The sequence below is a fragment of the Mesoterricola sediminis genome (assembly GCF_030295425.1).
Lineage (GTDB): Bacteria > Acidobacteriota > Holophagae > Holophagales > Holophagaceae > Mesoterricola > Mesoterricola sediminis.
In genome coordinates this window covers 970,467-1,084,444 of sequence record NZ_AP027081.1, presented here as the reverse complement: position 1 = coordinate 1,084,444, position 113,978 = coordinate 970,467, and the positions used below count along the sequence as shown (strand labels likewise).

The following is a 113,978-nucleotide window of genomic DNA, read 5'->3' as shown; positions in this document are numbered from 1 at the left end:
AGCGGCTTCATCTTCGTGCGCCAGGACGTGCGGGGCCGCATGATGAGCGGAGGCGCCTTCGTGGAGGCCCGGCCCCTCGCGGACGGCCCCGGCGTCGACGAGGCCACCGACGCCTACGACACCGTGGACTGGCTCATCCGCCACGTGCCCCGGAACAACGGCCGGGTGGGACTCTGGGGCATCTCGTACCCCGCCTTCTACGCCGCCTGCGCCCTGGCCGCGCCCCATCCCGCGGTGAAGGCGGTCTCCCCCCAGGCCCCCATGGTCGACCTCTGGGAGGGGGACGACGATCACCACAACGGGGCCCTCTTCCTGGCCCAGGCCTTCTGGTTCCACACCGGGTTCGGCCGGCCCCGCCCCGGGCCCACCACGCTGTTCGAGGGCGGGCCCGACCTGCGCCCCGCCCACGGCGACGGCTACCGGTTCTTCCTGGAGCTGGGGCCCCTGGCCCGCGCGGACGCGGCCTTCCTGGGCGGCGAGGTCCCCTCCTGGCGGGACCTCCTGGACCACCCCGACAAGGACGCCTACTGGACCTCCCGGGACCTCCGGCCCCGCATCCACGCCCCCGCCCCGGCCGTGCTGACGGTGGGGGGCTGGTTCGACGCGGAGGACCTCTTCGGGCCCCTGCACCTGGACCCCCGCCTCGGCGCCGGCGCGCGGACCCTCGTCATGGGCCCCTGGTCCCACGGGGGCTGGCACCGGACACCGGGGCGCCGCTTCGGGAAGCTGGATTTCGGGTCCGACACGGCCCGCACCTTCCAGGCCCGCGTCGAAGCCCCGTTCTTCCTCCACCACCTCAAGGGCGAGGCGGACCCCGGGCTCCCCCGGGCCTGGGTCTTCGAGACCGGGCGCAATGCCTGGCGCGCCTTCGAGGCCTGGCCGCCCCCCGCCGCCCGGGAGCGCCGCCTCTACCTGCGGGAGGCCGGCGGCCTCGCCTTCGACCCGCCCGGCACGCCGGGGGCCGACACCTTCACCAGCGACCCCGCCCGGCCCGTCCCCCACACCGCCGCGACGGAGCTGGACGTGGACCCGGCCTACATGGCCGCGGACCAGCGCTTCGCCGCGTGGCGGCCGGACGTGCTCACCTACGCCACCCCGCCCCTGGAGGCCGATCTCACCGTGGCCGGGCCCGTCCGGGTCCACCTGGCCGTCTCCACCACGGGCACGGACGGGGACTGGGTGATCAAGCTCATCGACGGCTACCCCGACGACTACGCCGCCCCGGCCCCGGGCGGGGACCCCTGGGAGCCCGAGCCCAACGAGCTCGGGGGTTGCCTCCAGCTCGTGCGCGGCGACGTCCTCCGCGGCCGCTACCGCCGCGGCGCCTCGACTCCCGAGCCCTTCGTCCCGGGCCGGCCCGAGACCTTCGAATTCAGCCTCAACGACGTCTGCCACACCTTCCGGCGCGGCCACCGCCTCGTCGTGCAGGTGCAGGGCTCCTGGTTCCCCCTCGTGGACCGCAACCCCCAGACCTTCGTCCCCATTCCCACGGCCCCGCCGGAAGCCTTCCGCCCCGCGGACATGACCGTGCACCGCTGCCCCGGCCTCGCCACCTGGCTCAGCCTGCCCGTCCTGGACCTCCCGCCCCGCTAGGGTGTGTTCGTAATCTAGGATAGTAATGGCTAATACCCATCCGTGCCGGAGCATGGAGGAGCTGGAATAGTGAGTCTGTGCTGCAGTGCCTGATGGCGCCGCGCATTCGCAGCATCCTATTGGAACGCGGAGGCGCGGAGGATCTCGCTGAGGCTCGCGGAGAAAGGATCAAGCCCACAAGCCCCCTCCACTCGATATCCAGGGGCAGGTTCCAGGAGCGCTTTCCTCCGCGACCCTCTGCGAGATCCTCCGCGCCTCCGCGTTTCATAGGATCAATGAGGATCCGGAACGCTTGTCACCCTCCGCTCATAGCCTCAGCCAGATCACGATGCAGGCCAAAGCCACCTGGGCTGAGAAACTTCGCGCCGTTTTGTCGAACCTGGTGGCCAGCGCCCTGAACTGTTTGAGCTTGGCGAACCCATGCTCGATGGCATGGCGGGCCTTGTATAGGTGTGAGTCCCAGGCCGCCGGATTCTTGCGCCGGGGATGAGGTGGGATGACGGCTGTCGCACCCATGGCCTCGATCGCCTTCCTTACCGGGTTCCCATCGTAGGCCCGATCTCCGAACACGTACTCTGCCTGCCAACCGCACAGCAATCCTTCAGCAGACCGGCTTTCATGGGCTTGCCCCGGAGTGACCAGGAAATCCAAAGGATTACCGTGGGCATCGCAGATCAAATGGATCTTGGTCGAGCATCCACCCCGAGATCGTCCGAGCGCCTGGTTCCAGAGCCCCCCCTTTTGCCTGCTGAAGGTTGATGAGCGCGAAGGATGGTGCCATCCGGCATGACCCACTCCAGGTCGGCTTCCTTGCGCAGGAACTCCAGGATCCTTTGCCACACGCCGCGCTTGGTCCAGGCCTCAAATCGCGTGTACACGCTTGTCCAAGGTCCAAATTCCTCCGGCAGGTCCCTCCACGGCGCCCCAGTCCTGTGCCTCCACAGGATCGCCTCCACCATGGGACGGTTGGGGTGACGGGATCGCCCCATCCCTCCACGCTCTGGCGGAAGGAGCGGTTCAAGCTTTGCCCACATGGCATCGGTCAGGAAACGTCTCGGCATCGTTACCCCAGGAAAATTCGTGGTGTACGAGCCTTTACGTATGAGTACAAGTTAACTATTTATCTAATCTATAGATTCCGAACACAGCCTAGACATCCTGCGTTGGCCGCTTCAGTTCCGGCGCCACGCGAGGGCGAGGTAGGCGGCGCGGCCGGGGACGTCCACGCCGGGGATCTCCTGGACGCGCCGGTCCAGCAGGTTCTCGGCCCGCAGCTGGACCTCGAGGGGGCCGAGGCGGCGGGTGAGGCGGAGGGCCAGGAGGCTGGGCTGCGGGCCACCCTGGCCGGGGCGCTTGTGGACCCAGGCCAGGGCCAGGCGCGTCGCGGATCCCAGATCGGCGTCCGCTGTGAGGCTGGCCTGGAGGCGGACCCAGTCGGGGGCGTAGCGGGAGGCGTACGAGGCCGGCGGCAGGCTCTCGTCCAGGAGGGTCATCCCGGCCGTGCAGCGCAGCCAGGGCCAGGGGCGCGCGGCGGCGCTGGCGGAGAGGCCCCGCACCGTGACCGTGCCGATGTTGTCGGCCCGCCAGGGTTCCGCGGCGGTGGCGCGGACCCAGTCGATCTGCGCCCGGTCCCGCCGGTGGAAGAGGGTGAGGCCCAGGGTCGTGCCGCCGGGGCCGTACCAGTCCGCGCCGGCCTCCACCGACTCGGCGCGCTCGGGGCGCAGGTCCTGGTTCCCCACCTGGGCGGGGGAGGCGTAGTACAGCTCCGTGAAGGAGGGGGCCCGGAAGGCCTTGCCCCAGGCGGCCCGCAGCTTGAGGTCCCGGGTGGCGTTCCAGGCGAGGCCCGCGGTGGGCGTGAGGACCCCGCCCCAGGCGGAGCTGTGGTCCCCCCGGAGCCCCGCCTGGAAGGTGAGGCCCGCGCCCAGGTCCTGGAGCCACTCCAGCCCCGCGGCCCCGCGGTCCACCTGGTGGTGGCCGAGGCGGGCGCTGGCCAGGGTGTCCCGGCCCGCCTCCAGGGCGGCGGTGAAGGTGGCCCCCCCGCCCCGGTGCAGCACCGAGACCGCCTTCACCTGCCAGGTGTCGTCCCGGTGCAGGTTCTGGTAGAGGGCGGGCCGGTCCCGGTAGAGGACGAAGTTGTCGTCGTGGCGGCGCCAGGCCGCGTCCACCCGGGTCGCGTGCTCCGCGAAGCCCCCCTGGTCCAGCACGGCCGAGAGCAGGAGGGCGTGGCTGGCCGTGGATTCCCAGGAGGGGTAGGCCCCGTAGAAGCCCTGCGCCCCGAAGCGGCTGTCCTGGTAGGCGTAGAGGGCCCGGGCCCGGCCCTGGGGGAGCTCCCGCTCCGCCTCGAGGCCGGCCTGGACGAGGCTGCCGTCCCGGTCCGGGGCGAACCCGTCCGAATGGCCGTACCCGGCCCAGGCCCGGCCCCGCCAGGGTCCCTGGCGGCCCTCCACCAGGGCCGAGGCGGCGTGGCTGCCGAAGCTGCCCCCCTCCACCCGGGCCGAGGCGCGTCCATCCGGCCTGCGGGTGATGATGTTCACGACCCCGCCCACCGCGTCGGCCCCGAAGAACGTGCACTGGCTGCCCGTCATGACCTCGATGCGCTCCACCAGCTCCAGGGGGACCGGGATCTCCAGGTTGAAGTGGGCCGTCTGGGGGTCGTTCCAGCGGACGCCGTCCACGCAGACGAGGACGCCGGCGAAGGAGGTGCCCCGCATGCGCAGATCCCCGAACAGGCCTCCGGGCACCCGGGACTGCAGGTCCACCGTGGCCGCCAGGGCCAGGGCGTCCGCCAGGGTCCGGACCGGCATGGCCCGGATCGTCTCCGCGTCCAGGACCAGGACCTCCCGGTTGATCTCCGCCAGGGTGCCGGGGGCCAGGGTGGCCGAGACCACGACCGTGGTGGCCGGGACGTCGTCAACGCCGACGGCCCCCAAAGCCAGGGAGGCGACCAGAGGGAGGATGAACGGGCAAGCGCGCATGGACCACCGGAACGGGGGGCCGCCGGCGGCCCGGACCGTCCATTCTGCCCGCCCCGCCGCGGGGCCGGGTCACGGCCGTGTGATCAGATGCGCAGGTGCGCCAGGTGCTGGGCGCTGGTGATGGGGTCGTTGGGCTCGTCGTGGATGACCTGGCCGTCCAGGAGCTTGATGATGCGGTGGGCGTGCCGGGCGATGTCCTCCTCGTGGGTGACGAGGATGATGGTGTTCCCCTTCTGGTAGAGCTCCTCGAAGAGGGCCATGATCTCCACGCTCGTGCGGGTGTCGAGGGCGCCGGTGGGCTCGTCGGCGAGGAGGATGGAGGGGTTGTTCACCAGGGCCCGGGCGATGGCCACGCGCTGGCGCTGGCCGCCGGAGAGCTGGTTGGGCATGTGGTCGGCGCGGAGGCCCAGGCCCACCGCCTCGAGGGCCTTCATGGCCAGCTCCTTGCGGTTGGTGGCCTTCATGCCGGCGTAGATGAGGGGCAGCTCCACGTTCTGGGCCGCCGTGGTGCGGGCCAGGAGGTTGAAGGTCTGGAAGACGAAGCCGATCTCCTCGTTGCGGATCTTGGCCAGCTCGTCGTCCGACATGGACGAGGCCATCTTTCCATTAAGTTCGTAATGACCCGAGGTGGGGGTGTCGAGACAGCCGATGACGTTCATCATCGTGGACTTGCCGGAGCCGGAGGGGCCCATGATCGCCACGTACTCGCCCCGGTGGATGTCCACGGAGACCCCGTCCAGGGCCCGGACTTCCATGTCCCCCATCTGGTAATACTTCTTGATGTCCTGCAAACGGATGAGGGGGGAATCTGCCATGGGATCCTCGGAGGGCTCGAGCCTCGTGTCATGATGCCGAAACGGGAAGGCCTTGACCATCATGTTTCGCGCCGCGGCCTTCCCAGGTTTAGACCCGCCGGCGCAAAGACTGTTTAACCATCATATCCGCCGGGGTTCAGTACTGGCCCAGGCTTCCCGTCGAACGGCCCCGGGCCACCGCCCGGCTGAAGATCCAGCAGGCCAGGGGCAGGCCCAGGACGGCCCAGGCGGCCAGGATCAGGAGGGAGCCGGCGATGCCGGCCAGGCCCCGCCCCTGGAGGAGGACGCCCCGGAGGGCGTCGAGGGCGTGGGTCATGGGCACCCAGGCGCAGACGCCCCGGATCCAGGCGGGCAGGACATGGGCGGGGAAGTAGACCCCGCCCAGCAGCGAGGAGGCCAGGACGGCCACCAGGGTGAGGGGGTTCCCCTTCTTGAAGAGCACGCAGTAGCTGGCCGAAAGGATGCCGATGACGGAGAAGGCCGCCGCCGTCGCGGCCAGCACCAGCAGGAGGAGGGGCACCTGGCTCCAGGGGAAGCTCAGGCCGCCCAGGAGGACGCCCAGGACCAGGTAGAGGAGGGCGTGGACGGTGTTGAGCCCGAAGGCGTAGAGGGCCGAGCCCGCGAGGTAGGCCGGGAGCGGGACGGGGCATGCCAGGACGGCCTCGAAGGTCCCCATGAGCTGGGATTCGCGGATCTGGCCGGCGTAGGTGCTCAGGGCCAGGTGCAGGTACTGCTGGATGGCGATGCCCGTGAGGACGTAGGGGAAGAAGCCGCCCTTGAACGCGGCCAGTCCCGCGGGCTCCAGGCCCCCGAAGAGCCGGGAGATGAAGAGGAAGACCAGGAAGATGTGGAGGTTCCCGACGAAGGTCAGGACGAAGGGGAGGCGGTAGCTCGCCTCGTGGCGGAGGTCGCGCAGGACCAGGGCGCGCAGGATGCGGATCACGGCGCCTCCGCCACGGGGGCCTCGCCGGTCGCGTGCATGAAGACCGCCTCCGCCCCCGACGCGCCCGGGAGGCCCAGTTCCGCGCAGAGGGCCCGGGGCTCGCCCTGGACGCGCAGGACGCCCCGGTGGAGCACCGCCACCTCGTCGGCCACGGCGTCGGCCTCGCCCAGGTTGTGGGTGGCGAGGAGGATGGTCCGCCCCCGGCTCCGGGCCTCGTGGCGGAGCAGGTCCCCCACGCGCCGGGCCAGGTCGGGGCTGAGGCTGCGGGTGGGCTCGTCCAGGAGGAGCACCGGCGGTTCGTGGAGGAGGGCCCGCACGAGGGACAGGGACTGCTTCATGCCCGAACTCAGGTCGGAGAACCGCGCCCGCCCCGCGGGGTCCAGGCCCATGGCCTCGAGGAGCGCGGGGGCGCGGCGGCGCTGGACGGCGGGGTCCACGCCCCGGAGGTCCGCGAAGAACGCCAGGTTCTGGGCCACGGTGAGACGACCGTGGAAGCTGCGCTCCTCGGCGGGGGCGTACCCGATGGCCCGGCGGCAGGCCATGGAGGCGGACGCGACGTCCAGGCCCAGGATCTCGGCCCGCCCCTCGGAAGGGAGGAGGAGGGTGGCCAGGATCTTCATGAGGGTGGTCTTCCCGGCCCCATTGCTGCCCACCAGGGCCACCAGGCTCCCCCGGCGCACGCCCAGGTCCACCCGGCGCAAGGCCTCCGCGGCCCCGAAGCGCCGGCCGAGGCCCTCGCAGCGGATGCCCCAGTCGCCGCTCACCGGCGCCTCCAGGCCAGGGCCCGGCCCAGGCCCGCCCGCAGCCCCCGGGCGGCGAGGACCCGCAGGCCCCGCAGGCGGCAGGCCGCGCCGGCCCAGCCCCGGTCCAGCCGCCGGACGCCGCTCCCCGTCTCCAGGGCCGTCACCCGGCCCAGGAGTGCCTCGGAGGGCACGAGGCCGAAGCCGATCATGTTGTCGCCGGTCTGGCGGAACCAGCGGCCTCCGCGGGCCCCGGTCCAGCCCGCGAACCGGTGCACGATCAGGTTGCCGTCCTCCTCGAAGGCCACCAGATCCCCCAGGGCCAGCCGGCCCGGGTCGGCGCGCTCCACCCGCACGCGGTCCCCCGCGCGCAGGAAGGGCTCCATGCTCACCCCCCGCACGTCCACGGTGCAGGGGCGGCCGGCGTCCAGCAGGCTCCGGAGGGCCCGGAGCGCCTCGTCGCGCCTCATTGGGGCAGCTTCGGGCGCAGGGCGGGATCCCCGATGAGGGTGAAGGTCCGCACCAGGTCCAGGCTGGCCCCGTCCTGGTAGGCCTGGATGCGCGCCAGGGTGCAGGCCTCGCCCAGGGTGGGGCGGTCCGCGCGGAACAGGAGGGGCAGGAGCCGGCCCTGGAGGAGGGCCTGCTCCCAGGTGTAGCTCAGCCCGCTGGACGCGAAGGCGCCCACGGAGCCCCCGGCGGGGGAGGCCACCAGGGTCTCGGCCAGGCTGTACGAGCCGGGCATGGCGAACCAGCCGTTGAGGCAGTTCAGCATCACCGAGAAGGGCAGCTGGCCCGCGTTCGTGAGGAGGGGCACCTTGGCGTTGTTGAGGACCATCTCCCCGGCCCAGTCCGCGACGTCACCGTGCCCGGAATAGTAGGTGAGGCAGAGGCCCTGGTTGAAGGCCGCGACCAGGTCGGCGCTGGCCAGGCCGTAGTCGGCGTAGGTGTCGAGGTCGATGCGCTGCTTCGTCACGGTCCCGGGGATCAGGTTCATCGCCTGGCCCGCCATCGCCTCGAAGGCCAGGTCCAGGTTGTCCGCGACCAGGAGGGCCCGGGCGGGGGGCGCGGCGCCCTGCTCGTAGGCGAGGAGCTTGGCCACGATCTGGGCGGCCTGGGCCGCGGAGGCTGCGGGCAGGCGCCCGATGCGCATCACGGGGAGTTCGGAGGCGCCGTCCAGGGCGGCGTACCAGTTGTCGTCCGGGGTCAGGCCCAGCTGGGCGGTGACTGACAGGTGGCAGGGCACCTGGCTGGCCTTGCCGGTGCCCATGCGGTCCCGGTAGTCGTAGGTGGCGTCCCCCAGCAGGAGCACGTAGGCCGGCGCGGGCTGGACCCAGCCGGTGCGGGCGAAGGCCAGGAAGGCCTTGATGGCCTCGGGGGTGGGGAGGCCCGCCCCGAACTCGTCGTAGATGTCCTCCACGGCCACGGTGACGGCCCGGAGGCCCTGGGCCTGGCGGAAGGCCCGCAGCGGCTCCGCGGCGGCCAGGAAGGCCCGGGGCGTCACCAGGATCCAGTCCGCGCCGTTGGTGGCGGCCCGCAGGGCCCCCAGGGTTCGCCCCTCCACCTTGGCCGGCGCCAGGGCCGAGGTGGCCGCCACGGCGAGGCAGGCGCGGGCGGTGGCGGCGGAGGCGTCCTGGAAGGTGAGGGTCCAGGTGGCGCCGTCCTGCACCTTGGTGAAGCCCGTCAGGGCGACGGGGGCCGCGGGGTCGGTCACGTCCAGCAGGCGCAGGTCCGCGGAGGGGAATCCGGTGATGCGGACGGGTCCGGAGGCGCCCGCCGGCAGGGTGAAGGCGAGGCGCCCGCCCACGGCCGCCAGGGGCCGGCCGTACCGCACCTCGAAGGCGTCCAGGAGCACCTGGTCCACGGAGGCGCCGGTATCCCCGGGCAGGACCAGGCTCAGGGTGTTGGTCCCCGCCGCCAGGACCCCGGCGGGCACGGCCAGCTCCTGGGCGGAGACGGCGGTGCCCGTCCAGGTCAGGTCCCCGACCCGGGTCCCGTTGAGGGTCACCTGCACGTGGTGATCGGGGGAGAGGCCCGTGGCGCTCTTGCCGGCGATGCGCACCGTGAGCCGGGAGGGGATGGACGACTCGTCCAGGCCCGGCAGGGTGAAGGGGATGTCCTTGGCGGCCGGGGCCGTAAGCTTGGCCCAGAACCAGGGATCGGCGTCCGGGATGCCCGGCGTCAGGCCCCACAGGGTGTGGTTCTCCTCCACGTGGAGGACGTCCTCCAGGACGGTGGCGGCCGCGCCCGTTCCCGGGGCGGCGCCGCGGGTGGCCTGGGCGGCGCCCGCGGCCTGGGAGAGCCAGAAGACGTTGGTGCCGGTGTAGGCCGTGTCCATGACCGGCGCGTGGAATTCCAGGGCGTCGCCGGCCGCGAACGTGGCCCCATCCCCGTGGCTGGTGGCCAGGGGCAGGGTCCGGCCCTGGGCGGTCAGGCGCAGCCCCGCGACCCGCAGGCTTCCTTCGGCCAGGCCAGCGGCGGCCAGGGTGGCGTAGGGCAGCCGCACGAGGCCCCCCGCGGTCACCTCCAGGCGCGTGGTGCGGAGGGTGCCCGGCGTCTCCTGCTGCCCGCCGCCTCCGCCGCCGCCTCCGCAGGCCAGGGTCAGGGCCAGCGGCGCCAGCGCGCACGCGGTTCGGGCGATCCAGGACCGGGAATGGATCATGCGCCTTCCTCCAGGAGTCCCCGCGCCAGGGCGAGGCGCCGTTCGAGGGGTCCTGGGGTCAAACGATAGCAGGCTGTGCCTGCCAGGAGTTCGATCAGATGGCCGAGGAGGGCTCCCGGGCGGGCGCCGCCGGGGCGGTGCTTCAGCTCCCGCAGCACGAAGAAGGCCGCCTCGGCGGCCGTCAGGGGCTCCAGCACTGCCTCCCGGGCGAAGTCCGGCTCCGCCGCCGCCTGGGCGTAGGCGTGCCAGACGGCCCCCGCGTGGCGTTCCAGGACCGCCGTCACGGCGGCCGTGAGGCCTTCCTGCCGTCCGTAGGTCACCTGCCACTCCGGGCCCCGGGTGGGCGCCAGCCGCACCCCCGGCAGGGCCCGCAGCTCCGCCAGCAGGGCCTCCCCCTGCCCCGCCTTGGGGGCCAGGCGCAGCCGGTTGGGCGCCGCGTCCAGGCCCTGGGCCTCGAGGCAGAGCAGCCAGCGCAAGGGCCGGGGCCGGGTCTCCACGGGAAAGGCGGACCCGTCCAGGGGATGGAGGAGCTTGCCGCGGCGCCGGTTGCTGGAGGCCTGGCCCGGCTTCGCGCGCACCCAGAGGCTGCGGGGGAAGGGATGGACCAGGCCCGTCGCCCGGTGCACGGGGCAGAAGTCGTCCGACAGGTAGGCGCAGCCGCTGTCCAGGAGGGCCAGGGTCAGGGTGGTCTTCCCGGCCCCGGAGGGGCCCGACACGGCCATGGCGCCGCCCGGGGCGCCCACCACGCCCGCGTGGAGGACGGTGAAGGCGGTGTTCCGGTCCATGAGCAGCTGGGCCAGGTCCAGGGCCGCCTGGCCCGCGGGGGTGGGGTGGGCCGACAGGTCGGTGCGGGTCCCGTCCACGTCCAGGAAGGCCCCGGGGCCGTCCTCGAAGCGCACGCGCAGCGCGGGCTCCGGGACGGCCTCCACGGCGAACCGGGCGTAGTCCTCCCGGAAGGCCTCCAGGAAGGCGGCGTCGGCGCTCTCCAGGCGGAGCCCCACATCCAGGACCTGGTAGTGCGCCACCCCCATCAGGCCTCCGGTCCCGGCACCGCGAGGATGGAGGAGAAGGCCCGGGCGTAGGCCCGCTGGCGGTACTCGCAGATGGATTCCCGGGCCCACACGGTGCCCGATTCGTTCTCCGCGATGGCCATGCAACCGGACTGGCAGAAGTGCCGCCACAGGCAGCGGGAGCAGGCCTCGATCTCGTGCATCCGGCGCTGCTTGATGCCGTGCACCCGGGCGTGGGCCTCCCCGTGGATGATGGCGGCGAGGGACTCGGTGCGGGCGTTGCCGAGGCGCATGCTCTCCCGGTTCAGGGCGGCGCAGGGATAGGCCTCCCCCGAAGCCTCCACGCAGAGGTTGCGGCCCACGGAGCAGACCAGGCCGCCCGCGGCGCTGCCGCCGGCCTGGTTCAGGGTGAACCCGCTGAGGCCGCAGCTCACCTCCAGCCCCCGGGGAAGGCGCTCGGTGCCGTTGAGGAACTGGTCGAAGATGCGCTCGTACGTGGCGGTGTCCATGCCGTCGCCCGTGGTGTCCCACGTGGTCTTGGCCGTCCCCTCCGGCCGCAGGGGCAGGAAGCGGAGCTTGGAGACGCCCATGCCCGCGGCCAGGTGCACCATCTCCATGAGGTGATCCTTGTTGATGGCCTGGATGGTGGCGGCCAGGACGATCTTGTCCGCCAGGCCCGCCTCCTGGAGGCGGCGGATGCCCCGCAGGGCCCCGTCGAAGGCGTGGGGGCCCCGCACGGCGTCGTGGATCTCGCAGGTGGGCCCGTCCAGGCTCACCTGGATGAGGGGATCCCGCAGGCGGGCCAAGCGCGCCGCCCAACGCGCGTCCATCAGGATGCCGTTGGTGCAGAGCTGGATGCGCAGGTGGGGATCGGCCCGTTCCAGCGCCTGCTCCAGACCCGGGTAGAGGAGGGGCTCGCCGCCGCTGAAGGTGATGGAGGTGCCCCCCCCGGCCACCAGCTCGTCGATGAGCTCCAGCACCCGGGCCACGGGCATCTCCTCCCGGTCCGGGTAGCCCCCGTAGCAGTGGGCGCAGGCCAGGTTGCAGCGCTCGGTGAGGATGAGGAAGAGGGAGCCGAAGCGGGGCTTGTCCTCCATGTCCTCGCTGTTCCCCAGGAAGCCGTGGCGGACCAGGTCGGCCTCCACGGCGGCCACGTCCCGGCGGGCCGCTTCCGGCGCGAGGCCGTAGGCGGCGGCCAGGTCCTGGGCCGCGGCCTCCGCGCTGCCGCCCGGCTCGGTCATGCGGGTGATGATCCGGCGCGCGGTCCGGTTCACCCGGACCCACTTGGGCGCGCGGGGGTGGAGGAGGATCGCGTCCCCGTCCGCCCCTTCGGGCACATAGGCGAGGAAGGCGCCCGCCGGCGTGCCCTGGACGGGCTTGTACGTGGCTTCCACCGTCGTTTGATCCATGCAAGCATCCTATCGGAAAAGGCCGGGCAACCGGGCCCGGGAGCCCCGGGAAAGGGGGCGGACGACACCCCCTCCCTGGTAAAAAAGAGATGTTGAGGTCCGCAAAAAAGACAGGGCACCCGCGAGGGTGCCCTGAGGGGCGAGGGGGAGCCTCCGATCACCCGGCGGCATCGGCGGGACAGGGCAGGAGGCTGCAAGTCAGGGCCGGGCCCACCTGCTCGATGATCTCCTGGCTGGTGTAGACGGTGACGGTCGGCGGCACGTAGGCCGGAAGGACCGCATCGTTGGAAAGTCCATTTTTCTCAACGTTTGAGTTTTTCATGAATGGTTCCTACACGTGGACTCGAGGGTTGGGGAGGGGGGACCGGGCCTACAGGCCCTTGAAGCAGAGCGCGGCGTCGGTGTCGTCCACCTGGCCGTCACCATTCAAGTCGTACGAGGGATCGTAGGCGGCCTCACCCCGCTTGTGGCCCCAGGCCTTGGCCAGCCCGGCGATGTCGTCCAGGCCGAAGGCCTTGACGGTCACCGTGGTCACGGCGGAATCGGCGCCGGCGGTGAGGGTGTAACTCCGGGTGGCGGTGGGGGCGACCCACTGGCTGGCGCCCGTCACGGCCGTGCCGTCCAGGAGGGCGCTGGCGCCGTTCACGGTCCAGGCCAGCAGGGAGCCGCCGCCGAGGAAGATGCTGGCGGGGGTGGCCTGGAAGGCGGCGATGGCCGAGTTCGCGGCCAGCGCGGAGACCGGGCCGTGGAAGGTGCTCTGGCCCTTGGCGTCCACGTCCTCCAGCTTGTAGAAGTAGGTGGTGCCGGCGGCGACCTGGGCGTCGGTCCAGGCGTACGAGGCGCCGCTCACATTCGTGCCGGTGGCGGGGATGAGGGCGGCGTTGACCCGGGTGTAGGGACCGGCGAGGGTGGTGGCCCGGTGGACATTGAAGCCCGTGGTCGCCACCTCGGAGCCGGTGGTCCAGCTGACGGTGACCTTGCCGTTGGCAGCCTTGGCCGTGAGGCTCGTCAGGGACACGACCGTGGCGTTGGGGGTCACGGTGGTGATGCCGCCCACCATGGTGTCCGCGGGGGTGAGGATGACCGTCGGCGAGGCGCCGCCCACCGGCATGACCTGAAGGCCGAAGGCATCGTAATAGTAGAAGTTGCCGTTCCACGCGCGGAGGCCGTTGCCCTGGGAGTACCCCTGCCCGCCGTTGCCGACCACCGTCCCGATGCCCCCGCTGATCAGGTTGATGCCGCTGTTGGGATCCCCGAAGTTGGCGAAGATCATGGCGTAGAGGTTCCCGCCGGTGTAGGAGAGGTCCCAGATGGAATCCGCCGGGAACCCGGTCGCGAGCTGGGTCGTGGTGCCGGCCCCCGGGACGCCCCCGGTGTAGGTGAAGGTGGTGCTGTAGATCTGGCCCGTGTGCGTGCCCCAGTAGATGACCTTGGGGGAGGCGCTGGAATCGATGCGGCAGGCGCCGGGGAGCATGCCGGCCGGATCGATGCCCGTGCCGATGGTGGAGGTGTCCAGCAGCGTGGTCGTCGCCTTGGACGTGAGGTTCACGGCCGTGAGCTTCTTGCCGCCGTAGTCGGCCACGAAGAGGAAGATGTCGGTCCCGTCCGTGTCGATGCTGAGGCCCCGGAGCTGGGTGCTGAAGCTCACCCCGGACAGGACGTAGGGATTGGTGCCCGTGGTGTCCACGGGGGTGCTGAGGGGAGCCGTGCCGATGCGCGGGCTGCCGCCGGCGTTGTCCACCCAGTAAACGTTCACGCCGTCGGTGACGATGGCCGCGGGGTTCCCCAGGACCGCGGGCTTGATCCAGGGATCATCCACGGGCCCGGCGGGCAGGACGGCCCGGCTGATGGTGCCGTTCAGGTAGTTGGTCCAGTAGATGTAGTCGGTGGCCAGGGCCGGCCGCGCCGCCAGGAGCGCCGCGAGGGCGGCCGCGGCCCGGAGGATCCGTTTGGAGGACTGGAAGCAAGTGAGCGTCATGTCGTGTCTCCTCATCCGGTCCGGTCTACTGGGCGGTCAGGGTGCCGACGGCCACGGGCACCGTCACGGTGGCGCCGGAGGCGTCGAGGATCTTGGCGGAGGACGCGTTCAGGGCGACGGCGCCCTTGGCGCCGGCCTTCAGGTCCAGGGCGACGGAGAAGAGGGGCTTCGCGGCCAGGGTGGCGGCCGTCGTGCCCTTCTGGTAGATGGCCACCTGCAGGGATTCCGCGTCCACTTTGCTCTTCATGAGCTTCACGCCGGAGCCCAGGTCGAGGGCCCCGCCCTCGGCGACCGTGGTGGACCAGGTCACCTTGCTGGCGTCCGCGGTGAGGGCGAAGGTGCCGCCCTGGAGCTGCGCGCCGGCGGGGCCGACGAGGTTGAGCACCACGTGGGTGGCCGTGCTGGAGGGATCGGCCACGAGCTGGTACCCGCTGCTCGCCGGATTGGTGTAGCCCAGGCGCGGAGTCTCCCCGCTCCCGGAGGCCCCGGAACAGCCCAGGATGCCCAGGGCCGCCGCACCCACGGCGGCGAGGCCGAGGGGTCGAAGAGTGTGGAATCGCCGTTTCATGCGGGACCTCCAGAGGCGGGGGGAAATGAACGTTTTCTCAAGGTAAGAGGTCTTGATTCTAGCAATCATCGGACGCCCCGCAAGACCGTATTTACCGGATAGGGCCTAAGAAAATTCCGTTCCATTCTGGACGGCCAGGCCGACCTGGGCCCCCTAAGTGATCCAATCATTCGAGCTGGAAGACAGCCTTCCCGCCCCCGGCGCGACGCCGTCGCAGGGCGCGCCGTCCCCCCGACCGGGACCCTCCCCCACCGGCGACGGAGGCAGTCCTTCGATATGAAATTCTCGATTTCAATTTTGAAATCCAAACGTGTCAGCCAAGGCGCGGAACGTGCCGTCCAGCCAACAATTTGACTGTTTTATATAAATGAACGAAGGTCATCAGCGAGACCCAATAGAAAGTAAGTTGATTCTTCTATTTACTTGGGCATTTCAGACCTGAAATCTGTGGGAAATTCATATTATTTTCTCCCGTCTCCTCCGAACGAGCGTGCTATGGTTGGTCCACCTTTTCGCGCCGGAGCCCCGTCCCCACAATGGAACGATCAGAAAAATACGACACCTTCCTCCAGGGTTTCGGCTCCGCCCTCCCCCTGCTGCGCGCCATGGCCAAGCTGGCCATGGATGGGGTCCTGGCCGGGACGGCCTGGGCCATCGCCAGCGGGCTGTGGTTCCAGAACGAGCTGCGCCCGACGAACCTGGCGGTGTGGGTGGTGCTCTGCTGCCTGGTCAACACCCTGTTCCGCATCGGCAGCCCCCTCTACCGCCTCACCACCATCCCGGACGTGACCCAGGTCGGCTACGCGATCATGACCCTCATGGGGCTGTCCTTCGTCCTGAAGTACATCCCCACCCTGAACGCCCTGCTGGGCCAGGACCACAGCGTCGCCTTCGGGGCCTCCCTGCTCACGGGCATGTTCTGGGTCACCCTCCGCATCGGCCGCCGGGTCCTCTTCGAATCCCGCGCCCGCCGCCTCATCAAGGACACGACCGCGGGCCGTCCCCTCCACCGCACCTTGCTGGTGGGCGCCGGCCGGGCCGGAGTCCTGGTGGCCCAGGAGTTGATGAACCACAAGGAGCTCGGCTACCGCGTGCTGGGCTTCCTGGACGACGATCCGGAGAAGCTGGGTTCCCGCATCAACGGCATCCGCGTCCTGGGCGGCACCCCCGACATTCCCCGGGTCACGGCCGAGTTCGGCATCACCCACGCCGTCCTGGCCCTGCCGGCGGCCCCGGGCCGGAAGATCCGCGAGCTGATCGACGAGTTCCAGCGCCAATGGGTCGTGGTCAAGACCGTGCCCGGCATCTTCAACCTGCTGGGGGAGCGGACCTGGAAGCCGGATATCCAGGAGATCTCCATCGAGGACCTGCTCCGCCGTGAGCCCGTCCAGCTGGATCACACGGCCCTGCGGGAGGCGCTGGCCGGAAAGAAGGTCCTCATCACGGGCGCCGGCGGCTCCATCGGAGGAGAGCTGGCCCGTCAGGTCGCGGCCCTCAAGTGCGGCCACCTCATGCTGCTGGGCCGGGGGGAAAACAGCCTCTGGCACATCCAGCGGGACATGCAGGCGCATTTCCCGGAGCAGCCCTTCTCCCTCGAGCTGATGGACATCCGGAACCGGGACGGCCTCCGGGACATCTTCGAGCGGAACCGGCCGGACATCGTCATCCACGCGGCCGCCCACAAGCACGTGCCCTTCCTGGAGACCCACCCGGTGGAGGGCGTGGAGAACAACATCTTCGGCACCCTCAACGTGATGGAGGCGGCCCGCGACTTCGGCGCCCGGAAGGTGGTGAACATCTCCACCGACAAGGCCGTCAACCCCACCAACGTGCTGGGCGCCACCAAGCGCATCGCCGAGTGCATCGTCCTCCACGTGGCCTCCGGCGCCCAGTCCGGCGCCGGTTTCATGAGCGTCCGCTTCGGCAACGTGCTGGGCTCCCGCGGCAGCGTGGTCCCCATCTTCCGGGAACAGATCGAGCACGGCGGGCCCCTCACCGTCACCCACGAGGCCATGACCCGGTTCTTCATGACCATCCCCGAGGCCAGCCAGCTGGTGCTCCAGGCGGCCCTCTTCGGGGAGTCCGGCAAGGTGTATGTCCTGAACATGGGCGAACCGGTGCGCATCATGGACCTGGCCACGGACATGGCCCGTCTGTCGGGCCTCACTCCCGGCCGGGACATCCAGATTGATGTGGTGGGCCTCCGCCCCGGTGAGAAGATTCACGAAGAGTTGTTCATGGATGAAGAGCGTTCCCAGACCCATGTCCATCCCAAGCTGATGGAGGCCAAGCCCCACCCCATCGGGGACAGCAAGCTGCTGGAAGGGCTAAGCCACTTCCGCCAGGCCATCAAGCTGCCCCACGAAGCCCGCCAGCCGCGCATCGTGGAACTCCTGAAGGAGCTGGTGCCCACCTACAAGCCCTCCCTCACCGGCGTGGGGCGCTACGGCGGCCATGTGCGCGACCGCCGGACGACCCCGCTCGAGGTGCCGCCGGACATCGACCGCCGCGCCCGCCACCGCATCGAACCCGTTCCCAAACCCTGAGTGACCTTCCCGGAGCCGCCATGTCCCCTGCCCTGACCCCCCTGGCCTTCGCCGCCGCCGCCGGTCTCCTGCTGTCCACCGCCTGCCAGGCACCGGGCATGAAGTTCAACGCCCGCCCCGGCGACAAGCCCACCCGCCAGGAAGAAGGGGGCCTGAACGTCACCCTCCGCCGGCTCGACCCCGAGGCGGTCCGGACCCAGGTCCGGCCCACCCCCGCCGCGACCCTGTCCGACCTGCTCGTGGACGCGCCGCCCGCCTACCGCATCGGCCCCCAGGACGTCCTCCTGGCCACCGTCTGGGATCACCCCGAGATCACCCTGGCCCTCGGCCAGTACCGCACCGACAACGCCACCGGCAGCCTCGTGGACGAGGAGGGCAGGATCTTCTTCCCCTACGTCGGCCAGCTCTCCGTGAAGGGCCTCACCACCGGCCAGGCCCGGGCCAAGCTCACCGCCGAGCTGGCCAAGGTCCTCCAGAATCCCCAGGTGGACCTCAAGGTCCTGGCCTTCCGCTCCCAGAAGGTCTTCGTGGGCGGCGAGGTCAAGACGCCGGCCTCGTACAACGTCACCGACGTGCCCTTCACCCTGGCCGAGGCCATCAACCGGGCCGGTGGCTTCACCCCCACCGCCGACGACAGCCGCCTCACCCTGACCCGCGGGCCCCGGTCCTGGACCCTCAATTTCCACGCCCTCATGACCCAGGGCGGCCTCGGCTCCCGCGTCCTCCTTCAGGACGGCGACACCCTCATGGTCGCCAGCAACGTGGAGAGCCCCATCTACATGATGGGCGAGGTGCAGAAGCCCGGCACCCTGCCCCTCGTGCACGGCGCGCGCAGCCTGGCCCAGGCCATCTCGGACGCCGGCGGCATCGTCGGGGCCTCCGCGGACGCCCGGTCCATCTACGTGATCCGCAAGGGCGCCACCGACCGGGACGTGGACGTGTGGCACCTGGACGCCCGCAATCCCACGGCCATGATGCTGGCCGACGCCTTCGCCCTGAACCCGAGGGACATCGTCTACGTCGACGCCGGCACCTCCGTGCGCTTCAACCGCGTCATGAACCTGATCCTGCCCACGGTCCAGGCGGTCACCAACGTGGCCACCTCCGCGGCCACGGTCCACTACTTCAGCAAGTGATGCTCCCCGGCCGCCCTTCGAGCATCCTCGTGCTCTGCGAGGGCAATCATTGCCGGAGCCCCCTCGCCGAGGGCCTGCTGCGCCAGGCCCTGCCCGGCGTGCAGGTGGCCTCGGCGGGGCTGGCCTGCACGGAGGGCTGGGGACCCCACCCCCTGGTGGTGCAGTTCATGGGCAACCATGACATCGACCTGACCCGCTTCCGCAGCCGGGCCTTCCAGCCGGCCATGGCCGAGGCCGCCGACCTCATCCTCGTCATGGACCGGGACCAGCAGGCCTGGTGCGCCTCCCTCGCCCCCTCCGCCCGGGACCGCATCCACCTCCTGGGCCACTGGCTGGAGCCGGCGCGGCAGGAGATCGAAGATCCCTACCGCAAGCCCCATGACGTTTTTATCATGGTCTATCGAACCATTGTCGATGCTGTGGCCGCTTGGCGGACCCACCTGCTTCGCCTTCCGGAAGCCCCATGAGCCCTACGTCCAGTCCGTCCACCCCCCCACCCCGGCGTCCCGTCCGCACCGCGGAACCTGAAGCCCTGCCCCTGGGCGACTGGCTCGCCGACCTCTGGTCCGGGCGCTGGCTCATCCTCGGCTGCACCGCCGTGTTCACCCTGGGCGGAGGCTTCCTCATCTGGCGGGCCACACCCATCTTCCAGGCCGAGAGCATCCTGCAGCTCAAGGAAAAGCCCGGGCCGGGCCAGGACACCTCCGCCGTCTCGAAGCTGGACGCCACGGGCCAGGAGCTCACCGAGCCGGGCACCGAAGTGGAGATCCTCAAGACGGACCTGATCCTGGGCCGGACCGTCCAGGCCCTGGACCTGGACCTGCGGGCCGAGCCCAAGCTCCTGCCCCTCATCGGGGCCCCCCTCATCCGGGGCCGCGCCGACGCCCCGATCCTGGACCTGGAAACCCTCAAGGTGCCCGAGCGCCTCAATGGCAAGGTGTTCCGGGTCACGGCCCTGCCGGGCGGCGCCTTCCAGTGGTCCTCCCCCTCCGGCGCCCCCCTCGCCATCGGGCGCCCCGGCGAGGAGATCCAGGGCCTCGTGGACGGCGACGTGGTCCGGCTCAAGGTCAAGGCCATGACGGCCCGCCCCGGCCAGGTCTTCCGGGTCTTCCGCAAGCCGCTGCCGGCGGCCATCGCCGACCTCCGCAGGGGCTTCGACGCCTCCGAGCGCGGGAAGGGCACCAACGTGCTCGCCCTCACCTTCCGCGGCCCCCATCCGGTCAAGACCGCGAACATCCTCAACGCCATCGTCAACCAGTACATCCAGTACAAGCTCGACAAGAGGACCGGGGACGCCACCAAGACCCGGGCGCTGCTGGAGGCCAAGATGGCGCCCCTCAAGGCCAGCCTCGACGCCGCCGAGGCCCGCCTCAACGCCTACCGGACCAAGTACGGCTCCGTGGACCTGTCCAAGGAGGCCGAGACCCTCCTCCTCCAGGGGGCCAACCTCAACAGCCAGATCACGGCCCTGGAGCAGAAGAAGCAGGAGACGCTGCGCACCTACAAGGAGAACGCGGACGTCGTCGTGACGATGAACAAGCAGATCGAGAAGCTGAAGGCCGAGGCCGCGGGGTTCCAGGCGCGGATGCGCAGCCTCCCCTCGACCCAGCAGGAAGTGGTCCGCCTCAGCCGGGACGTCCAGGTCAACACGGAGCTCTACACCGCGCTGATGAACAGCGTCCAGCAGCTCCAGGTGACCGGCGCCGCGGACGTGGGGGCCATCGCCATCGTCGTGCCCGCGGCCGTGAACCCCGAGCCCATCGGCGCCCGGGGCTCGGTCCTGCTCGCCTTCTACGCCAGCCTCGGCTTCATGGCCGGGATCGCCCTGACCGTCCTCCGCCACCTCCTGCACCCCGGCATCAAGGACCACCGGCTCGTCGAGTCCAAGCTCGGCATCCCGGTCCTGGTGACGGTGCCCCACAGCCGGGACCAGGAGGGCCACGCCAGGTCCCTGGAGCAGCGGCGGAAGGGCGTGCACCTCCTCGCCTACCAGAACGCCGACGACCTCGCGGTGGAGAGCCTCCGCAGCCTGCGGACCTCGCTCCTCTTCATGCTGCGGGACAAGCATCCCCGCACCCTCATGGTCACGGGACCCAGCCCGGGAGTCGGCAAGTCCTTCCTGAGCACGAACCTCGCCCTGATCCTCACCCAGACCGGCACCCGGGTGCTCCTGGTGGACGCCGATCTCCGGCGCGGCATCCTCCACGCCTACTTCGGCCTGCCCACGCGGCAGGGGGGCCTCTCCGACGTGCTGACGGGGCGCGCCCCCTGGCGCGAGCTCGTGAAGGAGACCGCCGTCGCGGGCCTCGACGTCCTGCCCACCGGCCTCATCCCCGGGGATTCCGCCAAGCTGCTCCTCACCGAGACGTTCAGGACCTTCGTGGAGGAGGCGGGCGCGGCCTACGACTACGTCATCTTCGACGTTCCGCCCCTCCTGCCGGTCACCGACGCCATCCTCATCGGCGCCTTCATGGAGACCACCCTCCTGGTGGCGAAGTTCGGCAAGACCTCCCTGGACGAGCTCGCCGTCTGCCAGCAGCGCCTGGAGGCCCACGAGATCAAGGTCGCCGGGTGCATCTTCAACGACATCGAGCCGCTGGGCCTGGGCTACGGCCACCAGGACTACACCTACGCCTACCACTACAAGTACAAGTGAGGACCCGAGGCATGCGGACGCGCTCCCGAAGGGCCCCCGGAGGCCGGCCATGACGCCCCGCCGCCCCGGCTTCATGCGCAGCCTGGCCTCCCTGGCCGGGGGCGCTGCGGCGGGCCAGATCGTGGCCGTGCTGGCCTCCCCCGTCGTGACGCGCCTGTACACGCCCGCCGAGATCGGGGCCTTCAGCGTGTTCTCCACCCTGGCCATGCTGCTCAACAGCACCAACTCGCTGCGCTACGAGATGGCGATCCCCATGGCCGAGGACGAGGACCGGGCCCGGCACCTGGTCTGGCTCTGCTTCCTGCTCGTGGGGGGCTTCAGCGTCCTCCTGGCGGGCGCGTCCTGGGCCTGGGGCCCGGCCTTCTGCGGTCTCGTCAAGGTGCCGGACCTCGTGCCCCACCTGTGGATGCTCCCCCTCACCGTGGCCGCCGCGGGCGCCTACGAAGCCCTCAATTTCCAGGCCATCCGCCGCCAGGGCTTCGGGGCCCTCGCCCAGGCCCGGGTCGCCCAGGGGCTGGGCATGTCCGGCGTCCAGGTGGGCGCAGGCTTCCTGGGGGCCGGCACGGTGGGCCTGGTGGCCGGGGACCTGGCGGGGCGGGTCCTCTCCGTCCTGCGCCTCCTCCGGCGGGACCTGTTCCAGGGGCCCTTCCCCTGGCAGGGCGTCCGGAAGGCCGCCAAGGACTTCGACCGCTACCCCAAGTACATGGCCGGGGCCTCCATCCTGAACCTGGCGGCCATCCAGGTGCCCTTCCTCCTGATCCCCCTCTACTTCGGGGCGGACATGGCCGGGCACTACTTCCTGGCCTACCGGACCCTGTTCCTGCCCGCCAGCTTCGTGGGCACGGCCATCAGCCAGGTGTTCCTGGGCGAGGCGGCGGAGCGGGCCCGGGAGGGGGAGGACCTGGGGCGGCTCACCTCCCGCATCTTCCTGCTCCTCGCCGCCGTCTACCTGCCCGTCTACATCATCTGCACCGCCGGCGCCGGCGTCCTCTTCCCCGCCGTCTTCGGTCCCCGCTGGAGCGAGGCCGGCCGCTTCGCCCAGATCCTGGCCCCCATGACCCTCCTGTGGAGCCTCGCCCGGCCCATCTGCGGGATGCTCCTCGTGCGGGACCGGCTCAAGGAGAGCCTGGCCTTCACGGTCTTCGAGCTGGCGGCGACGGTGGGGGCCATCTGGGCCGGCCACCTGTCGGGATCGGTGGAGCGCACCGCCCTCTACGTCTCGGGGGCCGGCCTCGCGGTGTCCATCACCTCCATCGGGCGGTTCCTCCACGCGGCCGGGGTGCAGTGGGGCCCCGTCCTCCGGGTCTTCGGCACCCTCACGGCCTTCAGCGTGCCCCTCGGCCTGCTGGTGGCGGTGGCCGCGCGCACGGGCTCCTCCCTGGTCACCCTGGGGGCCGCGCTGGCCGGCTTCGCCGCCGTGGGCCTCGCCACGTTCCGCTTCCTTCGCCGGGAGGGCCTGCTGTGATCCGCCTCCTCATCCTCGGCCAGCCCTACTGGTCCAACCGCTTCGCGGCCCTCGCGGCCCGCATCCCCGGAGGCGCCGAGGCCCGCTTCCTGGCGCCCCGGGAGGTCTTCACCCGGGAAGGGCGGGCCTGGGTCCGCCAGGCCGACGTCTTCCTCCGCATGGGCTACCGCCCCGGCGCCCCCACCTGGCGGGGCCGGGCCTTCGACGCCCTCTGGGCCCTGCTCCGGCGGCTCAACCCCCGGGCCCGGGCCGCCCACTACTGGATCGGCACGGATGTGCTGAACACCCTCGAGGATTTCCGGGCCGGCACCCTCCGGAAGGGCCCCCTGGCCCGGTCCCGGGCGGACCTCCACTGGGCCGACGCCCCCTGGCTGGTGGACGAGCTGCGGGAGGTGGGCCTCGAAAGCCGCTACATCGCCCTCCCCGTGCCCCTGGAGGACGTGTCCGTCCCGGAGCGGCTGCCCGAACCCTTCACGGTCCTGACCTACATCCCGGACGGCCGGGCCGAGTTCTACGACGGCCCCTCCCTCCTGCAGGCGGCCCGGGCCCTCCCCGACGTCCGCTTCGAGGTCATCGGCGGCACGGGCACCTGGGTGGAGCAGCCGCCGCCCAACCTGAGCTTCCACGGCTGGCAGGTGGATGTGCGCCCCTTCCTGGAGCGGGCCACCGTGGTGGTCCGCCTCGTGCGCCACGACGGCATGGGCGGCACGGTGCGCGAGGCCCTCCAGGCTGGCCGGATCGTGCTCTACTCCCACCCCATGCCCTGCGTGACCCGGGTGCCCTTCCAGGACCCCGCCGCCCTCACGGCGGAACTGGCCTCCCTGCGGGACCGGTTCCGGCGCGGGGAGCTCGCCCCGAACGCGGAGGGCCACGCCTACGTCCTGGCCACCTTCGACCTGGCGACGTGCCTCGACGCCTACCGGCGCGACCTCGATCACCTCCTGGGCCGGACCCAGGCCGCCGCGGGGACCCGCCCATGAAGCCCAGGATCCGGCGCCTCGCCTACCTCTGCATGCAGGCCACCCGCGAGGGGCAGGCCTCCTACGCCCACGTGAACGAGATCATCGCCGGCCTCCGCCGGCGCGGCGTGACCGTGGACCTCTTCGAGCCGCCGCGCCGGGAGGGCTCCCAGGGCCTCGCGGGCCGTGCCTGGGGCTTCCTGACGGTCCAGCTGCGCCTCGTGGCGCGCCTGGCGGACTACGACGCCGTCTACCTCCGCGGCCACTTCGTGGCCGCCCTGGCGATCTGGGCGGCCAAGGTGCTGCGGATCCCCCTGGTCATCGAGGTGAACGGACCCCACGAGGACGTCTACACCATGTATCCCTGGACCCGGCGGTTCGGGGGCTTCCTGCGCGCCCTGACCCGGCACCAGCACCGCATCGCCGACGCCATCGTCACGGTGACCCCGCAGATGGCCCAGTGGGTGAAGGACGACTGCGGCGCGGAGAACGTCCACGTGGTCCCCAACGGCGCCAACCTGGACCACTTCCGGCCCGGCCTCCGCGACGCCCGGGCCCCCGGGGGCCCCTACGCGGTGTTCTTCGGGGCCTTCTCGCCATGGCAGGGCATCGCCACCATGCTGGCCGCGGTGCGCCATCCGGACTGGCCCGCGGGGATGAAGCTCGTGCTGGCCGGGGACGGCACGGAGCGTCCCGCCGTCGAGGCCGCGGCCCGCGAGGACGGGCGCGTCGTCTACGCCGGCGTCCTCCCCTACCGGGAACTGGGCGGCCTCGTGGCCCCCGCGACGGTGGGCCTCTGCGTCAAGGACGACGGCGGCACCCACGCCGCGACCGGATGGAGCCCCCTCAAGCTCTACGAGATGATGGCCACCGGCATTCCGGTCGTCGTGACGGACCTGCCGGGGCAGTTCGAGGTGGTGGAGGCGGCCCGGGCCGGGCTCGTCCTCCCCCCCGGGGATCCGGGGGCCCTCGCCCGCGCCGTGGCGCACCTGGCCGCGCACCCCGACGAGGCCCGGGCCATGGGCGCCCGGGGCCATGAGCTGGTCGCCAGGGAGCACAGCTGGGACCGGCGCGGCCAGGACACCCTGGAGGTGCTCGAGGGCGTGGCCCGGGGGGCGTCCCGGGCATGATCCGCGTCCACCTCGTCCTCCTCAGCGCCGTGTGCGCCGCCGTCTACCAGGAGCGGCTGGTGCTGAAGCTCGCCACCGGCGGGCGCGGCATGGTGCTGATCATGGACCTGCTGATGCCGCTGTTCGCGTTCTTCGCCGTGGCCCTGCCCTTCCGCGGGGAACTGGTCCGGATGGCCCGCAACACGCGGTTCTGGGCCTTCTTCCCCTTCCTGCTCCTGGCCTTCCTCCTGCCGCTCCTGGGCGTGGCCTTCATGCACTTCCCGGCCCGCTCCGCCTACACCTCGTACACCGCCCTCCTGCCCATGGCCTACCTGGCCTTCGGCTACATCGGGGCGGGCATGGACGCGCGGGTCGCCACCTGGGCCCGGCGCTACCTGCTGCTGGCCGTCGTCTCCCAGATGGGCCTGGCCCTGATCCAGAGCCTGGGGGAGCTGGGCTCCCTGCCCAGCTTCCTCGGCTGGATCCGGGAGTGGGATCTGGCCTTCAAGGACACCTACCAGCCCGACAACCTGATCATGGGCCGGTCCACGGGCTTCTACCTGAATCCCAACTCCCTGGGCATCTGGGCCCTGCTGGCCTTCTGGACCTGCTTCCACGCCCTGGAGGGCCGCGCCCGCACCGTGGGCACCGTGGCCGCCGCCCTGACGGTGCTCCTCTGCCAGTCCCGCGGCTCCCTCGCCGCGCTCCTCGCCAGTGGCTTCCTCTACGCCGTGATCTGGATGAAGGACCACGCCACCCGCAGGGAACGCCTGAAGGCCACCCTGCTGGCCGTGATGCTGGCGGCCCCCCTGGCCGTGGCCTTCCTCCCCGGGGTCGGCGACGCCTTCCTGGGCCGGGCCCAGGACCTGCCCTACGTGGGGCCCGCGGTGGCGCGCTACACCTCCGGCGCCCGCATCCTGAGCCAGGGCGCCAAGGCCGACGAGAACTTCCAGGAGCGCACCGAATACTGGCGCATCGCCTTCGACTACCTGGCCAACCACCCCTTCGGGTCCCTCGGTTCCCCCGAGATGGTCATCAAGCGCCCCTCCGACAATCAGTACGTGGCCATCCTGGAGCAGGGCAGCTTCTACTACGAAGCCGCCCTCCTCGCCGTGTTCCTGGCCGCCATCACCCAGCTCCGCAGCCGGAGCCGGGCCTCCCGGGCCCTGGCCACGGCGGCCCTGGCCTACGCCATCAACGGCATCAGCGCCGTCCCCTTCCAGTACTCCGCCTCCCACCCCTTCTGGATCCTGGTGGGGGTGTACCTGGCGGAACGGGAGGCGCGGGAGCCCGCCGAGGAGGACCTGCCGTGACCCGCCTCCTGATCGTCACCACCATCGAATGCACCCTGCGGGGCTTCCTGCTCCCCTACGCCCGCCACTTCCGCTCTTTGGGCTGGCAGGTGGACGGCCTCGCCAAGGGGGCGACCCAGGACGAAGCCTGCCGGGCGGCCTTCGACCACTGCTTCGAAGCCGACTGGTCCCGCAACCCCCTGCGCCCCCAGGGCCTCTTCCGCATGCCCGCGGCCATCCGCCGGGTGGTCGAGGCCGGGGGCTACGACCTCGTCCACGTGCACACCCCGGTGGCGGCCTTCCTCACCCGCTTCGCCCTCCGGGGCCGCTTCCGGCCCGCGGGCACCCGGGTGGTCTACACGGCCCACGGCTTCCACTTCCACGACCGGCAGGGCGCCCTGGCCAATGCGGCCTTCGCCGGCCTGGAGCGTTTGGCGGGGCCCTGGACCGATCGCCTCGTGGTCATCAACCGCACGGACGAGGCCGAGGCCCTCCGCCGGGGCATCGTGGACGCGGACCGCCTCCGCTACATGCCCGGCATCGGCCTGGACCTGCGCCAGTACGACCCCGGCGCCGTGTCCCCCGAGGCCATCGCCGCCTTCCGGGCCTCGCTGGGCCTGGGACCCCAGGACATCCTCTTCTGCATGGTGGCCGGCTTCCAGCCCGGCAAGCGCCACCGGGACCTGCTCCAGGCCCTGGCCGACCTGCCCGATCCACGCATCCACCTGGCCCTCGCCGGCCAGGGTCCCCTCCAGGAGACCTGCCGCGCCTGGTGCCAGGCCCGGGGCCTGGCGGGCCGGGTGCACTTCCTGGGCGAGCGCAAGGACATCCCCGTGGTCGTCCGCGCCTCCCGGGCCCTCGTGCTGCCCTCGGAGCGGGAGGGCCTCTCCCGCTGCGTCATGGAGGCCTTCGCCCTGGGCGTGCCCGTCATCGGCGCCGACGCCCGCGGGGTCCGCGACCTCCTGGACGCCTGCGGCGGGCTGAAGGTGCCCGTGGGCGATCCCCCCGCCCTCCGCACGGCCCTGGAGCGCCTCGCCGCCGATCCCGACGGCGCGCGGGCCCTGGGCGAGGCCGCCCGCGCCCGGGCGACCCAGTTCGATGTCCCGAACCTGGTGGCCCTCCACGAGGCCCTCTACCGGGACCTGGGCGTGCCGGTGCCCTGAGCCCGGATCCAGCCGTCGAGGACTCGGCGCGTGCAGGTCAGGCGCGCACCTGCCCGACCAAGGGCTGGCCCTGCGGAAACGGGGATGGACGCATATGGGAAGGATGAACGGGGAGGGCCCTGATCCAGCCTTCAGCGTCGGCCGGCGGCGCGGCGCCGCCGGGCGATCCAGGCCGCCCCGGCGACCCCCCCCAGGAGGGCCGCCCCCAGGGCCACCAGGCCGGAGGGTCGGTTGCTGAGGCGGGGATGGCCCGCCCGGCCCTCGAAGCGGTTCCCGGCCAGGCTGAGGAGCAGGGCCAGGGCGCGGGGGCTCGCCTGCACACCCCAGGCCTGGGGCTCCCCCCCGAAGTCATTGCCCTCCAGCCGCGCGCGGCCGCAGGCTTCCAGGCGCACGGCGGGGTGGGCCCGGGGCTCGCCGGCCGAATTCCCCTGGAACCGGCAGCGGATCACCTCGGCCCCCGGGCACAGGCGGGCCCAGAGCCCCTCCCGCCGGGCCCCCTCCACCCGGCAGCCCTCCACGCGGAGCGCCCGGATCCGGTAGGCGGAGATGCCCGAATCCCCGGCCCCCTGGACCACGTTGTCCCGGAGGAGCACCGGCGCCGGGCTCTCATCCACGGAGATGCCGCAGCGGCCCGAATCCAGCACCCGGTTGCCCTCGATGCGCACAGGGCCGGAGGGGCGGGCGATGTGGATGCCATTGCGGTAGGCGGCCAGGCTGGAGCGGAGGCCCGTGCCGACGATGGTGTTGTCCCGCAGGAGCCCGCGGGCGTTGAGGCCCAGGGTCAGGCCCCAGCAGTAGCCCCAGTCCCGGTTGCCGCAGCCCACCACGCGGTTGCGCTCGAAGCGCGCCTCCACGGGCGGCAGGCCCGGCTCGGACTCCACGTGGAGACCGCCGGTCCCGCAGTCCTCCACCTGGTTGTCCAGGTACACCGCCTCCAGCGGTCCCCCGGCGCGGTGTTCCGGGTCCACATCGCTGGTGCAGCCCATGCGCCCGTTCCCGCGGCTTTGGTTCCCCGCGAAGACGAGCCGGCGCACGGGAATGCCGATGAAGCCGTCCCGGGCGTTGGCCAGGAAGACGCAGCGCTCGACCCGGGCCTCGTCCACGTCCTTGGCGTAGACCCCGTCCACGGGCTGGCCGTGGCTGTCGTCCGGCAGGCTCCCGGTGGGGGGGACGCCACAGGCGGCCACGCGCACGTCCCGCAGGCGCAGGGCCCGGATCCCCACCGCCTCGAGGCCCGCGGCGGGAAGGCCGCCGCCGTCCAGGTCCAGCCCCTCGAAGGCGGCTTCCACCCCGGCCCCCGCCACCTCGAAGAAGGGGCGGGCCCCGGCCCGGGCGACGTGGGTCCGGTCGATGCCCGCGCCCCGCACCGTCAGGCTCCGGGTGACCCGGATGCCCTGGAAGCGGAGGCTGCCCGCCTCCAGGACCAGGGTCCCGCCGGGAGGGAGGGCGTCCACCCGCCGCTGGATCTCCGCGGAGGCGTCCGGGGCCTGGGCGCTCAGCCAAACAGCCGGCACCAGGGCCAACCACGCTAGAAACGGCAGGATACGCAATGGCGCTCCCAGGAAAGGACCGGAGATCCCGGACGCGGATGCTGGAATGTTCATAATCATAGCCACGAAACGCACCCGTCGCGGCTAGACTTGCACATCACCTGGGGGGCCCCATGTCAGGAACCATGTTCGGGGGGGGCCACCTGCGCAGGCGCCTGAGCCAGGGGGGGCGGGCGCTCCTCCTGGCCGGCCTGGCCTTCCTCGCCGCCTGCGGGTCCGGCGACGCCGGCGGCACGGCGCCCAGCGGCCTGGCCTATCCATCGGGCACCCTGCAGGCCACGGTGGGCACGGCCATCACCCCCGTCGTCCCCACCGTCCAGGGCACCGTGGACGCCTTCGCCGTCTCCCCCAGCCTCCCCGCGGGGCTGAGTCTGGCCTCCGCCACCGGGACCCTGTCGGGCACCCCCACCGCCGCCTCCCCCCTGGCCGCGTACACCGTCACGGCCCGCAACAGCCACGGGGCGACCTCCACCCAGGTGCAGATCCAGGTGGCCGCCGCCAACGCGCCCCCCAGCGCCCTCACCTACCCGACGGCCCTCATCAGCGCCACGGCCGGCCTGCCCATCGCCCCGGATGTCCCCACGGTGTCGGGCACGGTCACGCGCTTCACCCTTACGCCCGACCCGCCGGCGGGTCTGGCCCTGGACCCGACGACCGGCGTGCTGTCGGGCACCCCCACCGCCCCCTCGGCCCTGGCCGCCTACACCGCCACCGCCCTGAACGCGTACGGATCCACCACGGCCACCCTGCGCATCCAGGTGGCCGCGGCCGGCACCGCCCCCTCGGGCCTGGCCTACGCGGCGGGGCCCGTGGCCGCGACGGTGGGCGTCGCCCTCAGCCCCCTCGCGCCCACGGTGACGGGCTCGGTGACGGCCTACGCGGTCCAGCCGGCGCTGCCGGCGGGCCTCACCCTCGATGCGGCCACCGGCGTCCTCGCCGGCACCCCCACCGCCGCCTCGGCCCTGGCCGCCTACACCGTGACGGCCTCCAACCCCTACGGAGCCACCCAGGCGACCCTGCAGATCCAGGTGTCGGCGGCCCCCGCGCCCTCCCAGCGGCTGCTGCTCATCCAGGGCGTCCCGCCCACCTCGGACGTGGTCCTGGCCAAGCGGGCCAACCTGGAGGCCGCCCCCTTCGATGGCCTCGTCTTCGCCCTCAAGGCGGGCCGGGTGGTCTTCCGCACTACGGCCTACACCGCGTCGTCCCTGGCCGCCGACACCGTGAACGTGCCCCAGATCAACTCGGCGAAGCTGACCACCAACTACCTGCTGATGCGGGGCGGCCTGGACGCGGGCTTCGATCCCTTCAGCGATGCCCACTGGACCACGGCCCTGGCCAACGTGACGGCCTTCGCCCAGCAGGCGAAGGCCGGCGGCCTGGCGGGGGTCGCCTTCGACCCGGAGGCCTACCCCAACCAGGGCCAGACCAGCTTCTTCGACTACCGCGCCTACGACGCCTCCGCCCACACCTTCCAGGCCTGCCAGGCCAACGCGCGGCGCCGGGGCCAGCAGTTCATGACGGCCATCCAGACCGCCTATCCCGGCTGCGATCTCTTCTGCTTCGGCTCCCTGAGCCTGCTGCGCAACGGGACCCTCCAGTTCTGGGCCAGCAGCGCCTTCCCGACCCACCCCTACGGGCTCATGCCCGACTTCCTGAACGGGATCCTGGACGTGGCCGCCGGCGGCATGACCGTCACGGACGGGTTCGAGGCGACGTACAACTTCTATCGGAGCACCTGGTACGCCAACCTCCGAAACCTCGTCCTGACCACGGGCCCCTCCCTCCTGGACGCCGCGGTGCGCGACCGCTACGCGGCCCAGGTCCGGCTGGGCATGGCCATCTACCTGGACGCGACCTTCGACCAGAACAACAGCGCCGCGGATCTGGCCCACTGGCTGGCCGCGTCCGACCGGCCAAGGTTCCTGGACTACCAGGCCTTCTGGTGCCTCACCGACACCTCCCGGGTCGTCTGGGTCTATGCCGAATCCACGGACTGGGTGAACCGGTCGGGCATTCCGGACGGGGCGGAAGCCGCCCTCCTGGACGCCCGCGCCAAGGTCGCCAACGGGCAGCCCCTCGGCATGAACCTGGATCCGGTCCTCCAGGCCGCCGCGGCCGCGGGCGGGTTGGAGTGGTGATCAGGCGGGCTGCTTCGCGGCCCTGAGCTTGCGGATGAAGCCGAGGATCGCCACATCCATCGTGGGCTGCAGGACGAAGAGCCAGAACCCGGCGTACAGGAAGCTCAGGGAGATCTTGAGCCACACGGGCCACGGCTGGAAGGCGGCCCGGGCGAACCACACCGGCGCGACCGCCAGGGGCAGGGAGGCGGAGAAGGTCGAATAGAAGACCGTCTTGAAGGTGCGGCGGCTGACGCCCAGCAGGTGCTCGCAGCCGGCGTTCCGCTCGTTGCGCCCCACCTGGAAGTAGGTGAGGTAGGCGCTGATCACGCCGCCCGCCTTCTCCGGCGCGCCCGTGAGGATCTTCAGGCTGGAGGGGCTCAGCTCCTGCGCGAACTTGAGGGCCGTGCCGCCGTCGTCGTTGCGGACCACCGTCCCCATCGCCTGGACGCGCTGGGCGGCCAGCGTGCGCAGGCTCACGTTCCACTGGCTTCCGACGGGCAGGGAGGGCGTCGCGCTGAGCAGCACGCCGCCGAGGCTGACGTTGAGGACCACGGCGTAGATGCCGAGGCGTCCCTTGCCCTTGATGCGGATCTCTCCGTGGGCGGGGAGGCGTTCATGGCGGCGCTTGTCGACGGGGGAGCTCACGGGAACCTCCGGGGGCTTTGAACTGTCCATTCCGAATCCGGCCGGACAGGGCCTGGCACATCCTAGGTCATTTCGGCATAAAAAGCTAAAACCATGAGAGGACTTCGAGATTCAAAGAAAAAAGCGGGCGGAAACCACAATAATCCCTTAATGTTAATGGCGCCTGTTTTTCTGGCCGATATATAGAGGTTCGCAGCCGGGTACCCGCTCCGGAGGGCATATGCGCGCTGGAAGCATTCAAATCAGACTGCTTGGAATTCTTGCGATCGGCGCGGCCTGCTCCATCATCGCCTGCAGCGGCGGGGGAGGAACCGGAGGAACGGCGACCATCGCCACCACCCCGACGCCCGTCAGCACGCTTACCCTCACCTTCCCGCAGACCTCCGTGACCATCACGGAAGGCGAGCCCATGAGCCCCATCCTGGTGCCCACCATCACGGGCACCTACACCTCGGTCTCCATCACGCCCGCCCTCCCGGCCGGTCTCACCCTGGACCCCACCACCGGGGTCATTTCCGGTACCCCCGCCGTCACCACGGACGCCATCGAGTACACGGTGACGGTCACCAGCAGCACCACGTCCGCCTCCGCCAAGGTGCGGATCCGGGTCTCCTCCGCCGCGCCGTCGGCCCTCACCTACCCCACGGGCGTGGTGTCCGGCACCGTGGGCCAGGCCCTGCCCCCGATCACGCCGACGGTGGTCGGCACGGTGACCTCGTATACCAGCAAGCCGGCCCTACCAGCGGGCATCCAGCTGAACAGCACGACCGGCACCCTGTCCGGTACCCCCAGCGCGGCCTCGGCCACGGCCAACTATTCCATCATCGCCTCCAACTCATCCGGCCAAGCGACGGCCACCCTCGCCATCACCGTCGCCGCCGCCCTCGCCGCGCCCTCGGGGCTGGCCTACGCGCAGCCCGTCGTGGCCGGCACGGTCGGGGTGCCCCTCACGCCCGACGTGCCCGCCGTCACGGGCTCGGTCGCTTCCTGGTCCATCAGTCCCGCCCTGCCGGCCGGGCTTACCTTCGACCCCGCCAGCGGCCTGATTTCGGGCACGCCGGCGGCCACCTCCCCCAGCACGGTCTACACCATCACCGCCGCCAACGCCTCGGGGAGCACCACCGCCCAGGTGACCCTCTCCGTGGCCGCCGCCCTCGCCGCCCCCTCCGCCCTCACCTACCCCACCGGCACGGTGGCGGCCACCGTGGGCCAGGCCATCCCGCCCCTCACGCCCACCGTCGTGGGCACCGTGACCGCCTACACCACGTCGCCCGGCCTGCCGGCGGGCCTCAGCCTGGATAGTCGAACGGGCACCCTGTCCGGCACACCCACCGCCGCGGCGGCCACTGCCGCCTACTCGGTCATTGCCTCCAACTCAGCCGGCCAGGCCACCGCCACCCTGTCCATCACCGTCGCCCCCGCCCTGGCCCCGCCCTCGGGCCTGACGTACGCCCAGCCGACCCTGGCCGCCACGGTGGGCACGCCCGTCAACCCCGACGTGCCCACGGTGACCGGCACCGTGGCCTCGTACGCCGTGGCCCCGTCGCTGCCGGCGGGCTTGGCCCTCGACCCGGTCACCGGCATCCTCACCGGCACGCCCACGACGGCCACGCCCGCGGCCGTCTACACGGTCACGGCCGCCAATGCCGCCGGGTCGACCACCGCCCCGGTCACGGTTTCCGTCGCCACGGCCCTCAGCGCCCCCACCGCCCTGGCCTACACGCCGGCGACCCTCACGGCCACCGTCGGCACGCCCTTCGCGTCGGCGGCGCCCGCGGTGACGGGGACCGTCGCGTCCTACACCATCTCCCCCGCCCTCCCCGCGGGCCTCGCCCTCAACGCGGCCAACGGCGTGATCTCCGGAACGCCGACGGCGGCCTCCGCCGCGGCGACCTACACCGTCACCGCCACCAATGCCGCCGGGTCGACCTCGACGACCCTGACCTTCGCGGTGCAGATCCCCGCGCCTTCGGGCCTCGCCTATGCACCCTCCACGCTGACGGCCACCGTCGGCACGGCCTTCACCTCGTCCGCGCCCACCGTGACGGGCACCGTCACGTCCTACGCCATCTCCCCCGCCCTGCCCGCCGGCCTCGCCCTCAGCGCGTCCACGGGCGTCATCTCGGGCACCCCCACCGCCGCCGCCGCCACCGCCTCGTACACCGTCACCGCCTCCAACGCCACGGGCTCGGCCCGGGCCACCCTGTCGCTCACGGTCCAGGTGGCCGCCCCCTCCGGCCTCGCCTATGCGCCTTCCACGCTGACGGCCACCGTCGGCACGGCCTTCGCGTCGGCCGCGCCCACCGTGACGGGCACCGTCACGTCCTACGCCATCTCCCCCGCCCTTCCCGCGGGCCTCGCCCTCAGCACGTCCACGGGCGTCATCTCGGGCACCCCCACCGCCGCCGCCGCCACCGCCTCGTACACCGTCACGGCCACCAACGCCACGGGCTCGGCCCGGGCCACCCTGTCGCTCACGGTCCAGGTGGCCGCTCCCTCCGGCCTCAGCTACGCGCAGCCGGTCCTGGCCGCCACGGTAGGCAAGGCCATCACCCAGGACAACCCGACGGTCACGGGCACGGTCTCCAGCTGGAGCGTGTCCCCGGCCCTCCCCGGAGGCCTGGTCCTCAACGCCTCGACCGGCGTGATCACCGGCACGCCGACGACGGTCACGGCCTCGGCCGCCTACACCGTCACCGCCGCCAACGCGGCCGGCTCCACCACCACGACCCTCACCATCTCGGTGGCCAGCGCCCTCCAGGCCCCCACCTCCCTCGTCTATCCGAAGACCAGCATCGTCGCCGTCGTGGGCCAGACCCTCGCCGCCCAGACCCCCACCGTGACGGGCACGGTGGACTACTACACCGCCTCCCCCGCCCTGCCCTCGGGCCTGGGCTTCAGCGCCTCCACCGGCACCATCTCCGGCATCCCGGCCACGGCCACGGCCGCCACCGCCTACACCGTCACGGCCACCAACACCGCCGGGTCCACCACCGCGAACCTCACGATCACGGTCAATCCGGCCGCTCCCACCTCCCTGAGCTATCCCCAGACCACGATCGCCGCCACCCAGAACAGCCCGATCACCGCCGACGTCCCCACCGTCACCGGCACGGTGACCGCCTGGTCCATCTCGCCGGCCCTGCCCGCCGGCCTTTCCTTCAGCACGACCACCGGCGCCATCTCCGGCACGCCCAGCGCGGCCTCCGCCGCCGCGACCTACACCGTGACCGCCGCCAACATCACGGGCTCCACCAACGCGACCGTGACGATCTCGGTGGCCGCCGTCCTCGTCGCGCCCACGAACCTGGTCTACGCCCAGCCCACCCTGACCGCCACGGTGGGCACGGCCTTCGCCTCGGCGGCGCCGACCGTCACCGGGACCGTCACCTCCTATTCGGTGACGCCGACCCTGCCCGCGGGCCTCTCCATCAGCGCCACCACGGGCGTCATCAGCGGAACGGCCCTCGCCACCGCCTCGGCGGCCTCGTACACCGTCACCGCCACCAACAGCGCCGGCTACACGAGCACGACGATCACCGTCTCCGCCGTGACCGGCTCCTCCAGCAGCGGCGGGATCGCCGGCTTCATGGGCCTCTTCCAGCACTTCCCCTCCACCTCGATGTACGCCTCGTCCAGGACCCCGGCCGCCATGACCGCCAATCCCTGGATGCGCGGCGCCCGCTACTGGGTGGGGGTGGAGAACCTCACCATGGAGACCTCCTACTCCCTGGCCACCTGGAACAGCGACGCGGCCAATGTCTCCGGCTACACCAGCCCCCTGGACGAGGTGATGGTCCGCATGACCTCCAATCCCTCCTCCACCTGGAACATCCAGAACGCCAACTCCACCACCTACATGGACAACGTGGTCGCGGGCGTGGTGAACGTGGCCAAGGCCGCCGGCTCCCAGAGCTTCATGCTGGACTGCGAGAACTACCAGACCACCGTGATGATGTACAACTACAACCAGACCTCCGGCGGCAGTCCCATCCTCAACAGCCCCACGGTCTCCCGCGCCACCATGTGCGCCAACATGCGGGCCTTCGGCAAGGCCTTCGGGACGAGCCTCTGGAGCCGCGTGCCCAACGCCCGGCTCTACCTCTTCTTCGGCAGCACCGCCGTCATCGACTGGACCAACGGCGGAACCGGGATCCCGTCGTCCATGCCCGATTCGGCCTTCGCCACCGACCCCTGGTACAACATGCTGCCCTACTTCTGCCTCGGCCTCCTCGACGCCTGCCCCTCCACGGGCCGCATCGTGGACTACGTGGAGCTGAGCTACTACAACTTCAGCGGCCTGGCTTCCATCAAGCGCAACATGACGGCCAGCAAGAACTGGGTCTCGATCTTCTTCCCCACCGAGACCGACGCCATCGCCAAGAGCGCGACCTGCTGGGTGCCGGTGCCCCTCATCTTCGCGAACCCCTATTTCGACGCCAGCTACGGCACCATCTACCCCGGCGCCTACTTCGTGAAGTCCACCACCGACCAGCAGAACTACTTCACCCGCAACCTGGTCTACTGCCTGCAACAGACGCCCGCGGGCTTCATGCCGGGCCTCTACGTGGAGAACTACGATCCGTGGGGCCTCACCGGCACCGTGAGCAACATGCCCGCCAGCTGGCAGACCTGCCTCACCAACGCCATCAACGTCTACAAGGGCACGACGACGCTGGACAACCTGTTCAACACGACGACCCTCTACAACACCCTGAAGAGCAACCTCTCCGTGAATTCCGCCTGGGTGGCGGAGTGCCAGTAATCCCTGGCAGGCGGGCCGGCCTCATGGGACCATGCCTCCCATGAAAGCCCTGCTCCGCCTGCCCGCGTTCATGCTGTACTACGCGTTCGCCCGGCACCTGCCCGGCTCGGCCCGGGCCTATGCCTTCGGCGCGGGCGCCCTTCGCCGCTTCCTGGCCCGATTCCTCCTGGACGGGGTGGGCGCCGGGGCCAACATCGAACACGGGGCCGACTTCGGCAGCGGGCGCGGCATCCGCGTGGGCAAGCGATCCGGCATCGGCGTCAACTGCCGGGTGGGCGGGCCCCTGGACATCGGCGATGACGTGATGATGGCCCCCGGGGTGGTGATCCTCACCCAGAACCACCGCTTCGACGACCTGACCGTGCCCATGCTGGACCAGGGCTACGTGGGCGGCGGGGCCGTGGTCATCGAGGACGATGTGTGGATCGGCACCAACGCCATCATCCTGCCCGGGCGCCGCCTGGGCCGCGGGTCCATCATCGCCGCCGGCGCCGTGGTGACCAAGGACGTCCCCCCCTACGCCATCGTGGGCGGCAACCCGGCCCGGCTCCTCCGTTCCCGGAAGCCGCAGTAGATCCGTTCAGCGCGAGGCCTGCCCGAAGACCTCGGCCATGGCGGCCTCGGTCTCGCCCAGGTTCGTCTCCGTCAGGTTGGGGTGGATCTGGAACATGAGGCTCGTCTCCCCCAGCTCCCGGGCCACGGGCAGGGTGGGGAAGGGCCCGTAGGGGCTGTCCGTGAAGGCCTTCTCCAGGTAGATCTCGCTGCAGGAGCCGCTGAAGCTGGGCACGCCCCGCTCGGTCAGTTCCGCCAGGATCCGGTCCCGGGTCCAGCCGGGCTTCAGGCCTTCGGGCCGGACGAACACGTAGGCCTTGTAGGCCGCGTGCCCGATCTCCGCCGGGGCGGGGGTGGTGCGCAGGCAGGCGAAGCGGCTCCAGAGGGCGTTGAAGCGCGCCAGGTTGGCCCGGCGGAGGCGGGTCCACTCCGGCAGCTTGGCGAGCTGGACGCGGCCGATGGCGGCCTGGAGCTCGGTCATGCGCCAGTTCGTGCCGAAGCTTTCGTGGAGCCACCGGAACCCGGGGGCGTGGGTCCGGTTGTACACGGCGTCCCAGCTCTTGCCGTGGTCCTTGAAGCTCCAGGCCCGCTCCCAGAGGGCGCGGTCGGAGGTGGTGACCATGCCGCCCTCCCCGCCGGTGGTGATGATCTTGTCCTGGCAGAAGGAGAAGGCGGCCATGTGGCCGAGGGATCCCACCGGACGGCCCTTGTACGTGGCGCCGTTGGCCTGGGCGCAGTCCTCGATGACCTTGAGCCCATGGCGCTCGGCCAGCTCCAGGATGGGATCCATGTCGCAGGGCCAGCCGGCCAAATGAACAGGAATGACGGCCCGGGTGCGGGGGGTGATCACGCGGGCGATCGTCTCCGCCGTGATGTTCTGACTGACGGGATCCACGTCCGCCAGGACGGGCACGCAGCCGCGCATGACGATGCAGCTGGCGCTCGCGATGAAGGTGCGGGGCGTGGTGATGATCTCCGAGCCGGGCGGGATGTCCAGGGCGTAGAGGGCCAGTTCCAGGGCCGAGGTGCCGTTGCAGACGGCCACCGCGTGGGGGACGCCGGCGGCCGCCGCGTACTCCCGCTCGAAGGCGCGCGTCTCGTCCCCGGTCCAGTAGTTCACCTTGCCGGAGGCCAGGGCCCGGGTCACGGCGTCCACCTCATCGGGCGCGTAGAAGGGCCAGGGCGCGTAGGGGGAGATCCGGGTGACGGGGGAGGCGGGTTGTCCGTTCATGGTTCCTTCGCTGGGGGTGGTTCCGCTGGGGGTACCTTAGCGAAAGCCGACCGGCTTTCCCATCGATTTTTTCAACACTTTAGCGTGTATTTACAAGCCACCCCGCATCCCAGCTCGCCAGAATGGCCTGGAGACCGGCCGCACCCCGGCCGACCGCGTCCGCCTCCACCGTGGCCGGGCCGCAGGGCACCTGGCCCGGATGGACCACCCGGACGGTGCGCCAGCCCCGGGCGCGGGGGGCCTCGAAATCCTTGGCGGGGTTGTTGGCGACGTAGACCAGGGCCTCCGGCGGCAGCCCCAGGCGCCGCTCCGCCTCCTCGAAGGCCCGGGGATGGGGCTTCCAGTAGGCCCGGCCCCAGGTATCGGTGAACCGCACCGGGTCGAACCAGCGGGGGAGGTCCAGGGCCGCCGCCTTGCGGACCTGGGCGTCGAGCCAGCCGTCGCTGATGAGGGCCAGGCGGAGGCCCCGGGCGGCGGCCGCGTCCAGGAGGCGCGCCATGCCCGGGTAGAGCCGGAGGCCGGGGACGTGGGTCCGGTAGACCTCCACGAGGCGGGCCGGCCCGCAGGTCACCTCCGGGTGGCCGGCCAGGAGGTCGTCGAAGAGGCGGCCACGATCGCCCCGCAAGTGGGCGGTCCAGAGCCGGAGGAACACCGCCTCCGGGTCCAGCCCCGCCTCCGCCCGGAGGAACCGGGCGACGGCCTGGAACCCGCTGCGCACGTACGCGGCCTCCGGGTAGAGCGTGTCGTCCAGGTCGAAGACGAGGGCCTTCACAGGGGCCACGGGAGCCGGTCCAGGAAGATCTCCGTGTAGTGGCGGGTCATGTAGAGGCCGCGCCGGTACGCCCCCAGGCTCGGCGCCACGGGGCGCCCTTCAGCCAGGTCCAGGATCCAGGCGGGGTAGTCGCCTCCGGCGGCCCGGGCCAGGGGGAAGCCGCCTCCGAAGCGCGGGTTGATCTCGGTGAGCACGGGCCCCCGGGCCGTGAGGAAGGCCTGCAGGGTCAGGGGCCCCCGGGCGCCCAGCCGGGAGCACACCCCGAGGATCCCCCCCAGCCACGCGTCCAGGTCCGGGAGGTCCAGGGTGACCCCCTGGATGGATTCGCCGCCCAGGGTCCGGATGCGCTCCCGGGGGACGTAGTGGAGGGGCCGCCCGTCGAAATCGAGGAAGGCGTCGATGGTCACTTCCCGGCCGTCCAGGAGTTCCTGGAGGATGGGATCGGGCACCTGGGGCAGGAGGCGCGGGAGGTCCGCCGCGGGCGCCGCATAGGCGTGCAGACTGGCGCTGCCCCGGCGGGGCTTCACGAAGACCTGGTCCAGATCCGGGGGCGCGGGCATCCCGGGCAGCCAGGAGCGCGGCACCGCCACCCCCGCGCCCGCGAAGACTTCGGCGGTCCGCCACTTGTCCATGCAGATCTCGATGAAGGCCGGCTGGGAGATCACGGGCAGGATCCCCGCGGACCGGAAGACCTGGGCCTCATGGGCGAGCACCGGCAGTTCGGTGTCGATGGTGGGGACCACCACCCGCACGCCCTCGGCCCGGCAAAGCGCCAGGAGGGTGGCCAGGTAGTCGGGGTGGGTCACCTTGGGCACCTGGAAGGCGCCGTCCGCCAGGGCGCAGGTGGGCGCCAGGGCATCCACGTCCGCGACGAGGACCCGCCCTCCGCGCGGATGGGCAGCCGCCTTGAAGGCCTCCACGAGGGAGGATCGCCGGCCAGCGCTGGTGATCAGGATGTTCAACCCGCCTCCTGGACACGGCAGGCAAGGGTTGTCCGGCCGGTATCTTCTCCACATATGACATAAAAGGGCCTCGGGTGCTTCGAGAAAGATCAACCGAGCGATCCGGGACCCGATCCACCTTCCGCCGGGGAGTTCGACTGGCGGCTCATGACCCCGACCTGGAAATAATGGATGCAACCCCGTGCCATCCCTGCCATGGTGGTTTTGCCGATCACACAAGCGACCAGTGGAGGATCCAGGGTGTTCCGAACGTTGGTGTCGAGGTTCGCCCGCCAACCTTGGCTTCGCAAATTCGCCATGAGCACGCCCTTCCTCCGGGATCTCGCCTGGCGGTTCGTGGCCGGGGAGAACCTGGAGGCGGGGCTCGCGGCCGTGCGGACCCTGAACGCCCAGGGGATCGCTGGCACCCTCAACGTCATCGGCACCCACGTGCGTGACCGGGCGGAGGCGGAGGCCGCCGCCGGCCGCGTCATCGCCTGCGTCCAGGCCATCCGCGCCGAAGGCCTGGACGCCCACCTCTCCCTCAAGCTCACCCAGATCGGCCTGGACGTGGACCTGGACCTGGCCCGGCAGCAGCTCGCCCGGATCCTCGACGCGGCCCGGGAGGCCCAGGTCTTCGTGCGGGTGGACATGGAGGAGTCGGCCTACGTGGACGCGACCCTGGACCTGGTGGAGGCGGCCCTGGCGTCCCACCCGGGCGGCGTCGGCGTCGTGCTCCAGTCCTACCTCAAGCGCAATCCCGCCGACCTCGAGCGGATGCTCGGCGCCGGGGCGGGCATCCGCCTCGTGAAGGGCGGCTACTGGGAGTCCCCGGAGGTGGCCCTGCGGAGCCGCCCCGAGGTGGACCGGGCCTTCCTCGCCGACCTGGAGACGATCCTGGTCCGGGGCGGGGCCCTGGCGCTGGCGAGCCACGACCCGGCCGCGATCGAACGGGCCATCGAGGTCGCGGCCCGGGCGGGACGCGATCCCCGCAGCTTCGAATTCCAGCTCCTCTACGGCGTCAAGCCTGAGCTGGCGCGGTCCCTGGTCGCCCGGGGCTTCCGGGTGCGGGCCTACGTGCCCTTCGGCACCCACTGGTACGAATACGTCCTGGGCTGCATCCGCCAGGACCCCGCCGCGGCCCTGGGCCCCAAGGGAGGGCTCCGGTGACCTGGCGCGTGTTGACCACCCGGGACGAGGCCGCCTGGCGCGAGGCCCTGCCCGCCTCCGTCAGCGTGCTGGGCTCGCTGGAGTACGTGCGGCTCCAGGAGCGGTACTTCGGGCAGGTGGGGCGGCTCTTCGTGATGCCCTGCCCCGGCGGCCACGTGGCCTACCCCTGCTTCCTCCGGTCCGTGGAACCCCAGGCGGGCGCCGCCACGCCCCCCCTCTGGGACACGACCACGCCGGAGTACACGGGCCCCATCCTCGTGGGCACGACGACGGGACCCGAGCCCGGGGCCTTCCAGGCCGCCTTCGACGCCTGGTGCGACCAGGAAGGGATCGTGGCGGAGTTCGCCCACCTGAACCCCTGGCAGGCCCAGGAGGACCTCCTCCCCGCCGAGGGCCTCCGGGTGAACCGCGAACTGGTCTACATCGATCTCACCCTGGGCGAGGCCGCCCTCTGGAGCCAGTCCCTCTCCTCGGACACCCGGCGCCAGACGCGCCAGGCCATGGAGGCGGGGGTGGAGGTCCGGCAGGCCGAGACCGACGCGGACGTGCTGGCCTTCCACGCCCTCCACCACGAAACCATGGTGCGGCGGGCGGCCCTGGACCGGTACTACCTCCCCCCGGACTACTTCCTGGAGATCCACCGGACCCTGGGGCCCCACGCCTTCACCCTCCTGGCCGAGCACGAGGGCCGCGTGGTCGCCGGGGGCCTCTACTTCCAGGACGACGCCAACGTCTACTGGCACCTGTCGGCCGCGGACCTGGACCAGGCCCGGGTGCGCCCCGTGAACGCCTACCACTTCGAGGCCATGAAGCGGTGCGCCCGGGAGGGCCGGCGCCGGCTCCTCTGCGGCGGCGGCTACCAGCCCGGCGACGGCATCTTCCGCTTCAAGGCCGGGTTCTCCCCCCTGCGGGTGATCTTCAGCGTCTTCCAGCGCATCCACGACCCGGCCCGGTACCAGGCGTGCGTGGACGCCTGGGCGGAAGCCCACCCGGGCCAGCGCCCGGCGGACGGCTACTTCCCCGCCTACCGGTCCCTGCCGGCCCCCGCGCCCTGATCGTCCCCGCGGCCCAGGTCCATCATCTCCTCGTAGGTCTCGGCCACGATGACCCCCCGGCTCGAGAGCACCCGCGGCAGGGTGAGGGCCAGGATCTTGAGGTCCAGGAGGAAGCTCTGGTGGTCCACGTACCACACGTCCAGCTCGACCCGGCGGCTGAGCTTGATGACGTTGCGCCCGTTGATCTGGGCCCACCCCGTGATGCCCGGGAGCGCGTGGTGCCGCCGGGCCTGTTCGGGGGTGTAGAGAGGCAGGTACTGCATGAGGAGGGGCCGGGGTCCCACGAGGCTCATGTCCCCTTTGAGCACATTCAGCAGCTCGGGCAGCTCATCCAGGCTGCTGGATCGCAGAATGCTGCCGAAACGCCCCAGGCGCTGGGCGTCGGGCAGGAGCTCTCCATCGGATCCCCGCTCATCGCTCATGGAACGGAACTTGATCATCATAAAGGGCTTACCGCCGTACCCGGGCCGTTGCTGCCGGAAGAGCACGGGCGACCCCATTTTGAGGCGGACGAGGATCGCCGTGAGCACCCAGAACGGGGTCGTGAGGAGGAGCAGGAGGCCGGCGGCCGCCACGTCGAAAAGGCGCTTACCCACGACCCTGTAGAAGTTACGCGGGAGCGTGGCCGGGCTGGCTGAGGTTGTCTCCATGGAGATCCGCCTGAAAAGCCCCCAGCAACAGGGGCATGATTGGAAAATACCTCATATTAGACCCAATGAATCGGAAACCAACCCTCTATAATAATCCTCACCTTCCCTCGCCCTCCGCCCGACGTCTGACAGGACTGCCCTTGCGGATTCTCACCCCCCAGCGCGCCACCTTCCTCGCCGCCGACGATGTCCAGTGGCCGCGGGTGCTGGCCCAGTTGCCCCATGACTTCTTCCACACGCCCGCCTACCTGCGGGCCTGCGCGGAAACGGGCGAGGGCGACCCCCTGCTCTTCCTGGCCGAGGCCGGGGACGCGGGCTTCCTGGTCCCCCTGCTCCGCCAGCCCCTGGACGCCTTCGGCGAGCCCGGCCACTTCGACGCGGCCTCGCCCTACGGCTACCCGGGCCCCCTCGCCTGGGGCGATCCGGGCCCGGCGGCGGTCCAGGCGATGGACGAAGCCCTCCAGGCCGCCTTCCGAAGCGCCCGCATCGTCAACCTCTTCGCCCGGGCGAACCCCTTCCTCCCGACACCCGCCTGGGCCCGCGCCCTCCTGGGGGAGACCCGCGTGCACGGACCCGCGGTGTGGCTGGACCTCCAGGACGGGGAGGCTGGCCAGCGGGGCATGCAGCGGCGGCTGCGCACCACCATCCGGCACCTGGAGAAGCTGGGCTGCTCCGTGGTCTACGACGCCTGGGAGACCCTGCCCGCCGTCGTCGAGGCCTACCACGCCACCATGCGGCGGCGGGAGGCGCCGCCGGCCTACTTCTTCCCGGAGACCTGGTTCCAGCGTCTGCGCCAGGCCCCCGGCGGCGGCTTCCACCTGGCCACCAGCCTGGCCCCGGACGGGACGATCACGGGCGGCGCCTTCTTCACGGCGGTGGGCGGCCTGGTCCACTACTTCCTCACCGGCACCCGCGAGGAGGCCGCCGCCCTCTCGCCGGGCAAGCTCCTCATCGACGCCCTGCGCGCCTGGGGGGCGGCCCAGGGCCACCGGCTGCTCAACCTGGGCGGGGGGCTCGGCGCCCGCCAGGATTCCCTCTTCGCCTTCAAGCGCCTCTTCTCCCCGCTCACCGCGGAGTTCACCACCTTCCGGCGCGTGCTCATCCCCGAGGTCCACCACGCGCTCACCGGCTGCCCGCCGGAGGACGAGGCCGACTTCTTCCCCGCGTACCGCCGGGCCTGAGGCCGTTGCCAAAGCCAGGAGAGGGACGGAAGATGGACCACCAGCCCGGGAGCCCCATGACCTCAAGATCCGAGAAGCCCGTCGGCCGGGACCTGATGATCTACGATGCCGCCGAGGACGCGGTGCGCATCCTCAACCCCACGGCCCGGGTCGTGTACGAACTCCACCGGGAGGGCGCCGCCCCCGAGGCCATCGAGGCCGCCCTCCGGACGCGGTTCCGCATTCCGGACGGCCAGGATGTGGCCGCGGACGTGCGGCGGACCCTCGCCGATCTGGCGGCCCAGGGACTCGCCTGAGGCGGAAGGGTCAGCCCACCGCCCGGCGCACCAGGGTCCGCGCCAGGCGCCAGGCCTTCGCCCAGGGCCAGGCCAGCAGCAGGAGCGGGCGAGGCCGGCTGCGGCCGAAGGCCACCTCCAGCTTCCAGGGCGCGGGCAGGAACACCTCGCCCAGGTAGCGGACCCGGTTCCGCAGGCCCCGGACGCGCCGGATGGCGCCCAGGCCCGTCAGCCCCGGCAGGCCGGCCGGGACCACGGTCTGGACGGACAGGGCCGCGGCGAGGCGCGGGAAGGCCCCCCGGGCATCGTCCGGTCCCGGGCCGTCCCAGGCGGCGCCCAGGAGGCCGAAGACCTCCCGGCACCCGGCCTCCAGGCCCAGGCGCCGGGCCAGGGCGGCCAGGGCGGCCCGGTCCAGGGCCGGCCCCTCCCGGTGGAGGAGGGCCCCCAGGTCCGTGAACCAGTACAGGTGGACGGCGCCCTCCTCCAGGTGATGGGCCAGGTGGCTGGCCAGGTGGAGGACCAGGTGCTCCCGGCCAAGCCCCCGCTGGGGCACCCCGTCCAGGTCCCGGGTGCGGGCGCCGGCCCACAGGTCGGCCTGAAGCCACCCGTCGTCCCGGATCCCCTCCGCCAGGAGGTGGCGGTGGATCTCCACCCGGCACACGGACGGGAAGAACCAGGGCAGGCCGTGCCCGATCACCTCCTGGACGGAGGCGGGGACCTCCGCGGGGTCGCGGCGGCGGCCATCCGGGGAACGGAAGGCGCCCATGCCGGCGAGGATCGCCTCCAGGCCGGGGGCGTCCGCGGGCCGGACCAGGAGGTCCAGGTCGCCCATGGGCCGCAGGCCCAGGTCCCCGTAGAGGTCCGGCGCGAGCACCGAGCCCTTGAGGCAGAGGACCGGCACCCCCGCCGCCTCCGCCTTCGCCAGGATCTCCCGGAGGAGGGCGAAGCTCCGCAGGTTGCGCAGGGAGGTCTTCCGGTAGGCCGCTTCCAGCCGCGTCAGCACCTCCGCCGGCGCGGCCTCCGGCTGCGCGGCGAGGTGGTGGTGGAGGAGGGGCAGCGCCCCGAGGCGCTCCCCCCAGGCCAGGAGGTTCGCCCAGGGCAGGGCCGTCCGGGCCAGGGCGGCGAGACGGGTCGCGTCGCCCGGGGCGAGGTCCAGACGACCGGCCAGGAGCAGCAGCTCCCAGGCCTCCGGCGTCAGCGGCGGCAGGTGCTCGGGGGGCGCGGCCGGGACCATGGGGGCGGCCCCGTCACAGTTCCAGGCTGAACTCCATGAAGTCGAACCAGTGGCCGTGGCCCACCAGGGCGTCGATCTCCGCCTGGACGAGGGTCACGTGGCCGTCCTCGATGTCCAGGAACCGGTCGAAGAGGGGCCGGTGCCGGGGTTCCAGGCCGGCCACCATGCGCTGGTAGAAGGCGCTGGTGGTGCGCTCCAGCTCCAGGGCTTCCTTGAGGAATTCCAGTTCGGGGAACCCGCTCCCCGGCGGGGTCGCGGGCCGGGGCGCGGCCGCGGCCTTCTGGGCGGCCTCCGCCAGCTGGGACGGGGGCGGCAGCAGGGTGGGCACCTCCGCCGCGGTGACGGCGCCCGTGGTCTGCCATTCGGCCAGCCGCGATTCCAGGTGCTCCAGGTGGCCCTGCTCCTCCCGGGCGAGGATGGCGAAGATGCGCTTGCCGTGGGGATCCTCGGTCTGGCGCGAGGCGTTCGCGTAGTGGTCCCGGATGTTCCGCTCGTGCTCGATGGCCTGGGTGAGGGCTTGGCTGAGGTCCATGGGGGGTCTCCAGCCCCTAAGCTACACCCGCTTCAGGTGGAGAAGGAATTCCTTGTTCCCCTCGCCGCCGAGGATGGGGCTCTCGTCCCAGGCGACGGGCCGCAGCGGCGTCGCCTCGAAGAAGGCCTGGATCTCCGCCCGCACCCGGTCGTGGACGGCGGGGTCCCGCACGATGCCGCCCCCGCCCACATCGTCCCGCCCAGCCTCGAACTGGGGCTTCACGAGGAGGATGGCGTCGGCGCCGGGCGCCAGGCTCGGCAGGATCGGCGGTATGGCCAGGCGCAGGGAGATGAAGCTCAGGTCCGCCACCAGGAGGGAGCAGGGCTCCGGGATGGAGGCCGGATCCCAGAGGCGCAGGTTCACCTGCTCCATGGAGACCACCCGCGGATCGCTGCGCAGCTTCCAGTGGAGCTGGTTGGTGCCCACGTCCACCGCATAGACCCGCAGGGCCCCGCGCTGCAGGAGGCAGTCCGTGAACCCGCCCGTGGAGGCGCCCGCGTCGAAGGCCACCCGGCCGGCGGGATCCACCCGGAAGACCTCCAGCCCATGGGCCAGCTTGAGGCCCCCCCGGCTCACATAGGGCAGCGCCTCGCCCCGGAGGCGCAGGGGGGCCGCCTCGGCCACGAGGGTGCCCGCCTTGGTCACGGGGCGGTCGTCCACCAGCACGTCCCCGGCCATGATGCGGGCCGCGGCCCGGGCGCGGGTCTCCACGAGCCCCCGCTGGACCAGCAGGACATCCAGGCGCACCTTAGCCATGGGCGAGGGCCTTCTTCTGGCGGCGGATCTCCCGCCGGTAGGCCCCCACGTTGCGGTTGTGCTCCGAGAGGCTGGGGGCGAAGGCGTGCCCCCCCTTGCCGGTGGCCACGAAGAACAGGTCCTTGCCCAGGGAGGGCACCTTGGCCGCCTCGATGGCCGCCGGGCTGGGCACGGCGATGGGGGTGGGGGGCAGGCCCGCGCGGGTGTACGTGTTGAAGCGGCTCGTCCGGTGCAGGTCCTCGGCGGTGGGCGCGGTGTAGCGAAGGTCGCCGCTGAGCCACCGGGCGTACAGCGTGGTCGGGTCGCACTGGAGGCGCATGCCGATGCGCAGGCGCTGGGCGTACACCCCGGCCACCTTCGGCAGCTCGGTTGGCACCCGGGTCTCCTTTTCCGCCAGGCTGGCGAGAATGAGCGTTTCGTAAGGCGGCAGGGCCCCCCCGTCCAGGGAGGGCAGCACCTTGTCCCGGAAGGCCTCCACGAGGGTCAGCAGGATCTCCTCCGGCTCCATGGCGTGGTGGAGCTTGTAGGTGGCCGGCGCCACGAGCCCCTCCAGGCTCTCGGCGTCGGGGAACCCGGCGGTCTTGGCCAGCCGGGGGCTCTTCCAGAGGGTCCAGAACACGTCCTCGGGCATGAAGCTCTTCAGGCGGGCCTGGAGCATCCAGGCGTGGGCGCCCACGGGGACGACCAGGTTCGTGTAGTGGATATCGGCCCGTTTCAACTTGTTGGCCACATCGGACAGGCTCGCCCCCGGCTCGAGGGTGTACTCGCCCCGGATGAGCTGCAGCTTGCGCGCCCGGGCCCAGAGCTTGAAGAGGGCGGCGTTGCGGATCAGGCCCTCCCGCTCCATCTGGTCCGCCAGGGCGTCCACCGTGGCCCCCCGCTTCACCAGCAGGGTGGCCTGGGCGGTGAGGGGCCCCCGCCCCTTCCACATCCAGAGCCCCGACAGGGGGATCAGGGCGAGGAGCAGGGTGGCGGCGGCGAGCCGGAGCGAGGTGCGGGACTTGGCCATGATTCCAGACTAATGGGACGCGGGGATTCCTGGAACCCGAAGGGTCGCGGGCGCAGGTGCTAATGAGGTGCTAATGAATTACGCCCCCCTCCGCACCATCGGTCCTTTCTCCGCCACCATGCTGATCGCCGGCTCCATGATCGGCAGCGGCATCTTCATCGTGCCGGCTGAGATCCTGCGGATCGGCGGATCCGGCGGCTTCCTCCTCCTGGCCTGGACCCTCACCGCGGCCCTCACCCTCCTGGGCGCCCATGCCTTCTCCGAGCTGGCGGGCCTCTTCCCCCGGGGCGGCGGGCAGTTCGTCTACCTGCGGGAGGCCTGGGGCCGTCCCGTGGCCTTCCTGTACGGCTGGACCATGTTCCTCATCATCGAGTGCGGGAGCCTGGCGGCCGTGGCCATGGCCTTCGGCAAGTTCCTGGGGGCCGTGGTGCCGGCCGTGAACGAGCACCGGTTCCTCGTGGGCCCCTTCGAGACCGGCCCGCTCCACCTGGGGCCCCTCACCATCGGTCCCTACGTCCTCGGCCTGACCCCGGCCCGCCTCGCCGCCATCCTCCTCCTGGGGGGCCTGGCCCTGCTCAACGCCCGGGGCACCCGGCTCGGGGTGGGGATCCAGAACGCCTTCACCGTGGCCAAGCTGGGGAGCCTGGCCGCCCTGGTCCTCTGCGGCCTGCTGGCCCCCGCCGTGCCGCCGGCCGTGGCCGCGGCCCCCGTCCAGGCGGCCCCCCTCCCCTTCTTCGCCGCCCTCCTGGTGGCCCAATGCGGCAGCCTCTTCGCCTGCGACGCCTGGAACAGCATCACCTTCATCGCCGGCGAGGTGCGGGAGCCCCGGCGCACCATCCCCCTCGCCCTCCTGGCGGGGCCCCTGATCGTCATGTCCCTGTACCTGCTGGCCAACGCCATCTACCTCCGGGTGCTGGGCCCCGTGGCCATCGCCGGCGCGCCCGGGGACCGGGTGGGCACCGCCGCCCTGGAGGCCATCCTGGGCCCCCACGGGGACCTCCTCATGGCCCTCGCCATCCTCGTGAGCACCGCCGGCTGCGCCAATGGCCTCAGCCTATCCGGCAGCCGCCTCTACCAGGCCATGGCCGAGGAGGGCCTGTTCTTCCCCGCAGCCGCCCGGCTGAACCGGGCCGGGGTGCCGGGGTGGGCCTTGGCCCTCCAGGCCGCCTGGGCCGCCCTCCTCACCCTCACGGGCAGCTTCACCCAGCTCGTGGAATTCTGCATGGCCGCCGCCCTGCTCTTCCACATGCTCACCGTGGCCGGCGTCTTCCGCCTCCGCCTGCGCCGGCCCGATCTTCACAGGCCCGTACGGATCTTCGCCTACCCCCTGCCCCCCCTCCTGTACCTGGCGGGCGGCGCCGCCGTCCTGGGCGCCCTGCTCCTGTGGCGCCCCTCGTACACCTGGCCCGGCATGGCCCTCGTGCTCCTGGGCCTCCCCGTCTACGTCGCCTTCCTCCGCCGCCCGGCCTCCGCCGCGCCGCTGGACGAAGGGAGCCGGCCTAGTCGCCGTTCAGCTCCCGGTGCGTGACCACGAGCTTGGGGATGTCCCGGCGCAACCGCTGGGCGAGCATCTCCACCAGGGCCACGCTGCGGTGCTGGCCGCCGGTGCAGCCGATGCTGATGGTGTGGTAGGCGCGGCCCTCCTGCTGGATGTAGGGCCAGGCCCACTGGACCCAGTTCTCCGCCAGGGCCAGGAAGGTCCCGAAGAGGTCCGACTTGAGCAGGAAGTCCTTCACGGCGCTGTCCTTCCCCGTCAGGGCCTTGAGTTCGGCCACGTAGTGGGGGTTGGGCAGGAAGCGGGCGTCCAGGATCATGTCGGATTCCTGGGGCACGCCGTGCTTGAAGCCGAAGCTGATGAGGCGCAGGGTCGTGCCCTCCACGGGCAGGTCCGGCAGCAGGTCGGCGATGCGCTTGCGCATCTGGCTGAGCGTCAGGTTGCTGGTGTCGATGATCGCCGTGGCCATGCCCCGCACGGGCGACAGCATCTCCCGTTCCCGGTGGATGGCCTCCAGGAGGCTGCCCTCCCGGGCCAGGAAGTGGGGGCGGCGGGATTCGGAGTAGCGGCGGAGCAGGGTCTCGTCGTCGGCCTCCACGAACACCACATAGACGGGAATGCTGCCGTCCAGGAGGCGCTCCACCAGGGGCGGCAACTCGTCCGCGAACTCCGGGTGCCGGTTGTCCATGCCCACGGCCAGCCGGGGCCGGCTCGGGTTGAGCTTGGCCTCCAGTTCCAGCAGCGGCTCAAGCAGACGAGCAGGAACGTTGTCCAGGGCCGTGCAGCCCGCGTCCTCCAGGGCGCTGAGCACCGAGCGTCTGCCCGCACCCGACATGCCAGTGACGATGACCAGTTCCATGGCCCTAGCAGAACATGAAGTCCCGGGATTTGTCAGGGGAAAACCCGCCGTACGCGGACAGCCGGGGCCCGTGGGCCCCGGCTGTCCAGGCGCGGTCGGCTATTCCTCGTCCAGGCCGCCGGCGGAGAAGCGCATGACGCGCTTGACCACGTCCCCGGGCAGGCCCATGTCCAGCAGGCCGCCCAGCTCGTCGGGGCCCAGTTCCTGGACCTCGGAGGGCTCGCGGAAGTAGCTGTCGTCGTCGGGGATGTAGGCGGGCTGAGGCTCGACGCGGTAGAGGTAGCTGATGATCTCGTCCTCGTACCCGAAGCGCATCTGCTCGAAGTACTCGTAGCTCTCGCGCTTGTACTCGACCAGGGGGTCCTTCTGGCCGTAGCCGCGGAAGCCGATGGCCTCCTTCAGGTGGTCCATGACCAGGAGGTGGCGCTTCCAGGCGGAATCGATGATCTGGAGGATGGCGACCCGCTCGTGCCAGCGGAGGACGTCCTCGCTGCCCAGGCGCCGTTCCTTCTCCTCGTAGGCCTCGGTGACGAGGGCGGAGAGCTTCTCCACCGCCTCCTCCTGGGAGAGGACGGCGATGGCGTCCAGGTCCACGCCCTGGAGGGCGTAGAGCTGCTCGAACCGCTCCTTGAAGCCGGCCACGTCCCGCTCGCCCTTGGCGGGGAGGTAGTCGTTGACGAGGCCCTCGACGATCTCGGTGGCCACGCGGAGCACGTATTCCTTCGTGTTGCCCTTGAGGATCTCGCAGCGCAGGCCGTAGAAGAAGATGCGCTGCTTGTTCATGACGTCGTCGTATTCGAGCAGGTGCTTGCGGATCTCGAAGTGGTGCGTCTCCACCCGCTTCTGGCTGCGCTCGATGGCGCGGGTCACCATGCCGGCCTCGATGGGCTCGTCGTCGTTCATGCCCAGGGTCGACATCATGTTCTTGATGCGGTCGCCCCCGAAGATGCGCATCAGGTCGTCTTCCAGGCTCAGGAAGAAGCGGCTGGAGCCGGGGTCGCCCTGGCGGCCGGCGCGGCCGCGGAGCTGGTTGTCGATGCGGCGGCTCTCGTGCCGCTCGGTGCCCAGGATGTGGAGGCCGCCGGCGGCGATGACCTCGGCCTTCTCGGCCTCGGTCTGCCGCGCCATCTCCTCGACGATGGCGAGGAACTCGGGCGTCTCGCGGCCATCCTCCTGGTAGAGTTCGACCCCGCGCTTCCGGGCCTCGATCTTGGCCAGGCCCTCGGGGTTGCCGCCCAGCAGGATGTCGGTGCCGCGGCCGGCCATGTTGGTGGCGATGGTCACGGCGCCCTTGCGTCCGGCCTGGGCGATGATGTCGGCCTCCTTGGCGTGGTGCTTGGCGTTCAGCACGACGTGGCGGATCTTGGCGACTTTGAGGGCCTCGCTGAGGTCCTCGCTGCTCTCGATGCTGGCCGTGCCCACGAGGATGGGCTGGCCCTTGGCGTTCAGCTCCTTGATCTCCTCGACGATGGCCTTCTTCTTGCCGTTCTTGGTCGAGTAGACGGTGTCGGCGAAGTCCGTGCGGACCATCGGCATGTTGGTGGGGACGATCACCACCTCGAGCTTGTAGATCTGCAGCAGCTCGCGGGCCTCGGTCTCGGCCGTGCCGGTCATGCCGGCCAGCTTCTCGTACATCCGGAAGAAGTTCTGGAAGGTCACCGTGGCCAGGGTCTGGTTCTCGGCGTTGACCTCCACGCCCTCCTTGGCCTCGATGGCCTGGTGGAGGCCGTTGGACCAGCGGCGGCCCGGCATCATGCGGCCGGTGAACTCGTCGACGATGACGACCTCGAGGCCCTTGCCGTCCTCCTTCTCCTTGATCATGTAGTCCACGTCCCGCTTGTACAGGTTGTGGGCCAGCAGGGCCTGGTTCAGGCCGTGGAGGGTCTCGATGGCGCTGGGGTCATAGAGGTTGGCGACGCCCAGGAGGGACTCGGCGTGCCGGATGCCCTCGTCGGTGAGGGTGACCTGCCGGTCCTTCTCGTCGACCTTGAAGTCGACCTCGGGCTTGAGCTTGGGGACGATGCCGTCGATCCGGAAGTACTTGGAGGTGTCCTCCTCGGAGCTGCCGGCGATGATCAGGGGGGTCCGGGCCTCGTCGATGAGGATGGAGTCCACCTCGTCCACGATGGCGAAGACGAAGCCGCGCTGGGTGAAGTCCTCCAGCGCCCACTTCATGTTGTCGCGCAGGTAGTCGAAGCCGATCTCGTTGTTGGTCGCGTAGGTGATGTCGCTGGCGTAGGCGGCGCGCCGCTCCTCGTCGGAGAGGCCGTGCTGGACGACGCCCACGGAGAGCCCCAGCCAGTTGTAGAGGCGGCCCATCCACTCGGCGTCTCGGCGGGCGAGGTAGTCGTTGACGGTCACCAGGTGGGCGCCCCGCCCGGCGAGGCCGTTCAAGTAGAGGGGGAGGGTGGCCGTGAGGGTCTTGCCCTCACCGGTGCGCATCTCCGCCACCTTGCCGGAATGGAGGACCATGCCGCCGATGAGCTGGACATCAAAGTGCCGCATGCGCAGCACCCGCCGGGAGGCCTCCCGCACCACGGCGAAGGCCTCGGGCAGGATGTCGTCCAGGGTGGCACCGCCCGCCAGCTTCTCCTTGAAGTAGGGGGTCTTGGCCTTCAGCTCGTCGTCGGAGAGCGCCCGGATCCCCGCCTCGAGGGCGTTGACCTCCTGGACCTTGGCCCAGAGGCGCTTCAGCTCGCGATCGTTCTTGGAGCCGATGAATTTTTTAAGGAGATTGTCAAGCATGCTGGATCCAGTTCCGTCAAACCATCCATTCTACTGGCATCGGTGGGAATTTCCCAGCCGGGGCTGTGAATTCATGGGGTGGGCCGCCCGCGGCGGGTCCCTTGTGGGACCGGGCCGGCCCGGGCACACTGGAGGATTGACCATGGAGTGCCAATGAGCATCGAGAGGACCTTCGCGATCATCAAGCCCAACGCCGTCCAGAACGGCAACATCGGCGAGATCATCACGGCCATTGAGAAGGACGGTTTCACCATCCGCGGCCTGCGCCTCACCCGCCTCACCCCCGCCATCTGCCAGGGCTTCTACGCCGAACACGTGGGCAAGGGTTTCTACCCCGAACTTGAGAATTTCATGACCGAGTCCCCCGTCGTCCTCCTGTGCCTGGAGCGCGAGAACGCCATCGCCCGCTGGCGGGAGGTCATGGGCGCCACCGATCCGGCCAAGGCCGCCGAGGGCACCCTCCGGAAGAAGTTCGGCGAGAGCATGGGCCGGAACGCCACCCACGGCTCCGATTCCCCCGCCTCCGCCGCCCGCGAAGTCGCCTACTTCTTCAACGCCTTCGACCTGGCCTGAGCCGGTCCCGCACCCCCGCGCCCGGATCCGCCGCCCCGCGGCGGGTCCGGGCGCGGGGGCGTTCGGGCGGAGGAAACGGGGATGCATGCGGCCACAACGATAAACATTTTATTCGTCCTGGCAAGCGGATGACGCCCGGGCCTCAGCTCGGATCCCCCATCTCGGGGTAGAGCGCCCGGCTGCACTCCGGGCAGATGCCGTGGGTGAAGTCCACGTCCGAGTGGGCCTCGATGTAGGTCTCGATCTGGTTCCAGTAGCCCTTGTCGTCGCGGATCTTCTTGCAGCGGGCGCAGATGGGGAGCATGCCGGAGAGGGTCCGCACCTGGGCCAGGGAGGCCTCCAGGCTGCGCCGCAGGTCCCGCTCCCGCTCAAGGGCGCGCTTCAACTGCACGTGGGTGGCCACCCGGGCCAGGAGCTCCCCGCCCCGGAAGGGCTTGGTCACGTAGTCCACGGCCCCCAGCCGGAACCCCTCCTGGAGGTCCTCCAGCTCGGCCTTGGCCGTGAGGAAGATGACCGGGATGTCGCGGAAGGCCTCGTCGGCCTTCAGGCGGCGGCACACCTCCAGGCCGTCCATGCCCGCCATCATGATGTCCAGGAGGATCAGGTCCGGCGGCTCGGCCTGGACCATGGCCAGCGCCTGGGCCCCATCCATGGCCATGGAGACCCGGTAGCCGGCCTTGTCCAGCAGGAGGGCCAGGACCTGCAGGTTCTTCGGCAGGTCGTCCACGATGAGGAGGTGGGCGGGGAGGTCGGGCATGGGACGCTCGGGGTTGAACCAGTCTAGCAGCCTCATGAGCGCCCGACGGCGCCTTCAGCGGAGGGCGGCGCGCAGGTCCTCCACCACGTCGGCGAACCGGCGGAAGGTGGTCGGCAGGTTCTCCATGTCGTAGGCCCGGGCCTGGTCCTGGACCCGGCCGGCCCAGGTCTGGAGGGCGGGCGATCCATGGCGGTCGCCGATGGCGGCGATGCGGACGGCGAAGGCGGCCATCCTATCGATGAAGAAAACATCCTTGAGCCGGGTCCATTCCGGCAGCTCGGCCTCGAGTTCGGCCAGGAGTTCGGGGGTGGAGGCGCCGGGGGAGGCTTCGGCCGGTTGCTCGTCAACCCTGGCCTCGGGCGGCGCCTCCAGGGGCAGGAACCGGGCCATCTCGGCCGCCAGGCGGGTCCGGCTCACCGGCTTGCGCAGGAAGCCGTCCACGCCGCTCGCCCAGATGGGCGCTTCATCGGTCACCGTGGTCGAGGCCGTGAGGAGGATGACCGGGATGGCCTGGAGGGCGGGGTCCGCCTTCAGGAGGCGGGTGGCCTCGAGGCCGTCCATGCCGGGCATGCGGAGGTCCATGAGGATCAGGTCCGGTCGCCCGGACGCCGCGGTCCGGAGGGCCTCCCCGCCGTCCGAGGCCTCCAGGAAGGTGAAGGGGCCCGGCTCGAAGAAGGCCTTGAGCAGGTCCCGGTTGGAGGGGACGTCATCCACCAGGAGGAGGGTGGCCGGCCGGAACGCGCCCCGGAAGGGACCCGTCGGCTCGCCGGCCACGGAGGCCTCGTCCGCGATGGGGAGGCCGAAGAGGCGCAGCGTGAAGGTGCTGCCCAGCGCCTCCGTGCTGGCCACCGTCAGGTTGCCGCCCATGAGCGCCGCCAGCCGGCGGCAGATGGCCAGGCCCAGGCCCGTGCCCCCGTAGCGCACCATGTCCTGGCCCCGGGCCTGGTGGAAGGGCTCGAAGATGGCCTCCAGCTGGTCCGCGGGGATGCCGATGCCCGTGTCCTCCACGTCGATCCGCAGGTCGAGGCAGTCGCCTTGCCGGGCCAGTTCCCGCAGGGAGACCCGGATGACGCCCTCCTCGGTGAACTTGACGGCGTTGCCCACGAGGTTGAAGAGGATCTGGCGCAGGTGCACGGGACTCAGCACCAGGTACGAGGGCAGGTCGGCGCCGGCCTCCACCTCCAGGCGGAGCCGCTTCTCCCGGCAGCGCAGCGTGAAGGCCCGGGCCACGTCCTCCAGGAGGGCCCGCACGTCCGTGGGCCGGTGCTCGGGCTCGACCCGCCCGGCCTCGATCTTGGAGAGGTCGAGGATGTCCCCGATGACGCCCAGGAGGGCCTTGCCCCCGGAGGCGATGGCCGCGAGGTGCTCCCGGTGCCGCGGTTCGGCCACCTCGTCCTGGAGGATCTCGGAATAGCCCAGGATGGCGTTGAGGGGGGTGCGGATCTCGTGGCTCATGTTGGCCAGGAACTCGCTCTTGGCCAGGGCCGCGGCCTCGGCGGCGGTCTTGGCCTGCTCCAGCTGGGCGGTTCGCCGACGGAGCTGGTCGGTCCTTTCGGCCACCTTGCGCATGAGGATCCGTTTGGCCTGGCGGCTGCGCCACAGGCTCAGGCGGATGAGGCCGCGGATCCCCGCCGCCACCAGGCCCGCGTAGGCCAGGTAGGCCCACCAGGACCGGTACCACGGGGGCAGGATCCGGAAGACCGCCTCCGCGGGCTCCGAGACCTGGCCCAGGGCCGTCACGGTCCGCACCTGGAAGCGGTACTTGCCCTCCCAGAGGTTCGTGTAGTCCCGCAGGGTCTCGGCGGTCGGGGCGGACCAGTCCCGGGCGTTGCCCACGAGGCGGACCTGGTACCGGAGGGAACCGTCCGGCGGCGCGGCCGGAGCCGCGAACTCGAAGCGGAGGTTGCGGTGGGCGTAGGGGATCCGGAAGGCCCCCTGCCAGAGCCCCGACCCGCCGAAGAGGAGGCCGCCGCCCTGGACGCTCACCTTCCGCACGAGGGGCGGCGCGGCCTCGGCCGGCTGCCGCTCGGCCTTGGGGTCGTAGCGGAACAGTCCGTCCGCCCCGCCCATCCACACGGTGCCATCCGGCTCCGCCAGCGCCCCCGCCAGGGTCGCGTCCCCGATGCGCCGCCAGGCGCCGGCCTCCAGCCGGAACCGGCCGTCCGGGCCTGGCACCGCGGCACCCGTGAGACGTTCGCCCGTGAGGTCGTTGTACAGGTGCATCCACAACCGACCATCCGGACCGCCCACCACCACCTCCGGATACCAGTCCCCGGGCGGCAGGGTCCCGGCGAACCGGGGGTCCGGCTCGAAGCGGCGGCTGAAGGCGTTGAACCGGTAGAACCCCTTGTGGGTCGCGAAGACCACGCCCGAGGGCAGGAGGTGGGGAAAATCGTGGGCCGGGCTCGGCAGGCCCTCGGCCTTGCCGAAGGCCTCCACCCGCAGCGGTTCCCGGCCCTCGCCGGGGATCACGTGGAAGGCCCCGGAGGCGTTGGTCCCGGCCCAGAGGGTGCCATCCTCCAGCCCCACCAGCGCGCGGACCTCGCCGGTCACGCCTGGGACCTGCCCCTCCCGGCGCCAGGTCCCGCCGCGCTCCCGGTACATCCACAGGCCCGCATGGGTGCCCGCGAACCAGAGCCCCGGCGTCCGGCGGCTGGCCACCAGGTCGAAGGTGTCGCGCTCGGCGCCGCCCTCGTACACCCGCCGAGCGCGCTCCAGTCCCACCTCGTACACGCCGTGGGCATTGCACGCGAGCAGGCGACCCCGGTCCTCCACCAGGCGCCACACGCGCCCCGTGGGGCCCTCCACCGGCCGGAAGCGCCACATGCCCCCGAAGGAGAGCTCCGGGAAGGCCTTGGCCTTGGGGTCGATGACGGCCCCCGGCGGGTCCTGGGGCACCTGGGTGCGGACCAGGCGGAAGAGCCCCTGGCTCGTGCCCGCGTAGAGGCTGCCCTTCCAGCGCTTCAGGCAGGACAGGGAGCCCAGGAGGCCCTGGTCCTCGCCGAAGGCCGTGAGCGGCCCCGGCCACTCCACCCGGGCCATGCCCCGGTTGGTGGCCGCCCAGAGGCGGGCCTGCCGGTCGGCGTACAGGCGGTTGAGGCTCTCGTCGGGGAGGCCGTTCCGGCGGTCCAGGTGGAGGAGGATGCGCCCCTGGCGGTCGAGGACGACGCAGCCGCCGTAGAGGCCGCCGATGGCCAGCGTGCCGTCCGGCAACAGGATGCCGGTGGAGATCACCATGCGCTTCAGGAGGGGATCCGCCTCCGTGGGGAAGGGTTCGAACCCGTGGCCGTCGAAGAGCAGGAGGCCGGACTTGCTGGTGCCGACCAGGATGCCCTGCCCCGCGCCCCAGGGGACCATGAAGTTGGCCTGCTCCTTGGGATCCGGCCAGCCCGGAAGCTGTTCCAGGCGGTCCTCGAGGATCTCCGCGGGCCCCCGGCCGATCTGGGAGATGTAGAGGCGCCCGCGCACCTTGAAGCCGAGCGTGAAGTTGGTCTCGCCGCGGATGACCCGGATGGTCTTCCCGTCGTACCGGAACAGGTGCCGGCGCGCCGCGAAGCAGGCCCCGCCCTCGAAGGGCAGCACGGTCCACGCGTCGCCGAAATCCCGGTCCCGGGGATCGAGCAGCTGCTCCAGGCCCACGAAGCGGGTCTGCCCCGTCCCGTCGGGCTCCAGGTACCCGAACTCGTTCTTGGCCCCGACCCACACCCGCCCGTGGCGGTCCGCCGCCACGTGCCGGGCCACGGTCCTCAGCCGGGTGGGGATCAGCCGCCACGTGGCGCCGTCATGCTCGAGGATGCCCAGGGTGTTGCCCGCGAACAGGAGCCCCCGCGGATCCTCGGCGAAGGCCCAGGCCTGGGCCGAACCGCCGTACTCCCGGGGCCGGTAGATCCTAGAGAAGGGCGCGCCCAGCTCCTGGGCGCCGAGGGCCGCGCAGGCCAGGAGGACGAGGACGGCCGCGCGCCTCACGGGGCCGCCGTGAACCAGGGATGGGACGTGTAGGCCTTCAGGGCGGCCTTCCCGGCCACCTTCAGCACGATGGTGAGGGGCACGGCGAAGACCAGGCCCGGGAACCCGAAGACGAAGCCGAAGCAGAGGATGCCCAGCAGGACCTCCAGCGGATGCAGCCCGCTGGCGCGCCCCACCCAGACCGGGGTGAGGTAGAGGGCCTCCACCTTCTGCACCAGCGTGAAGACCACGGCCACGGCCAGGAGCCGGCTCCCCCCCGCCCCGTCCGCGGCCGCGACCACCAGGGCCGCCGGCAGGGCGGTGATGTAGGGCGAGTAGGGGACCACGTTGGAGCACCCGGCCACGAGCCCCAGGAGCCAGGCGTAGGGGACCCCCGCCGCCGCGAATCCCACCGCCTGGAGGACGGACATGACCGCGGAGACCCCGAGCTGGCCCCGGATGTAGCCCCCGAGCCGGCCGTTGACGTCCTCCGCGAAGCGGCGCGCCGCGGCCAGGTGCCGGCGCGGCACCAGATCGTCCAGGGCCTGGTGGAGCCGGGGCCCCTCCAGCAGGAGGTAGTAGACGATGAGCGGGACCAGGATGAGGGTGATGGCGTCCAGCAGGACCCCCACCAGGCCCGCCCCGGCCGTGCCGGCCCCCTTGAGGACGGCCATGGGGTCGATGCCCTCCAGGGCGCTCCGGTACTTCGCCGCCACGGCCGGGTGGGCCTGGAGCCAGGGCAGGAACCGCCCCTCCGCCCGGGCCCGCAGATCGGGGAGCGCGTGGACGAGGCGCTCCACCTGGCCGTAGAGCACCGGCAGCACCGCCCAGAGCACCAGGATGAAGACGGCCAGGGAGACCAGGATCACCAGGACCGAGGCCAGGGACCGGCTCATGCGGCGCGAGAGGCGCGAGACGAGGGGTTCCAGCAGGTAGGTGAGCACCAGGGCCACGAAGAAGGGCGCCAGGGCCTCCCGGAGGAACCACAGCGCGGCCAGCGCCCCCGCCCCCGCCAGGGCGAACCCCAGGGGGATCCGGGCGCGGCCGTCCCGGCCGCTCAAGCCGGCTCCGAGCTTGCGTGCGTGGCCCGGAAGAAGTAGTGGATGCCCGAGGCGACCACCATGGCCGCGATCAGGTAGAAGACCCAGGGCACCAGGAACCGGTACCAGGGCCGGGGCCCCAGGTGGTTGAACAGGAGCGCCACGGAGATGGCCACCAGTTCCACGAACGTGGTGGCCTTGCCCAGGAGGCTGGGCATGAACTTGCTCGGGTCCAGGCGCTCGTAGGCCACCAGGGCCACCAGGGAGATGATGACGTCCCGGGAGATGGCCAGGATGGAGACCCAGGCGGGGATCCTCACCGCGTAGGTCTCCCGGGGGAAGGCCAGCATCACGAAGGCGGTGGTCATCAGCAGCTTGTCCGCGGCCGGGTCCAGGACCGCCCCGACCGTGGAGCGCTGGTTGAAGCGCCGCGCGATCCACCCGTCCAGGAGGTCCGTCATCCCCGCCGCGGCGAAGAGGAGGCAGGCCTCCGCGGTGCGGCCGTACCAGACCGCGATCGCGAAGAAGGGTACCGCGCAGATGCGCAGCAGCGTCAGGATGTTGGGGAAGGTCATCACCATGGGCGCACGGGGGCTTGGTGGCATTGTAGCAAGGGCTTGGCGCAGGCTTGTGATAAGTGTCTCAGTATTCATGCTTGTTTCAGCAAGCGCATGCTCTATCCTGGAAGGACGGAGTTGAGATCATGTCTCATGTTCACGCGCGACCCTTGAGCGACCTCCAACCGGGGGAGGAGGCGATCGTCGCCCAGGTGCTCGCCACGGGCCGGATCCGCCACCGCCTGCTGGAGATGGGCTTCATCCGGGGCGCCCGGCTGAAGGTGGAGAAGCTCGCGCCCATGGGCGATCCCATGGAGCTCGTGATCAAGGGCTACCACCTCTCCCTGCGCCGCGAAGAGGGCCAGTGCATCCTCGTGGAAGGGGGCGGGCAGTGACGGTCCTGGCGCTCGCCGGCAATCCCAATTGCGGCAAGACGACGATTTTCAATGCGCTGACCGGGTCCCGGCACCACGTGGGGAACTGGCCCGGCGTCACGGTCGAGCGCCGGAGCGGCACCTACGAGGACGAGGGGACCACCGTGGAGGTGGTGGACCTGCCCGGCACGTACTCCCTGGCCGCCCGGTCAGAGGATGAGCGCATCGCCAGCCAGTTCCTCTCCGACCCCTCCATCGACGTCATCGTCAATGTCCTCGACGCCTCCAACCTGGAGCGCAACCTCTACCTGACGACCCAGCTCCTGGAACTGGGCCGGCCCGTGGTCTTCGTCCTCAACATGATGGACGACGCCGAAGCCGCCGGCATGAAGATCGATGTGGCGACCTTCGAGCGCCTCCTGGGCGGTCCCGTGGTTCCCACCGTGGGCAACCGGGAGGAGGGCATCCAGGCCCTGCGGGAGGCCGTGCGGAAGGCGGCCGCGCCGGGCGGCCCCCCGTTGGCCACCGTCAACTATGGCCACGACCTGGAGGACGAGATCCGGAAGCTCGCCCGGGAGATCGAGCGGGACGAGGCCCTGGCCCAGGCCCATCCCTCCCGCCGCCTGGCGCTCATGATCCTGGAATCGGTGCCCCATGCCGAGGAGGCCGTCGAGAAGAGCCACGCCCGCAAGGCCATCCAGGCCCAGGCCGCGGCCAGCGCCGCCTTCCTGGAAGCCCACCTGGGCGCCGACACCGGGACCCTGGTCGCCGAGGGCCGCTACGGGTTCGCCCATGGCCTCGTGGAAGAGGTGGTCCATCACACGGGCCAGCGGCAGCGGGACATCACCGGCCGCCTGGACGCCTTCCTCACCCACCGCTGGCTGGGCATCCCCATCTTCATCGCCATCATGATCGCCGTGTACACGGTCACCTTCGTGGTGGGCAAGATCCCCCAGGACTGGATCGCCGCCGGTTTCGCCTGGCTCCATGACGCGGCCGCCGCCAAGCTCCCCGCCGGGGAGCTCTCCAGCCTCCTGGTGGACGGCATCATCCCCGGCGTGGGGGCCGTCATCGTGTTCGTGCCCGTGATCATGCTCCTCATGGGCTGCATCGCCTTCCTGGAGGACACGGGCTACATGGCGCGGGCCGCCTTCATCATGGACCGCCTGATGCATCTCATGGGCCTCCACGGCAAGAGCTTCATCCCCCTGGTGATGGGCACCGGCTGCAACGTCCCCGCGGTCCAGGCCACCCGCACCATCGAGTCCCGCGAGGACCGCTTCATCACCATCCTCGTGGCGCCCCTGGTGAGCTGCTCGGCCCGGCTCCAGATCTACATCGTCATCGCCGGCACCTTCTTCAAGCCCGTCGCGGCCGCCTTCGTCATCCTGGGCATGCACTTCCTGGGCTTCTTCCTGGCCATGGGCATGGGCAAGCTCCTGCGCCTGACCCTCTTCAAGGGGGAGAACGCCCCCTTCGTCATGGAGCTGCCGCCCTACCGCCTCCCGGTGCTGAAGAGCACGCTCATCCACATGTGGGAGAAGGGCAGCGTCTTCCTGAACCGGGCCGGGACGGTCATCCTCGCGGGCGCCACCCTCGTGTGGTTCCTCTCCCACTACCCGGGCATCGCCAACGCCGAATGGCGCGCGGACCTGCGCCACCAGCAGGCCGTCATCACCTCCTCCGCCATGCCCCAGGCCGAGAAGGAGGCCGCCCTCGCCCAGCTGGAGCTGGCCCACGAGAGCCGCGTCGTCAACACCAGCCTCGCCGCGCGGTTCGGCAAGGTCATGCAGCCCACCCTGGCCCCCATCCTGGACCCCTACCGGACGCGGCCCGAGGCCTGGAAGGACACCGTCGCCCTCACCGCCGGCTTCGTGGCCAAGGAGATCGTCGTCAGCACGATGGCGGTCATCCACCAGGCCAGGACCGACGACGGCGAGGCGAAGGGCCCCGGCGCCCTGCAGGAGGCCCTCCGCACCCGGTCCGGCCTCACCCCCCTCACCGCCCTGGCCTTCATGGTCTTCACCCTCATCTACACCCCCTGCCTGGGCACGGTGGGGATGATCTACAAGGAGACCCGCAGCTTCCGGTGGGCGGGCTTCACCATCGTCTACGGCTCCGTCCTGGCCTGGGTCACGGCCTGGCTCACCGTGGTCGCCGGACACTTCCTCGGCTTCGTGTGAGGCGCCCATGACCGTCCAGCTCGCCCTCGTCCTCGCCACCGCCACCCTGGCCGCCGCCTACCTCGTGCGCAGCCTCCTGCGCGCCTCCTGCGCCTCCGGCTGCGGCTCCTGCGGGTCCAGGGAATGCCCCGCCCGCAAGCTCCAGCGGATCGCGGACAAGCGATAGGGCCCGCTACCGGGAGGGGTCGGAGATCTCGCCGGTTTCCACGAGGTTGATGATCAGGCGCTGGATCTCGTCCGAACCGAGGATGCCGCGGCGCTGCAGGTTCCGGATCAGGCCCAGGACCAGCGCCCGGGTGCCGTAGTTCTCGATGGGCGGCACCACCTGGGACGCCGCGGACCGGGCGGGGATGATCATGCCCTGGCTGTCGGTGGGCCTGGGCTCGGGGGGCGCCTCGGTGAAGAACTGGAAGGGGTTGGCCGGCTCCTCCTTGTAGGCGTTGCCGTCGAAGAAGGGATCCCGCTTGACCCAGGGGGAGGATGCCGTGATCGCCACCGGTTCGGGCAGGGCGTCGAAGTTGACCGGCAGCCCATCCTCGAGGGGGTCCTTGCCCACCTCGACGGTCACCCCGATGAGGCCGGATTCCAGCTTCCGGTACTGGTCGGCGATGGCGAGGCGGAGGGAGCTGTGGGAGGCCACCATGGGCTCGATGTTGAGGCCCGAGGCGAACCGCGCGCTGTCCACCGCGTTGAGGTCGGAGGGGTCCGCCATGGCCAGGACCAGGGACTTGGGCTCCTTGAAGGCCACCGGCAGGATGGTCATCTGTTCCGCCAGGCGCCGGGGGATCCGCTCCAGGACCGCCCCCGCGATCTCCAGGTTCTTCACGTCCAGGCGGGGAACCCCGGTCTGTACCGCGAGGAAGTCCATCAAGGATGCTTCGGTGATCATGCCCATGGCCACCAGGTTGCTCCCCATGCGGCCGCCGGCGGACTTCTGGTAGCGCAGCGCCTCCTGGAGCTGCGCGACGGTGATCAGCCCCGCCTCGACCAGCATTTCTCCCAATTTCTTAGGATGGGGCATAAAGAAAACGCCTTTCAGGGTAAGATCCGAGCAAAATCTCAGGGTGAAGTATAGTCCCGCTCAAGAGAAAGTTTACGTGCATGGAGAAAGAATCCGAATTGTTGATGAGGGCCGCGTTGCACGACCTGGCCAATGTGCTCGCCGGCGTACAGGGAGTTGCAGACCTCACCCCTGAGGGCGCCCCCCTGTCGCCGAGGAACCGGGCGCGCCTCGAGGCGGTGCTCGCCGAAGGCCAGGCCCTCCTGGGCCGCGCCCGCCATCTGGCCATGGGCACGCTGCCCGAGGGCGCCGCCGAACCCGGCGAGGACTGGCGGGCCCGCCTCGCGGGCGAGCTCCGGCCCATGGCCCTGCTCTACCGTGCGCCGGTGGAGGTGGAGGCCCTGCCCGGGCCCGGCCCCGACACCTGGCCCGGGGACCTGCTGCGCTCCTTCGCCCGGAGTGCCGCGCGCCAGCTCCTCCCCTACGCGCGGGAGGGCCTGCGCATCCAGACCCGCGCCGCCGAGGGCGCCTGGGAACTCCGCTTCACCCCGGCCCCGACCCTGCCGGAGGCCCTGCAGCCCGCCGGGGAGGTCCGGGCGGGCCAGCCCCTGGATATCAACGCCCGGTGGACCCAGCGGGTCGCCGGCGCCCTGGGCCTCACCCTGGTCCAGGACGGGGAAGGCCTCACCTGCCGGATTCCCCGGCCGTGACCCGCCGCCCCGCGCCGGCGCGGCTCCGTCCCCGGCTGGACCGCCTCCACGACCAGTACCAGGATCCCGGCGCCCTGGCCATGGACCCCCTGGCCGTCGCCCTCGCGTACCCCGGTGGCGCGGACCGGGAAGTGACCGCCTTCGTGGCGGCCCATCTGGCCTATGGCCGGGTGGCCCCCATGCTCCAGGCCATCCGCGCCGCCCTCGCGCCCCTGGGCCCGGCGCCGGCCGCCCAGCTCCGCGCCGTCCCGCCCGCCGAAACCGCGGCCCGGCTGGGCCGGGAACTGGGGGCCTGGACCTGGCGCTTCCACACCGGCGAGGACATGGCCCACTGGATCGCCGCCTGGGCGACCCTGGACCGGGAGAGCGGCGGGCGGGGACTGGAGCCCCACCTGGCGCCCGGCCCGGGCGAAGAAGCAGACGACCGACTTTCCGCCCTGGTGCAGCGCCTCCGGCGGGAACTGCCCCCCACCCGGGGCCTGCGCTTCAACCTGCCCGATCCCCGGGAGGGGGCCGCCTGCAAGCGCTGGCGCATGTTCCTCCGGTGGATGGTTCGGACCGGCTGGCCGGACCTGGGCCTGTGGACGGCCTACCCCCCGGGGGCCCTGGTGATCCCCCTGGACACCCATGTGGCCCGCATTTCCCGCTTCATCGGCCTGGGCACCCGGCGCACCCCGGACGGGGCCCTGGCGCAGGAGATCACCCGGACCCTCCGGGCCCTCTGCCCCGAGGACCCCCTCCGCTACGACTTCGCCCTGGCCCACCTGGGCATCCTGGGGGACTGCCCCGGGGTCCGGAGCCTCCCCGGGTGCGCCCGGTGCCCGCTCGTGGACCTCTGCCGGGCCAAGCGGTGATCTGGAGCATAAGTGGTCCTACCAGTGGGCCCGGCGCAGACCGAAACCGACTACACTGGACCAATCGTGAAAAATTGCAGGAGTCCACTGTGCTGATCCTCGTCCTCAACGCCGGTTCATCCTCCCTCAAGTTCAACCTTGTGGACATGAGCGAGGAGAAGACCCTCGCCGATGGCATCGCCGAGCGCATCGGTCTGTCCGAAGGCTTCATCCGGTGGACCATCCAGGGCGAGAAGGGCCGCCTCGAACTGGACATGGCCAACCACAAGGTGGCCCTCAGCGCCATCATGGACCAGCTGCGCGACACCGTCCTGCCTCCGGGCGCCGAGGTGGACGCGGTCGGTCACCGCGTGGCCCACGGCGGTCCCAACTTCGGCGATTCCGAAGTGATCACCCCCGCCGTCCTCAAGGAGATCGAGGACCTGGCCTTCTACGCCCCGCTGCACAATCCCCCGGCGGCTTCCGGCATCCGCACCGCCCAGGAGATCTTCCCCGGCGTGCCCCAGGTCGCCGTGTTCGACACGGCCTTCCACCACAGCATGCCGGACTACGCCTACACCTACGGCCTGCCCTACGAGCTGTGCCAGAAGCTGGGCCTGCGCCGCTACGGCTTCCACGGCACCAGCCACAAGTACGTGGCCGAGAAGACCGCCGAGCTCCTGGGCCGGCCCTTCGACGCCTGCAAGATCATCGTGTGCCACCTGGGCAACGGCAGCAGCATCACCGCCGTCCACAACGGCCGCAGCGTGGACACCTCCATGGGCCTGACCCCCCTCGAGGGCGTCGTCATGGGCACCCGCAGCGGCAACCTGGATCCGGGCGTCCTCACCACCGTCATGGAGCAGGAGCAGCTGGATGCCGCCGGCCTGTCGGCCCTCCTCAACAAGAAGTCCGGCCTGCTGGGCATCTCCGGCGTCTCCTCCGACTGCCGCGAGGTGGAGGAGGCCATGGGCAAGAACCGGCGCGCCCGGCTCGCCCACGAGGTCCTCTGCTACGGCGTCCTGAAGTATGTGGGCGCCTACGCCGCCGCCATGAACGGCGTGGACGCCATCGTCTTCACCGCCGGCATCGGCGAGAACTCCGCCGACCTGCGCGCCTGGGTCTGCGACCGGCTCACCTACCTGGGCGTCAAGCTGGACGCCGAGGCCAACAAGGTGCGCAGCAAGAGCGGCCGCTTCATCAGCACCCCCGATTCCCGCCTCCCCGTCGCGGTCATCCCGACCAACGAGGAGCTCATGATCGCCCGGGAAGCCCAGCGCCTCACCGCCAACGCCTGATCCCCGTCAGCCTTCGCCAGGACGGACGCCATCAACCGCCGGTGGCGTCCGTCCTTTATCCGTCGTCGCGGACGGCGCAGGACGCCTGCGCCCGCCGGGCCCGCAGGGTCCGGGTGGCCAGGAGCACGGCCATGGCGGGCAGGCCGATCACCAGCAGCTCGGTGCCCAAGGAAAAGAACAACCAGTCGGTCAGTCGCCCTGAAAGGGGGATCGGCGACACGAAGATGGGCTGCCAGGCCGATACGAAGTGGACGCTGGAAAAGGGCTCCAGGAAGGCGACCCCCCGCCCGCCGAAGGTGAAGGCGTCCAGGAGGCCGTGGGAGAAGGTGGCCACGGCCAGGCAGGCCCAGGCCCGGGGATGGCGCCACCGGACCCGGTTCCCCAGGGCCATGGCGAGGACGGTGAGCGCGCCGGCGGCCAGGAACGAATGGAAGAGGCCCCGGTGGGCCAGGCCGTAGCGGTCCTGGGGGTCCAGGAAGCCCGTGAACCAGTCCAGGTCCGGCGCCACGGCGCAGACGAGGGCCAGGGCGCGGGTCCGGCGGTCCGTCTCCCGCCCGGCGAAGGCCGAGCCCACCGCGAGGCCCGCGAGGGCATGTCCAAACACAGAGGGCAGAGCGGCTCCTTTCCCGGTCCTCCAGGGTACGCGAGGTGGGGGGATCAGTGGACCGCGAACACCACCTTGTCGTTGCGGAAGCGAGCGGGCGTCAGCAGGTCCACGGCGACCTCCCGCCGGTCGGGGGCGTAGGTCAACCGGTAGTGGACCCCCTCCACGCAGGAGCCGGGCACCACGTCCACGTCCTCGATGCGCCGCAGCCCCAGGTCCTCGGCCCGGAGGACGAGGCGCTGGGTCCGCCGGAGATCCAGGCGCTGGGTGAAAGCGGCGTCCGACCAGGCGATGCCCGCCCGGCCCCGGCCCAGGACGGGCAGCACGATGATCCCCGCCTGCTCCAGGTCGGTCCGGAGGCCCACCCGGTAATGGAGGGCGTTCAGGTCCCCGGCGTGGGCGGCCGCCTCAGCCTGGAGGTCGGCCTGTTCCTCCAACAGCTGCTCCCGCTGGAGGCGCAATTCGGAGACCTCCAGGTCCAGGGCCCGCTTCTGGGCCAGCAGGGCGGTGGCGGCCTGGTCGAGCCGGCCCCGCCGGGCCCGGGCGCTGTCCCGGGTGGCCCGGAGGGCCTCCAGGTCGTCGGAGGCGTTCAGGTCCCGGGGCGAGAGGGGCGACCCGCCCTGGGCCACCCAGGTGGCGTACTGGCCCCCGGCCAGGACGTGGTACACCTCGAAGCCCGGTGCCAGGCGGCCCAGGAGGGGCACCCCGGCCAGCAGGCGCCGGGCCTCGCCATCCGGGAGGCCGCGTCCCTTCAGGAAGCGCAGCGCCAGGCCGTGGTGGCTGTCGTGGGGGCCGGCGATGTCGGGCACGGGCAGGTCCCGCTTCAACTGCTCCAGGCGCGCGCCCAGGGTCCGGATCAGGCGGTCCTGGTCCAGGGCCTCCTGGAGCAGGGCCCGGCGGGACACATCCCGCTCCGCGTTGATGCGGGCTTGCAGGAAGCGGATCTGCTCAGGCGTGAAGGGGATGGCGTAGGGGCCGCCGGGCCCCGGCCGGTCCCGGCCCAGGCGTGGCAGCCGGAGGAGCTGCGCCCGCCAGGCCTCCCGCAGTTGCTGGGCGGCCTCGTCCGCCTCGGCGGCGCGCACGGTCATCTCCCCGATCCGGGGATCCTCCCGGCGGCAGGCGGACCCCATCAGCAGCCCGGCCAGGGCTGCCGCCAGGAGGCCCCGCCCCCGGTTCACACCCCTGCCGCTCACGCCCGGATCTCCACCGCTTCCCGCCTCCCGCCCCGGTCACCAGCTTAGCCGGTCCCGGTGGCCGGGGGCCGGCGTTCACCGGCCGGGGCCGGGCGTTCGCCGATCGCGGCGCGGGCTCCGCCGAATGCCGGCCCTCCATCCACCTAAACGGGCGGATCATGGACCCGTAGCCTCACCGACCTCTCAAGGACAATCGAGGACTGGATATTCGACAGACGGGGGAATCCATGAAAAAGATCTGGTGGATCGCAGGCGTCGTGGGGTTCGTCGCGGTGGGCGGACTGCTCATCGCCGCCAAGAGCACCCAGAAGCCCAAGGGCGGACAGGAACTCCCGTTCCGGCTCGGCAAGGTCCAGGCCGAGGACCTCCAGGTCAGCGTCCGCGAGGTGGGCGTCGTCGATCCCTTCGTGAAGGTCGACATCAAGTCCACCGTCTCCGGCCGGGTCCTCTCCTACAAGGTCCGCGAGGGGGACATGGTCTCCCAGGGCGAGGTGCTCGCCGAGGTCGAGCCCGACGTGAACCAGGCCCAGACCCTCTCCGACGTCCAGGGCAGCGTCTCCCAGGCGCGGGTCTCCTTCCAGAACGCCGACAAGGACTTCCGCCAGCAGGAGGCCCTCTACAAGGAAGGCCTCGTCTCCGACCAGGCCTTCCGCGCCGCCAAGGTCTCCCGCGACCTGGCCTCCGAGACGCTGAAGGCGGCCCAGACCCGCTACCAGATCGTCGAGGACCGCGGCATCCCCATCGCCGGCAACGCCTCCACCCAGCGGGCCAAGGTCATCAGCCCCATGTCGGGCATGATCATCAAGAAGGGCGTGGAGCTGGGCGACACCATCATGTCCGGCGTCAACAGCTTCAACTCCGGCACGGTGGTCTACACCGTGGCCGACCTCAAGAGCCTCATCATCAAGGTCAACGTCAACGAGGTGGACGTGGCCAAGGTCGCGGTGGGCCAGCCGGTCCGCATCACCCTGGACGCCTTCCCGCAGAAGACCTTCACGGGCAAGGTCCGCTTCGTCTCCCCCGCCGCCGAGCTGGTGGACAAGATCAAGGTGTTCAAGGTCGAGGTCAAGCTCGACGAGCTGAACGAGGCCTACCGCACCGGCATGAGCGCCAATGTCGAGATCCTCGGCGACAAGCGGGAGAAGGCGGTCAGCGTGCCGCTGGAGGCCCTGCAGCGCCGCGACGGCCAGACCGTGGTCTACCGCCTGAAGAAGGACGTCCCCCCCGAGAAGGTGGCCGCCGCCAAGGAAGGCCTCTCGGGCCGGTCCAAGTTCGTGTGGCTCTCCGACCACTGGAAGGACTACTTCGAGGTCGTCCCCGTCAAGGCCGGCATCGCCACCCTCGAGCGCGTGGAGATCGTCTCGGGCCTCGGCAAGGATGACCAGGTCAGCCTCGAGGATCCCACCCGCAAGAAGGTCGAGAAGGACGAAGACAACTTCTGACGCAGCCGGAGCAGGATCATGATCCCCGTCATCCAGACCACGAAGATCACCAAGGTCTTCGGCAGCAACGGCACGGCCGTCCACGCCCTGAACGGCATCGACCTCACCGTCGAGCCCGGCGAGTTCATCGCCCTCATCGGCCCCAGCGGCTCGGGCAAGTCCACCCTCATGGCCATCCTGGGCTGTCTCGACCGCCCCACGGCGGGCGAGTACGCCCTGGACGGCAAGCCCGTCCACGGCCTCTCCGGCTCGGACCTGGCCCGGATCCGGAACACCAAGATCGGCTTCGTGTTCCAGGCCTACAACCTCCTGCCCAAGGCCTCCGTCGTCCGCAACGTGGAGCTCCCCATGCTCTACGCCGGCGTCGGCCGGCGGGAGCGCCGCCAGCGCGCCCTCGAGCTCCTGGAGCGGGTGGGGCTGGCCGACAAGGCCACGAAGCTCCCCGGTGAGCTCAGCGGCGGCCAGAAGCAGCGCGTCTCCATCGCCCGGGCCCTGGCCAACCGCCCCACCATGCTCCTGGCCGACGAGCCCACCGGGGCCCTCGACTCCCACACCGGGGCCGAGATCCTGGACCTCTTCAAGGACCTCAACCGGCAGGGCAACACCGTCCTGCTCGTCACCCACGACCTGGGCATCGCCGCCATGGCCCAGCGCCGCGTCGAGATCAGGGACGGCCTCATCGCCAACGGAGGCGCCGAATGATCGTTTCCGGCGCATTCCGGGAGCGGCTGCTGGAGGCCTGGGCGGAGATCCGGGAGAACCTCGGCAGGTCCGTCCTCCAGGCGCTGGGCGTGATCCTGGGCGTGGCCTCGGTGCTGGGCGGGTTCTCCATCTCCGACAGCATGCGCGCCCAGAGCAGCCGCCTCTACGTCAAGCTCGGCGGCCTCGACAAGCTCAACATCCAGCCCAACGCCATCGTGAAGGACGGCCAGCCCACGGCCCTCCAGGCCGCGAACCTGGGCCTCCGCCACGCGGACGCGGAGGAGGGCGCCGACCTCGGCGCCAAGTCCGTGGCCGGCGTCGCGGTCCGCCGCATGGCCCGCGCCCGCACCCAGACCCCCACCGCCGACCAGGACCGCCAGATCACCGGCATCGGCGCGGATTTCATCCCCCTGGAGGGCTACGCCATCGCCCAGGGCCGGGCCTTCAGCGCCACCGAGCTGGAGCAGGGCGACCCAGTCGCCATCCTCGGCGCGGAGGCCGTCGAGACCTTCTTCCCGGACGGCGACGCCGTCGGGCGGGTGATCACCGTGGGCGGCAAGCCCCTCACGGTCGTGGGCACCTTCCAGGAGCGGGTCTTCCGGTTCCGGGAGGACCAGCACAACATCTTCCAGTGGCGGAACCGCATCATCGCCACCCCCGCCTCCTTCGTCCAGAAGCGGCTCCAGGGCGACCGCTACCAGCGCACGGACCGCGTCACCTTCCGCCTGCCCGAGATGGGCGCGATCCGGGCCTTCAGCCGGGACCTCACGAGCCTCCTCAAGGCCAACCACCGCCTGCAGGACGACTTCCGCCTCGACGACGTCTCGGCCCGCCTCCGGAAGCAGGAGAGCCAGGAGTCCGTCTACAACATCGTCTTCCTCCTCTCCGGCGTGCTCGCGCTGATCGGGGGCGGCATCGTCAACGTCAACATCCAGATGGCCTCCCTCAAGGAGCGCGTGCGCGAGGTCGGCGTGAAGATGGCCATCGGCGCCAGCGGCCTGGAGGTCTTCAAGACCTTCATGACCGAGGCCCTGCTCCTCACCGCCCTGGGCGCCGCCGCGGGCCTCACCGTCGGCATCGCCTTCTCCTGGACCATCACCTACAACCTCGGCGTGCCCCTCGCCATGAGCCCCTCCAGCTTCCTCTGGGCCATCATGCTGGCCGGCGTCTTCGGCTTCGCCTTCGCCCTCTACCCCGCCTGGAAGGCCAGCCGCCTTTCCCCCATGGAGGCCCTGCGCTATGAGTGAGCCCGTCCTCAGCCTCCTCGGCGAGGAGAACCGCGTCACGGCCGTTCCCGCCGTCCCCCGGACCGGCCTGCGCCACAGCCTCGCCCTGGCCCTCGAGGTGGTCTCCAGCGGCTTGACCGAGCTCTGGGCCCACAAGATGCGCAGCATCCTCACGCTGACCCTGCTGATGCTGGGCGTCTTCGCCCTCGTGGTGATGACCTCCGTGCTCGACGGCATCATGGACAAGATCTCGACCGGCTTCGCCGGCATGAGCTGGGACGGCACCGTGGTCATCCGGCAGAAGTCCCCGGAGACCTCCGAGGAGCAGAAGCGCTTCGCCATGAGCCCCGGCCTCCGCATGGAGGACGTGCCTCGCCTCACGGCCCCCTACCCTTCCGTGCTGGCCTTCATGCCCCGCGCCTCCAAGCAGGTCAGCGTCCGCGTCGCGGGCGGGACCGAGCGCATCTTCGTCACCGGCAACGTCCCGGACTGGATCCCCGTCATGAACCGGCGCATCGCCTCCGGCCGCGGCCTCACCGAGGACGACCAGAGGCGGCGCTCCACCGTGGCCGTCCTGGGCGCGAGCCTCGCCTCCAAGGTCCTGGGCGGAGCCGACCCGGTCGGGAAGGACATCCTCGTCGACGGCATCCCCTTCCGGGTGGTGGGCGTCCTCGCGCCGCTCATGATCTTCAACGAGGACACCTGGATGGACGCCAACGGCATGCTGGTGCCCCTCGAGGCCTACATGGACCGCCTCGACGCCACCCACAAGCTGAGCCAGCTCTCCGTGAAGCTGAAATCCAAGTCCGACCTCAAGGACGTGTCGGCCCTCCTCGTCGGGCGCGCCAAGCAGGCCCACCACGGCATCCGGGATGTGGAGATCGTGGACCTGGAGGCCGAGGCCGCCCGGAGCTGGCAGAACTTCATGAACCAGATGCACGGCTGGACCGTGGTGCTCCTCAGCCTGGCCGGCACCGTGCTCCTGGTGGGGGGGGTGGGCGTCCTCTCAGTCATGCTTATTTCATTCTCCGATCGCAGGTACGAGATCGGCCTCCGGAAGGCCCTCGGCGCCACCGACAAGGAGATCTTCGTCCAGTTCCTCCTGGAGGCCGCGGTGCTGGCCGCCCTGGGCGCCCTGGCCGGGACCCTGGCGGGAGCCGGGCTCTGCAAGGCCCTGGGCGCCAACTTCCCCTACGGCCTCGTGGTCAACCCCTATGGACTGATCATGGCCTGGGTGGTGGCCCTCGCCCTCTCCCTCGTCTTCGGCCTCTATCCCGCCTTCCGCGCCATGCGCCTGAGTCCCATGGAGGCCATGCGGTGATCCGCAGGTCCCCCTGCATTTCCGAGCAATTCAGCTTGGCCCCGGCCCACCTGCGGCGCTAAACTTGATGATTGGGCCAAGGTGAGGCCCTGAAGGAGTCTCGTCTACACATGAGCAATCAGCGCGGCCTTGGAAGCCTGGCGGACCTCGCCAAGATCCTGGAAGAAGCCACCAACCCCGAATCCACCCACCGCGAGGACCGGCGCGAGACCAAGCCCAAGGCGTCCGCCCTCCGCAAGGGCGGCCAGCCCAAGAAGGTCCGGGTCCTGGATCCGAAGCGCAAGGTGTGGTACGAGAAGCGCCTCAAGGAGCAGGCGGAGGTCATCCGCGAGAAGGCCGGCGAGCCCAAGGCTCCCGATCGTCCGCACACCCCCGAGCTGACCAAGGCCGCCGCCACCCGCGTGGGCGGCAACCTCCTGGAGACCCTGGCCAACGCCGCCAAGGACGCCAAGGCCCAGAAGGAAGGCAAGCAGCGCACGGAAGCGTGGCGCCGGAAGCCGGGCGACCCGATCTTCTAGCAGCCATTCGGACGACCCCTATCCAGGGTTGAAGGCGAAGCTGCCGTTCGCGCCTCCTCAGCGCCTCGGTGATGGCTTGCTCAAGGGCCTGTCGGCGCAAGGATGACCTGCGCCGAAGCCCCTGTCGAGAAGCCCATCGCCGAGGCGCTGGGGAGGCTGAGTGTACCGAAGCAGGACGGGCCCCTCCAGGAGGGGGCATCAGGCGGCGCGCCCCCGCGAAGCCCTGACCTGGACCCGGGGATGAGGGGGCCGGACAAGGTGTCACCGGTGCTCCTGGCGGCCTGACCATGGCGCAGGCCCCGGGTCTGGAGCCCCGCGCGGAAGCCGGGGGTCAGGGAAGCCCCGGACCTCCGGCGAGCCGGGGGAGGAGATCCCGGAGGCGGGGGGCCGTCAGGTCGCCCTCGGCGGCGATCCACTGGCGGTCGGGGCCCACGGCGGCGAAGACCCAGTCCACCTCCGGGTTCAGGGCCCGGGCGTCCCGGAGGGCCGACGCGTCGTCGCAGGTGTCCCCCACGAAGATCACCCGGCTGGCCCGGAAGGCATCGGCCAGTTGGAGCAGCCCCTCGGGCCGGGGCTTGCGCAGGTGGGGGGCCGCGTCGGAGACGGCCGGGAGGCGGAAGCCCAGGACCTGGTAGGCCAGGAGGAGCTCCTCCGGCGGGCGCCCGGTGAAGATGGCCACGTCCCCGGGGAAGGTCTCCAGCTCCGCCCGGGTGATGATGGGGCGCTCCAGGCGCCGGGTGCGCACGTAGTGTTTCTGGATCGCCGTCTGGCACAGGGGTTCCAGGGCCTGGATCCGGGCCTCCAGGTGGGGGAAGCCCCCCCGCCCCGCCGCGTCCCGGAGCCCGCCCAGCTCGTTCCGCTCCGCCAGGGCCAGGGCCGCGGCCGCCAGCCGGAAGTCGTTGTTGAACCCGCCGACGCGCTTGAAGGCCGTGTAGTGCTCGTCATCCCACGGGAGGGCCGGGGCCAGCTCGTTGAGGGCGAGGGCGACGGCCTCGTGGAAGGAGCGCCCCGGGTCGATGAGCACCCCGTCGATGTCCAGGACCAGGAGGTCGCGGGCCGGGGAGCCTGGCCGACGGAACCCCGAAGGCAGCGCCCCGCCGCCGGCGCCCCGGGCTGCCAGCCGAGCGAGGTGTTCGGGGGCGCCCAGGGCATAGGCCCCTTCGCCCGATTCCCTCAGGAGGAGGACGGGCCCCTGGCGGTCCACGGCCAGCCGCTGGGTCCGGACCAGGCCGGGGGCGTCGTCCCGCAGGAGCACCACCAGGGGGGGGTGGGTCCGGGTGGCGGCGAAGGCCAGGAAGGCATCGAGGCTCTTCAGATCCAGGGGCCCCAGGCGCCGGTCCAGGTCCAGCCAGACCTGCTCCCCCGGCGCCGGCGCGGCGAGGGCGTCCATGAGGGTGTCCAGGACGCTTCCGGTTTCCAGGCGCAGCACCTCGCAGGCGATGCCCGCCCCCTGGATCCGCGCGGCCCACTGGCCCTGGAGGGACCCCGCCACGTGGATGCGGGGGGTGGCGCCCGGGTCCAGCAGGGCTTCCAGGAATCCCGACAGGTCGCGCCCGGCGAGGACGCCCCCTTCGGGCGCCCCCAGCCGGGCCGCCCACGATGGCACAGGTGCTCCGTCCGTCATCTCCATCCTTCAAGCCTAGTGCAGCGTCCGCAAAGTTGCCTGAATAATCCGAGGGGAGCGGCCGCTGCACTTCCATCGGGGGCATCGCCCCCTATGGCGTCGGGAAGGCGGTGCCTTCCCGACTGTCGCCCCCTGGGGGCCCCATGCCGGGCCCCCAGACCCCCGGCACGTGCCGCTCCCATCGCGTACGGATGATCCAAGGGACTTGGCGGACGCGGCACGAGCCCAGGGCACGGGCCCCGGGGCCTGAAATCAGGCCGGGACGGGCTCGGCGGCGCCGAGGAAGAGGTGGCGCGGGCGAGCAGGCGTCGCCGCGTCAGCCCAGGTCCAGGCGGTGGGGTCCGCCAGGATGGCGCGGGCCAGTTCGACGTGGAGGGCGTGGCCGGCGCAGTGGGCCTCGACGAACCCCTCCAGGTGCGCGCCCAGGAGGGCCAGGTCGCCCACCAGGTCCATCATCTTGTGGCGGACGGCTTCGTCCTCGAACCGGAGGGCGTCGTTCAGGGGGCCGTCGGCGCCGAAGACCACGGCGTTCTCGAGGCTGCCGCCCAGGGCCAGCCCGCGGCTGCGCATGAAGGCGATGTCGCTCTCGAGGCAGAAGGTCCGGGCCCGGCCCAGCTCGGCCAGGTACTTGTCGGGGGTCAGGGTGAGCTCCCGGCTCTGGCGGCCGATGTAAGGGTTGTCGTAGACGATGGTGTAGGCCAGGCGGAGGCCGTCCCAGGGGGAGACGCGCATCCACTTGTCGCCCCGGCGGACCTCGATGGGCTTGAGGATCCGGAGGGCGCGGGGCCAGATGGCCATGGCGCGGAGGCCGGCCTCCTGGATCAGGCGCACCCAGGGCTCGGCGCTGCCGTCCAGGATGGGGAGTTCCTCGCCGTCCACCTCGATGACCAGGTGATCCACCCCCAGCCCGACGAGGGCGGAGAGGAGGTGCTCGATGGTCTGGAGCCGGACGCCGTCCTTGGTCAGGGAGGTGGCCAGGCTGCAGTCGCCCACGTGCTCGGCCAGGGCCGGGATCTCCACGCCCGTGGGGGTGTGGCGGAAGACGAGGCCGGTCGCGTGATCGGCAGGCAGGAGGGTGACGGTGCAGGGCTGGTTGCCATGCAGGCCCCGCCCCGTGAGGGTCACGGCGCGGCGAAGGGTCTGGGCGTGGCGGTTGCGGTGCATACGGTCCTCGCTCTTCCATGAGCAAAAACCAGGCCAACCAACAAGACCTTGATTCTACTAAGGATTAGGCCTTCCCACCCGCCCGGGAGGTGTGGGCCGATCCACCACAGGCTGTGGCGGCGGGGTGCCACCGCGCCCAGTCCTCCGGGGTCGTCAATTTGAGGTTGGTGGAGGGCGAAGGGACGAGCAACACCCGCAGGCCCTGGGCCTCCAGCAGGCTCACGTCGTCGGTGCCCTGGAAGCCCGTCTCCCGGGCCCAGGCGAAGGCGCGCCGCCAGGTATCCAGACGAGCGACCTGGGGGGTCTGGGCCCGGAAGATCCCCTCCCGGGGCTCGGTGGCGAGGATGCGGCCCGCCGGATCCACCCGCTTGAGGGTATCCGTGGAGGCCTCCCCCAGCACGGCGCCATCCCAGGTGGCCAGGGCGGCGATGGCCTCCCCCACCGGGCCCGCGGGCGGGAAGGGGCGGACCCCGTCGTGAATGAGGACGGCGGCCTCCGGGGCCTCCGGCAGCAGGGCGAGGGCCTGGGCGACGGAGGCCTGGCGGGTGGCGCCGCCCTCCGTCACCCACAGGGGTACGGGCAGGCGCCAGCCGCGGACCTCGGCCAGCCGGTCGGTCGGCACGGCCAGGGCCACCCCCGCCAGGGCGGGCATGCCCGGCTGAAAGAAGGCGGCCAGGGTGGCCTCCAGGAGGGTGACACCCCCCCAGTCGCGGAACTGCTTGGGGACGCCGCCGCCCATGCGGGCGCCGCTGCCCCCGGCGGGGATCACCAGGAAGACCCGGGCCGGACCCTCCCCCCCGCGCACGTCAATGTTCCCGGGTGATGAAGGGATCCAGGCCCCGGCCCTTCAGGAGCAGGGCGATCTCCTCGGCGGTGCGCTGGGCGTCTTCCAGGCGGTCGAAGCTCCCCACCCGGACCCGCTTCACGGTGACGCCGCCCTTGGTCTGGGCCTCCTGCAGGTTCACGGGGCCGACCACCTTCAGGAGTTCCTGGCTCAGCCGCTGGATGTTGCCGGGATCCCGGAGGGCGGCCACCTGGATGGTGTAGGGGTTGCCCCGGAGCACATCGGCGTCCAGGGGCGCGGGCCGGCCCTGGGCGTCCACGGACTTGATCCGCACCCGGGCGGTCCCCACCCCCTGCATGCCCAGGGCGTGGGCGGCCTTCTCGCTGACGTCCAGCATGCGGCCCTTGACGAAGGGGCCCCGGTCGTTGACCCGGAGGATGACCTTGCGGTTGGTGGCGAGGCTGCGCACCTCCACCCGGGTCCCGAAGGGGAGGGTGCGGTGGGCGCAGGTGAGTTCCTGGGGGTTGAAGGGCTCGCCGCTGGCGGTCTCCCGCCCGGCGAAGCCGTCGGCGCCGCCGTACCAGCTGGCCTCGCCCGTCTCGGCGTAGACCTGGCCGCCCACCGGCTCCTTGCTATCCTCCGTCGGCTCGGCCGGCTCGCTCAGGGGCGTGACGGGCACGGCCTGGGGCCGGGTGCAGTGCAGGGTGAAGAACAGCATCACGACCAGGGAGGGGTAGCGCACCAGGGTCCGGATCTTCCGGAGGAGGCTGTGCTGGATGTCCTGCGGCGCGGCCACCACGGGGTGGCAGACAACTTGGATGTCTTCGATCCAAACGTTGAAAGCCCTGCTCCAGTTCTGGGTGGACAGCACGTTGAAATCCATGGTTCTCCGGAAAGATCTTGGGTTGTCGAATAACCCAGTCCTCCATAATAACCAAAATCCACCATTTGTAAATGGACACCCGCGCCGAGGCATCCGTCATTTTACAAATTCGGGCCCTTGTTGCAGTATGAGGCTTAATATACTGGAGTAAATTCTTTATTGCTTCGCGGGGATCTCGGCGTACTTGAAGGCCTTGGGCCGGTTCTTGTCGGCGCTGAAGGTGGGCGGCAGGCGCCGGATTTCCTTCTCGGCGGCCTCCCGGCTCGGGAAGTCCCCGTAGAGCACCTGGTAGCAGGCCCGGCCGTCCCGGAGGGTCATGGGCATCAGGAACAGGTCCGGCTTGCCGTCCTTGAAGAGGTCGGCCACGTGCCGGATGGTGTCGCCCTGGCACGCGATCTCCAGGCGCAGGGCCCAGTGCCCACCCGGCGTTCCCTTCACCCGCTGCTGGCCCTGGGCCACGGCCTTGCCCAGATCACCCCGGCGGAGGGCTTCGAGGCGCTCGGCCACGGTGGCCGCCTTCCCCGTTTCCGGCGCGGCCCCCTTGCCCTTGGGCTCCTCCTTCGCCTTCGGGGCCTCCTTGCCCCTGGGCGCCTCCTTCGCCTTCGGGGTCTCCTCACCCTTGGGCGCCTCCTTCGCCTTCGGCGCCTCCGAGGCCGGGGACGCTTCGGCGGCGGCGGGTTCCGCCGCCGGGGCCTCCTGCGCGGGCGTCTCCTGGGCGGGGGGCACGGCGATGGTCGGTCCGGCTGGCCCCTTCACCTCCGGGGCGGGCTGGACGGGGGCGCCGGGGAGCGGCTTGGGGGCGGGATGGCGGCGGCGGCGCACCCAGAAGGCGCCGACGAGGAGCAGCACGGCAAGGCCGATCCCCACCAGGGCGTAGAGCCGGGCGCCGCTCCGGGGGGCTTCGGGCTCCTCGGGGGGCGCCGGGGTTTCGCCGGCGGGTTCACGGTCCGGCTCCGCCGTCGGGTCCGGGGGCGCCGCGAGGGTCACGGGCGGCGCGGTGAGCTCCAGCGCGTCCTCGGGGAGGGGCGGCAGTTCGACCGAAGGGGTCGGCACCTGGGCATGGCCGGATTCCACCCGGATGGTCGGCTCGGCGTCCTGGAACCCGGGAACCTGCACCTCGTCGGGGAGGTAGAGGGGTTCGGGGGCCGGCGCGGACGGCGGCTCCGGCGAGGGCTCCGGCTCGGCCTCTTCCAGGTCGGGCAGGGCGTCCAGGCCCGCGAGCCCGGGCGGGGCGGGCGGGACCTCCTCGTCCAGGGCCAGGGAGAGGTGTTCCAGGTTGGTGGTCGGTCGTGCGGCCTCCTGGATGCTCTCGAACAGGCTGGGCTGGGGGGTGGGATCCAGGGGCGGATCGGGCAGCGGCGCCGACAGGGGCTCGGGCTCGGGCGTCAGGGCCAGGTCCAGGGCCTGGCGGTCCAGGGGCGGCATCTCGTGGAGCCGGGCCCAGCCCATCTCCCGGAGGAAGAGGGCGAAGGCCCCCACGCGCATGGGCTCGGCCGCGGCCTCGCGGCTCAGCTCCAGCAGGGTGTGGGTGCCGTCCAGGAGGGGCGAGAGCTTGGCCAGGTCCGGGGGCAGGCTCAGGTCCTGGAGGCTCCGGCCCTGGAGGACCACCACCTGGTTGAGGGGGCCCAGCAGCTCCAGCAGCCACTCCCGGTCCTGGATGCCCAGGATGCCGGCCAGCAGCAGCTGGGGGGTGGACAGGGGGAGGCGGACCACGTTGGCGTCCAGCTCGCGGGTCTCGAAGACCGGCATGACGTCCGGCTGGCCCATGGCCCCCAGGATGATGCGCTCCACCTGGATCTTGGCCACGTCCAGCAGGTCCCGCTGGGTGATGAAGCCCATCTCGATGAGGTTCTTGCCGATGCTGATGCCGGGCTTGAGGTTGGTCAGGGCATAGTCCATCTGCGCCTGGGTGACCCGGCCCCGCTCCACCAGGATGGTGGTCAGCCGGTCCTGGAGGTGGGTGCTGGAGGCGAAGACGGTGTCGCCGTAGTCGAAATAGATGGTGCGGCTTGGTTCCTGGCCCAGTTTCCAGACCCCCGTGCTCCGGTCCCGGTAACGGCGGAAAAGATCCTGGAGGGCCAGCAGGCTCATCGCACCACCCACCTCTGAAGTTTCAGTTTGCCGGCCTTCACCAGCACGCTGTCGCCGGGCCGGAGCTCCACGGTCATGCGGGGCTCGGCGGCCTTGGCCCCGTCAAGGCTGACGGCGCCCTGCTGGATGAGCCGCTCGGCCTCCTTGCGGGAGCCGGCCATGCCCCGCTCCACCAGGAGCTTGGCGAGGGACTCGGGCCCGGCCGTCGGCGCCACCTCCACCTCGGGGGCGTCCTCGGTCTTGCGCTCGGAGAAGCGCCGGATCCACCGCTCCTCGGCCTCGCGGGCCGCGGCCTGGCCGTGGAACTGGGCGACGATCTCCCGGGCCAGCCCCTTCTTGGCGTCCATGGGATGGCCGGCCTTCAGGGCCTCGATCTCGCGGGGCAGCAGGTCGGTGAGCAGGAGCCACCAGCTCCACATGTTCTCGTCGGTGATGCTCATGACCTTGCCGAACTGGGTGTCGGCGTCTTCGAAGAACCCGACGTAGTTGCCCAGGGACTTGGACATCTTCTCCACGCCGTCCAGGCCCAGCAGGAGGGGCACGGTGAGGACGACCTGGGGGGTCATGCCGGTGGCCGCCATGAGGTCCCGGCCGCGCATGAGGTTGAAGAGCTGGTCGTTGCCCCCCAGCTCCACGTCGGCCTTCAGGGCGACGGAGTCGTAGGCCTGCACCATGGGGTAGAGCAGCTCGTGGAAGGCGATGGGCTCGTTGGCGCCCATGCGCTTCTGGAAGTCGTTGCGCTCCAGCATCTGGGCCAGGGTGAAGCGGCTCGTGAGGCGGATCCAGTCCTCCCCGCGGAAGGGGCCCATCCATTCGCTGTTGAAGCGGATCTCCGTGCGCGCCGGGTCCAGGATCCGGAACACCTGGTTCTTGTAGGTCTCGGCATTGGCCAGCACCTCGTCCCGGGTGAGGGGGGGCCGGGTGGCCTTCTTGCCCGTGGGGTCCCCGATGAGCCCGGTGAAGTCGCCGATGAGGAAGACCACCGTGTGCCCGAGTTCCTGGAACTGGGCCATCTTGCGGAGCAGCACCCCGTGGCCGAGGTGCAGGTCGGGGGCCGTCGGGTCGAAACCGGCCTTGACCCGCATGGGCTTGCCGGACTTCAGCTTGGTGAGGAGGAGGTCCTCCGTGTGGCACGTCACCGTGCCTTTCTTGAGCAGTTCCAGGGCGTCCTGGGGAGAAGCATTGACCATGCAGCCATATTGGCTCAATCGAACGCTTTTAACCAGAGGGCGCGGGCAGGATGTGCCTCACTCCACCTGGATGTCGGTGAGCTTGTCGTCCTCCAGGTCCACGACCAGCCTGGCGCCGGTGTCCATGCGCATGCGGATGGTGAGGAGCTGCCTGCCGTCCACCTCCCGGCTCCGGAGGCTGACGCCCCCCGGCCCCTTCCCCTTGGCGAGGTCCAGCAGCTCCGGCCGCTTCTCGGGGATGTGCCCCAGCCGCGGCCGCCACTCGGCGCAGGCCTTCAGGAAATCGGCCTCGGTGGGGTAGGCCTGGGCCAGGCCCGGGTTCTCCCGGTAGAGGCGCCGGGCCCCGTCATCGGTGCGCAGGCTCTCCACCCGGGCCCGGACCTCCGTCCAGCCCCGGTCCAGGACCCCGGTCGCCTTGGAGACGACGACCCAGACGAGGGCCCCGATGGCGAGGAGGAAGCAGAGGAAGGCGCCCCCGCACCCGATGGCCACTTTCCCGAAGATGGAAAGGCCCTTCTTCCGGGGGGGGGGAAGGGGCTGGTCCCAGGAGGCGTCGGCGACCACGGTGGCCTCCTAGAGAAGGTTGCTGGCCAATTCGGCCATTCTGCTGCGTTCCCCCTTCACCAGGGTCACGTGTCCGCTCAGGTCCTGGTGCTTGAAGTGCTCCGCCAGGTAGCTGAGGCCGTTGCTGGAGGCATCCACGTAGGGGTTGTCGATCTGGAAGGGGTCCCCGGTGAAGACCATCTTGGTGCCGTCGCCGGCGCGGGTGAGGATCGTCTTCACCTCGTGGGGGGTGAGGTTCTGGGCCTCGTCCACGATGATGTACTGGTTGGGGATGGACCGGCCGCGGATGTAGGTGAGGGGCTCGACGCTCATGTAGCCGCCCTCCTCCAGCTGGGCGGGCGTCATGGAGGAGCGGCGCCGCTGCTCCATGTTGGCGGCCACGATGAAGTCCAGGTTGTCGTAGATGGGCTGCATGTAGGGCCGGAGCTTCTCGTTGACGTCCCCGGGCAGGAAGCCCAGGTCGCGGCCCAGGGGCATGACGGGCCGGCTCACCAGGAGCTTGTTGTAGCGCTCGTCGTCCACCACCTGCTGGAGCCCCGCGGCGATGGCCAGCAGGGTCTTGCCCGTGCCGGCCTTGCCCATGAGGGTCACCACCTGGACGCTGTCGTCCAGCAGGAGCTCCAGGGCGAACTGCTGCTCCCGGTTGCGGGGCTTGACCCCCCAGGGGGGCGCCTCCAGGCGCTTCAGGGGATGGATCCGGCCGTCGGAGGCCGTGAAGCGGCCCACGGCGGTGTGGGTGTCGTTGGTGGCGTCCACCAGGGTGACGAACTGGTTGGGGAGGAGGGGATCGGCCTCGTCCGGGAGCAGGCCCCCGTCGAAGAGCATGTCCAGCTTCACCGGGTCCACGGTCCAGGTGGCCGTGCCCGTGTAGAGGACGTCCATGGCCACCCGGTCGGTGGTGTAGTCCTCGGCGCTCATGCCCAGGGCGTCGGCCTTGATGCGCAGGTTGGTGTCCTTGGTGACCAGGACCACCCGCTCCTTGCGGGTCTTGAGCAGGTCCATGCAGCAGCCGAGGATTTGGTTGTCCGCCTTGTGCTTGTCCAGGGAGGAGAAGGAGATGTCCTGGACGTGATGGGCCACGTCCACCTTGAGGGAGCCGCCGGCCTCCAGGGGCACCCCCGCGCTCAGGTTGCCCTGGGAGCGGAGCTTGTCCAGCTGGCGGCTGACATTGCGGGCGTTCCGGCCGATCTCGGTCTGGTCCTTCTTGAAGGTGTCGATCTCCTCGATCACCACGATCGGAATGACGACCTCATGTTCCTGGAAATGGAAGATGGCCGACGGATCGTGGAGGAGGACATTGGTGTCGAGTACGAACACCTTCTTGCTGGAAGCGACCATCGCGGAGACCTCCCTCTGAAAGAACTGGACAGGTGAAGCCTAGCACCGGTGGCTCCCCCGCGCGCGGACCAATTGCCCGCTTGCCCTGGGCCCCCGGGACCGGCTAGGCTGGAGGTTCCTGTCGCCAGGACCCAGCCGGTGTAGCTCAGGGGTAGAGCAACTGATTCGTAATCAGTAGGTCGGGGGTTCAAATCCCTCCACCGGCTCCAGTTCGGGGCCCCGGACGCCCACCGTCCGGGGCCCCGCCGCGTACGGAGGAAGGCACCCAGGCAGGCGAACTCCCGCCGCCCCCTTCCGGCCCCGCCTATACTCGGGGCATGCTGCACCTCCGCCCCTTCCCCACCTGGGCCTTCCTCCTGGGCGCCTTCACCTCCCTGTTCTCGGTGATCAACCCCCCGAGCGCCTCGGTGATCTTCTCCGGCATGACGGCCGGGATGGACCGGCCCCGGTTCCGCCAGGCGGCGTTCCGCGCCAGCTTCACCGCCACGGTCGCCATGCTGGGCTTCGCCCTCCTGGGCCGGCTCATCTTCAGCTTCTTCGGGTTCACGGCCCTGGCCATGCGCTTCGTGGGCGGCATCGTCGTGGCGGTCTCGGCCTTCCGGATGCTCTACGGGGAGGACCCCCACCTCACGGATTCCAGCCAGGAGGCCGCGGGCCGCACCGATCTGGCCATCATCCCCCTGGGCATCCCCATGCTGGCCGGCCCGGGGACCCTGTCCACGGTGATGGGCCTGGTGGCGGGCCTGAGCCTCTCCGAGGTCCTGGCCATCCTGGCCGTGATCCTCCTGAACGGCTTCATCATCCACGTCTTCATGCTCCAGTCCCGGCGGATCACGGCCCGGCTCGGGGGCACCGGCACCCGCATCGTCACCAAGCTCATGGGCCTCATCCTCGCGGCCGTGGCGATGCAGTTCCTCATCAACGGCGTCAAGGAGGTGGCCGCCGACATCCGGTCCGCGCACCCGGCCGGGGCGGAGGCGCGCTCCTGAGGGGCCGCCCCTTCAGATGGACCAGGCGGACCACTCCCCTTCCTGGACGCCGTGGATCTGGAAGGAGGCCCACTGGCTGCTCTGGGTGACCACGGCGCCGGCGGGCACGCTCTGGGTGAGCCAGACGTTGCCGCCGATGACGGCGCCCCGGCCCAGGGTGATGCGGCCCAGGATGGTGGCGTTGGAGTAGATGGTGACGTCGTCCTCCACGATGGGGTGCCGGTCGACGCCCTTGATGGGGTTCCCGTGCTCGTCCAGGGGGAAGCTCTTGGCGCCGAGGGTCACGCCCTGGTAGATCCGCACGTTGCGGCCGATGATCGTCGTCTCGCCGATGACGACGCCGGTGCCGTGGTCGATGAAGAAGCCCTCCCCGATCCGGGCCCCGGGGTGGATGTCGATGCCGGTGACGCTGTGGGCGTGCTCGGTGATCATGCGGGGGATGAGGGGCACGCCCAGCACGTGGAGCTCGTGGGCGAGCCGCTGGCTCGTGATGGCCAGGATCCCCGGGTAGCAGAAGATCGCCTCGTCGGGGTTGGTGAGGGCGGGGTCGCCGTTGTAGGCCGCCTCGACGTCGGTGCCGAGCTTGCGGCGGACCTCGGGCAGGCGCGCCAGGAACGCCTCGGCCGCGGCCTGGGCCCGCTCCCGGCAGGCCGGAACGTCCTCGCCCGAGGCGCAGACCGCGCCCATGCCGCGCTTCACCTGCTCCCGCAGCGCCAGGAGGATCCGGTCGAGGGTCGCGCCCGTGTGGAAGCGCAGGGTCTCGGCCGTGAGCTCCGAGGGCCCGAAGAATCCGGGGAAGAGCACCGACCGCAGATCCTCCACCAGGTCCGCCACGGCCTGGCGGGAGGGGAACTCCCGGCGCAGGGTCGGCCTGGAGTGGGCGCCCTCCCAGCCCATGCCCGCCGAACAGAGGGAATCCAGCACGGGCCCCAGGGGGGCCGGAGAGGAGGGCGGGACGGGCTGGCCTGGGGTCATGGGAGCCTCGCGGAAGCGGCGTCTCCAGGATACCCAACCCCGTCCCCCCACCGGGCGGGAAGGGCCGGAGTGCCGGGATGGGAAAATTTGTTCCCTCCCCCCTCGCCAGGAAGACCCAAAAAACTATAATTCATTCATTCGGCTTTGCCGCCCCCTTCCCCCCTTCCGGAGGCCCCATGTCCGCCCTCAAGGGCCGGCTCCTGCTCGGCCTGATCACCGCATGGACCTTCCACGCCGGGGCCCGGCCCCATGCCGCCCCCCGCCGGGCTCCGACCCGGGCCGTTTCCATGAAAGATTCACCAACCCCCGCCCCCCTCCCAGCCCCCGCCACCCGGGAGGGTCTGCGCCCGGGCATCCGGTACTGAGGGTCAGACCAGGGCCCCGCCCACGTAGGCCTCGATGGCGGCGGCCATGGCGTCGACGCCGTGGCGCTCGTTGTTGAAGACGGCATCGTAGTAGCCGGTGTCGGTGACGTCCGCGTCCAGGGCCTGCCGGATGAACTGGTCCCGCATGCGGGTCTGGACCTTCACTTCGTGCTCCGCCGCCTCCCGGCCCAGCCCCGTGAACCGCATGTACGAGGCCACCCGCCATTCGAACCCCGCTTCCAGGCGGAAGTGGAAGGCGTTGTCCAGGCCCCGGCAGAGCACCGCCCCCCCCTGCCCCACGATGATGGCCCGGCCCTGCCGGGCGACCTGCACCAGGGCGCGGGCGACCTTCTCGAAGGCCTGGGTCTGGGTCACCCGGCCGAGGGGATGGAAGCCGAAGGCCTCGAGGTACCGGGTCGCGCCCCCCAGGTCGGTGAGCAGGCGCATGGAGATGCCCTCGTCCTGGGCCACCTTCTCCAGGAGGGCCTTGTCGAGGACGCTCCAGGAGAGCCCGGTGGCGGCCTCCAGCCGTGCCTGGAGGCGCAGGGCCAGGGGGAAGCCCTCGCAGCCGAACTGCCGGGACAGGGTGATCGTCGCCGGAGGGTGGGCCGGTTGGGGCGCCTGGGCCCGGCGCTCCTGGATCTGGGCCCAGCCCGCCAGCCTTTCCTCGACCGTGGCGGGCAGCGTGGAGTGGGTTGCCATGGCGCACCTCCCCTTCGAGCGATGGCGAAGCCGGGAACCTGCGGGGGGATTTCGCCCCAAGTATAGCCCTTCGCCCGGGAATTGCCCGCAGACCGGGTGCCGCGTCCGCTCCCCTCGGAGGATTCAGGCAGCGTTGCGGACGCTGTCTAGGCCGACTGGGCGCCGGCGATGGGGGCGTGGACTTCGACGCGGTCCCGGCCGGCCTGCTTGGCCCGGTAGAGGGCGGCGTCGCTGCGCCGCAGGAGGTCCTCCAGGGGATCGGCGGGGTCCTCCAGCCGGGAGGCCACGCCCACGCTCACCGTGTAGGCCGCCGGCAGGACCCCATCCTCGCGGCGGGCCACCCCCTCCCGGATGCGGCCGGCGACGGCCAGGGCCTCCTCCTCGCTGCTGTTGGGCAGGAGGAGCACGAACTCCTCCCCGCCGTAGCGGCAGTGGAGGTCGAATTCCCGGATGGACTGGCGGAGAACGCCGGCCAGGTGGACGATGACCGCGTCGCCCGCGGCGTGCCCGAACTGGTCGTTGATGGCCTTGAAGTGGTCGATGTCGATGAAGAGCATCGAGGCGTCCAGGCCGTACCGCCAGTGGTAGGCCAGGACGCGGGAGGCCTGGTGGATGAAGGCCCGCCGGTTGCTGAGCCCGGTGAGGGGGTCCTTCACGGCCATCTCCCGCAGTTCCCGGTCCGCGTCCTCCTTGGCGATCAGGAGCACCACCGCGCCGCTGAGCACCAGCATGAGGATGAGCACGAGGAAGGTCAGGCCCTGGGTGAGGCCGGCGATGCCCAGGCCGGGCTCGCCGGAGACCAGGCCGGTGGCCGTCCGCGCCCCCAGGACGGCGAGGAAGAGCAGGTTGCCCGCGCCGAGGATCCGCCGGAAGGGGGATTCCAGGCGGTCCAGGAAGAAGAGGAGGGAAGGGGTGAGGAGGCTGCCCGCGACGCCGAAGGTGGCGGCCGCCACCCGGACCGCAGGCGTCGGATGGGTCAGGAGGACGGCGTTCATGACCGTCAGGGCGGCGCCCGTCACCCCGATGTGGGCCCACCGGGCCCCGGGCCGGCGGATGGCCGCCAGGTCCAGGGCCACGAGGGATTCCAGGAAGAAGCCCAGCACGAGGAGGTTGTCGGCGGCCAGCACCCCCAGGGGCTCCGGCAGGTGCTCCCGCTCCAGCACGAAGAGCCACCCGAGGGACTGCATGAGGCGGGCCAGGGCGTAGGTGCGCAGGGCCAGGTGATGGGTGGATTCCCGGGCGATCCCCTGGAAGAGCAGGATCAGGCACCCCAGCGCCAGGTTGCCGGCGAACAGGAGGACCAGGACGGTCTGCACATCCAGATGGAAAAGGGCGGAGAAGGGATCGGGCATTCAGGACCCTTGAATGCTTCAAGATAGGCCAAGGCCCGGAGGCCGTCAATGCCAAAGCCCCACCCAGATTGGAGTCGAATTAGAAATTTCCGTTACACGGCAGTCAGACAGGCTCCCCCTCAGGCCAAGGACCGCCCCGCGCGAAGCCGGGCGGAGGCGGCGTGGGCGGCGAGGCCCTCGGCGTCGGCGATGGCGGCGGCCTGGGCGGCGAGCGCTTCCCGGCCCTCGGGCAGGGTCCGCTGCCAGGTGAGGAGCTTGAGGAAGGTGGCCACGCTCACCCCCCCGGTGTAGCGGGCGGCCCCACTGGTGGGCAGGATGTGGTTGGTGCCGCTGCCGTAGTCGCCGAAGACCTCGGCGGCGTCGGCCCCAACGAACAAGCTGCCGTACGAGGAGAAGCGTCCCGCCAGGGCCTCCGCCCGGGGGCCCTGCAGTTCCAGGTGCTCCGGGGCCAGGGCGTCCGCGAGGGTCACCGCGTCGGCGTCCGCCTCCGGGCCCTCGCCCAGGACGACGGCGAAGCCCTGGCGGAGGCTTTCGGCCGCGGGGGTGCCCGCAGGCAGCAGGGCCAACTGGCGTTCCAGCTCCGCCGCCACCCGGGGGACCAGGCCCCCGTCGAAGGTGGCCAGCATGGGCAGGGCGTCGGGGTCGTGCTCCGCCTGGGCCAGGAGGTCGGCGGCGACGAGGGCCGGGTCCGCCGACCCGTCGGCGACCACGAGCAGTTCGCTGGGGCCGGCGGGGAAGTCGATGCCCACGTCCCCGTACAGGAGCCGCTTGGCGCCGGTCACAAAGCGGTTGCCCGGCCCGGCGATGAGGTCCACCCGGGGCACGCCCGCCAGGCCCCAGGCCGCGGCGGCCACCCCATGGACCCCGCCCAGGTCGAAGACCCGGTCCGCCCCGGCGAGGGCCGCGGCGGCCAGGGTGACGGGGTGCAGGCGGGGGCTCAGGACCACCACCTCCTTCACCCCGGCGACCCGGGCGGGCACCACCCCCATGATCACGGAACTGGGGAGGGGATAGCGGCCGCCGGGGGCGTAACAGGCCGCCCGGCTCACGGGCACGGCCCGGTGCCCCAGGCGCATGCCCTCGAGGGTGAGTTCCAGGGGCTGGAAGGCCGCCATCTGGGCCCGGGCGAAGGCGTCCACCCGGCGCACCGCCGCCTCCAGGTGGGCGCGCAGGGCCGGGTCCAGGAGGTCCGGCGCCGCCTTCAGCCGGGCGGCGGGCACCTCGAAGGCGCCGCCGGTGAAGGCGTCCAGCTGGGCGGCCCAGGCGAAGACCGCCGCGTCGCCCTTGGCCCGGATGTCCTCCAGGATGACGGGCACCTCGGGGGGCACGGCGGGGAAGGCGCGGCTGGCCCGCTCCAGGGCCTGCCCGAGGGTCAGGATCGTCAGCATGGCTTCACTCCTTTGGCGTTCCCGGGCTTCCGGGTGTCGGTCTTGCGGCGGCGCTCCAGTTCCCGGAGGACCTGGTCCAGGCGGACCCCGCCCTGGGCGAGGCGCACCATGAGGAAGTAGAGGAGATCGGCCCCCTCCCAGACGAGGTCGTCCGCGGTGGGCGCCTGGGCCAGTTCGCCGGCCTCCTCCACCAGCTTGGCCTCCAGGAGCCCCGGTTCCCGGAACAGGCGGGCGGTGTAGCTGCCCTCCGCCGGGTCCTGGGCCCGGGCCCGGAGGGTGGCCTCCAGGTCCTCCAGGGAGAAGTCCGCCGGGCCGAAGCAGGTGGCCTGGCCCGTGTGGCAGGCGGGGCCCGCCTGGCGGACCACGAAGCGCAGGGTGTCCCGGTCGCAGTCCGCCGCGGCCCGGAGCAGGGTCTGGACATGGCCGCTGATCGCCCCCTTTTCCCAGCGGGCCCCCCGGGAGCGGGACCAGTAGATCCCCCGGCCGGCGGCGAGCGCCTCCCGCAGGGTCTCCCGGTTGGTGTAGGCCAGCATGAGCAGGCGGTCCGATTCGTCCTGGACGGCCACGGGCAGAAGGCCCCCCTGCTTGTCCCAGTCCAGGCAGGCCACGAAGGCTTCGCCCGGATCCAGGAGGCCCCGGTAGAGGGCCATGCCCACCTGGGCGTCCAGGCCCATCCGGTCCAGGCGCGCCACGTCAGCCACCGTCGTGACGCCCCCGGCGTAGACCACGGGCCGGTCCGTGGCGGCGCGGAAGGCCGCCGCGGCCTCCCAGTCCACTCCGCCCAGGCGGCCCTCCTTGTCCACCACGGTGGCCAGGAAGCCCCCGCAGAAGGGGCCCAGCCGCCGCATGCGGTCCAGGGGGGACTCGGCGGCGTCCTCGGTCCAGCCCTTCACCTGGAGGCGCCCCTGGCGCTGGTCCACGGCCACCAGGGTCCGTTCCCGGGGCAGCTTCCGGAGGAGCTCCTCCGAGGCCGCGGTGCCCAGGATGACGGAGGCGGCCCCGGCCCGCAGGAGCTCGAAGGCCCGCTCCGGGGTGCGGATCCCGCCCCCCACGCGGCAGCGGGCCTCCGCGCACAGGGCCTTCACCAGCGCCAGGTTGTCCCCGGTGCCCAGGGCGGCGTCCAGGTCGATGACGGCCAGTTCCCCGTAGGGGCGCCAGGCCCGGGCGAGGCCCAGGACGTCCTCCACCTCCAGGGCCTTCTCCCGGCCCCCCACGAGCTGGACGGCGCGGCCGCCCATGAGATCGATGCTCGGGATCAGCATGCCCGCACCTCCACGCCGGCCTCGGCCAGCTGCTGTTTGAGTCCGCGCACGGTGAGGCCGCCCACGTGGAAGGCGCCGGCGGCGAGGACCGCGTCGGCCCCGGCCCCGAGGGCCTCCACCGCATGGCGCGCCTCGCCGAAGCCGCCGCTGGCGATCAGGGGCACCCGCAGGATCCCCGCGGCGGACGCCAGGACCTCCAGGTCGTAGCCGTTACCCGTGCCGTCCCGGTCCATGCTGGTGAGCAGCACCTCGCCGGCGCCCCGGTCCTGGGCCTCCCGGAGCCAATCCTCCATCACGAGGTCCGTGAGGGTCCGCCCCGCGTCCACGGCGATCCGGACGCCGCCGTAGGTGCGGCGCACGTCCGCGGCCAGGACCACGCACTGGCTGCCGAAGCGGGAGGCCAGCTCCGTGAGGAGGCCCGGGCGCCTCACCGCCGCGCTGTTCACGGCCACCTTGTCGCAGCCCGCCATCAGGAGGGCCTCGGCGTCGGCGACGGAGCGGATGCCGCCCCCGACCGTGAAGGGGATGAAGACCTGCCGGGCCACGGCCTCCACCATGCGGCGGGCGGTGTCCCGGTGCTCGATGCCGGCGGTGATGTCCAGGAAGACCAGCTCGTCGGCCCCTTCCGCGTCGTAGCGGGAGGCCAGCTCGACGGGGTCGCCGTTGTCCCGCAGGTCCTGGAACTGGACGCCCTTGACCACGCGCCCGTCCTTCACGTCCAGGCAGGGAATCACGCGCTTCATCACCATGTCAGGGCCTCCCCCAGGAGGGCCAGGCCGGCCTTCCCGCTCTTCTCCGGGTGGAACTGGAAGCCGCCGAGGGGGCCGCTCCGGAAGGCGGCCAGGAACGGCTCCCCGTAGGCCGCCATGCCCAAGGCCTGGGCGGGGCGCTCCGCCGGGAAGGCCGGGATGCGGTAGGAGTGGACGAAGTAGGCCGCCAGGGCGCGGTCGCCGAAGTCCACCGCGCTCCAGCCCATGTGCGGCACCTTGAGGCCCGGCGCGTCGAAGGCCCCGCACCGGCCCGCCACCAGGGCCAGGCCGGGCACGTCGGGGGCCTCGTCCGAACCCTCGAACAGGAGCTGCATGCCCAGGCAGATGCCCAGCAGGGGCCTCCCCATGGCCGCGCGCTCCCGCAGCGGCGCCTCCAGCCCGCGGGCCCGCAGCTCCCGGCCGGCGTGGCCGAAGTGGCCCACGCCGGGGAGGATGAGGCGGCCCGCCTCCAGGACCCCGCCGGGGGTGGAGACCCGCCGATGGGGGAGGGCCAGGGCTTCCAGGGCGTTCTCGAGGCTGCGCAGGTTGCCGCAGCCGTAATCCACGATGCCGATCACCGCAGCACCCCCTTGGTGCTCATGAGCCCCGACGCGGAGCCCAGCGCCTCCCGGAGGGCCAGGCCGACCCCCTTGAAGGCGGCCTCCGCCATGTGGTGTGCGTTCTCGCCGGTCACCTTCACGTGCAGGGTGAACCGGGCCTCCAGCGCCAGGGTGCGGAAGAAGTGGACGATGTTCTCGGTGGCGAGGCCGCCCAGGGCCGCGGCGGGGAACGGGATGTCCACCACGGGGTAGGGCCGGCCCCCGATGTCCACCGCGACCGTGGCCAGGGCCTCGTCCATGGGCAGCAGGCGCTGGCCGTACCGGGCGCGGCCGGAGCGGTCGCCCAGGTCCCTGTCCAGGGCCCGGCCCAGGGCGATGGCCACGTCCTCGGCCAGGTGGTGGCCGTCGCCCAGGGGCATGAGGTCCTCGGCCGAGAGGCTGAGGTCGAGCCCGCCGTAGAGGTTCAGCTGGTCCAGGAAGTGGGTGAGCATGGGGACGGAGGTCTCGACCGGACCGGGCCGGCCCAGCTCGACGGAGATCCGGGTCTCGCGGGTGATGCGCTCGAAGGCGGTCATGGGCGTCCTTTCAGGAAGGCGGCTTCGAAGGCCTCGGCCTCGGCGGGACCGGGGACGCTGATGCGGACCATGCCCTCGCCCAGGGCGGGGTAGTCCTTGATGAGGATCCCGGCCGCGGCGAGGCGCCCGGCGGCGCCGGGCTCCAGGCGGGCCAGGAAGAAGTGGGCGTCGGAGGGGAAGGTGGCGTAGCCGGCGGCGCGGAGGCCGTCCTGGACCCGGGCCCGGGCCGCCACGGCCCCCGCCACGCGGTCCGGGAAGGTGCGGTCCTCCGCGAGGAGCCGCGCCCCCAGCACCACCGCCGCGGCGTTCACGTTGAAGGGGGAGCGCAGGGCGTCCAGCTCGCCGGCGCGCGCCGGGGAAGCCAGGATGAACCCGCAGCGCAGCCCCGGCACGCCGTAGGCCTTGCTGAGGGTGCGCAGGAGGACCAGGTTGGGCCAGCGCTCGAGCAGCGGCGCGAAGTCCTGGCCGCAGAAGGCGCCGTAGGTCTCGTCCAGGAGCACGGTCCGCCCCTGGGCCAGGACCCGTTCGACGGCCCCGGCGGGCAGGGCCCGGCCCGTGGGGTTGTTGGGCGTGGTGAGGGCGACGACGGAGCCGGGCGCGGCCAGCAGCGCGTCCACGTCCACCTCGAAGTCCGGCCCCATGGGCGCCTCGGCGACGGGGATCCCCAGCTGGTCCGCGTAGACGCGGTACATGGAGAAGGCCGGGACGGGGAGGGCCAGCCCGCCCCCGCCCAGGAGGCGGAGGGCGAGGAAGATCCCCTCGTCGGCCCCGTTCACCGGGACGATGCGGGCGGGGTCCACGCCCCAGGCCCGGGCGGCCGCCTCTTTCAGGGGCCCGTACTCGGGGTACATCGCGAGGGCGCCGGCCAGGTCCGCGGCCAGGAGCGGGGCCGGCGGGGGCGGCCCCTCGTTGAAGTCCATGCGCACGAAGGCCCCCCGCCCTTCCCGGGTCGCGTAGGCGGCGCTCACGAGACCACCTTGCTGAAGGGGAACTCCAGGATGTCGGTGGCCCCCGCGGCCTTCAGCACCGGGATGAGGCGGGCCACCTCCTTCCGGAGGACGGCGGACTTCACCGCGTAGCCCCCGTCCCCGGCCAGGGGCATGACGGTGGGCATGCGCATGCAGGGCAGGATCCCCAGGACCGCGTCGAGGCAGGCCTGGGAGACGTTCATCTCGAGCATCACCCGCTTGCGGGCGTCGAGGACGGAGCGGAGGAGGAGGACGAACTCGTCCACTTCGTCCCGCCGCCCCAGGGAGGGGCTGGCGATGACGCGGGTGGAGGAGGTGAGGAGCTCTCCCACGATCTGGAGCCCGTTCTCCTCCAGGGTGCGCCCGGTGGCGGTGTTGTCCACGATCATGTCGGCGTCCTCGGGGGGGAAGACCTCGGTGGCCCCGTGGCTGCGCACGAAGAGGTAGTCGAAGCCCTCCCGGTCGAGCCAGGTCCGGGTGATGCGCTCGTACTCGCTGGCCACGACGATGCGGCGCGACCTGAGCCCCGCCACCGCCTCCCGGGGGGCCGCCGCGACGATGCGCACGCGGTCCAGCCCCGTGTCCAGGAGCTCGTCCACCTGGGCCCCCAGTTCCTCCACCCAGTCGTGGCCGGCGAAGGCCAGGTCGTGGCGGCCCAGCTCCACCATCCGGACGATGTCCTGGGGCTTGAGGAGCTTCAGGCGGAAGCGGGGATCGGCGCAGAGGGGCCGGTAGTTCCTGCCGTCGGGCTGGACCTTGAAGCCGGCCTCCTCCATGAGGCGCAGGACCCCCTCGGCCATGCGGCCCTTGGGAAGCGCGAGGTTGATGGGTTCCATGTCGACTCCAGGAAAAGAAAAGCCCCGGGTGGGTTCCCGGGGCGGTGGTTTCGGGCGGATGCGGCCCGGCCTACCCCGGCAGGGGGATGCGATGGGGATGGGCGTGGCGGGAAGGGGTCATGAAAGGTGTCCTGACATACGCGAACCCCCCGGGGGGCCGGGGGGTTCGGAAGGGGTTCGGATCCGGTGCGTCGCCGCCCGTCACCACGTCCCATCCGCCCCCAGGGGAGCGTGATGGCGATGGTGATGGAGGGACAGGGCCAAGGGGACCTCGAAGGAGAGAGCGTAGCCCAGGCGGGGCCGCCCGTCAACGGGCGGCCGGTTCAGAAGCGGAAGCGGCCGGACAAGGCAACGATGGTGGCGCCCACGTCATAGGCGCCGCTCAGGTTGCCCCGGTAGAAGTCGGGCCCCGCGGGATCCACGCCCGAGGTCAGGGCCAGGCGGGAGCGCTGGCCGAAGATCCGGGTGAGGCCCAGGTCCCAGGTGATGGCGGGGCTGGCCTGCCAGGAGACGCCCGCGGAGGCCCAGGTGCGGTTGGCGTCCGGGATGCGGGGCGTCCGGTGGCGGTCGTCCACGGGGGAACGGTCGTAGGCCAGGCCGGCCTTCACGGCCCACCCGGGGGCCGCCTTCCAGATGCCGCCCAGGGACACGAAGAAGGTGTCCTTCCAGGACTCGTTCGTCACGGAATCCGGCTGGGCGCTGCCGAAGCGCACCCGCAGTTCCCGGAAATCGGACCAGCCGGTCCAGGCCCCCTCGCCCTGGAGGCTGAAGGCGGGCGACAGGTCCCAGGTGAAGCCGGCGCTGGCGGTGGCCGGGAGGTGCACGTCGGCGGCGCCCGGGGCGTTCACGAACGTGGTGTCCAGGGGGGCCGGGACGGCGCTGTAGGTCACGTTCCCCTTCACCTTCAAGGTGGCCTTGGCCTGGTAGCCTGCGCCGATCCGCAGGTCCGGCGTGGCCTGCCAGGTGAAGCCCGCCTTCCAGCCGTAGGCCCAGCAGTCCCCCTTCAGGGTGCTCACCGCGTCGCGGGCGCCGGGCACGAAGCCCGGGAGGCCCAGCGCGTTGCCGATGGCGCCGAAGTCCACGGCGCTGGAGAGGGTGGCCTCGGCCTTGCGGGCCACGAAGGCGGCGCCGAAGGTCCAGCCGCCGTCCGCCTTGTAGGCGACGCTGGGGGCGAAGTCGTAGGTCTTCAGGTCGGTCTTGAGGGCGTGGTACCGGCCGATGAAATCGGCGGGGTACTCGGTGACCAGGCCGAAGGGCACGTTCACGGAGAAGCCGAGGTAGACCCGGTCGGTCACGGGCCAGCTCAGATAGAGGGCCGGAAGGATGGGCTGGCTCACGGCGTTGGGGAGGTCGGGGCCGCCCCCGGCGATGGGGCGGTCCGCGGGCTGGAAGACCGGGCTCCGGCTGGCCGAAGCCCCGGTCAGGTCCATGTGGATGCCGATCCAGGAACCGCCCAGGGAGACCTCGCGGCCCCCGAACACGGGGAGGACGGCGGGGTTCCAGAACATGGAGCTGAGGTCCTGGCTGCCCGCGCTGGCGCCGGCGAAGGCATTGCCGAGGCCGGCGGCGCTCTGCTCCCGGAGGAGGAAGCCCGAAGCGGAGGCGGCGGGGGCGAGGGCCAGGCCGAGGGCCAGGACGGAGAGGCTGCGGAGGGGGGACGTCATCGGGTTCCTCATGGCGGCGCGCCTCAGTTCCCGAGGACGGGCCAGACGAAGGCGGTGGGGGCCTGGACCTGGAGGCCCGCGGCGAAGGTGGGGTCGAAGACGATGGAATGGCCGGTGATGCCCAGGAAGTAGAGGACCTGGGCCTGCCACAGGGCGGCGGTCTGGGGCTGCGACGGATCCAGGAGGCTGCCGTGGGCGACGCCGGCCTGGTCGAACTGGAAGTAGCCCTCCGCCGGGGTGGTGTCCGTGGGCGCCGTGGCCGCGGTCACGGTCTTGGGGGCGGGGTTGCCGCCCGCGAGGGTGAACAGGAACGGCGCGGGGATCCGGCCCGTGCCCCCGTAGCCCACCTGGCTGAAGCCCGGGGCGACCCCGGCGGCCGCGGCGGTGCCGAGGACGGCCCGGCCGCCCAGGGCGGCGCCCAGGTACCGGGTGTAGGGGTTGGTGATCACCCGGTCGCCGTTCGTGGGCTGGCCCGACGCGTCGAAGGCGGTGGAGGTGGCCTCCTGGATGAGGACCCGGCCCGAGAGCCGGCTGGGGAGCCCCGCCTTCACGGGGGACGTCAGGGTGGCGGGATCCATGGGATCCACCACGCTCTGGGTGACCTGGAAGAAGGCGTGGTAGGTGGGGCTGCCCGCGGCGATGCCCTTGGCGGCGAGCCCGGCGTCCACCTGGGGCCCGAAGGCGGGACTGGCCTGGATCAGGTAGGCCAGCCGGCCCCCGGGGACGCTCAGGACCCCCTTCATGGCCGTGTCCAGGACCGGCTGGTCGGCAATGAAGGAGACGTTGGAGGCCAGGTAGCCGGTTCCGACGATGGCGCCGAGGCTCTGCCCCACGAACCGGAGGTTCGAGGTCGAGGGCGCGGCGGCCCCCAGGGCCGCGAACCCGCCGGCGGCCACGGCGGCCTCCAGGCGCTGGAGGTCGAAGATGCCCTGCTGCAGGTTGGTGCGCGTGGCGAGGGGATACCCGACCGCCATGAAGGCCTGCCCCCACCCGGCCTGCTTCTGGGACTGGACGGCGGCGCTGTCCCCGGGCTGGATCTGGAGGGCGGCCGGCGCCAGCGCGCCGTGGAGGGGGAGGTCGATGGCGAGGATCGCGAAGCCCCGGGCCGTGAGGGCCGTGGCCAGGCCCAGCGCGGCCTCCTTCCGGCTGGTGATGCCGTGCTGGAAGAGCACCAGGGGGAAGCCGCCCGCGGGCGCCGCGCCGGCGGGGGCGAGGTAGAGGAAGGGCATGGCCGTGGGCACGTGGTAGAACCCGGCGAGGGCGCCCGCGCCGGTCCGGAAGACCTGGGTCACCCCGGAGGCCGGGTTGAAGGCGGCGGGGAGGGCGCTCAGGTCCATGGCGGCCGGGTTGTCCCGCACGACGGCGGGATCCATGTTCAGGTAGGCGGAATCGAAGGTGCCCAGGACCACGGCGCCGAGGGTGGCCGGCACGGACGCGGCCGGGGCCCCCGTGGCGGCCTGCCAGTAGGCGCCCACGTCCAGGGCGGGGTTGGCGTTCCCCTGGGTGAAGGTGGCCGTGACGGTGACGGGGTTGGTCCAGGCCTTGCCGGGGAGCGCGCCGGCCGCGAAAAGCCGCAGGGCGGATTCCACCGGGATCCGCGTGGAGGGATCCGTGGCGTCCGCCGCCACGTACCCCGCGGCGGTGGTGATGAACCGCCCCATCAGGGCGATCCCGGCGCGGGAGGCCACCGTCGTGGTGGCCGAGGCCGCGATGAGGTCGTCCATCACGTGGGCGTAGCCCCGCAGGGCGATGGCGCCGCCCGCGGTCACGTCGGCCCGGACCGGCTCGAGGGCGGCCGCGGCGCCCGTGAGGGGGGAGGTGGCCTTGAGGTACTCGAAGTAGGCGGAGCTGGTGATGGGGGCGCCGGTCCCGGCGTCCAGGACCCGGTCGGTGACCACGTAGAGGTAGCGGGTCCCGGGCGCCAGGGGGAAGGCGGGGAAGAGCCAGAGGTCGGTGGCCCCGGCCGCGTACTTGAACGTGAACATCCCCGTGACGTCCGTGAAGCCCAGGGGGTTGTTCTCGGTGCCGGTCGGGTCGGGGGTGAGCTGGAACACCTTGATGTTGGAGGCATTCACCGTCTCCGGCCGCACGGGGTACGTGAAGCGGAGGTAGATGGGCGCGTTGACGCCGGAGACCGCGTGGGTCCCGCCCACTTCCCGGGCGTTGACGTAGGCCAGCGCGGGGCCGGGCTCCAGGGCCGCGCCCACCGCCAGCGTGGGCACCGGATCGGCGACGCCGGCCGTGGCCAGGATGTTGGGCAGGGGGATGTCCTTCGCCGCCGGATTGAACACGGCCGCGTTGGTGCTCCGGAGCGGCGCCGGATTGGGCACCGGCGCGTCGCCCTGGGAGCACGCGACGAGGACGAGAAGGGGCGGACAAAGGAGTGCCGCGCGGAGGAACGCATGCATGGGTTCACCTCGGGGGAGGGGGGGTTCGAACGGTCCCGAGGATAGGCGAAATTCAGCCCTTTTCCAGAAAAAACCCAATCGATATTTATTTATTTATCAAGGAGTTAAAGAGATCAAATGGTCGTTTTAATTCCTCATGATTGAAGCCCCCATCGAAGCCGGGAGTTCCGAGCGCCGGGCGCTCAGAAGGCCCCGGCCAGGAGCCGGTCCCGCATGCCGTGGACCACGGCGGCCCAGTCGCCCGGGGCGGGCTGGCGCCAGAGTTCCAGGGTCGGGTACCAGGGGGAGTCGCGCCGCGCCAGCATCCAGCGCCAATCCGGGCAGTGGGCCAGGGCGACCCAGGCCCGCAGGCCGAGGGCGCCCGCCAAATGGACCGGGCTGGAATCGATGGAGATGAGGCCGTCCAGGCGGGAAAGGGCGTAGGCGGAATCGGAGAAATCGGAGAGGTGCGCGGCCAGGTCCACCAGCGGCAGGGCGGGCCGCGGGCCCCGCGCCACCTGGAAGTCCACCCAGGTCACGCCCGGCACCTCCGCCAGCACCTCGAGCATCTCGGGCGGCATGCTGCGCTCGGCGTCCTGGTGGTGGGCCGGGTTGCCCGCCCAGACGAGGCCGATGCGCCGTCCCGGAGGGGCCGCGTCCAGGCAGGCGTCGATGGCGGCCCGGGAGGGCACGTCCGCGGGCACCCGCAGGTAGGGGACGCCCCCCGGCACGGTGTCCAGGGTCGTGCCGCACAGCCAGGGCAGGCTCATGACGGGGACGACCCGCGTCCCGGCGGGAAGGACCGCCTCCCCGTCCACCAGCGCCTCCAGGCCCTCGACCGTTTCGAGCAGGCCCCGGGTGCCCGGCTGGGGCTGGAGGAAGACGCGGGCCCCTTGGCGGGCCAGCAGCGGCACGTACCGGGCCATCATGAACGCGTCCCCGAAGCCCTGCTCCGCCCGGAGCAGGAGGGACAGGCCCGCGGGAGCCTCCCCCCGCCAGGGTTCCAGCGGCAGGGGATCCAGGTTGGGCCCCCCCTCCATCTGATGGCGCCACTCCATCCAGGGCAGGCCTTCGGCGAGCCGGCCTTCCAGGAGGTGGCAGACCCCGGTGAGGAAGCCCGCCAGGGCCTTCCCCGCCAGGGGCACTTCCGGGTCCGCGAAGGTCCTGGCCGCCAGATCCAGGGCCACGTCCAGGCGCTGCAGGCGCACCTGGGCGTTCACCCGCTGGATGCGGGCCAGCCAGTGGGCCGGATCCAGGGCCAGCCCCCGGGCCAGAAGCTGGTCCGCCGCCTCGTACTGGGCGGCCGCCAAGGCCCGGTAGCCCGCCTCGAACAGCAGGGCCGCCTCGTCGGGGTGGCCCGCGCACCGGGCCAGGGCGGCCCCGGCGTCGCCCAGCTCCGCCAGGACCACGGCCAGGCTCCCCGTCACCCCGGGGGCCGGTTCCTCCTCGCCCAGGCGCCGCGCCTCCTCCAGGCGGCCCAGGCGCCGGTAGAGTTCCATGAGGCCGAGGCGGAACGTCAGGTTGCGCGGATCCCCGGCCAGGGCCCGGCGCAGGGCCAGGGCCGCCTGGGCGGGATGGGCGTAGGGTCCGGTCTCCAACGTGCCTCCGGTCACGCTCAAGTCTTGCATGACGGGGAGGGGGCGGCATCCGCGAAGTGCCCGCGGCGCGCGGAGAAGGAGCCCTTGGAAAAGACCGTGCCCAGGCTACAATCGAGGCACCCTTCCGGAGTTCCCATGAAGACCCTGATCACCGCCGCCGCCCTCCTCGCCTTCGGCCTCGCCCTCCCCGCCGGCGAAGCCAAGAAGCCCGCGAAGCCTGCCTGTCCCCAGACCGCCTGCGACGGCAAGGACTGCAAGGCTGACGAGGCCTGCAAGGACGCCAAGGCCTGCAAGGACGCCAAGGCCTGCAAGGACGCCAAGGCCTGCAAGGACGCCAAGGCCTGCAAGGACGCCAAGGCCTGCAAGGACGCCAAGGCCTGCAAGGACGCCAAGGCCTGCAAGCAGCCCAAGGAAGGCCCCGCCAAGAAGGCCTGAGGCCCCCTCACAGCTCCTTGAGGATCTCCTTCCGCTTCTCGCGGTACTCCTCGTCCGTGATCAGGCCGTCCTCCCGCAGGCGCTTGAGGGTCCGGAGCCGTTCCTCGGCCGGGGCCTTCGCCCCCTGGATCTGCAGGGGCACGGACCGCACCCCGGTCTGGACCGGGCGGGGGGGCTCCGCGACTTTGCGCGGCTCGGGAAGGGGGAAGACCAGCCAATCGGGCCGCAGAGACTGGGCCCGCTCCGCCTTCAAGACCGCCTGGCCGGCCCCAGCCCGGGAGCCGTAGCCTGGCAAGGGCGGCGTCACGTGGGCCCGGGCGGGGCCCGCGAATTCCAGGCGCGTCTCGCCCACGAGGAGGTTCAGCCGGTCGCCCTTGACGAAGAGCCGGGCCGTCACCGTCAACTCCGGCGCCAGAATGCCGGCGTCCCGGCGGCTGGTGCAGAAGACCACCACATCCTCGTCGGCGGTGGCCAGGGCGAGGGCTTCGGCCAGGGGGCCCTGGAAGCGGTCCAGGTCGTCGCGGGAGAAGAGGGGTTCCGCCCCATCGGCCAGCATCACGGATTCCAGCACGGCCCGCAGGGCCTCCGGCTGGATGCGGGCCGGGTGCGCGTTGGGTTCGGCCCCCCTTTCCCGCTCCATCAGCTTGACCCAGTTGAACTGGCGCAGGTCCCAGGTGGACCGCCGCGCGGGAGCGGCCACCAAGCTGGTCACCACGGCCAGACCGGCGCCTAGCAACAATTTATTCATTACAGCCTCCCCCCCGATGGGGATCCGGGGACCACGTTACCAGGAACGGGCGCCGGCGGGCGCCCTTCGAGAAGGCGGGCCGTCACCGCGGCGGCCGGCTCATGGATGTCCGGGCCGGGAAAGCCCGGCACCTGCGCCAGTTCCACCAGGATCTTGTCCGTGAGGCGCTGCAGGGCGGCGCGCAGCTGGATTTCCCGGTCGCCCCGCGCCGCCGGGGGCAGGCCCTTGGTCAGGGCCCGGCCGCTCAGGGCGTAGAAGGTGTCCGCCCAGACGGGCTTGGCCTCGCCTTCGCGGTACACCTTCGCCTCCACCACGGCGGGCGCCGACCAGGCCCCGAAGACGCTGCTGCCCAGGATCCAGAAGGCACTCTCCTCCAGGAGCTCGTAGCCCCCAAGGCCAACGGCCAGCCGGGTGTCGTGGGCCACCAGGCCGGTGCCGACCCCCCAGGCCACCCCCGAGGCGATGCCCAGGATGATGTACGAGGTGCGGACCTCGCCCAGGTCCGTGACGGTGAGTTCGAGGCGCAGCGGCGCGCCGGCCTCCACCCGGATCCCCCGGGCCCGGGCGTCCTCCCGGAAGGCGCCTTCCAGCCAATGGCCATGGGCGGCCAGGGCCGAGGCGCGGGTCTCCGGGGTGTTGGCCTCGCCCGGCGCCAGGGGCCGGAGCCGCTTCAACTGGCGGCTGTGGTCCTCCACCCGCACGGGAGCCAGGTCCAGCCGGGGCCCGGCCGGATCCCGGGGAAGCTGGGCCAGGGGCGAGCGGCAGGCCAGGACGCAAAGGAGGAGGAGCAGGGGGGCGATTCGCATGGGCATCCGGGGAAACCGATAGGATATCCCCATTTCCCCCTTCATTTGGGGGCCGGGCCCAGGGTCGTCCCCTGGATCAGGCTCACGGGCACGATGGTCTTGCGCACGGCGTCCTTGCCGATGGCGGCCAAGGCCAGGGAGACGGCCTGATGGGCGATCGCCGGGATGTCCTGGGCCACCGAGGCGAGGCCGGGATGGAGTTCCACGAGGCCGTCGAACCCGACCACGGAGACCTGGGCGGGCACCGCGACCCCCAGGTCCGCCAGGGCCCCCAGGGCGCCCACGGCCATCTCGTCCGTGGCGCAGAAGACCCCGGTGGGGCGGTGCCCCGCCTTCCAGGCGTCCCGCATGAGGCGGTAGCCGCCCAGCACGGAGGCTTCTCCCCGGGCCTCGGCGTAGGTCAGGCCCGCCCCGGCGGCGCCCGCGAAGGCGGCCTTGAACCCGTTGGCCCGGTCCTTGGCCCAGGTCGCTTCCGCGGCGACGGTGAGGTGGAGGAGGTTGCGGTGGCCCAGGGAGAGGAGGCTCAGCCCCGCCAGCCGCCCCCCGCCCACGTCGTCGGGGGCCACGCAGCTGATGCCCGGGTGGTGGCCGATGAGGACGGGCGGAATGCCCCGCTCCTGGAGGAGCGCCAGCCGCGCGTCCACCTCGTCGCTGTGGAAGATGAGCACCGCGTCGAAGCGGGTGCGCACCCCGGTGATGTCCTCGGGCAGTTCCACGAACTGGGTGGCTCGCAGCTGCATCTCCCGCAGGAGGGCCCGCCAGATCCGGCTGAAGTAGGGCGAGAGGCGGTTCTCCCCCGCCCCCACCCAGATGCCGAGGGTGTGCTTGGTGCGCATGGAGAGTTCGCGGGCCACCGGGTCGGGGGCGTAGCCCAGGCGCTTCATCACGGCCAGGACGTTCTTCCGGGTGTGCTCCGCCACCGTGGATTTCCCGTTGATGACTCGGCTGACGGTCCCCTTGGAGACATTGGCCTGGCGTGCGATCTCGCCGATGGTGATCTTCATGGGGCCCCTCTCATGGACGGATGAGCACCGCGTTGGCCGCCCCATAGAGGCTGACGGCGTAGTCCCGGACGATGTGGACGGGCACCGAGCGGGTCAGGTCGTCCAGGTGGGACCGGTAGTTCTGCTCGAAGGCGCGCATGAACCGGTCCTCCTCCAGGAACCAGGCGGCGTTCTTGCCCGCGACGCCGCCGGCCAGGAACACGCCGCCGGTGGGGAGGATGACGGCGGCCAGCTCGGCGCACACCCGCGCATAGAGCTCCACGAACAGCTCCATGGACCGCCGGCAAAGCGGGTCCTCGACCGCCGCGGCGATGGCGGCGGGCCGGGCCTCCGGCGCCAGGGCCAGAATGCGCGCGGCCTCCGGCGGCACCTCGGACGCCTCGCCGGCCAGGAAGCCCAGGAGGGTGGCGATGCCCGTGCCCGAGACCGCCGCTTCCGCCCCCGGCGGACCGGGGAACCGGTCCCGGAGGTGGCGCCAGAGCCGGAGGGTCTCCTCGCCGGTGACGGGGAGTCCGATGTGCCCGCCCTCGCTGGCGTGGACCCGGACGCCGCCGGCGCCCCGGGTGACGAACCCCACGCCCAGGCCCGTGCCCGCCCCGACCACCAGGATGGGCCCCGCGGGGTCCGGGGCCGGCCGGGAACCGTCCCCGTGGGGGATGGGCAGGAGCTGGTCCGGGTCGGCCGGGTCCAGCAGGAGCACGCCGTAGGCCACCGCGGAGAAGTCGTTGATGAGGCGCACCGGGACGCCCAGGCCGGCCTCCAGGGCCGCCCCGTCGATGTCCCAGGCCACGTTCGTCAGGGGGATCACCCCGTCCCGCACGGGCCCGGCCCCGGACACGCACAGGGCCGCCGGCGCCGGGAGGCCCTCGGCCGCGCACTGGCCCAGGAAGCGCCGGGCCGGCTCCGTGAGGGAGGGCTCCTCCGCGGTGCGGTACAGGCCCTTGCGCAGCAGGCGCACCCCCGATGGGCCACCCCCCATCAGGGCCAGGCTGAGGTTGGTGCCGCCCACATCGGCGGCAAGGATGAATTGTTCGTTATCGGACGTGGGCATGGGCTGAATCCTGCAGAAGGGGATGGGTCCAGGGTATCCAAGGGGGGGCCGGGACCCGAAGCCGCGTTCCAGGCCGGGGCGCCGTCCGGCACCGCCCCCAGCCTGAAAGGTGGCATTAACACTTTTCTGTTGACAAGGCCAACCTCGGTAGCCAACTATTGCGTGTCTTCTTTGTAACCGGTTTCATGCTCCCTTGGCCAGCCCTCTCTCAACAATCGAGCGTCGGTCTTTGCGGTGCGCCCTCCTCTGCGGTCGAGGTTTGTAACCGGTTCCAATCCCCAGCAAGGCAAGCGGCCCTTCCGGGCGCGTGACAGGATTCACACCATGAAAGCGAACAACGAGGTCGATCGGGGAACGGGCGAGCCCGCGTGGTGGCGCGGGGCCGGCATCTACCAGATCTACCCCCGGAGCTTCCAGGACACGAACGAGGACGGCGTCGGCGATCTGCCCGGCATCACCGCCCACCTGCCCTACATCGCCGATCTCGGCGCGGAAGCGATCTGGGTCTCCCCCTTCTTCACTTCGCCGATGCGCGATTTCGGCTATGACGTCTCCGACTACCGGAACGTCGATCCCATCTTCGGGACCCTGAAGGACTTCGACGAGCTGGTGGCGACCGCGCACCGGCTGGGCCTGAAGGTGCTCATCGACCAGGTCCTGAGCCACACCTCGGACCAGCATCCCTGGTTCAAGGAGAGCCGGAAGGCCCGCACGGGCCCCCGGAGCGACTGGTACGTCTGGGCCGACCCCCGTCCCGACGGCACGCCCCCCAGCAACTGGATGTCCGTCTTCGGCGGCTCCGCCTGGGCCTGGGAGCCCCGCCGCCGGCAGTACTACCTCCACAACTTCCTCGAGACCCAGCCGGACCTCAACTTCCACACGCCCGCCGTGCAGGACCAGCTCCTCGAGGAGAGCCGGTTCTGGCTCGAGCGCGGGGTGGACGGGTTCCGGGTCGACGCGTGCAACTTCCACTTCCACGACCCGCTGTTCCGGAACAATCCGCCCGCCCGGGGCAAGCACCTGGAGCTCAGCTCCGTCCGCCCCGGCAATCCCTACGGGATGCAGACCCACCGCTACGACAAGACCCGGCCGGAGAACATCGCCTTCCTGAAGCGCTTCCGGGGTCTCCTGGACGCCTACGGCGCGGTCAGCGTGGGCGAGGTGGGCGACGAGGACGCCCTGCCCATCATGGCGGCCTACACCGCGGGCGGCGACAAGCTCCACATGGCCTACGGCATGTACCTGCTGACGGACGAATTCAGCGCCGCCCGGGTCCGCAAGGCCGTCCTGGACTTCGAGCGCGCCCTGAAGGCGGGCGGCGGCTGGGGCTGCTGGAGCCTCTCCAACCACGACGTGGAGCGGGTCGCCTCCCGCTGGGGCGGCGGCACCGACGATCCCGCCTTCCCCAAGGTCCTCCTGGCCATGCTGGGCACCCTGCGCGGCTCCTTCTGCCTCTACCAGGGCGAGGAGCTGGGCCTCACCGAGGCCGTGGTCCCCAGGAACCGGCTCGTGGATCCCTACGGCATCACCTTCTGGCCCGACTTCAAGGGCCGGGACGGCTGCCGGACCCCCATCCCCTGGACCCCCGAGGTGCCCTACGGCGGCTTCTCGGGCGTGGAGCCCTGGCTGCCCATGGCCCAGGAGCACCTGCCCAAGGCCGTGTCCGTCCAGGACCCCGACCCCGCCTCCGTTCTCAATTTCTGCCGGACCTTCCTGGCCTGGCGGAGACGCCAGCCCGCCCTCCGCGCCGGCAGCATCGCCTTCCCCAAGGCCCCCGAACCGGTCCTGGCCATCCGGCGTGAAACGCCCGGCCAGCGCCTCCTCGCCGTCTTCAACCTCGGCCCCGAACCGGCCGAATACCAGCTTCCCGCAAGGGTCCTCCCCCTCCAGGGGCACGGATTCGCGGCCGCCGTCCCCGATGGCCGCATCCTGCGCCTGCCCCCGTGGGGCGGATTCTTCGGGCAGGAACCTGCCAGCAACCCGCAGTAAACCCAAAACCCCGCCGCGCCGCGGCATCTTCAAGGAGCCACACCCATGAAGACCAACCTCCTCCTGGCCCTCCCCCTGGCCCTCGCCGCCGGGTCCCTGGCCGCCCAGGACACCTTCGAACTCCACGGCTACATGCGCTCCGGCGTGGGCCGTTCCTCCAACGGCGGCGAGCAGGAGACCTTCTACCTCGCCAACACCGGCGGCTCCCCCACCGGCGGCCCCGGCTACCGCCTCGGCAACGAGACCGACAACTACCTCGAGCTGGCCTTCGACGTCCGCGCCTACGACAAGGGCGAGACCAGCTTCAAGCTGCACTTCCGTCCCTCCTTCCGCGGCTACTACCAGGTGCGCGATTCCTCCGCCGACGCGGGCGGCGACGTGGACAACAGCAAGTCCCCCAGCCCCAACCAGCAGGTCTGGATCCGCGAAGCCTGGGGCGAGGCCACCGGCGTCCTCGGCAACAGCACCGCCTTCCGCAACGCCAGCATCTGGGCCGGCCGCCGCTTCTACATGCGCCAGGACCTCCACATGCGCGACCAGTGGTACTGGAACAACAGCGGCGACGGCGTCGGCATCGAGGGCATCAACCTCGGTTTCGCCAAGCTGCACTACGCCTTCATCCAGCATGATTCCGGCAACGTCTCCAACGACTGGAACAACGGCGCCATCAAGGGCGACCTGGCCCCCTACAGCCAGTGGGTCGGCGGCTCGGGCCACTTCGTCATCGGCAGCCACGACCTCCGCCTCTCCGACATCGCCCTCTGGCAGGGCGGCAGCCTGACGGTGGGCTACCAGTACAACGACGCCCACGGCGACGCCAAGGCCGACGCGGCCGGCATGAACAACAAGGGTCACCAGTACCACGTCATGCTGAACCAGTCGAACTTCTTCGGCGGCGACAACCGCGTCTACGCCACCTACGGCGACGGCAACACCTTCTGGAACTGGTACAACCCGGAGGTGAAGACCGAGAACACCTGGTGGCACGTGATGGACGCCTTCTACATCAAGCCCGTCAAGAACCTCGAGCTGGGCGGCGTGATCCAGTACCGCAAGCAGGACGGCAAGGGCTCGATGAAGAACAACACCAACAGCTGGCTGTCCTACGGCATCCGCCCGGTCTACTTCTTCACCAAGCACTTCAGCGTCGCCGCCGAGATCGGCTACGACAAGCTGAAGTTCGACAACGAGACCGAGGACCGCCACCTCTGGAAGCAGACCCTGGCCCTGCAGTGGAGCCCCCAGGCCTCCTGGTGGAGCCGCCCCTCCATCCGCGTCTTCGTGACCCGCGGCCAGTGGAACGCCAACGCGAACCAGTGGAACAAGATCGCGGAAGGCCACTTCGGCGCCGAGACCCAGGGCGTGACCTTCGGCGCCCAGATCGAAGCCTGGTGGTAAGGAAGGCCTGAAGCATGGAACGCACCCCCTCCGGCCGCACCGCCATTTCCGGCGCCCCCCGCAGCGGATCCCCGCGGCGGGGGCCGGGGGGGGGCTCCCTGCGCCTGCACCTCGCCGCCACGATCCTCCTCAGCCTGGTCGGCCCGCTGGGTTGTTCCGGCGGCGGCTCCAACGGGTCCACGGGCTACCCCGTCGACACCACGACGATCGCCCCCGGCCAGCAGCTGGAGAGCCCCGCCCGCTGGTACGACGACGCCGTCATCTACCAGATCTGGGTGAAGGCCTTCAACGACGGCCTCTACGGCGACGGCATCGGCGATCTCCCCGGCATCCAGGCCAAGCTGGACTACCTCCAGTCCCTGGGCGTCAACACCCTGTGGCTGTCCCCCATCTTCGAGTGCGCCTACAAGGGCTCGAACATGCACGGGTACGACACCACGGACTACTACGCGGTCAATGACCGCTTCGGCCGGAAGGCCGATCTCAAGAACCTCATCGACGCGGTCCACGCCCGCGGGATGCGCATCATCTTCGATTTCGTGCCCAACCACACGTCCACGGCCCACCCCTGGTTCACCGGGTCCAACCGTTCGGCCTACTACGTGTGGAAGAGCGCCCTGCCCGACGGCTGGGGCTACCCCTGGGGCGGCGGCACCTCCGCGAGCGTCTGGACCGCGTCCGGCTCGGGCTGGTACTACACCGCCTTCGGCGCCGGCATGGCCGACCTCAACTTCTACGACGCGGGACTGCGCCAGGCGATCCAGGACGTGCAGACGTACTGGCTGGACCGGGGCTTCGACGGCATGCGGGTGGATGCCGTCCGCTACCTGTGCGAGACCGGCCCTGGTCAGGCAGCCGATCAGCCTGACACCCATGCCCGCCTCCAGGCCTGGCGGACCCTCCTGGACGGCTACGCCGCCCCCGGCAACACCCACCCCCGCCCCGGCGGGGACGCGTCCAAGGTCGCCGCCAAGATGATGGTGGCCGAGGCCTGGACGGACACGGCCCGCATCGGCGCCTACTTCGGCAGCGGCAGCAATGAATTCCACATGTGCCTGGACTTCGCGGCCCCGGCCGCCGTCTACAGCGCCATCTCCGGCCCCGACGCCACCGCCCTGACCCGGCTGTGGGAGACCGAACGCGACACCTGGCCCGCGGGCGCCAGGGCCGCCTCCTTCGATTCCAACCACGACAACGTCATCTCCCGCCCCGGGACCCAGTACCGGGGCAGCCGGCCCCAGATCGTGCTGGCCGAGGCCATGAACATCCTGGGCCCCGCCACTCCCATCCTCTACTACGGCAACGAGGTCGGCATGCCGGGCGCCGCCGGCAACGACGCCGATCTCCGGCAGCCCATGGACTGGAGCGCCGTGGCCGCCCAGACCGGGGACGCCGAGTCCATCCTGAGCTGGTGCAAGTACCTCATCCAGGCGCGCACCTCGTACCCCGCCCTGCGGACCGGCGCCTACGCCACCCTGGCGACGGACGCCGGCCCCGCCAAGGCCCTGGCCTGCCTCCGCAGCGCCGGCGCCGAGCGGATCCTCGTGGTGGCCAATCTCACCGGCTCGGCCCAGACGGTCACCGTGTCCGGCCTGGCCGCGTACGGGCTCCCCTCGGGCACCACCGTCCAGGCCGTCCTGGGCGACCTGAAGAACAACAATTCATTGAACGGCGGCAGCTACACGGCCGCCGCCATCCCGGCCTACGGCGTGCGCGTGATCTACGCCGGAGGCGGGGGCTTCCAGGGCGCCATCCACGGCGATATCAAGTAGAGACACCGCCGAAACGCTCTAGACTCTTTCCCGCGCAACCTCTTTTCCGGACCAATCCCCATGGGCGACCTGCAAATCAAGGCACTGAAGAAAGCCTACGGCGACGTGAAGGTCCTCCAGGGCCTGGACCTGGAGATCCAGGACGGCGAGTTCGTCGTCTTCGTCGGCCCTTCCGGCTGCGGCAAATCCACCCTCCTGCGCTGCATCGCGGGGCTGGAGGAGATCACCGAGGGCGAGCTGCGCATCGGCGGGAAGGTCATGAACGACGTGCCCCCCTCCAAGCGGGGCATCGCCATGGTGTTCCAGAGCTACGCCCTGTACCCGCACATGACCGTGGCCGAGAACATGGCCTTCGGCCTCAAGCTGGCCGGCGCCTCCAAGCAGGAGATCGCCGCCGCCGTCGCCCGCGCCGCCGCCATCCTCCAGATCGAGCCCCTCCTGGAGCGGAAGCCCAAGGCCCTCTCCGGCGGCCAGCGCCAGCGCGTCGCCATCGGGCGCGCCATCGTCCGCAAGCCGGACGTGTTCCTCTTCGACGAGCCCCTCTCCAACCTGGACGCCGCCCTGCGGGTCCAGATGCGCGTCGAGCTCAGCAAGCTCCACCAGGAGCTCAAGACGACCATGATCTACGTGACCCACGACCAGGTCGAGGCCATGACCCTCGCCCACCGCATCGTGGTGATCAACCGGGGCGTCATCGAGCAGGTCGGCTCCCCCCTGGAGCTGTACCACCAGCCCGCCAACCTCTTCGTCGCCGGGTTCATCGGCTCCCCCAGGATGAATTTCCTGCCCTGCACCCTGGTGTCGGCGGAGGCCGGCGCGGCCTGGGTCGCCCTCTCCGACGGGACCCGGCTCCACGTGGCCGCCGACGCCCGCGGCCTCGCCGAGGGGACCCCGCTCACCCTGGGCATCCGCCCCGAGCACCTGGTGGCGGCCACCGAGCCCGGTCCGGAGACCGCCGCCGGCCGGATCCAGGTCGCGGAGCACCTGGGCGACATCACCTACTTCTACGTGGACGCCCCCTGCTGCCCCGAGACCCTGACGGTCAAGGCCAACCCGGACAATCCCCTGGCCACCGGCAGCTCCGCCTTCATCGCCTTCCCCGCCGAGCATGGCTACCTGTTCGGCCAGGACGGCCGGACCCTGCCCCGGCCCTAGGCCGGCGCCCGAAGCCCTTCCCTCCCCTTCCGCGGCCGCTGGCCGCACCCGACTTCCAAGGAGCCAGACATGAGCACCCGGTCCAAGATCGCCAAGCTGGCCGTCACCGCCACCCTGCTGGTGGCCGGCGGCCTCGCCACCCCCCTCCAGGCCCAGCAGAAGGTCCTCCACGTGTGGATCAACGGCGACAAGGCCTACAAGGGCCTCCAGCGGGTGGGCGACGAGTTCTACAAGAAGACCAAGGTCAAGGTCGTCGTCGAGCACCCCGAGGACGCCCCCGGCAAGTTCCAGCAGGCCTCCAGCGAGGGCAAGGGCCCCGACGTCTGGATCTGGGCCCACGACCGCATCGGCGAGTGGAGCGCCGCGGGCCTCCTCAACGAGGTCAAGCCCAATCCCAAGTTCCGCGGAGGCGTCACCAAGATGGCCTGGGACGCCGTCACCATCCAGGGCAAGACCTGGGGCTACCCCATCTCCATCGAGGCCGTCGCCCTCATCTACAACAAGAACATCATCAAGAACCCCAACGACGTCCCCAAGGACTGGAAGGACGTCTTCACCCTCGACGAGAAGCTCCGCAAGGAAGGCAAGCACGCCATCCTGTGGGACTACAACAACACCTACTTCACCTTCCCCATGCTGGCGGCCAACGGCGGCTACGCCTTCAAGCGCCGTCCCGACGGCACCTATGATCCCCGTGACACCGGCGTCAACAACGCCGGCGCCGTGAAGGGCGCCTCCATCCTCGACCAGCTGATCAAGAAGGACGTCATGCCCCCCGAGGCCGGCTACGCCGACATGGAAGCCGCCATGGCCGAAGGCAAGATCGCGATGATGATCAGCGGAGCCTGGGCCTGGGAGAACCTGGACAAGGCCAAGATCCCCTATGCCGTGACCAAGCTCCCCGCCGTCGAGGGCAAGCCCTCCCGGCCCTTCGTGGGCGTCACCGCCGCCATGATCCCCAAGGCCTCCAAGAACGTGGCCCTGGCCAAGGAGTTCATCGAGAACTGGATGCTCACCCCCAAGGGCCTCGAGACGATGAACAAGGACGTCCCCCTGGGCGCCCCCGCCAACCAGGAGTTCTTCAACAAGATCAAGGGCGACCCCCGCGTCCAGGCCACCATGGCCAGCGCCCGTGACGGCGTCGTCATGCCCAACAACCCCGAGATGGGCCGCTTCTGGGCCGCCATGCTCAGCGCCCTGGGCAGCATGACCGACGGCCGGAAGTCCCCCAAGGACGCCATGGACGCCGCCGCCAAGCGGATCCTCGCCAAGTAGACCCCCCGCGGGGCGGAGGGCCCGGCCCTCCGCCCCCGGACCCGTTCCGGAACCGATCCCATGACCTCCAAGACCGACCTCAAGCGCTTTCTCGGCCCGGCCCTGCTGGGGGCGTTCGTCGTCGGCGCGCTCTATCTCGTCACGGTGGTGCACGCGGTGGGCGAGCCCCTCCTGGCCGTGACGATCCTCGTCATCGCCGCCCTCGCCGCCTGGCTCTACACCTCCCGGCGCACCTACGCCTACCGGTACCTCTATCCGGCCATCGGCGCCGCCCTGATCTTCGTGGTCTTCCCGATGGTCTACACCATGGCGATCGGGTTCACCAACTACGGCAGCCGCAACCTCCTGGACTTCCCCCGCGCCACCCAGTACCTGCTGGACCAGACCTACGCCGGGGACGCCTCCACCTACCAGTTCCAGGTCTTCCCCGACGGCGGGCGGTACCGGGCCCGGCTGGAGGACCAGGAGAAGGGCGACGCCTTCGTCTCCGCCCCCTTCGACATGCCCGGCGAGGCGCCCGTCGAAGCCAGGATGGCGCCCCAGGCCGAGGCCGGCTTCACCCCGGGCGATCCCCTCGACCTGGCCGACGTCATCGCCCACGAGGACAACCTGAAGAAGCTCACCCTCGTCCTGCCGGCCGGGACCCGGCTGGGCATGACGGGACTTTCCGAGTACGCGGCCATGAAGCCGCTCTACCGGAAGAACCCCGACGGGACCCTCGTGAACAACCAGGACGGCACCGTCCTGAAGGCCAACTTCCGGACCGGCTTCTACGAGACCGGGGCCGGGGACCAGGTCCAGCCGGGCTTCCAGGCCCACATCGGCTGGAAGAACTACGCCCGGATCTTCACGGACGAGAAGTTCAGCGGGCCCTTCCTCAAGATCTTCGTCTGGACGGTCCTCTTCGCCGGCCTCAGCGTCTTCCTGACCTGCTCCCTGGGCATGGTCCTGGCCGTGCTCCTCAACTGGGAGGCCCTGCGCTTCCGCAGCGTCTACCGGCTCCTGCTCTTCCTCCCCTACGCGGTGCCCGGGTTCATCTCCATCCTGGTGTGGAAGGGGCTGTTCAACTCGAACACCGGCGAGATCAACCTGATCCTCAACGGGCTCTTCGGCATCAAGCCGGGCTGGTTCTCGGACCCGACCCTCGCCAAGATCATGATCCTCATCGTCAACACCTGGCTCGGGTTCCCCTACATGATGGTGGTCTCCATGGGCCTCATCAAGGCCATCCCCACGGACCTCTACGAGGCGTCCGCGGTGGCCGGGGCCGGCCCCCTCACCAACTTCTTCAAGATCACCCTGCCCCTCATCCGGCGGCCCCTCACGCCGCTGCTCATCTCCAGCTTCGCCTTCAATTTCAATAATTTCGTCCTCATCTTCCTTCTGACGGGCGGCCGGCCAGACTTCACGGACATCACCGTGCCCGCCGGCACCACCGACATCCTGATCAGCTACGTCTACCGGCTGGCCTTCCAGGATTCCGGCCAGCAGTTCGGCCTGGGCGCCGCCATCTCCACGGTGATCTTCCTCCTGGTCGCCGTGCTGACGGTGATCCAGATCCGGTTCACGAAGATCACGGAAGACGAGAAGCGGTAGGGAGCGGCCATGGCCATCGTCGTCAACAAGTCACAGCGCTGGCGGGTCTGGGCGGCCCACCTCTTCCTGCTCTGCCTCTGCGCCGCCGTCATCTTCCCCTTCCTGATGGTCATCTCCATCTCGCTGAGGCCCGGCAACTACGCCACCGGCAGGATCATCCCCACGACCATCAGCCTGGAGCACTGGCGCTTCGCCCTGGGGCTCCCCGTCCCGGGCCCCGACGGCGTCCCCGTCAAGCCCGACCTGCCCGTCCTCCAGTGGCTCTGGAACTCCATCAAGGTGGCCCTGGTCTCGGCCTGCGTCGGCCTCTTCCTGTCCACCACCGCCGCCTACGCCTTCGCGCGCCTGAAGTTCGCCGGCAAGAAGGCCGCCCTCATGGGCCTGATGCTCATGCAGATGTTCCCCACCATCCTGACCCTGGTGGCCATCCACTCCATCTTCACCCGCATCGGGAACGCCTTCCCCGTCTTCGGCATGGACAGCCTCTGGTCCCTGGTCCTGGCGTACTCGGGCGGCATCGCCCTCCACATCTGGACGATCAAGGGCTTCTACGAGACGATCCCGGCCGAGATCGAGGAGGCCGCCACCGTGGACGGCGCGACGCCCTGGCAGGCCTTCTGGCGCGTCCTGCTGCCCATGGCCCTCCCCATCCTGATGGTGGTGTTCCTCCTGGCCTTCATCGGGGCCATCATCGAGTACCCCGTCGCCTCCATCCTCCTGCATTCCCAGAAGAACCTGACCCTGGCCGTCGGCGCCAACAGCTTCCTCTACCCCCAGAAGTACATGTGGGGCGACTTCGCGGCGGCCGCCATCCTCTCCGGCCTCCCCATCACCCTCGTCTTCATGCTCGCCCAGAAGGGCCTGATCGCCGGCCTCACCTCCGGCGGCACCAAGGGCTGACCCCCGCCAACCCCGTGAGGGCCACGGCCCTCCCCATCACCCCAAGGAGAAGCACATGAGCCTCCGCAGAACCTTCCTCAAGGTCTTGGCCGCCGTGGCCCTGGCCTTCGCCGTCGGCGTCCCCTCCCAGGCCCAGGCCCCCGCCCCGGCCAAGGACAAGGTCACCATCCACTACCACCGCCAGGACGGCAACTACGAGAAGTGGGGCATCCACCTCTGGAAGTCCCCCAACATGCCCCTCGAGAACGTCGAGTGGCCCACCCCCATGATGCCCACCGGCAAGGACGAGTTCGGCGTGTTCTGGGTCCGGGACATCTCCGAGTTCAAGACCCGCACCAAGTGCCAGGTCAACTACATCATCCACAAGGGCGACATCAAGGAGCAGGGCGCCAAGGACATGGCCTTCAACGGCCTCGAACACCAGGACGCCTGGATCTACGAGGGCGACATGGCCATCTACTTCAGCCTCGAAGACGTCAAGAAGGCCCACCCCGAAATGAAGTAGTCCTGATTGGAATGCCGGGCCGGCGGTGCTCCCCATCGCCGGCCCGTCCTCCACTGCCGCGAGCGAACCATGCGCCTCCCCTCCGCCTCCCCCCTCCTGAAGACCTTGGCCCTCGTCGGCGCCACCCTCGCCGCCGGGACCCCCCAGGCCGCCCCCGGCGCCTTCAAGGACAACCCCATCGTCTACTTCCTCATGACGGACCGCTTCGTCAACGGGGATCCGTCCAACGACAACAGCTACGGCCGGAAGCGGGAGGCCACGCCCAAGGACGACGTCGCCACCTTCCACGGCGGCGACCTCAAGGGCGTCACACGCAAGCTGAAGGAGGGCTGGTTCAGGGACCTGGGCGTCAACGCCATCTGGATCACCGCCCCCTACGAGCAGATCCACGGCTGGGTCCAGGGGGCCAACGCCAGCTTCAAGCACTACGCCTACCACGGCTACTACGCCCTGGACTACACCGTCCTGGACGCCAACATGGGCACCGAGGCCGATCTCAAGGAGATG

The 113,978-nt window shown here is 71.2% G+C and carries 97 protein-coding genes, 1 tRNA gene and 1 pseudogene (2 of these 99 cut by a window edge); 43 read left to right on the top strand and 56 right to left on the bottom strand.

Annotation, left to right across the window (positions count from 1 at the left end; translation table 11 throughout):
* Positions 1 to 1,593, top strand: partial view of a CocE/NonD family hydrolase gene (locus tag R2J75_RS04635; protein ID WP_316411165.1) — the 3' portion only. 255 nt of this gene lie to the left of the window's left edge; the window shows 1,593 of its 1,848 coding nt (coding positions 256-1,848); its start codon lies off the left edge, out of view; the stop codon is at positions 1,591 to 1,593.
* Positions 1,594 to 1,899: 306 nt separating this feature from the next.
* Here R2J75_RS04635 and R2J75_RS04630 read toward each other — a convergent pair.
* The 12 genes and pseudogenes from R2J75_RS04630 to R2J75_RS04575 all read right to left on the bottom strand — a co-directional run bounded on the left by R2J75_RS04630 (position 1,900) and on the right by R2J75_RS04575 (position 14,690).
* Positions 1,900 to 2,627: pseudogene (locus R2J75_RS04630) on the bottom strand (IS5 family transposase).
* Positions 2,628 to 2,765: 138 nt separating this feature from the next.
* Positions 2,766 to 4,568, bottom strand: coding sequence for a TonB-dependent receptor plug domain-containing protein (locus R2J75_RS04625; protein ID WP_243329480.1), 1,803 nt, complete (start codon positions 4,566 to 4,568; stop codon positions 2,766 to 2,768).
* 83 nt (positions 4,569 to 4,651) lie between these two features.
* Entirely contained in the window at positions 4,652 to 5,383 is a 732-nt protein-coding gene (locus R2J75_RS04620) for an ABC transporter ATP-binding protein (protein WP_243329477.1), read from the bottom strand.
* 136 nt (positions 5,384 to 5,519) lie between these two features.
* Positions 5,520 to 6,326 carry an ABC transporter permease gene (locus R2J75_RS04615; RefSeq protein WP_243329476.1) on the bottom strand — a complete coding sequence of 269 codons (807 nt, stop codon included), beginning with the start codon at positions 6,324 to 6,326 and terminating at the stop codon, positions 5,520 to 5,522.
* The gene (locus R2J75_RS04610) at positions 6,323 to 7,090 is read right to left on the bottom strand and encodes an ABC transporter ATP-binding protein (protein ID WP_316411164.1); all 768 of its coding nucleotides are present in this window, start codon (positions 7,088 to 7,090) and stop codon (positions 6,323 to 6,325) included. Before R2J75_RS04610 ends, R2J75_RS04615 begins: the two co-directional genes overlap by 4 nt.
* Positions 7,087 to 7,536, bottom strand: a complete 450-nt coding sequence (locus tag R2J75_RS04605) for a S24/S26 family peptidase (RefSeq protein ID WP_243329472.1) — start codon at positions 7,534 to 7,536, stop codon at positions 7,087 to 7,089. The genes R2J75_RS04610 and R2J75_RS04605 overlap by 4 nt, the downstream gene beginning before the upstream one ends.
* The gene (locus tag R2J75_RS04600) at positions 7,533 to 9,725 is read right to left on the bottom strand and encodes a C25 family cysteine peptidase (protein WP_243346622.1); all 2,193 of its coding nucleotides are present in this window, start codon (positions 9,723 to 9,725) and stop codon (positions 7,533 to 7,535) included. The genes R2J75_RS04605 and R2J75_RS04600 overlap by 4 nt, the downstream gene beginning before the upstream one ends.
* Positions 9,722 to 10,756 carry a hypothetical protein gene (locus tag R2J75_RS04595; protein ID WP_243329469.1) on the bottom strand — a complete coding sequence of 345 codons (1,035 nt, stop codon included), beginning with the start codon at positions 10,754 to 10,756 and terminating at the stop codon, positions 9,722 to 9,724. Before R2J75_RS04595 ends, R2J75_RS04600 begins: the two co-directional genes overlap by 4 nt.
* Complete coding sequence (locus tag R2J75_RS04590; protein WP_243329468.1) at positions 10,756 to 12,144, bottom strand: radical SAM/SPASM domain-containing protein; 1,389 nt, start codon at positions 12,142 to 12,144, stop codon at positions 10,756 to 10,758. Before R2J75_RS04590 ends, R2J75_RS04595 begins: the two co-directional genes overlap by 1 nt.
* Before the next feature lie 157 nt (positions 12,145 to 12,301).
* A complete protein-coding gene (locus tag R2J75_RS04585; RefSeq protein ID WP_243329467.1) occupies positions 12,302 to 12,466 on the bottom strand; it encodes a hypothetical protein in 165 nt (54 codons plus the stop codon).
* A 48-nt stretch (positions 12,467 to 12,514) separates the two neighbouring features.
* Positions 12,515 to 14,122, bottom strand: coding sequence for a hypothetical protein (locus R2J75_RS04580; protein WP_316411163.1), 1,608 nt, complete (start codon positions 14,120 to 14,122; stop codon positions 12,515 to 12,517).
* Positions 14,123 to 14,147: 25 nt separating this feature from the next.
* The gene (locus tag R2J75_RS04575) at positions 14,148 to 14,690 is read right to left on the bottom strand and encodes a hypothetical protein (RefSeq protein WP_316411162.1); all 543 of its coding nucleotides are present in this window, start codon (positions 14,688 to 14,690) and stop codon (positions 14,148 to 14,150) included.
* Positions 14,691 to 15,226: 536 nt separating this feature from the next.
* Between R2J75_RS04575 and R2J75_RS04570 the strand changes: the two genes are divergently transcribed.
* The 9 genes from R2J75_RS04570 to R2J75_RS04530 are packed head-to-tail and all read left to right on the top strand — an operon-like array spanning position 15,227 to position 27,016.
* Positions 15,227 to 17,236 (top strand): polysaccharide biosynthesis protein, encoded by a 2,010-nt coding sequence (locus tag R2J75_RS04570; protein WP_243329464.1) that lies wholly within the window; start codon positions 15,227 to 15,229, stop codon positions 17,234 to 17,236.
* Positions 17,237 to 17,256: 20 nt separating this feature from the next.
* Complete coding sequence (locus R2J75_RS04565; RefSeq protein ID WP_243329463.1) at positions 17,257 to 18,372, top strand: polysaccharide biosynthesis/export family protein; 1,116 nt, start codon at positions 17,257 to 17,259, stop codon at positions 18,370 to 18,372.
* A complete protein-coding gene (locus tag R2J75_RS04560; RefSeq protein ID WP_243329462.1) occupies positions 18,372 to 18,839 on the top strand; it encodes a low molecular weight protein-tyrosine-phosphatase in 468 nt (155 codons plus the stop codon). The genes R2J75_RS04565 and R2J75_RS04560 overlap by 1 nt, the downstream gene beginning before the upstream one ends.
* On the top strand, positions 18,836 to 21,028 hold the full coding sequence (locus R2J75_RS04555) for a polysaccharide biosynthesis tyrosine autokinase (RefSeq protein ID WP_316411161.1): 2,193 nt from the start codon (positions 18,836 to 18,838) through the stop codon (positions 21,026 to 21,028). The genes R2J75_RS04560 and R2J75_RS04555 overlap by 4 nt, the downstream gene beginning before the upstream one ends.
* 49 nt (positions 21,029 to 21,077) lie before the next feature.
* Positions 21,078 to 22,493 carry an oligosaccharide flippase family protein gene (locus tag R2J75_RS04550; RefSeq protein ID WP_243329461.1) on the top strand — a complete coding sequence of 472 codons (1,416 nt, stop codon included), beginning with the start codon at positions 21,078 to 21,080 and terminating at the stop codon, positions 22,491 to 22,493.
* Positions 22,490 to 23,473, top strand: a complete 984-nt coding sequence (locus R2J75_RS04545; RefSeq protein ID WP_243329459.1) for a glycosyltransferase family protein — start codon at positions 22,490 to 22,492, stop codon at positions 23,471 to 23,473. The genes R2J75_RS04550 and R2J75_RS04545 overlap by 4 nt, the downstream gene beginning before the upstream one ends.
* The gene (locus tag R2J75_RS04540) at positions 23,470 to 24,582 is read left to right on the top strand and encodes a glycosyltransferase family 4 protein (protein WP_243329458.1); all 1,113 of its coding nucleotides are present in this window, start codon (positions 23,470 to 23,472) and stop codon (positions 24,580 to 24,582) included. Before R2J75_RS04545 ends, R2J75_RS04540 begins: the two co-directional genes overlap by 4 nt.
* Positions 24,579 to 25,874 (top strand): O-antigen ligase family protein, encoded by a 1,296-nt coding sequence (locus R2J75_RS04535; RefSeq protein WP_243329456.1) that lies wholly within the window; start codon positions 24,579 to 24,581, stop codon positions 25,872 to 25,874. The genes R2J75_RS04540 and R2J75_RS04535 overlap by 4 nt, the downstream gene beginning before the upstream one ends.
* Complete coding sequence (locus R2J75_RS04530) at positions 25,871 to 27,016, top strand: glycosyltransferase (RefSeq protein ID WP_316411160.1); 1,146 nt, start codon at positions 25,871 to 25,873, stop codon at positions 27,014 to 27,016. Before R2J75_RS04535 ends, R2J75_RS04530 begins: the two co-directional genes overlap by 4 nt.
* A gap of 131 nt (positions 27,017 to 27,147) precedes the next feature.
* Here R2J75_RS04530 and R2J75_RS04525 read toward each other — a convergent pair whose 3' ends face one another.
* Entirely contained in the window at positions 27,148 to 28,530 is a 1,383-nt protein-coding gene (locus R2J75_RS04525) for a right-handed parallel beta-helix repeat-containing protein (protein ID WP_316411159.1), read from the bottom strand.
* A gap of 149 nt (positions 28,531 to 28,679) precedes the next feature.
* On the opposite strand from R2J75_RS04525, the gene R2J75_RS04520 reads away from it, so the two are divergent.
* On the top strand, positions 28,680 to 30,704 hold the full coding sequence (locus tag R2J75_RS04520) for an Ig domain-containing protein (protein WP_316411158.1): 2,025 nt from the start codon (positions 28,680 to 28,682) through the stop codon (positions 30,702 to 30,704).
* On the opposite strand, the gene R2J75_RS04515 is transcribed toward R2J75_RS04520, so the two are convergent.
* Positions 30,705 to 31,331, bottom strand: coding sequence for a PilZ domain-containing protein (locus R2J75_RS04515; RefSeq protein WP_243329438.1), 627 nt, complete (start codon positions 31,329 to 31,331; stop codon positions 30,705 to 30,707).
* A 220-nt stretch (positions 31,332 to 31,551) separates the two neighbouring features.
* Here R2J75_RS04515 and R2J75_RS04510 point away from each other — a divergent pair, with 220 nt between their 5' ends.
* Both R2J75_RS04510 and R2J75_RS04505 read left to right on the top strand, forming a co-directional pair.
* On the top strand, positions 31,552 to 36,096 hold the full coding sequence (locus R2J75_RS04510; protein ID WP_316411157.1) for a beta strand repeat-containing protein: 4,545 nt from the start codon (positions 31,552 to 31,554) through the stop codon (positions 36,094 to 36,096).
* Between the two features lie 40 nt (positions 36,097 to 36,136).
* A complete protein-coding gene (locus tag R2J75_RS04505) occupies positions 36,137 to 36,670 on the top strand; it encodes an acyltransferase (RefSeq protein WP_243329437.1) in 534 nt (177 codons plus the stop codon).
* A gap of 6 nt (positions 36,671 to 36,676) precedes the next feature.
* Here R2J75_RS04505 and R2J75_RS04500 read toward each other — a convergent pair whose 3' ends face one another.
* The 3 genes from R2J75_RS04500 to R2J75_RS04490 all read right to left on the bottom strand — a co-directional run bounded on the left by R2J75_RS04500 (position 36,677) and on the right by R2J75_RS04490 (position 39,613).
* Positions 36,677 to 37,879, bottom strand: a complete 1,203-nt coding sequence (locus R2J75_RS04500; protein ID WP_243329434.1) for a DegT/DnrJ/EryC1/StrS family aminotransferase — start codon at positions 37,877 to 37,879, stop codon at positions 36,677 to 36,679.
* A 79-nt stretch (positions 37,880 to 37,958) separates the two neighbouring features.
* Complete coding sequence (locus tag R2J75_RS04495; protein ID WP_243329432.1) at positions 37,959 to 38,660, bottom strand: HAD family hydrolase; 702 nt, start codon at positions 38,658 to 38,660, stop codon at positions 37,959 to 37,961.
* Entirely contained in the window at positions 38,648 to 39,613 is a 966-nt protein-coding gene (locus tag R2J75_RS04490; protein ID WP_316411156.1) for an ATP-grasp domain-containing protein, read from the bottom strand. Before R2J75_RS04490 ends, R2J75_RS04495 begins: the two co-directional genes overlap by 13 nt.
* A gap of 297 nt (positions 39,614 to 39,910) precedes the next feature.
* On the opposite strand from R2J75_RS04490, the gene R2J75_RS04485 reads away from it, so the two are divergent.
* Positions 39,911 to 40,762, top strand: coding sequence for a proline dehydrogenase family protein (locus tag R2J75_RS04485; RefSeq protein ID WP_316411155.1), 852 nt, complete (start codon positions 39,911 to 39,913; stop codon positions 40,760 to 40,762).
* Entirely contained in the window at positions 40,759 to 41,817 is a 1,059-nt protein-coding gene (locus R2J75_RS04480) for a lipid II:glycine glycyltransferase FemX (RefSeq protein WP_243329424.1), read from the top strand. Before R2J75_RS04485 ends, R2J75_RS04480 begins: the two co-directional genes overlap by 4 nt.
* Here R2J75_RS04480 and R2J75_RS04475 read toward each other — a convergent pair.
* The gene (locus R2J75_RS04475; protein ID WP_394365875.1) at positions 41,787 to 42,467 is read right to left on the bottom strand and encodes a sugar transferase; all 681 of its coding nucleotides are present in this window, start codon (positions 42,465 to 42,467) and stop codon (positions 41,787 to 41,789) included. The two genes, R2J75_RS04480 and R2J75_RS04475, sit on opposite strands and share 31 nt — an antisense overlap.
* Before the next feature lie 140 nt (positions 42,468 to 42,607).
* Here R2J75_RS04475 and R2J75_RS04470 point away from each other — a divergent pair, with 140 nt between their 5' ends.
* Together R2J75_RS04470 and R2J75_RS04465 are read left to right on the top strand one after the other, a co-directional pair.
* A complete protein-coding gene (locus tag R2J75_RS04470; RefSeq protein ID WP_243329421.1) occupies positions 42,608 to 43,648 on the top strand; it encodes a GNAT family N-acetyltransferase in 1,041 nt (346 codons plus the stop codon).
* A gap of 56 nt (positions 43,649 to 43,704) precedes the next feature.
* Complete coding sequence (locus tag R2J75_RS04465; protein ID WP_243329419.1) at positions 43,705 to 43,944, top strand: PqqD family peptide modification chaperone; 240 nt, start codon at positions 43,705 to 43,707, stop codon at positions 43,942 to 43,944.
* A 10-nt stretch (positions 43,945 to 43,954) separates the two neighbouring features.
* On the opposite strand, the gene R2J75_RS04460 is transcribed toward R2J75_RS04465, so the two are convergent.
* Genes R2J75_RS04460 through mltG form a run of 4 tightly spaced genes read right to left on the bottom strand, consistent with a single transcriptional unit; the run spans position 43,955 to position 47,454 of the window.
* A complete protein-coding gene (locus R2J75_RS04460) occupies positions 43,955 to 45,157 on the bottom strand; it encodes a nucleotidyltransferase domain-containing protein (protein ID WP_316411153.1) in 1,203 nt (400 codons plus the stop codon).
* 13 nt (positions 45,158 to 45,170) lie between these two features.
* Positions 45,171 to 45,689: a hypothetical protein gene (locus R2J75_RS04455; protein WP_243346636.1), complete on the bottom strand. Its 519-nt coding sequence runs from the start codon at positions 45,687 to 45,689 to the stop codon at positions 45,171 to 45,173.
* A gap of 21 nt (positions 45,690 to 45,710) precedes the next feature.
* Positions 45,711 to 46,445 carry a TlyA family RNA methyltransferase gene (locus R2J75_RS04450; protein ID WP_243329413.1) on the bottom strand — a complete coding sequence of 245 codons (735 nt, stop codon included), beginning with the start codon at positions 46,443 to 46,445 and terminating at the stop codon, positions 45,711 to 45,713.
* Entirely contained in the window at positions 46,438 to 47,454 is a 1,017-nt protein-coding gene (mltG, locus tag R2J75_RS04445; RefSeq protein WP_243329411.1) for an endolytic transglycosylase MltG, read from the bottom strand. The genes R2J75_RS04450 and mltG overlap by 8 nt, the downstream gene beginning before the upstream one ends.
* A 73-nt stretch (positions 47,455 to 47,527) precedes the next feature.
* Between mltG and R2J75_RS04440 the strand changes: the two genes are divergently transcribed.
* Positions 47,528 to 48,982 carry an APC family permease gene (locus R2J75_RS04440; RefSeq protein ID WP_243329409.1) on the top strand — a complete coding sequence of 485 codons (1,455 nt, stop codon included), beginning with the start codon at positions 47,528 to 47,530 and terminating at the stop codon, positions 48,980 to 48,982.
* Here the strand turns inward: R2J75_RS04440 and rapZ are convergent.
* Both rapZ and secA read right to left on the bottom strand, forming a co-directional pair.
* Positions 48,954 to 49,808, bottom strand: coding sequence for an RNase adapter RapZ (gene rapZ / locus R2J75_RS04435; RefSeq protein ID WP_243329407.1), 855 nt, complete (start codon positions 49,806 to 49,808; stop codon positions 48,954 to 48,956). The genes R2J75_RS04440 and rapZ overlap by 29 nt on opposite strands.
* Before the next feature lie 99 nt (positions 49,809 to 49,907).
* Positions 49,908 to 52,553, bottom strand: a complete 2,646-nt coding sequence (gene secA, locus R2J75_RS04430; RefSeq protein WP_243329405.1) for a preprotein translocase subunit SecA — start codon at positions 52,551 to 52,553, stop codon at positions 49,908 to 49,910.
* Between the two features lie 153 nt (positions 52,554 to 52,706).
* On the opposite strand from secA, the gene ndk reads away from it, so the two are divergent.
* Positions 52,707 to 53,126, top strand: a complete 420-nt coding sequence (gene ndk / locus R2J75_RS04425) for a nucleoside-diphosphate kinase (protein ID WP_243346637.1) — start codon at positions 52,707 to 52,709, stop codon at positions 53,124 to 53,126.
* 142 nt (positions 53,127 to 53,268) lie between these two features.
* Here the strand turns inward: ndk and R2J75_RS04420 are convergent, their stop codons facing one another.
* Genes R2J75_RS04420 through pgsA form a run of 4 tightly spaced genes read right to left on the bottom strand, consistent with a single transcriptional unit; the run spans position 53,269 to position 59,449 of the window.
* Complete coding sequence (locus R2J75_RS04420; RefSeq protein WP_243329401.1) at positions 53,269 to 53,883, bottom strand: response regulator; 615 nt, start codon at positions 53,881 to 53,883, stop codon at positions 53,269 to 53,271.
* Between the two features lie 54 nt (positions 53,884 to 53,937).
* A complete protein-coding gene (locus tag R2J75_RS04415; RefSeq protein WP_316411152.1) occupies positions 53,938 to 57,849 on the bottom strand; it encodes a hybrid sensor histidine kinase/response regulator in 3,912 nt (1,303 codons plus the stop codon).
* On the bottom strand, positions 57,846 to 58,889 hold the full coding sequence (locus R2J75_RS04410) for an AI-2E family transporter (protein ID WP_243329397.1): 1,044 nt from the start codon (positions 58,887 to 58,889) through the stop codon (positions 57,846 to 57,848). The genes R2J75_RS04415 and R2J75_RS04410 overlap by 4 nt, the downstream gene beginning before the upstream one ends.
* The gene (pgsA, locus tag R2J75_RS04405) at positions 58,886 to 59,449 is read right to left on the bottom strand and encodes a CDP-diacylglycerol--glycerol-3-phosphate 3-phosphatidyltransferase (protein ID WP_243329394.1); all 564 of its coding nucleotides are present in this window, start codon (positions 59,447 to 59,449) and stop codon (positions 58,886 to 58,888) included. The genes R2J75_RS04410 and pgsA overlap by 4 nt, the downstream gene beginning before the upstream one ends.
* 146 nt (positions 59,450 to 59,595) lie before the next feature.
* Between pgsA and R2J75_RS04400 the strand changes: the two genes are divergently transcribed.
* Genes R2J75_RS04400 through R2J75_RS04390 form a run of 3 tightly spaced genes read left to right on the top strand, consistent with a single transcriptional unit; the run spans position 59,596 to position 62,148 of the window.
* A complete protein-coding gene (locus R2J75_RS04400; RefSeq protein ID WP_243329392.1) occupies positions 59,596 to 59,820 on the top strand; it encodes a FeoA family protein in 225 nt (74 codons plus the stop codon).
* Positions 59,817 to 61,982 (top strand): ferrous iron transport protein B, encoded by a 2,166-nt coding sequence (gene feoB / locus R2J75_RS04395; RefSeq protein WP_316411151.1) that lies wholly within the window; start codon positions 59,817 to 59,819, stop codon positions 61,980 to 61,982. Before R2J75_RS04400 ends, feoB begins: the two co-directional genes overlap by 4 nt.
* Before the next feature lie 7 nt (positions 61,983 to 61,989).
* The gene (locus tag R2J75_RS04390; protein WP_243329389.1) at positions 61,990 to 62,148 is read left to right on the top strand and encodes a hypothetical protein; all 159 of its coding nucleotides are present in this window, start codon (positions 61,990 to 61,992) and stop codon (positions 62,146 to 62,148) included.
* Between the two features lie 6 nt (positions 62,149 to 62,154).
* On the opposite strand, the gene R2J75_RS04385 is transcribed toward R2J75_RS04390, so the two are convergent.
* Positions 62,155 to 62,976 carry a GspE/PulE/PilB domain-containing protein gene (locus R2J75_RS04385; RefSeq protein ID WP_243346639.1) on the bottom strand — a complete coding sequence of 274 codons (822 nt, stop codon included), beginning with the start codon at positions 62,974 to 62,976 and terminating at the stop codon, positions 62,155 to 62,157.
* 131 nt (positions 62,977 to 63,107) lie between these two features.
* On the opposite strand from R2J75_RS04385, the gene R2J75_RS04380 reads away from it, so the two are divergent.
* From R2J75_RS04380 to R2J75_RS04370, 3 genes are all read left to right on the top strand, one after another.
* Positions 63,108 to 63,692 (top strand): hypothetical protein, encoded by a 585-nt coding sequence (locus R2J75_RS04380; protein WP_316411150.1) that lies wholly within the window; start codon positions 63,108 to 63,110, stop codon positions 63,690 to 63,692.
* A complete protein-coding gene (locus tag R2J75_RS04375) occupies positions 63,689 to 64,546 on the top strand; it encodes a TIGR02757 family protein (RefSeq protein WP_316411149.1) in 858 nt (285 codons plus the stop codon). The genes R2J75_RS04380 and R2J75_RS04375 overlap by 4 nt, the downstream gene beginning before the upstream one ends.
* Positions 64,547 to 64,635: 89 nt before the next feature.
* Positions 64,636 to 65,823, top strand: coding sequence for an acetate/propionate family kinase (locus R2J75_RS04370; protein WP_243329382.1), 1,188 nt, complete (start codon positions 64,636 to 64,638; stop codon positions 65,821 to 65,823).
* A 55-nt stretch (positions 65,824 to 65,878) separates the two neighbouring features.
* Here R2J75_RS04370 and R2J75_RS04365 read toward each other — a convergent pair whose 3' ends face one another.
* Positions 65,879 to 66,427 (bottom strand): metal-dependent hydrolase, encoded by a 549-nt coding sequence (locus tag R2J75_RS04365; RefSeq protein ID WP_316411148.1) that lies wholly within the window; start codon positions 66,425 to 66,427, stop codon positions 65,879 to 65,881.
* 53 nt (positions 66,428 to 66,480) lie between these two features.
* Entirely contained in the window at positions 66,481 to 67,620 is a 1,140-nt protein-coding gene (locus tag R2J75_RS04360; protein WP_243329378.1) for a hypothetical protein, read from the bottom strand.
* Between the two features lie 227 nt (positions 67,621 to 67,847).
* Here R2J75_RS04360 and R2J75_RS04355 point away from each other — a divergent pair, with 227 nt between their 5' ends.
* The 5 genes from R2J75_RS04355 (at position 67,848) to R2J75_RS04335 (ending at position 72,829) form a co-directional block, all read left to right on the top strand.
* Positions 67,848 to 69,062, top strand: a complete 1,215-nt coding sequence (locus R2J75_RS04355; RefSeq protein WP_243329376.1) for an efflux RND transporter periplasmic adaptor subunit — start codon at positions 67,848 to 67,850, stop codon at positions 69,060 to 69,062.
* Between the two features lie 18 nt (positions 69,063 to 69,080).
* Positions 69,081 to 69,764 (top strand): ABC transporter ATP-binding protein, encoded by a 684-nt coding sequence (locus tag R2J75_RS04350; RefSeq protein WP_243329374.1) that lies wholly within the window; start codon positions 69,081 to 69,083, stop codon positions 69,762 to 69,764.
* Positions 69,761 to 71,011 carry an ABC transporter permease gene (locus R2J75_RS04345; protein WP_243329372.1) on the top strand — a complete coding sequence of 417 codons (1,251 nt, stop codon included), beginning with the start codon at positions 69,761 to 69,763 and terminating at the stop codon, positions 71,009 to 71,011. Before R2J75_RS04350 ends, R2J75_RS04345 begins: the two co-directional genes overlap by 4 nt.
* On the top strand, positions 71,004 to 72,311 hold the full coding sequence (locus R2J75_RS04340; protein WP_243329371.1) for an ABC transporter permease: 1,308 nt from the start codon (positions 71,004 to 71,006) through the stop codon (positions 72,309 to 72,311). Before R2J75_RS04345 ends, R2J75_RS04340 begins: the two co-directional genes overlap by 8 nt.
* Positions 72,312 to 72,421: 110 nt before the next feature.
* The gene (locus R2J75_RS04335; protein ID WP_243329368.1) at positions 72,422 to 72,829 is read left to right on the top strand and encodes a hypothetical protein; all 408 of its coding nucleotides are present in this window, start codon (positions 72,422 to 72,424) and stop codon (positions 72,827 to 72,829) included.
* 331 nt (positions 72,830 to 73,160) lie between these two features.
* Here the strand turns inward: R2J75_RS04335 and R2J75_RS04330 are convergent, their stop codons facing one another.
* The 8 genes from R2J75_RS04330 to R2J75_RS04295 all read right to left on the bottom strand — a co-directional run bounded on the left by R2J75_RS04330 (position 73,161) and on the right by R2J75_RS04295 (position 82,467).
* Positions 73,161 to 74,435, bottom strand: coding sequence for an HAD family hydrolase (locus R2J75_RS04330; protein ID WP_243329366.1), 1,275 nt, complete (start codon positions 74,433 to 74,435; stop codon positions 73,161 to 73,163).
* 270 nt (positions 74,436 to 74,705) lie between these two features.
* A complete protein-coding gene (gene lpxC / locus R2J75_RS04325) occupies positions 74,706 to 75,617 on the bottom strand; it encodes a UDP-3-O-acyl-N-acetylglucosamine deacetylase (protein ID WP_243329363.1) in 912 nt (303 codons plus the stop codon).
* 64 nt (positions 75,618 to 75,681) lie between these two features.
* Positions 75,682 to 76,422, bottom strand: coding sequence for an IspD/TarI family cytidylyltransferase (locus R2J75_RS04320; RefSeq protein WP_316411147.1), 741 nt, complete (start codon positions 76,420 to 76,422; stop codon positions 75,682 to 75,684).
* Position 76,423: 1 nt separating this feature from the next.
* Entirely contained in the window at positions 76,424 to 77,284 is an 861-nt protein-coding gene (locus R2J75_RS04315) for a septal ring lytic transglycosylase RlpA family protein (protein ID WP_243329358.1), read from the bottom strand.
* A gap of 156 nt (positions 77,285 to 77,440) precedes the next feature.
* Positions 77,441 to 79,375: a hypothetical protein gene (locus R2J75_RS04310; RefSeq protein ID WP_316411146.1), complete on the bottom strand. Its 1,935-nt coding sequence runs from the start codon at positions 79,373 to 79,375 to the stop codon at positions 77,441 to 77,443.
* Complete coding sequence (tyrS, locus tag R2J75_RS04305; protein ID WP_316411145.1) at positions 79,372 to 80,565, bottom strand: tyrosine--tRNA ligase; 1,194 nt, start codon at positions 80,563 to 80,565, stop codon at positions 79,372 to 79,374. Before tyrS ends, R2J75_RS04310 begins: the two co-directional genes overlap by 4 nt.
* Before the next feature lie 57 nt (positions 80,566 to 80,622).
* A complete protein-coding gene (locus R2J75_RS04300) occupies positions 80,623 to 81,129 on the bottom strand; it encodes a hypothetical protein (protein WP_243329352.1) in 507 nt (168 codons plus the stop codon).
* Between the two features lie 9 nt (positions 81,130 to 81,138).
* The gene (locus R2J75_RS04295) at positions 81,139 to 82,467 is read right to left on the bottom strand and encodes a PhoH family protein (RefSeq protein ID WP_243329350.1); all 1,329 of its coding nucleotides are present in this window, start codon (positions 82,465 to 82,467) and stop codon (positions 81,139 to 81,141) included.
* Between the two features lie 134 nt (positions 82,468 to 82,601).
* Between R2J75_RS04295 and R2J75_RS04290 the strand changes: the two genes are divergently transcribed.
* A tRNA-Thr gene (locus tag R2J75_RS04290) sits at positions 82,602 to 82,676 on the top strand.
* Positions 82,677 to 82,784: 108 nt separating this feature from the next.
* Entirely contained in the window at positions 82,785 to 83,456 is a 672-nt protein-coding gene (locus R2J75_RS04285; protein WP_316411143.1) for a MarC family protein, read from the top strand.
* Positions 83,457 to 83,468: 12 nt separating this feature from the next.
* Here R2J75_RS04285 and R2J75_RS04280 read toward each other — a convergent pair whose 3' ends face one another.
* On the bottom strand, positions 83,469 to 84,431 hold the full coding sequence (locus tag R2J75_RS04280) for a serine O-acetyltransferase (protein ID WP_243345740.1): 963 nt from the start codon (positions 84,429 to 84,431) through the stop codon (positions 83,469 to 83,471).
* Positions 84,432 to 84,607: 176 nt separating this feature from the next.
* On the opposite strand from R2J75_RS04280, the gene R2J75_RS04275 reads away from it, so the two are divergent.
* Complete coding sequence (locus R2J75_RS04275; RefSeq protein WP_243329346.1) at positions 84,608 to 84,796, top strand: hypothetical protein; 189 nt, start codon at positions 84,608 to 84,610, stop codon at positions 84,794 to 84,796.
* Positions 84,797 to 84,799: 3 nt separating this feature from the next.
* Here R2J75_RS04275 and R2J75_RS04270 read toward each other — a convergent pair whose 3' ends face one another.
* The 12 genes from R2J75_RS04270 to R2J75_RS04215 form a co-directional block, all read right to left on the bottom strand.
* Positions 84,800 to 85,498, bottom strand: coding sequence for a cytidylate kinase-like family protein (locus tag R2J75_RS04270; protein WP_243345739.1), 699 nt, complete (start codon positions 85,496 to 85,498; stop codon positions 84,800 to 84,802).
* Between the two features lie 146 nt (positions 85,499 to 85,644).
* Entirely contained in the window at positions 85,645 to 86,850 is a 1,206-nt protein-coding gene (locus R2J75_RS04265) for a GGDEF domain-containing protein (protein ID WP_316411142.1), read from the bottom strand.
* A 119-nt stretch (positions 86,851 to 86,969) separates the two neighbouring features.
* The gene (hisD, locus tag R2J75_RS04260; protein WP_316411141.1) at positions 86,970 to 88,238 is read right to left on the bottom strand and encodes a histidinol dehydrogenase; all 1,269 of its coding nucleotides are present in this window, start codon (positions 88,236 to 88,238) and stop codon (positions 86,970 to 86,972) included.
* Positions 88,232 to 89,500: a phosphoribosyl-ATP diphosphatase gene (gene hisE, locus R2J75_RS04255; RefSeq protein WP_316411140.1), complete on the bottom strand. Its 1,269-nt coding sequence runs from the start codon at positions 89,498 to 89,500 to the stop codon at positions 88,232 to 88,234. Before hisE ends, hisD begins: the two co-directional genes overlap by 7 nt.
* Positions 89,494 to 90,249, bottom strand: coding sequence for an imidazole glycerol phosphate synthase subunit HisF (hisF, locus tag R2J75_RS04250; RefSeq protein WP_316411139.1), 756 nt, complete (start codon positions 90,247 to 90,249; stop codon positions 89,494 to 89,496). Before hisF ends, hisE begins: the two co-directional genes overlap by 7 nt.
* Positions 90,243 to 90,827, bottom strand: coding sequence for an imidazole glycerol phosphate synthase subunit HisH (gene hisH / locus R2J75_RS04245; RefSeq protein WP_243329339.1), 585 nt, complete (start codon positions 90,825 to 90,827; stop codon positions 90,243 to 90,245). Before hisH ends, hisF begins: the two co-directional genes overlap by 7 nt.
* Entirely contained in the window at positions 90,824 to 91,384 is a 561-nt protein-coding gene (gene hisB, locus R2J75_RS04240) for an imidazoleglycerol-phosphate dehydratase (RefSeq protein WP_243329338.1), read from the bottom strand. The genes hisH and hisB overlap by 4 nt, the downstream gene beginning before the upstream one ends.
* Complete coding sequence (locus R2J75_RS04235) at positions 91,381 to 92,352, bottom strand: pyridoxal phosphate-dependent aminotransferase (RefSeq protein WP_243329337.1); 972 nt, start codon at positions 92,350 to 92,352, stop codon at positions 91,381 to 91,383. The genes hisB and R2J75_RS04235 overlap by 4 nt, the downstream gene beginning before the upstream one ends.
* Complete coding sequence (gene hisG, locus R2J75_RS04230) at positions 92,349 to 93,188, bottom strand: ATP phosphoribosyltransferase (protein WP_243329335.1); 840 nt, start codon at positions 93,186 to 93,188, stop codon at positions 92,349 to 92,351. The genes R2J75_RS04235 and hisG overlap by 4 nt, the downstream gene beginning before the upstream one ends.
* Before the next feature lie 323 nt (positions 93,189 to 93,511).
* Positions 93,512 to 94,852 (bottom strand): OmpP1/FadL family transporter, encoded by a 1,341-nt coding sequence (locus R2J75_RS04225; protein ID WP_243329333.1) that lies wholly within the window; start codon positions 94,850 to 94,852, stop codon positions 93,512 to 93,514.
* 23 nt (positions 94,853 to 94,875) lie between these two features.
* Entirely contained in the window at positions 94,876 to 97,260 is a 2,385-nt protein-coding gene (locus R2J75_RS04220; RefSeq protein ID WP_316411138.1) for a hypothetical protein, read from the bottom strand.
* 182 nt (positions 97,261 to 97,442) lie between these two features.
* Entirely contained in the window at positions 97,443 to 98,837 is a 1,395-nt protein-coding gene (locus R2J75_RS04215) for a tetratricopeptide repeat protein (protein WP_243329329.1), read from the bottom strand.
* A gap of 135 nt (positions 98,838 to 98,972) precedes the next feature.
* On the opposite strand from R2J75_RS04215, the gene R2J75_RS04210 reads away from it, so the two are divergent.
* A complete protein-coding gene (locus R2J75_RS04210; RefSeq protein WP_316411137.1) occupies positions 98,973 to 99,272 on the top strand; it encodes a hypothetical protein in 300 nt (99 codons plus the stop codon).
* Positions 99,273 to 99,279: 7 nt separating this feature from the next.
* Here R2J75_RS04210 and R2J75_RS04205 read toward each other — a convergent pair whose 3' ends face one another.
* The 4 genes from R2J75_RS04205 to R2J75_RS04190 are packed head-to-tail and all read right to left on the bottom strand — an operon-like array spanning position 99,280 to position 102,881.
* Positions 99,280 to 100,020, bottom strand: a complete 741-nt coding sequence (locus R2J75_RS04205; RefSeq protein WP_243345734.1) for an SHOCT domain-containing protein — start codon at positions 100,018 to 100,020, stop codon at positions 99,280 to 99,282.
* On the bottom strand, positions 100,020 to 100,826 hold the full coding sequence (locus R2J75_RS04200) for a hypothetical protein (protein ID WP_243329323.1): 807 nt from the start codon (positions 100,824 to 100,826) through the stop codon (positions 100,020 to 100,022). The genes R2J75_RS04205 and R2J75_RS04200 overlap by 1 nt, the downstream gene beginning before the upstream one ends.
* Positions 100,827 to 100,867: 41 nt before the next feature.
* Positions 100,868 to 101,830 (bottom strand): LacI family DNA-binding transcriptional regulator, encoded by a 963-nt coding sequence (locus R2J75_RS04195; protein WP_316411136.1) that lies wholly within the window; start codon positions 101,828 to 101,830, stop codon positions 100,868 to 100,870.
* A 10-nt stretch (positions 101,831 to 101,840) separates the two neighbouring features.
* Complete coding sequence (locus R2J75_RS04190) at positions 101,841 to 102,881, bottom strand: glucokinase (RefSeq protein ID WP_243345731.1); 1,041 nt, start codon at positions 102,879 to 102,881, stop codon at positions 101,841 to 101,843.
* Positions 102,882 to 103,205: 324 nt separating this feature from the next.
* On the opposite strand from R2J75_RS04190, the gene R2J75_RS04185 reads away from it, so the two are divergent.
* From R2J75_RS04185 to R2J75_RS04145, 9 genes are all read left to right on the top strand, one after another.
* Entirely contained in the window at positions 103,206 to 104,870 is a 1,665-nt protein-coding gene (locus R2J75_RS04185) for an alpha-amylase family glycosyl hydrolase (RefSeq protein ID WP_243345729.1), read from the top strand.
* A gap of 45 nt (positions 104,871 to 104,915) precedes the next feature.
* Positions 104,916 to 106,268: a maltoporin gene (locus R2J75_RS04180; protein ID WP_243329315.1), complete on the top strand. Its 1,353-nt coding sequence runs from the start codon at positions 104,916 to 104,918 to the stop codon at positions 106,266 to 106,268.
* 14 nt (positions 106,269 to 106,282) lie between these two features.
* Positions 106,283 to 108,040 carry an alpha-amylase family glycosyl hydrolase gene (locus R2J75_RS04175; protein ID WP_243329314.1) on the top strand — a complete coding sequence of 586 codons (1,758 nt, stop codon included), beginning with the start codon at positions 106,283 to 106,285 and terminating at the stop codon, positions 108,038 to 108,040.
* Positions 108,041 to 108,100: 60 nt separating this feature from the next.
* The gene (locus tag R2J75_RS04170; protein ID WP_243329311.1) at positions 108,101 to 109,195 is read left to right on the top strand and encodes an ABC transporter ATP-binding protein; all 1,095 of its coding nucleotides are present in this window, start codon (positions 108,101 to 108,103) and stop codon (positions 109,193 to 109,195) included.
* A 69-nt stretch (positions 109,196 to 109,264) separates the two neighbouring features.
* Positions 109,265 to 110,470 carry a maltose/maltodextrin ABC transporter substrate-binding protein MalE gene (malE, locus tag R2J75_RS04165; RefSeq protein WP_243329309.1) on the top strand — a complete coding sequence of 402 codons (1,206 nt, stop codon included), beginning with the start codon at positions 109,265 to 109,267 and terminating at the stop codon, positions 110,468 to 110,470.
* A gap of 60 nt (positions 110,471 to 110,530) precedes the next feature.
* Positions 110,531 to 112,066 (top strand): maltose ABC transporter permease MalF, encoded by a 1,536-nt coding sequence (gene malF, locus R2J75_RS04160; protein ID WP_243329307.1) that lies wholly within the window; start codon positions 110,531 to 110,533, stop codon positions 112,064 to 112,066.
* A gap of 9 nt (positions 112,067 to 112,075) precedes the next feature.
* Positions 112,076 to 112,966 (top strand): maltose ABC transporter permease MalG, encoded by an 891-nt coding sequence (gene malG, locus R2J75_RS04155; RefSeq protein WP_243329306.1) that lies wholly within the window; start codon positions 112,076 to 112,078, stop codon positions 112,964 to 112,966.
* 55 nt (positions 112,967 to 113,021) lie between these two features.
* A complete protein-coding gene (locus R2J75_RS04150; RefSeq protein WP_243329305.1) occupies positions 113,022 to 113,471 on the top strand; it encodes a pullulanase-associated domain-containing protein in 450 nt (149 codons plus the stop codon).
* A gap of 69 nt (positions 113,472 to 113,540) precedes the next feature.
* Positions 113,541 to 113,978, top strand: partial view of an alpha-amylase family glycosyl hydrolase gene (locus tag R2J75_RS04145; protein ID WP_243329304.1) — the beginning only. It continues 1,215 nt past the right edge of the window; the window shows 438 of its 1,653 coding nt (coding positions 1-438); its start codon is at positions 113,541 to 113,543; its stop codon lies beyond the right edge, outside the window.

Coding starts and splice junctions, on each gene's coding strand:
- R2J75_RS04625 (WP_243329480.1), bottom strand. CDS start 4,568: ATGCGCGCTTGCCCGTTCATCCTCCCTCTGGTCGCCTCCCTGGCTTTG.
- R2J75_RS04620 (WP_243329477.1), bottom strand. CDS start 5,383: ATGGCAGATTCCCCCCTCATCCGTTTGCAGGACATCAAGAAGTATTAC.
- R2J75_RS04605 (WP_243329472.1), bottom strand. CDS start 7,536: ATGAGGCGCGACGAGGCGCTCCGGGCCCTCCGGAGCCTGCTGGACGCC.
- R2J75_RS04600 (WP_243346622.1), bottom strand. CDS start 9,725: ATGATCCATTCCCGGTCCTGGATCGCCCGAACCGCGTGCGCGCTGGCG.
- R2J75_RS04595 (WP_243329469.1), bottom strand. CDS start 10,756: ATGGGGGTGGCGCACTACCAGGTCCTGGATGTGGGGCTCCGCCTGGAG.
- R2J75_RS04590 (WP_243329468.1), bottom strand. CDS start 12,144: ATGGATCAAACGACGGTGGAAGCCACGTACAAGCCCGTCCAGGGCACG.
- R2J75_RS04585 (WP_243329467.1), bottom strand. CDS start 12,466: ATGAAAAACTCAAACGTTGAGAAAAATGGACTTTCCAACGATGCGGTC.
- R2J75_RS04580 (WP_316411163.1), bottom strand. CDS start 14,122: ATGACGCTCACTTGCTTCCAGTCCTCCAAACGGATCCTCCGGGCCGCG.
- R2J75_RS04575 (WP_316411162.1), bottom strand. CDS start 14,690: ATGAAACGGCGATTCCACACTCTTCGACCCCTCGGCCTCGCCGCCGTG.
- R2J75_RS04570 (WP_243329464.1), top strand. CDS start 15,227: ATGGAACGATCAGAAAAATACGACACCTTCCTCCAGGGTTTCGGCTCC.
- R2J75_RS04565 (WP_243329463.1), top strand. CDS start 17,257: ATGTCCCCTGCCCTGACCCCCCTGGCCTTCGCCGCCGCCGCCGGTCTC.
- R2J75_RS04560 (WP_243329462.1), top strand. CDS start 18,372: ATGCTCCCCGGCCGCCCTTCGAGCATCCTCGTGCTCTGCGAGGGCAAT.
- R2J75_RS04555 (WP_316411161.1), top strand. CDS start 18,836: ATGAGCCCTACGTCCAGTCCGTCCACCCCCCCACCCCGGCGTCCCGTC.
- R2J75_RS04550 (WP_243329461.1), top strand. CDS start 21,078: ATGACGCCCCGCCGCCCCGGCTTCATGCGCAGCCTGGCCTCCCTGGCC.
- R2J75_RS04540 (WP_243329458.1), top strand. CDS start 23,470: ATGAAGCCCAGGATCCGGCGCCTCGCCTACCTCTGCATGCAGGCCACC.
- R2J75_RS04535 (WP_243329456.1), top strand. CDS start 24,579: ATGATCCGCGTCCACCTCGTCCTCCTCAGCGCCGTGTGCGCCGCCGTC.
- R2J75_RS04520 (WP_316411158.1), top strand. CDS start 28,680: ATGTCAGGAACCATGTTCGGGGGGGGCCACCTGCGCAGGCGCCTGAGC.
- R2J75_RS04510 (WP_316411157.1), top strand. CDS start 31,552: ATGCGCGCTGGAAGCATTCAAATCAGACTGCTTGGAATTCTTGCGATC.
- R2J75_RS04505 (WP_243329437.1), top strand. CDS start 36,137: ATGAAAGCCCTGCTCCGCCTGCCCGCGTTCATGCTGTACTACGCGTTC.
- R2J75_RS04500 (WP_243329434.1), bottom strand. CDS start 37,879: ATGAACGGACAACCCGCCTCCCCCGTCACCCGGATCTCCCCCTACGCG.
- R2J75_RS04485 (WP_316411155.1), top strand. CDS start 39,911: ATGAGCACGCCCTTCCTCCGGGATCTCGCCTGGCGGTTCGTGGCCGGG.
- R2J75_RS04475 (WP_394365875.1), bottom strand. CDS start 42,467: ATGGAGACAACCTCAGCCAGCCCGGCCACGCTCCCGCGTAACTTCTAC.
- R2J75_RS04465 (WP_243329419.1), top strand. CDS start 43,705: ATGACCTCAAGATCCGAGAAGCCCGTCGGCCGGGACCTGATGATCTAC.
- R2J75_RS04460 (WP_316411153.1), bottom strand. CDS start 45,157: ATGGTCCCGGCCGCGCCCCCCGAGCACCTGCCGCCGCTGACGCCGGAG.
- R2J75_RS04455 (WP_243346636.1), bottom strand. CDS start 45,689: ATGGACCTCAGCCAAGCCCTCACCCAGGCCATCGAGCACGAGCGGAAC.
- R2J75_RS04450 (WP_243329413.1), bottom strand. CDS start 46,445: ATGGCTAAGGTGCGCCTGGATGTCCTGCTGGTCCAGCGGGGGCTCGTG.
- mltG (WP_243329411.1), bottom strand. CDS start 47,454: ATGGCCAAGTCCCGCACCTCGCTCCGGCTCGCCGCCGCCACCCTGCTC.
- R2J75_RS04440 (WP_243329409.1), top strand. CDS start 47,528: ATGAATTACGCCCCCCTCCGCACCATCGGTCCTTTCTCCGCCACCATG.
- rapZ (WP_243329407.1), bottom strand. CDS start 49,808: ATGGAACTGGTCATCGTCACTGGCATGTCGGGTGCGGGCAGACGCTCG.
- secA (WP_243329405.1), bottom strand. CDS start 52,553: ATGCTTGACAATCTCCTTAAAAAATTCATCGGCTCCAAGAACGATCGC.
- ndk (WP_243346637.1), top strand. CDS start 52,707: ATGAGCATCGAGAGGACCTTCGCGATCATCAAGCCCAACGCCGTCCAG.
- R2J75_RS04420 (WP_243329401.1), bottom strand. CDS start 53,883: ATGCCCGACCTCCCCGCCCACCTCCTCATCGTGGACGACCTGCCGAAG.
- pgsA (WP_243329394.1), bottom strand. CDS start 59,449: ATGGTGATGACCTTCCCCAACATCCTGACGCTGCTGCGCATCTGCGCG.
- R2J75_RS04390 (WP_243329389.1), top strand. CDS start 61,990: ATGACCGTCCAGCTCGCCCTCGTCCTCGCCACCGCCACCCTGGCCGCC.
- R2J75_RS04385 (WP_243346639.1), bottom strand. CDS start 62,976: ATGCTGGTCGAGGCGGGGCTGATCACCGTCGCGCAGCTCCAGGAGGCG.
- R2J75_RS04380 (WP_316411150.1), top strand. CDS start 63,108: ATGAGGGCCGCGTTGCACGACCTGGCCAATGTGCTCGCCGGCGTACAG.
- R2J75_RS04355 (WP_243329376.1), top strand. CDS start 67,848: ATGAAAAAGATCTGGTGGATCGCAGGCGTCGTGGGGTTCGTCGCGGTG.
- R2J75_RS04350 (WP_243329374.1), top strand. CDS start 69,081: ATGATCCCCGTCATCCAGACCACGAAGATCACCAAGGTCTTCGGCAGC.
- R2J75_RS04345 (WP_243329372.1), top strand. CDS start 69,761: ATGATCGTTTCCGGCGCATTCCGGGAGCGGCTGCTGGAGGCCTGGGCG.
- R2J75_RS04340 (WP_243329371.1), top strand. CDS start 71,004: ATGAGTGAGCCCGTCCTCAGCCTCCTCGGCGAGGAGAACCGCGTCACG.
- R2J75_RS04335 (WP_243329368.1), top strand. CDS start 72,422: ATGAGCAATCAGCGCGGCCTTGGAAGCCTGGCGGACCTCGCCAAGATC.
- lpxC (WP_243329363.1), bottom strand. CDS start 75,617: ATGCACCGCAACCGCCACGCCCAGACCCTTCGCCGCGCCGTGACCCTC.
- R2J75_RS04315 (WP_243329358.1), bottom strand. CDS start 77,284: ATGGATTTCAACGTGCTGTCCACCCAGAACTGGAGCAGGGCTTTCAAC.
- R2J75_RS04310 (WP_316411146.1), bottom strand. CDS start 79,375: ATGAGCCTGCTGGCCCTCCAGGATCTTTTCCGCCGTTACCGGGACCGG.
- tyrS (WP_316411145.1), bottom strand. CDS start 80,565: ATGGTCAATGCTTCTCCCCAGGACGCCCTGGAACTGCTCAAGAAAGGC.
- R2J75_RS04295 (WP_243329350.1), bottom strand. CDS start 82,467: ATGGTCGCTTCCAGCAAGAAGGTGTTCGTACTCGACACCAATGTCCTC.
- R2J75_RS04285 (WP_316411143.1), top strand. CDS start 82,785: ATGCTGCACCTCCGCCCCTTCCCCACCTGGGCCTTCCTCCTGGGCGCC.
- R2J75_RS04280 (WP_243345740.1), bottom strand. CDS start 84,431: ATGACCCCAGGCCAGCCCGTCCCGCCCTCCTCTCCGGCCCCCCTGGGG.
- R2J75_RS04275 (WP_243329346.1), top strand. CDS start 84,608: ATGTCCGCCCTCAAGGGCCGGCTCCTGCTCGGCCTGATCACCGCATGG.
- R2J75_RS04270 (WP_243345739.1), bottom strand. CDS start 85,498: ATGGCAACCCACTCCACGCTGCCCGCCACGGTCGAGGAAAGGCTGGCG.
- R2J75_RS04265 (WP_316411142.1), bottom strand. CDS start 86,850: ATGCCCGATCCCTTCTCCGCCCTTTTCCATCTGGATGTGCAGACCGTC.
- hisD (WP_316411141.1), bottom strand. CDS start 88,238: ATGCTGACGATCCTGACCCTCGGGCAGGCCCTGGAGCGGGCCAGCCGC.
- hisE (WP_316411140.1), bottom strand. CDS start 89,500: ATGCTGATCCCGAGCATCGATCTCATGGGCGGCCGCGCCGTCCAGCTC.
- hisF (WP_316411139.1), bottom strand. CDS start 90,249: ATGGTGATGAAGCGCGTGATTCCCTGCCTGGACGTGAAGGACGGGCGC.
- hisB (WP_243329338.1), bottom strand. CDS start 91,384: ATGACCGCCTTCGAGCGCATCACCCGCGAGACCCGGATCTCCGTCGAG.
- hisG (WP_243329335.1), bottom strand. CDS start 93,188: ATGGAACCCATCAACCTCGCGCTTCCCAAGGGCCGCATGGCCGAGGGG.
- R2J75_RS04225 (WP_243329333.1), bottom strand. CDS start 94,852: ATGACGTCCCCCCTCCGCAGCCTCTCCGTCCTGGCCCTCGGCCTGGCC.
- R2J75_RS04220 (WP_316411138.1), bottom strand. CDS start 97,260: ATGCATGCGTTCCTCCGCGCGGCACTCCTTTGTCCGCCCCTTCTCGTC.
- R2J75_RS04210 (WP_316411137.1), top strand. CDS start 98,973: ATGAAGACCCTGATCACCGCCGCCGCCCTCCTCGCCTTCGGCCTCGCC.
- R2J75_RS04205 (WP_243345734.1), bottom strand. CDS start 100,020: ATGAATAAATTGTTGCTAGGCGCCGGTCTGGCCGTGGTGACCAGCTTG.
- R2J75_RS04200 (WP_243329323.1), bottom strand. CDS start 100,826: ATGCGAATCGCCCCCCTGCTCCTCCTCCTTTGCGTCCTGGCCTGCCGC.
- R2J75_RS04195 (WP_316411136.1), bottom strand. CDS start 101,830: ATGAAGATCACCATCGGCGAGATCGCACGCCAGGCCAATGTCTCCAAG.
- R2J75_RS04190 (WP_243345731.1), bottom strand. CDS start 102,881: ATGCCCACGTCCGATAACGAACAATTCATCCTTGCCGCCGATGTGGGC.
- R2J75_RS04185 (WP_243345729.1), top strand. CDS start 103,206: ATGAAAGCGAACAACGAGGTCGATCGGGGAACGGGCGAGCCCGCGTGG.
- R2J75_RS04180 (WP_243329315.1), top strand. CDS start 104,916: ATGAAGACCAACCTCCTCCTGGCCCTCCCCCTGGCCCTCGCCGCCGGG.
- R2J75_RS04175 (WP_243329314.1), top strand. CDS start 106,283: ATGGAACGCACCCCCTCCGGCCGCACCGCCATTTCCGGCGCCCCCCGC.
- R2J75_RS04170 (WP_243329311.1), top strand. CDS start 108,101: ATGGGCGACCTGCAAATCAAGGCACTGAAGAAAGCCTACGGCGACGTG.
- malE (WP_243329309.1), top strand. CDS start 109,265: ATGAGCACCCGGTCCAAGATCGCCAAGCTGGCCGTCACCGCCACCCTG.
- malF (WP_243329307.1), top strand. CDS start 110,531: ATGACCTCCAAGACCGACCTCAAGCGCTTTCTCGGCCCGGCCCTGCTG.
- malG (WP_243329306.1), top strand. CDS start 112,076: ATGGCCATCGTCGTCAACAAGTCACAGCGCTGGCGGGTCTGGGCGGCC.
- R2J75_RS04150 (WP_243329305.1), top strand. CDS start 113,022: ATGAGCCTCCGCAGAACCTTCCTCAAGGTCTTGGCCGCCGTGGCCCTG.